Origin of the sequence: Nonomuraea sp. WAC 01424, assembly GCF_003947315.1 — a bacterium.
In the GTDB taxonomy this organism is placed as follows: Bacteria; Actinomycetota; Actinomycetes; order Streptosporangiales; family Streptosporangiaceae; genus Nonomuraea; species Nonomuraea spiralis.
The window spans coordinates 168,024-281,692 of sequence record NZ_QHHZ01000008.1 but is presented as its reverse complement, the minus strand read 5'-3'; the positions used below and the strand labels follow the sequence as shown (position 1 = coordinate 281,692).

At 71.7% G+C, this 113,669-nt stretch carries 101 protein-coding genes, 2 tRNA genes and 1 pseudogene (2 of these 104 cut by a window edge); 55 read left to right on the top strand and 49 right to left on the bottom strand.

All coding sequences use genetic code 11. From position 1 onward, the window contains the following. Window positions 1–228, top strand: partial view of a polysaccharide deacetylase family protein gene (locus DMB42_RS23390; RefSeq protein ID WP_185844826.1) — the 3' portion only. 546 nt of this gene lie to the left of the window's left edge; only the last 228 of its 774 coding nucleotides appear in the window; its start codon lies beyond the left edge, outside the window; its stop codon occupies window positions 226–228. 21 nt (window positions 229–249) lie between these two features. After that, entirely contained in the window at window positions 250–900 is a 651-nt protein-coding gene (locus tag DMB42_RS23385; RefSeq protein ID WP_125637121.1) for a DUF2461 domain-containing protein, read from the top strand. Window positions 901–903: 3 nt separating this feature from the next. On the opposite strand, the gene DMB42_RS53390 is transcribed toward DMB42_RS23385, so the two are convergent. After that, complete coding sequence (locus DMB42_RS53390) at window positions 904–3,342, bottom strand: hypothetical protein (protein WP_185844825.1); 2,439 nt, start codon at window positions 3,340–3,342, stop codon at window positions 904–906. Window positions 3,343–3,641: 299 nt separating this feature from the next. Further along, window positions 3,642–5,492, bottom strand: a complete 1,851-nt coding sequence (typA, locus tag DMB42_RS23370) for a translational GTPase TypA (RefSeq protein ID WP_125637119.1) — start codon at window positions 5,490–5,492, stop codon at window positions 3,642–3,644. 313 nt (window positions 5,493–5,805) lie between these two features. Between typA and DMB42_RS23365 the strand changes: the two genes are divergently transcribed. The 5 genes from DMB42_RS23365 to DMB42_RS23345 are packed head-to-tail and all read left to right on the top strand — an operon-like array spanning window position 5,806 to window position 12,721. Further along, window positions 5,806–6,552, top strand: coding sequence for an AMP-binding protein (locus tag DMB42_RS23365; protein WP_125637118.1), 747 nt, complete (start codon window positions 5,806–5,808; stop codon window positions 6,550–6,552). 52 nt (window positions 6,553–6,604) lie between these two features. Further along, window positions 6,605–9,013 carry a LuxR C-terminal-related transcriptional regulator gene (locus tag DMB42_RS23360; protein WP_185844824.1) on the top strand — a complete coding sequence of 803 codons (2,409 nt, stop codon included), beginning with the start codon at window positions 6,605–6,607 and terminating at the stop codon, window positions 9,011–9,013. A gap of 56 nt (window positions 9,014–9,069) precedes the next feature. Beyond that, window positions 9,070–9,498, top strand: coding sequence for an AMP-binding protein (locus DMB42_RS23355; RefSeq protein ID WP_185844823.1), 429 nt, complete (start codon window positions 9,070–9,072; stop codon window positions 9,496–9,498). A 36-nt stretch (window positions 9,499–9,534) separates the two neighbouring features. Next, entirely contained in the window at window positions 9,535–11,958 is a 2,424-nt protein-coding gene (locus tag DMB42_RS23350; protein WP_125637115.1) for a LuxR C-terminal-related transcriptional regulator, read from the top strand. A gap of 10 nt (window positions 11,959–11,968) precedes the next feature. Continuing rightward, entirely contained in the window at window positions 11,969–12,721 is a 753-nt protein-coding gene (locus DMB42_RS23345; protein ID WP_260477885.1) for an alpha/beta hydrolase, read from the top strand. A 222-nt stretch (window positions 12,722–12,943) separates the two neighbouring features. On the opposite strand, the gene DMB42_RS23340 is transcribed toward DMB42_RS23345, so the two are convergent. Both DMB42_RS23340 and DMB42_RS23335 read right to left on the bottom strand, forming a co-directional pair. Further along, a complete protein-coding gene (locus DMB42_RS23340) occupies window positions 12,944–14,377 on the bottom strand; it encodes an aldehyde dehydrogenase (RefSeq protein WP_125637114.1) in 1,434 nt (477 codons plus the stop codon). A 126-nt stretch (window positions 14,378–14,503) separates the two neighbouring features. Continuing rightward, window positions 14,504–17,515 carry a M14 family metallopeptidase gene (locus DMB42_RS23335; RefSeq protein WP_125637113.1) on the bottom strand — a complete coding sequence of 1,004 codons (3,012 nt, stop codon included), beginning with the start codon at window positions 17,513–17,515 and terminating at the stop codon, window positions 14,504–14,506. 216 nt (window positions 17,516–17,731) lie between these two features. Here DMB42_RS23335 and DMB42_RS23330 point away from each other — a divergent pair, with 216 nt between their 5' ends. Beyond that, window positions 17,732–18,628: a hypothetical protein gene (locus DMB42_RS23330; protein WP_125637112.1), complete on the top strand. Its 897-nt coding sequence runs from the start codon at window positions 17,732–17,734 to the stop codon at window positions 18,626–18,628. Here the strand turns inward: DMB42_RS23330 and DMB42_RS23325 are convergent. Beyond that, window positions 18,610–19,926, bottom strand: coding sequence for a GH1 family beta-glucosidase (locus DMB42_RS23325; protein WP_125637111.1), 1,317 nt, complete (start codon window positions 19,924–19,926; stop codon window positions 18,610–18,612). The two genes, DMB42_RS23330 and DMB42_RS23325, sit on opposite strands and share 19 nt — an antisense overlap. 89 nt (window positions 19,927–20,015) lie before the next feature. On the opposite strand from DMB42_RS23325, the gene DMB42_RS23320 reads away from it, so the two are divergent. Further along, entirely contained in the window at window positions 20,016–20,654 is a 639-nt protein-coding gene (locus tag DMB42_RS23320; RefSeq protein ID WP_125637110.1) for a TetR family transcriptional regulator, read from the top strand. 5 nt (window positions 20,655–20,659) lie between these two features. Here the strand turns inward: DMB42_RS23320 and DMB42_RS23315 are convergent, their stop codons facing one another. Next, window positions 20,660–21,583 carry an aldo/keto reductase gene (locus DMB42_RS23315; protein WP_125637109.1) on the bottom strand — a complete coding sequence of 308 codons (924 nt, stop codon included), beginning with the start codon at window positions 21,581–21,583 and terminating at the stop codon, window positions 20,660–20,662. Between the two features lie 80 nt (window positions 21,584–21,663). On the opposite strand from DMB42_RS23315, the gene DMB42_RS23310 reads away from it, so the two are divergent. From DMB42_RS23310 to DMB42_RS23280, 7 genes are all read left to right on the top strand, one after another. After that, the gene (locus DMB42_RS23310) at window positions 21,664–22,023 is read left to right on the top strand and encodes a MerR family transcriptional regulator (protein WP_125637108.1); all 360 of its coding nucleotides are present in this window, start codon (window positions 21,664–21,666) and stop codon (window positions 22,021–22,023) included. Between the two features lie 36 nt (window positions 22,024–22,059). Continuing rightward, window positions 22,060–23,481, top strand: coding sequence for a penicillin-binding transpeptidase domain-containing protein (locus DMB42_RS23305; protein ID WP_260477884.1), 1,422 nt, complete (start codon window positions 22,060–22,062; stop codon window positions 23,479–23,481). A 70-nt stretch (window positions 23,482–23,551) separates the two neighbouring features. Beyond that, window positions 23,552–25,906 carry a LuxR C-terminal-related transcriptional regulator gene (locus DMB42_RS23300; RefSeq protein WP_125637107.1) on the top strand — a complete coding sequence of 785 codons (2,355 nt, stop codon included), beginning with the start codon at window positions 23,552–23,554 and terminating at the stop codon, window positions 25,904–25,906. Window positions 25,907–26,264: 358 nt separating this feature from the next. Continuing rightward, window positions 26,265–27,038 (top strand): AMP-binding protein, encoded by a 774-nt coding sequence (locus DMB42_RS23295; protein WP_125637106.1) that lies wholly within the window; start codon window positions 26,265–26,267, stop codon window positions 27,036–27,038. Between the two features lie 123 nt (window positions 27,039–27,161). After that, a complete protein-coding gene (locus DMB42_RS23290; protein WP_125637105.1) occupies window positions 27,162–28,460 on the top strand; it encodes an ABC transporter substrate-binding protein in 1,299 nt (432 codons plus the stop codon). Between the two features lie 48 nt (window positions 28,461–28,508). After that, on the top strand, window positions 28,509–29,396 hold the full coding sequence (locus DMB42_RS23285; RefSeq protein WP_185844822.1) for a carbohydrate ABC transporter permease: 888 nt from the start codon (window positions 28,509–28,511) through the stop codon (window positions 29,394–29,396). Further along, complete coding sequence (locus tag DMB42_RS23280; RefSeq protein ID WP_260477883.1) at window positions 29,393–30,253, top strand: carbohydrate ABC transporter permease; 861 nt, start codon at window positions 29,393–29,395, stop codon at window positions 30,251–30,253. Before DMB42_RS23285 ends, DMB42_RS23280 begins: the two co-directional genes overlap by 4 nt. Here the strand turns inward: DMB42_RS23280 and DMB42_RS23275 are convergent. The 9 genes from DMB42_RS23275 to DMB42_RS23235 all read right to left on the bottom strand — a co-directional run bounded on the left by DMB42_RS23275 (window position 30,250) and on the right by DMB42_RS23235 (window position 40,040). Then, window positions 30,250–31,251, bottom strand: a complete 1,002-nt coding sequence (locus tag DMB42_RS23275; RefSeq protein WP_125637103.1) for a 2-hydroxyacid dehydrogenase — start codon at window positions 31,249–31,251, stop codon at window positions 30,250–30,252. The genes DMB42_RS23280 and DMB42_RS23275 overlap by 4 nt on opposite strands. Then, window positions 31,248–31,862 carry a histidine phosphatase family protein gene (locus DMB42_RS23270; RefSeq protein ID WP_125637102.1) on the bottom strand — a complete coding sequence of 205 codons (615 nt, stop codon included), beginning with the start codon at window positions 31,860–31,862 and terminating at the stop codon, window positions 31,248–31,250. The genes DMB42_RS23275 and DMB42_RS23270 overlap by 4 nt, the downstream gene beginning before the upstream one ends. After that, window positions 31,859–33,304: an FGGY-family carbohydrate kinase gene (locus DMB42_RS23265; protein ID WP_125637101.1), complete on the bottom strand. Its 1,446-nt coding sequence runs from the start codon at window positions 33,302–33,304 to the stop codon at window positions 31,859–31,861. The genes DMB42_RS23270 and DMB42_RS23265 overlap by 4 nt, the downstream gene beginning before the upstream one ends. After that, window positions 33,301–34,764 carry an FGGY-family carbohydrate kinase gene (locus tag DMB42_RS23260; protein ID WP_125637100.1) on the bottom strand — a complete coding sequence of 488 codons (1,464 nt, stop codon included), beginning with the start codon at window positions 34,762–34,764 and terminating at the stop codon, window positions 33,301–33,303. Before DMB42_RS23260 ends, DMB42_RS23265 begins: the two co-directional genes overlap by 4 nt. Beyond that, entirely contained in the window at window positions 34,764–35,993 is a 1,230-nt protein-coding gene (locus DMB42_RS23255) for a sugar ABC transporter permease (RefSeq protein WP_189646753.1), read from the bottom strand. Before DMB42_RS23255 ends, DMB42_RS23260 begins: the two co-directional genes overlap by 1 nt. Beyond that, entirely contained in the window at window positions 35,990–36,763 is a 774-nt protein-coding gene (locus tag DMB42_RS23250; RefSeq protein WP_125637099.1) for an ATP-binding cassette domain-containing protein, read from the bottom strand. The genes DMB42_RS23255 and DMB42_RS23250 overlap by 4 nt, the downstream gene beginning before the upstream one ends. Window positions 36,764–36,772: 9 nt before the next feature. After that, on the bottom strand, window positions 36,773–37,825 hold the full coding sequence (locus tag DMB42_RS23245; RefSeq protein WP_125637098.1) for a sugar ABC transporter substrate-binding protein: 1,053 nt from the start codon (window positions 37,823–37,825) through the stop codon (window positions 36,773–36,775). 170 nt (window positions 37,826–37,995) lie between these two features. Beyond that, window positions 37,996–38,961: a sugar-binding transcriptional regulator gene (locus DMB42_RS23240; protein ID WP_125637097.1), complete on the bottom strand. Its 966-nt coding sequence runs from the start codon at window positions 38,959–38,961 to the stop codon at window positions 37,996–37,998. A gap of 92 nt (window positions 38,962–39,053) precedes the next feature. Beyond that, window positions 39,054–40,040, bottom strand: coding sequence for a helix-turn-helix transcriptional regulator (locus DMB42_RS23235; RefSeq protein WP_125637096.1), 987 nt, complete (start codon window positions 40,038–40,040; stop codon window positions 39,054–39,056). A gap of 59 nt (window positions 40,041–40,099) precedes the next feature. Here DMB42_RS23235 and DMB42_RS23230 point away from each other — a divergent pair, with 59 nt between their 5' ends. After that, entirely contained in the window at window positions 40,100–41,353 is a 1,254-nt protein-coding gene (locus tag DMB42_RS23230; protein ID WP_260477882.1) for an MFS transporter, read from the top strand. Here the strand turns inward: DMB42_RS23230 and DMB42_RS23225 are convergent. Then, on the bottom strand, window positions 41,316–42,299 hold the full coding sequence (locus DMB42_RS23225; RefSeq protein WP_379478557.1) for a LacI family DNA-binding transcriptional regulator: 984 nt from the start codon (window positions 42,297–42,299) through the stop codon (window positions 41,316–41,318). The two genes, DMB42_RS23230 and DMB42_RS23225, sit on opposite strands and share 38 nt — an antisense overlap. 70 nt (window positions 42,300–42,369) lie before the next feature. Between DMB42_RS23225 and DMB42_RS23220 the strand changes: the two genes are divergently transcribed. Both DMB42_RS23220 and DMB42_RS23215 read left to right on the top strand, forming a co-directional pair. Beyond that, window positions 42,370–43,542 carry an MFS transporter gene (locus DMB42_RS23220; RefSeq protein WP_125637095.1) on the top strand — a complete coding sequence of 391 codons (1,173 nt, stop codon included), beginning with the start codon at window positions 42,370–42,372 and terminating at the stop codon, window positions 43,540–43,542. Window positions 43,543–43,555: 13 nt separating this feature from the next. After that, entirely contained in the window at window positions 43,556–44,221 is a 666-nt protein-coding gene (locus DMB42_RS23215) for a (2Fe-2S)-binding protein (protein WP_125637094.1), read from the top strand. Here DMB42_RS23215 and DMB42_RS23210 read toward each other — a convergent pair. Together DMB42_RS23210 and DMB42_RS23205 are read right to left on the bottom strand one after the other, a co-directional pair. Continuing rightward, complete coding sequence (locus DMB42_RS23210; RefSeq protein WP_229823697.1) at window positions 44,193–44,729, bottom strand: cysteine dioxygenase family protein; 537 nt, start codon at window positions 44,727–44,729, stop codon at window positions 44,193–44,195. The two genes, DMB42_RS23215 and DMB42_RS23210, sit on opposite strands and share 29 nt — an antisense overlap. A gap of 131 nt (window positions 44,730–44,860) precedes the next feature. After that, window positions 44,861–45,742 (bottom strand): amidohydrolase, encoded by an 882-nt coding sequence (locus tag DMB42_RS23205; protein WP_185844821.1) that lies wholly within the window; start codon window positions 45,740–45,742, stop codon window positions 44,861–44,863. 241 nt (window positions 45,743–45,983) lie between these two features. Here DMB42_RS23205 and DMB42_RS23200 point away from each other — a divergent pair, with 241 nt between their 5' ends. After that, window positions 45,984–46,967, top strand: coding sequence for a LacI family DNA-binding transcriptional regulator (locus DMB42_RS23200; protein ID WP_229823699.1), 984 nt, complete (start codon window positions 45,984–45,986; stop codon window positions 46,965–46,967). Here the strand turns inward: DMB42_RS23200 and DMB42_RS23195 are convergent. Together DMB42_RS23195 and DMB42_RS23190 are read right to left on the bottom strand one after the other, a co-directional pair. After that, the gene (locus tag DMB42_RS23195; protein WP_125637090.1) at window positions 46,909–48,240 is read right to left on the bottom strand and encodes an aromatic amino acid ammonia-lyase; all 1,332 of its coding nucleotides are present in this window, start codon (window positions 48,238–48,240) and stop codon (window positions 46,909–46,911) included. The two genes, DMB42_RS23200 and DMB42_RS23195, sit on opposite strands and share 59 nt — an antisense overlap. Before the next feature lie 10 nt (window positions 48,241–48,250). Continuing rightward, complete coding sequence (locus DMB42_RS23190; protein ID WP_125637089.1) at window positions 48,251–48,631, bottom strand: phage holin family protein; 381 nt, start codon at window positions 48,629–48,631, stop codon at window positions 48,251–48,253. Window positions 48,632–48,747: 116 nt separating this feature from the next. On the opposite strand from DMB42_RS23190, the gene DMB42_RS23185 reads away from it, so the two are divergent. Then, the gene (locus DMB42_RS23185; RefSeq protein ID WP_125637088.1) at window positions 48,748–49,023 is read left to right on the top strand and encodes a hypothetical protein; all 276 of its coding nucleotides are present in this window, start codon (window positions 48,748–48,750) and stop codon (window positions 49,021–49,023) included. Window positions 49,024–49,029: 6 nt separating this feature from the next. On the opposite strand, the gene DMB42_RS23180 is transcribed toward DMB42_RS23185, so the two are convergent. Continuing rightward, a complete protein-coding gene (locus DMB42_RS23180; protein ID WP_125637087.1) occupies window positions 49,030–49,803 on the bottom strand; it encodes an FAD:protein FMN transferase in 774 nt (257 codons plus the stop codon). A 50-nt stretch (window positions 49,804–49,853) separates the two neighbouring features. Continuing rightward, complete coding sequence (locus DMB42_RS23175) at window positions 49,854–50,549, bottom strand: hypothetical protein (protein WP_125637086.1); 696 nt, start codon at window positions 50,547–50,549, stop codon at window positions 49,854–49,856. A gap of 52 nt (window positions 50,550–50,601) precedes the next feature. On the opposite strand from DMB42_RS23175, the gene DMB42_RS23170 reads away from it, so the two are divergent. The 4 genes from DMB42_RS23170 to DMB42_RS23155 all read left to right on the top strand — a co-directional run bounded on the left by DMB42_RS23170 (window position 50,602) and on the right by DMB42_RS23155 (window position 54,836). Then, window positions 50,602–50,994 carry an OsmC family protein gene (locus DMB42_RS23170; RefSeq protein ID WP_125637085.1) on the top strand — a complete coding sequence of 131 codons (393 nt, stop codon included), beginning with the start codon at window positions 50,602–50,604 and terminating at the stop codon, window positions 50,992–50,994. A 276-nt stretch (window positions 50,995–51,270) separates the two neighbouring features. Then, complete coding sequence (locus DMB42_RS23165) at window positions 51,271–52,194, top strand: nucleoside hydrolase (RefSeq protein WP_221762298.1); 924 nt, start codon at window positions 51,271–51,273, stop codon at window positions 52,192–52,194. Window positions 52,195–52,235: 41 nt separating this feature from the next. Continuing rightward, a tRNA-Lys gene (locus DMB42_RS23160) sits at window positions 52,236–52,312 on the top strand. Between the two features lie 82 nt (window positions 52,313–52,394). Then, complete coding sequence (locus tag DMB42_RS23155) at window positions 52,395–54,836, top strand: helicase-associated domain-containing protein (RefSeq protein WP_125637083.1); 2,442 nt, start codon at window positions 52,395–52,397, stop codon at window positions 54,834–54,836. Here the strand turns inward: DMB42_RS23155 and DMB42_RS23150 are convergent, their stop codons facing one another. Beyond that, window positions 54,837–55,397 (bottom strand): NADAR family protein, encoded by a 561-nt coding sequence (locus DMB42_RS23150; protein ID WP_125637082.1) that lies wholly within the window; start codon window positions 55,395–55,397, stop codon window positions 54,837–54,839. It abuts the gene before it with no gap. A 41-nt stretch (window positions 55,398–55,438) separates the two neighbouring features. Then, window positions 55,439–56,305: a DUF4429 domain-containing protein gene (locus DMB42_RS23145; RefSeq protein ID WP_125637081.1), complete on the bottom strand. Its 867-nt coding sequence runs from the start codon at window positions 56,303–56,305 to the stop codon at window positions 55,439–55,441. A gap of 31 nt (window positions 56,306–56,336) precedes the next feature. On the opposite strand from DMB42_RS23145, the gene DMB42_RS23140 reads away from it, so the two are divergent. Continuing rightward, window positions 56,337–56,921: an HD domain-containing protein gene (locus DMB42_RS23140; protein ID WP_125637080.1), complete on the top strand. Its 585-nt coding sequence runs from the start codon at window positions 56,337–56,339 to the stop codon at window positions 56,919–56,921. Here DMB42_RS23140 and DMB42_RS23135 read toward each other — a convergent pair. Continuing rightward, the gene (locus DMB42_RS23135; protein ID WP_125637079.1) at window positions 56,918–57,628 is read right to left on the bottom strand and encodes a FadR/GntR family transcriptional regulator; all 711 of its coding nucleotides are present in this window, start codon (window positions 57,626–57,628) and stop codon (window positions 56,918–56,920) included. The two genes, DMB42_RS23140 and DMB42_RS23135, sit on opposite strands and share 4 nt — an antisense overlap. Before the next feature lie 138 nt (window positions 57,629–57,766). Here DMB42_RS23135 and DMB42_RS23130 point away from each other — a divergent pair, with 138 nt between their 5' ends. From DMB42_RS23130 to DMB42_RS23110, 5 genes are read left to right on the top strand one after another with little or no spacing between them, the layout of a single operon-like run. Further along, on the top strand, window positions 57,767–59,371 hold the full coding sequence (locus tag DMB42_RS23130) for an ABC transporter substrate-binding protein (RefSeq protein ID WP_125637078.1): 1,605 nt from the start codon (window positions 57,767–57,769) through the stop codon (window positions 59,369–59,371). Next, window positions 59,368–60,327, top strand: coding sequence for an ABC transporter permease (locus DMB42_RS23125; protein WP_125637077.1), 960 nt, complete (start codon window positions 59,368–59,370; stop codon window positions 60,325–60,327). The genes DMB42_RS23130 and DMB42_RS23125 overlap by 4 nt, the downstream gene beginning before the upstream one ends. After that, window positions 60,327–62,261: a dipeptide/oligopeptide/nickel ABC transporter permease/ATP-binding protein gene (locus DMB42_RS23120; protein WP_125637076.1), complete on the top strand. Its 1,935-nt coding sequence runs from the start codon at window positions 60,327–60,329 to the stop codon at window positions 62,259–62,261. The genes DMB42_RS23125 and DMB42_RS23120 overlap by 1 nt, the downstream gene beginning before the upstream one ends. After that, complete coding sequence (locus DMB42_RS23115; RefSeq protein WP_260477881.1) at window positions 62,254–63,246, top strand: ABC transporter ATP-binding protein; 993 nt, start codon at window positions 62,254–62,256, stop codon at window positions 63,244–63,246. The genes DMB42_RS23120 and DMB42_RS23115 overlap by 8 nt, the downstream gene beginning before the upstream one ends. Next, window positions 63,243–64,148 carry a dihydrodipicolinate synthase family protein gene (locus DMB42_RS23110; RefSeq protein ID WP_125637074.1) on the top strand — a complete coding sequence of 302 codons (906 nt, stop codon included), beginning with the start codon at window positions 63,243–63,245 and terminating at the stop codon, window positions 64,146–64,148. Before DMB42_RS23115 ends, DMB42_RS23110 begins: the two co-directional genes overlap by 4 nt. A gap of 7 nt (window positions 64,149–64,155) precedes the next feature. Here the strand turns inward: DMB42_RS23110 and DMB42_RS23105 are convergent, their stop codons facing one another. The 3 genes from DMB42_RS23105 to DMB42_RS23095 form a co-directional block, all read right to left on the bottom strand. Next, window positions 64,156–65,820, bottom strand: a complete 1,665-nt coding sequence (locus tag DMB42_RS23105; protein ID WP_125637073.1) for a catalase — start codon at window positions 65,818–65,820, stop codon at window positions 64,156–64,158. Between the two features lie 87 nt (window positions 65,821–65,907). Beyond that, window positions 65,908–66,852: a sugar kinase gene (locus DMB42_RS23100; RefSeq protein ID WP_125637072.1), complete on the bottom strand. Its 945-nt coding sequence runs from the start codon at window positions 66,850–66,852 to the stop codon at window positions 65,908–65,910. Beyond that, entirely contained in the window at window positions 66,849–67,604 is a 756-nt protein-coding gene (locus DMB42_RS23095) for an IclR family transcriptional regulator (RefSeq protein ID WP_229823703.1), read from the bottom strand. Before DMB42_RS23095 ends, DMB42_RS23100 begins: the two co-directional genes overlap by 4 nt. A 124-nt stretch (window positions 67,605–67,728) precedes the next feature. On the opposite strand from DMB42_RS23095, the gene DMB42_RS23090 reads away from it, so the two are divergent. The 3 genes from DMB42_RS23090 to DMB42_RS23080 are packed head-to-tail and all read left to right on the top strand — an operon-like array spanning window position 67,729 to window position 70,681. Beyond that, on the top strand, window positions 67,729–68,979 hold the full coding sequence (locus DMB42_RS23090; RefSeq protein WP_125637070.1) for an extracellular solute-binding protein: 1,251 nt from the start codon (window positions 67,729–67,731) through the stop codon (window positions 68,977–68,979). Then, window positions 68,976–69,866 carry a carbohydrate ABC transporter permease gene (locus DMB42_RS23085; protein ID WP_125637069.1) on the top strand — a complete coding sequence of 297 codons (891 nt, stop codon included), beginning with the start codon at window positions 68,976–68,978 and terminating at the stop codon, window positions 69,864–69,866. The genes DMB42_RS23090 and DMB42_RS23085 overlap by 4 nt, the downstream gene beginning before the upstream one ends. After that, a complete protein-coding gene (locus tag DMB42_RS23080) occupies window positions 69,863–70,681 on the top strand; it encodes a carbohydrate ABC transporter permease (RefSeq protein ID WP_229823705.1) in 819 nt (272 codons plus the stop codon). Before DMB42_RS23085 ends, DMB42_RS23080 begins: the two co-directional genes overlap by 4 nt. Here the strand turns inward: DMB42_RS23080 and DMB42_RS23075 are convergent. Further along, window positions 70,652–71,758, bottom strand: coding sequence for a winged helix DNA-binding domain-containing protein (locus DMB42_RS23075; protein ID WP_125637068.1), 1,107 nt, complete (start codon window positions 71,756–71,758; stop codon window positions 70,652–70,654). The genes DMB42_RS23080 and DMB42_RS23075 overlap by 30 nt on opposite strands. Before the next feature lie 61 nt (window positions 71,759–71,819). Continuing rightward, on the bottom strand, window positions 71,820–72,953 hold the full coding sequence (locus DMB42_RS23070) for an alpha-hydroxy-acid oxidizing protein (RefSeq protein WP_125637067.1): 1,134 nt from the start codon (window positions 72,951–72,953) through the stop codon (window positions 71,820–71,822). 91 nt (window positions 72,954–73,044) lie between these two features. On the opposite strand from DMB42_RS23070, the gene DMB42_RS23065 reads away from it, so the two are divergent. Then, a complete protein-coding gene (locus tag DMB42_RS23065; protein WP_185844820.1) occupies window positions 73,045–74,709 on the top strand; it encodes a serine/threonine-protein kinase in 1,665 nt (554 codons plus the stop codon). Between the two features lie 13 nt (window positions 74,710–74,722). Here DMB42_RS23065 and DMB42_RS23060 read toward each other — a convergent pair whose 3' ends face one another. The 3 genes from DMB42_RS23060 to DMB42_RS23050 all read right to left on the bottom strand — a co-directional run bounded on the left by DMB42_RS23060 (window position 74,723) and on the right by DMB42_RS23050 (window position 79,149). Beyond that, window positions 74,723–77,968 carry a serine/threonine-protein kinase gene (locus tag DMB42_RS23060; protein WP_185844819.1) on the bottom strand — a complete coding sequence of 1,082 codons (3,246 nt, stop codon included), beginning with the start codon at window positions 77,966–77,968 and terminating at the stop codon, window positions 74,723–74,725. 104 nt (window positions 77,969–78,072) lie between these two features. Next, window positions 78,073–78,627 (bottom strand): GNAT family N-acetyltransferase, encoded by a 555-nt coding sequence (locus DMB42_RS23055; protein ID WP_125637065.1) that lies wholly within the window; start codon window positions 78,625–78,627, stop codon window positions 78,073–78,075. A 12-nt stretch (window positions 78,628–78,639) separates the two neighbouring features. Further along, a complete protein-coding gene (locus DMB42_RS23050; protein WP_260477880.1) occupies window positions 78,640–79,149 on the bottom strand; it encodes a shikimate kinase in 510 nt (169 codons plus the stop codon). 38 nt (window positions 79,150–79,187) lie between these two features. Here DMB42_RS23050 and DMB42_RS23045 point away from each other — a divergent pair, with 38 nt between their 5' ends. After that, on the top strand, window positions 79,188–79,469 hold the full coding sequence (locus DMB42_RS23045) for a hypothetical protein (RefSeq protein ID WP_125637064.1): 282 nt from the start codon (window positions 79,188–79,190) through the stop codon (window positions 79,467–79,469). A gap of 13 nt (window positions 79,470–79,482) precedes the next feature. After that, window positions 79,483–79,944 (top strand): ChaB family protein, encoded by a 462-nt coding sequence (locus tag DMB42_RS23040; RefSeq protein ID WP_125637063.1) that lies wholly within the window; start codon window positions 79,483–79,485, stop codon window positions 79,942–79,944. 5 nt (window positions 79,945–79,949) lie between these two features. On the opposite strand, the gene DMB42_RS23035 is transcribed toward DMB42_RS23040, so the two are convergent. The 3 genes from DMB42_RS23035 to DMB42_RS23025 form a co-directional block, all read right to left on the bottom strand. After that, window positions 79,950–81,779: a transketolase gene (locus tag DMB42_RS23035; RefSeq protein WP_260477879.1), complete on the bottom strand. Its 1,830-nt coding sequence runs from the start codon at window positions 81,777–81,779 to the stop codon at window positions 79,950–79,952. A 106-nt stretch (window positions 81,780–81,885) separates the two neighbouring features. Beyond that, window positions 81,886–82,890, bottom strand: coding sequence for an SDR family oxidoreductase (locus tag DMB42_RS23030; RefSeq protein ID WP_125637062.1), 1,005 nt, complete (start codon window positions 82,888–82,890; stop codon window positions 81,886–81,888). A gap of 8 nt (window positions 82,891–82,898) precedes the next feature. Continuing rightward, window positions 82,899–83,105 (bottom strand): hypothetical protein, encoded by a 207-nt coding sequence (locus DMB42_RS23025; RefSeq protein ID WP_125637061.1) that lies wholly within the window; start codon window positions 83,103–83,105, stop codon window positions 82,899–82,901. Window positions 83,106–83,219: 114 nt separating this feature from the next. Between DMB42_RS23025 and DMB42_RS56395 the strand changes: the two are divergent. From DMB42_RS56395 to DMB42_RS23010, 4 genes and pseudogenes are all read left to right on the top strand, one after another. After that, window positions 83,220–83,369, top strand: a pseudogene (locus DMB42_RS56395) (DNA topoisomerase IB); the annotation flags it as partial. A 181-nt stretch (window positions 83,370–83,550) separates the two neighbouring features. Then, entirely contained in the window at window positions 83,551–83,961 is a 411-nt protein-coding gene (locus DMB42_RS56390; RefSeq protein WP_396983361.1) for a hypothetical protein, read from the top strand. Window positions 83,962–84,006: 45 nt separating this feature from the next. Further along, a complete protein-coding gene (locus tag DMB42_RS23015; RefSeq protein ID WP_125637060.1) occupies window positions 84,007–84,255 on the top strand; it encodes a BON domain-containing protein in 249 nt (82 codons plus the stop codon). Beyond that, window positions 84,248–84,988, top strand: coding sequence for a metallophosphoesterase (locus DMB42_RS23010; RefSeq protein WP_125637059.1), 741 nt, complete (start codon window positions 84,248–84,250; stop codon window positions 84,986–84,988). The genes DMB42_RS23015 and DMB42_RS23010 overlap by 8 nt, the downstream gene beginning before the upstream one ends. Window positions 84,989–84,994: 6 nt before the next feature. Here DMB42_RS23010 and DMB42_RS23005 read toward each other — a convergent pair whose 3' ends face one another. The 3 genes from DMB42_RS23005 to DMB42_RS23000 form a co-directional block, all read right to left on the bottom strand. After that, window positions 84,995–86,743, bottom strand: coding sequence for a PP2C family protein-serine/threonine phosphatase (locus DMB42_RS23005; RefSeq protein ID WP_125637058.1), 1,749 nt, complete (start codon window positions 86,741–86,743; stop codon window positions 84,995–84,997). Window positions 86,744–86,924: 181 nt separating this feature from the next. After that, entirely contained in the window at window positions 86,925–87,074 is a 150-nt protein-coding gene (locus tag DMB42_RS53385; RefSeq protein WP_165959640.1) for a GPGG-motif small membrane protein, read from the bottom strand. Window positions 87,075–87,177: 103 nt separating this feature from the next. Then, window positions 87,178–87,663 carry a DUF1360 domain-containing protein gene (locus DMB42_RS23000; protein WP_125637057.1) on the bottom strand — a complete coding sequence of 162 codons (486 nt, stop codon included), beginning with the start codon at window positions 87,661–87,663 and terminating at the stop codon, window positions 87,178–87,180. 82 nt (window positions 87,664–87,745) lie between these two features. On the opposite strand from DMB42_RS23000, the gene DMB42_RS22995 reads away from it, so the two are divergent. Next, complete coding sequence (locus tag DMB42_RS22995; RefSeq protein ID WP_125637056.1) at window positions 87,746–88,342, top strand: nucleotidyltransferase; 597 nt, start codon at window positions 87,746–87,748, stop codon at window positions 88,340–88,342. A gap of 135 nt (window positions 88,343–88,477) precedes the next feature. Here DMB42_RS22995 and DMB42_RS22990 read toward each other — a convergent pair whose 3' ends face one another. After that, window positions 88,478–88,762 (bottom strand): PRC-barrel domain containing protein, encoded by a 285-nt coding sequence (locus DMB42_RS22990; protein WP_260477877.1) that lies wholly within the window; start codon window positions 88,760–88,762, stop codon window positions 88,478–88,480. A 189-nt stretch (window positions 88,763–88,951) separates the two neighbouring features. Between DMB42_RS22990 and DMB42_RS22985 the strand changes: the two genes are divergently transcribed. The 5 genes from DMB42_RS22985 to DMB42_RS22965 all read left to right on the top strand — a co-directional run bounded on the left by DMB42_RS22985 (window position 88,952) and on the right by DMB42_RS22965 (window position 94,766). Continuing rightward, window positions 88,952–89,767, top strand: a complete 816-nt coding sequence (locus DMB42_RS22985) for an SAM-dependent methyltransferase (protein WP_125637054.1) — start codon at window positions 88,952–88,954, stop codon at window positions 89,765–89,767. A 268-nt stretch (window positions 89,768–90,035) separates the two neighbouring features. Beyond that, window positions 90,036–90,908, top strand: a complete 873-nt coding sequence (locus DMB42_RS22980; RefSeq protein WP_125637053.1) for a DMT family transporter — start codon at window positions 90,036–90,038, stop codon at window positions 90,906–90,908. A 185-nt stretch (window positions 90,909–91,093) separates the two neighbouring features. Further along, window positions 91,094–93,226 (top strand): accessory Sec system translocase SecA2, encoded by a 2,133-nt coding sequence (secA2, locus tag DMB42_RS22975; RefSeq protein WP_221762296.1) that lies wholly within the window; start codon window positions 91,094–91,096, stop codon window positions 93,224–93,226. Between the two features lie 52 nt (window positions 93,227–93,278). Next, a complete protein-coding gene (locus DMB42_RS22970; RefSeq protein WP_125637051.1) occupies window positions 93,279–93,653 on the top strand; it encodes a VOC family protein in 375 nt (124 codons plus the stop codon). 162 nt (window positions 93,654–93,815) lie between these two features. Next, window positions 93,816–94,766 carry a hypothetical protein gene (locus DMB42_RS22965; protein WP_125637050.1) on the top strand — a complete coding sequence of 317 codons (951 nt, stop codon included), beginning with the start codon at window positions 93,816–93,818 and terminating at the stop codon, window positions 94,764–94,766. Here the strand turns inward: DMB42_RS22965 and DMB42_RS22960 are convergent. Next, window positions 94,753–95,895 (bottom strand): FAD-dependent monooxygenase, encoded by a 1,143-nt coding sequence (locus DMB42_RS22960; RefSeq protein ID WP_125637049.1) that lies wholly within the window; start codon window positions 95,893–95,895, stop codon window positions 94,753–94,755. The genes DMB42_RS22965 and DMB42_RS22960 overlap by 14 nt on opposite strands. 82 nt (window positions 95,896–95,977) lie before the next feature. Here DMB42_RS22960 and DMB42_RS22955 point away from each other — a divergent pair, with 82 nt between their 5' ends. Continuing rightward, a complete protein-coding gene (locus DMB42_RS22955) occupies window positions 95,978–96,550 on the top strand; it encodes a TetR/AcrR family transcriptional regulator (protein WP_260477876.1) in 573 nt (190 codons plus the stop codon). A 56-nt stretch (window positions 96,551–96,606) separates the two neighbouring features. Here the strand turns inward: DMB42_RS22955 and DMB42_RS55115 are convergent, their stop codons facing one another. The 3 genes from DMB42_RS55115 to DMB42_RS22945 form a co-directional block, all read right to left on the bottom strand. Then, on the bottom strand, window positions 96,607–96,732 hold the full coding sequence (locus DMB42_RS55115) for a hypothetical protein (protein WP_260477875.1): 126 nt from the start codon (window positions 96,730–96,732) through the stop codon (window positions 96,607–96,609). Window positions 96,733–96,871: 139 nt separating this feature from the next. After that, the gene (locus tag DMB42_RS22950; protein ID WP_125637048.1) at window positions 96,872–99,262 is read right to left on the bottom strand and encodes a hypothetical protein; all 2,391 of its coding nucleotides are present in this window, start codon (window positions 99,260–99,262) and stop codon (window positions 96,872–96,874) included. A gap of 24 nt (window positions 99,263–99,286) precedes the next feature. Then, window positions 99,287–99,862 (bottom strand): GNAT family N-acetyltransferase, encoded by a 576-nt coding sequence (locus tag DMB42_RS22945; protein WP_125637047.1) that lies wholly within the window; start codon window positions 99,860–99,862, stop codon window positions 99,287–99,289. 107 nt (window positions 99,863–99,969) lie between these two features. On the opposite strand from DMB42_RS22945, the gene DMB42_RS22940 reads away from it, so the two are divergent. The 3 genes from DMB42_RS22940 to DMB42_RS22930 are packed head-to-tail and all read left to right on the top strand — an operon-like array spanning window position 99,970 to window position 103,384. Next, window positions 99,970–101,172 carry an acyl-CoA dehydrogenase family protein gene (locus DMB42_RS22940; protein ID WP_125637046.1) on the top strand — a complete coding sequence of 401 codons (1,203 nt, stop codon included), beginning with the start codon at window positions 99,970–99,972 and terminating at the stop codon, window positions 101,170–101,172. Further along, window positions 101,169–102,332: an acyl-CoA dehydrogenase family protein gene (locus DMB42_RS22935; RefSeq protein WP_125637045.1), complete on the top strand. Its 1,164-nt coding sequence runs from the start codon at window positions 101,169–101,171 to the stop codon at window positions 102,330–102,332. Before DMB42_RS22940 ends, DMB42_RS22935 begins: the two co-directional genes overlap by 4 nt. After that, a complete protein-coding gene (locus tag DMB42_RS22930; RefSeq protein WP_125637044.1) occupies window positions 102,329–103,384 on the top strand; it encodes an acyl-CoA dehydrogenase family protein in 1,056 nt (351 codons plus the stop codon). The genes DMB42_RS22935 and DMB42_RS22930 overlap by 4 nt, the downstream gene beginning before the upstream one ends. Here DMB42_RS22930 and DMB42_RS22925 read toward each other — a convergent pair. Continuing rightward, window positions 103,343–103,936: a TetR/AcrR family transcriptional regulator gene (locus DMB42_RS22925; protein WP_125637043.1), complete on the bottom strand. Its 594-nt coding sequence runs from the start codon at window positions 103,934–103,936 to the stop codon at window positions 103,343–103,345. The two genes, DMB42_RS22930 and DMB42_RS22925, sit on opposite strands and share 42 nt — an antisense overlap. A 170-nt stretch (window positions 103,937–104,106) precedes the next feature. Between DMB42_RS22925 and DMB42_RS22920 the strand changes: the two genes are divergently transcribed. Then, complete coding sequence (locus DMB42_RS22920; protein ID WP_125637042.1) at window positions 104,107–104,871, top strand: nuclease-related domain-containing protein; 765 nt, start codon at window positions 104,107–104,109, stop codon at window positions 104,869–104,871. Between the two features lie 8 nt (window positions 104,872–104,879). On the opposite strand, the gene DMB42_RS22915 is transcribed toward DMB42_RS22920, so the two are convergent. Then, entirely contained in the window at window positions 104,880–106,259 is a 1,380-nt protein-coding gene (locus tag DMB42_RS22915) for a VWA domain-containing protein (RefSeq protein WP_125637041.1), read from the bottom strand. Further along, complete coding sequence (locus tag DMB42_RS22910) at window positions 106,252–107,091, bottom strand: MoxR family ATPase (RefSeq protein ID WP_125637040.1); 840 nt, start codon at window positions 107,089–107,091, stop codon at window positions 106,252–106,254. The genes DMB42_RS22915 and DMB42_RS22910 overlap by 8 nt, the downstream gene beginning before the upstream one ends. Window positions 107,092–107,191: 100 nt before the next feature. Between DMB42_RS22910 and DMB42_RS22905 the strand changes: the two genes are divergently transcribed. Continuing rightward, window positions 107,192–107,265: transfer RNA gene (locus DMB42_RS22905), tRNA-Lys, on the top strand. Between the two features lie 100 nt (window positions 107,266–107,365). On the opposite strand, the gene DMB42_RS22900 is transcribed toward DMB42_RS22905, so the two are convergent. Next, window positions 107,366–111,223, bottom strand: coding sequence for a S8 family serine peptidase (locus tag DMB42_RS22900; protein WP_125637039.1), 3,858 nt, complete (start codon window positions 111,221–111,223; stop codon window positions 107,366–107,368). A 118-nt stretch (window positions 111,224–111,341) separates the two neighbouring features. On the opposite strand from DMB42_RS22900, the gene DMB42_RS53380 reads away from it, so the two are divergent. Together DMB42_RS53380 and DMB42_RS22890 are read left to right on the top strand one after the other, a co-directional pair. After that, complete coding sequence (locus DMB42_RS53380; protein WP_185844818.1) at window positions 111,342–112,301, top strand: LuxR family transcriptional regulator; 960 nt, start codon at window positions 111,342–111,344, stop codon at window positions 112,299–112,301. After that, window positions 112,298–113,269, top strand: coding sequence for a helix-turn-helix domain-containing protein (locus tag DMB42_RS22890; RefSeq protein WP_185844817.1), 972 nt, complete (start codon window positions 112,298–112,300; stop codon window positions 113,267–113,269). The genes DMB42_RS53380 and DMB42_RS22890 overlap by 4 nt, the downstream gene beginning before the upstream one ends. Before the next feature lie 12 nt (window positions 113,270–113,281). Here DMB42_RS22890 and DMB42_RS22885 read toward each other — a convergent pair whose 3' ends face one another. Beyond that, window positions 113,282–113,669: the final stretch of a hypothetical protein gene (locus DMB42_RS22885; RefSeq protein WP_125637037.1), read on the bottom strand. The gene runs 392 nt beyond the window's last position; the window shows 388 of its 780 coding nt (coding positions 393–780); its start codon lies off the right edge, out of view; its stop codon occupies window positions 113,282–113,284.

Below are 113,669 nucleotides of genomic sequence, written 5' to 3'. Positions count from 1 at the left end.
GACGTCGACACCCTCGACTGGCTGCACCGCAGGCCCGAGGCCGTGGTCAGGGCCGCCGCCACCGCCAAGGCCGGGTCGATCGTGCTCATGCACGACATCCACCCCACGACGGTCGAGGCCGTGCCGAAGGTGCTCGACACGCTCTCCAGGAAGGGCTTCACGTTCGTGACCGTCTCGGAGTTGTACGGCCGCACCCCCGCGCCGGGCCGCACGTACACCGCACGATGAGCGGCATGGCACTCTTGGGCCATGGGTTTCACCGGCTTCCCCGACGAGGCGTTCATCTTCTACGAGGGCCTTGAGGCGGACAATTCCAAGACCTACTTCACCCGCAACAAGCACCTGTACGAGGACGCCGTCCGCGCGCCCATGACGGAGCTCACCGACGAGCTGGCGGCCGAGTTCGGCCCGGCCCAGCTCTTCCGGCCCTACCGCGACGTGCGCTTCTCCAAGGACAAGACGCCGTACAAGACGCACCAGGGCGCCTTCGTCGACCTGATGCCCGGCATCGGCTTCTACGTCGAGATCAGCGCGGCCGGCCTGTACGCCGCCGGCGGCCGCTACACCCAGGCCCCCGACCAGGTCGCCCGCTACCGCGCGGCGGTGGACGAGGACCTGACCGGCAAGCCGCTGGAGTCGATCGTCGCCAAGCTCGCCGACGCCGGTTACACGATCGGCGGCGAGTGCCTGAAGACCAAGCCGCGCGGTTTCGGCGAGGACCATCCGCGCATCGAGCTGCTGCGCCACAAGTCGCTGTTCGCCGGCGTGCGTCACGAGCCGGAGCCGTGGGTGCACACGGCCGAGGTGCGCGAGCGCGTCGAGCGGGTCTGGCGCGACTGCGCGGCGCTGGTCGAATGGCAGTGCGCGCACGTCAGGGGCAGCGAGCTGCCGCGCCGGTGAGGCTCATCGCTGGCCCGTCGTGACCTGGTCCCCCTTCAGGATGCGGTCGACCGTCTGCCCGGCCACCGAGCTGGCCGCCGTCGTGCCCGCGGCGAGCACGAGGGCCAGCGCCGGCGCGGCCAGGCTGCGTACGCTGCGCAGGTTGCGCACCCGGGCCCACGGCTCGTCGGCCAGGTGCATGATCCGCCACTCCCAGAACAGCCCGAGCCCGACGCAGACCATCATCACCTGCCCCACCACGATCGCCACGACCTGCGCCTTGTCGAAGGCCCCGATGTCCGGTTCGACCAGCGTCGACAGATACCCGGCCAGGCTGGTCAGCAGGGCCGCGGCGGCCAGGTGCAGCGCCTTGGTCATCGGCTGGGTGCCGCGTACCCGCGGGTAGAAGTAGCCGAACAGGAAGCCGAACGCGGGCAGGGTGAGCAGGTAGCGGCCGTCGAAGAGGAAACCGGTCAGGTCCGTGCCCTCCGGCCAGCCGAAGACCAGCGCGAAGGGCAGGCTCAGCAGCAGGCTGACGGTGAAGGCCGACAGGCCGTTGTGCCACGGAGTGCAGCCCGCCGCCGTGGCGAAGGCGGTCTCGGGGTGCCGTCCGTGCTCGCGCAGCGCCGACTCCAGAGCCCGTCGCCGCTGGTCGAACTCCTCCATCGACATGTCCGCGCCCAGCCTGGTCCGTCCCGTGCGGTACAACTCCTGCTCGGCGAGGAGCAGCAGGCGTTTGTGCAGGGCGGCCCTGATGAACTGCCGGTGCTCCTCCTGCGTGTCCGGCTCGACGACGACCGTACGCGGCCCGGTGAGCAGCCAGCGGGCGGTCACCCAGGCCACGATCGAGGTGATCGCCAGCAACGGCAGCGGCACGTCGATGTCGGCCAGCGTCGTGCTGCCGCCGGGCGTGATGTAGAGCACCATCAGCACCACGATCATCGTCGACTCGGCCGCCGGGTTGCGCACGGCCGACACCTGGCAACCCAGCCGCCAGAGCCGCAGCACCAGCATCACGAACCCGAGCAGCAGCAGCCCGAGCACCCCGCGGACCAGCGGGTCGAGCGGCAGGGTCCCGATCGTCGGGACGACCGCGCGGGGCACGGCCAGGCTCCACGACCCGGCGTCCAGCCACTCCGTCGGCCAGCCCTGCACGAGCAGGCTCACCACCACCGCGCCCACGACCGCGCCGCGGCTCCACCGCCTGGTCGCCACGGCCACCGCAGCGACCGGGATCATCGCCCAGCTCAGCGCCAGCACCAGGCGTACGCTGTCGGGCGGGTAGACGCCGCTCAGCAGCGCCCGCGACCACAGGGCCAGGGCCAGCAGCCCGATCGCGGCCTCGGCCCACAACGCGGCCAGCCGGACGACCACCGGCCTGACCCCGAGGTCGAGGCTGAAGCCGATCGCCGCGCCCGCCGCCGACAGGGCCGCGAGCGCGGCCCCGGTCAGCAGCGTGCGTCCGGGGAGCTGGCCGTGCAGCCACGACCAGCTCAGCATGCCGATCCCGACCAGTACGCCGAGCCCGGTCACCGTGAGCAGGTCGCGGACGGTCCACGGTGGGCTGGTGGGCAACACCCGTCCGGCGTGCCGTACCGCCATCACCGGCACCGCGACGAACAGGATCACGTACGCGACCGGCGACCACTCCTCGGCGACCAGCGGGATCAGCAGGGCCGGCGCGGCGATGGCCAGGGCGATGACCAGCTCCCGGTTGGGCACCCGCTGCCACCACCGCAGGCCGAGTGAGCGCACCAGGAACACCGCCAGCGCGCACGCCGTGAGCACGCCGAGCGCGGTGGCCCACGAGAAGTCGTCCTCCTCGGCCACGTCCGGGAACCCGTAGGAGTCGGGCGCCAGCGTCATGCTCACCGGGTAGGCGCCGACGGAGAACCGCATCAGCTCGCTCTCCTGCCGCTCCGGCTGGATGCCCTCGACGCGCAGCACGGCCCACTCGCCGGGCAGCACGGTGACCGTACGGACCACGACGATCAGCGGGAACGCGGTCGGCGCGGTGAAGTCGAACCGCAGCAGCTCCTCGATCTTGACCTGGCGCAGCAGCGTCACCGTGAACTCGGCCGTGACCTGCTTCGGCGAGGAGACGACGACCGGCGCGAGCCGGGTGGTGGGCGCCAGGCTCTGGCCGTCCACCTTCAGCGCGCCGAACGCGGAGTCGGTCGCCTGCTGGAGCGTGCCGGGGAAGCCGCCGCCCCGGCGCAGCGCCTCGGCCAGCGGATCGTCGGGACGCATGCCCAGCCGATGTCTGACGGTGATCCTGACCTGGCGCTGCCGGGGATCGATGCGCCCCTTGGGCACGGCGCCGAGATCGGCGGTGCGCGCCCGGGTGAGCGAGACCTCGGTGGTGGCCGTGCGGGCCCAGCCGACGGCGGGATCGGCGCGGGCGGCGGCGGCCGCCCACGGGTTGGTCACGACGGTGCTCTTGGGTCCCTCGGACCCGGTCACGGGTCTGGCTGCGATGGTGCACCAAACAATCGCCCCGAACGACACCAGAGCCAGCCCGAATGAGATTGCCATCCGGAGCTTACCCACAATGGGGATGATTCTCTTGACAGCCGAAATGTTCTATGGCGTAGGGTCACGGTGTCATTACAGCTGCTCCCATAACAGCCCTTCTTTACAGCGCGGCACGGGAGAAACGTTCCATCGCACGTGCGCAGGGCTGCCGTTGACAGACTCTCCTGACACGAAAACCGCGTGCCACCGGAAAAGTGACACGCGGTTCCGAACGAGCGGAGAACGAATCAGGCGCGCTTGGCGCGGGCCGCGGCGCGGCCCCGGGTGGCGGCGTCGAGCACGACCTTGCGGATGCGGACCGCGTCGGGCGTGATCTCCACGCACTCGTCCTCGCGGATGAACTCCAGCGCCTGCTCCAGCGACAGCGTGCGCGGCGGGATGACCTTCTCGGTCTCCTCGCTCGTGGACGAGCGCATGTTGGTGAGCTTCTTCTCCTTGGTGATGTTCACGTCCATGTCATCGGAACGCGAGTTCTCACCGATGATCATGCCCTCGTAGACCTCGGTGGTCGGCGAGACGAACAGCGTGCCTCGCTCCTGGAGGTTGAGCATGGCGAACGCGGTCACCGGGCCCGACCGGTCGGCCACCAGCGAGCCGTTGTTGCGGGTGCGCAGCTCGCCGAACCACGGCTCGTAGGAGTCGAACACGTGGTGGACCAGGCCGGTGCCGCGGGTCTCGGTCAGGAACTCGGTGCGGAAGCCGATCAGGCCGCGGGCCGGGACCACGAACTCCATGCGGATCCAGCCGGTGCCGTGGTTGGTCATGTGCTCCATGCGGCCCTTGCGCACCGCCAGGAGCTGGGTGACCGCGCCGAGGTAGTCCTCGGGGCAGTCGACCGTCAGGCGCTCGACCGGCTCGTGCACCTTGCCGTCGATGGTCTTGGTGACCACCTGCGGCTTGCCCACGGTCAGCTCGTAGCCCTCACGGCGCATCTGCTCGACGAGGATGGCCAGCGCCAGCTCACCGCGCCCCTGCACCTCCCAGGCGTCGGGACGGTCGGTGGGCAGCACGCGCAGTGACACGTTGCCGACCAGCTCCTTGTCGAGCCGGTCCTTGACCATGCGGGCCGTGACCTTCGAGCCCTTCACCTTGCCGACCAGCGGCGAGGTGTTGGTGCCGATCGTCATCGAGATCGCGGGCTCGTCGACGGTGATCAGCGGCAGCGGGCGCGGGTCCTCGGGGTCGGCCAGCGTCTCGCCGATCATGATCTCGGGGATGCCCGCGATCGCGATGATGTCGCCGGGGCCGGCCTGCTCGGCGGGCTTGCGCTCCAGCGCCTCCGTCATCAGCAGCTCGGTGATCTTCACCTTCTGGATCGTGCCGTCGGTGCGGCACCAGGCCACCTGCTGACCCTTGTGCATGACGCCCTGGTGGATCCGGCACAGCGCGATGCGGCCCAGGTAGGAGGAGGCGTCGAGGTTGGTGACGTGCGCCTGGAGCGGCGCGTTGGGGTCGTACGTGGGGGCCGGGATCGTCGACTTGATGATGTCGAACAGCGGCTCGAGGTCCTCCGAGTCGGGCATGCCGCCGTCCTCGGGACGGTTCATGGAGGCGCGACCGGCCTTGGCCGAGGCGTAGACGATCGGGAAGTCGATCTGCTCCTCGGTGGCGTCGAGGTCCATGAACAGCTCGTAGACCTCGTCGACGACCTCCTTGATGCGGGCGTCGGGGCGGTCGACCTTGTTGATGCACAGGATGACCGGCATCTTGGCGGCGAAGGCCTTGCGCAGCACGAACCGGGTCTGCGGCAGCGGACCCTCGGAGGCGTCGACCAGCAGCACCACACCGTCGACCATGGAAAGGCCGCGCTCGACCTCGCCGCCGAAGTCGGCGTGGCCGGGGGTGTCGATGATGTTCAGGGTCATGCCGCCGTGCTGGACGGCGGTGTTCTTGGCGAGAATGGTGATGCCCTTCTCGCGCTCCAGGTCGTTGGAGTCCATGACCCGGTCGTCGACGTCCTGGTTCGCGCGGAAGGCCCCGGACTGCCAGAGCATGGCGTCGACCAATGTGGTCTTGCCATGGTCGACGTGCGCGATGATCGCGATGTTCCGCAGGTCGTCGCGGCTGTTCAAAGGCATGATGACTTCTCGCTCTGTGTCGTGGGGGCGGCCGCGCGAAGTCGCGACCCACCAAGTCTAGTTGATCCCCTCTCGTGGCAAGAGCGGGACAAGGTGACAGAGGGCGTAAGCCCAGGCGTCCTCGTCGTTGCCGAGAGGCATCGCACTGCCGGGGACGGGCACGAACGACAGCGCTCTAAGGGTGGAACGCCTGGGCCCGCGCGTCTGATTCCCGCATGCGTGACAAAGCTGTACGAGCGCGAGCCGGGACGTACATAGCAGGTTGCACATTTGTGTGCATGGCAGGAGCCGTCCCGATCCCTACATTGTCGTCATGACGTGGACAGAGCTGGTTATGGGCTCGGCACCGAGCAAGGGCGACCAGCCGGCGGTGAGCGACGTCAGGACCGGCGAGGTACTGTCGTACGCGCAGTTCGCCAGGCGGGTCACCCGCGCGGCCGCCGGGTTGCGCCGCGACGGGCTGACCGCCGGCGACCGCGTCCTCATCGACCTCCCGCTCGGCGCGGCGCTGCCGGTGGCGGTCCACGCGGTGGCCTGGGCGGGCGGGATCGCCGTGCTGAGAGGCGCCGGCCCGGCCCGCATGATGATCACCCTGGGCCGTCACGACGCCGATGTGGCCGCCGCGGACCGGGTCTACGCCTTCCGTCCCACACCGGGCGCGTTCCCGTTCGCCGGGCTGCTCAACGCGAGCCCGCTGGAGTTCGGCCCGCTGGCGGGGGCGGCGCTGGCGCTGGGCGCCGGGCGCGTCCTCGACCACGACGAGCTGGCCGCCGACCTGCGCAACCTGGCCGCCCGGCTGGTGATCGGCAAGGACGACGTCGTCGTCAACGTGGCCGGCGACCTGGTCAAAGGGCTACGGGTGCTCGACCTGGCCGTGATGTCGGGCGCCCACGTGGTGATCGCGGCCAACGAGCCGACCGTCATCGGCTGCCGCGTGCTGGCCGCCGAACGCGGGGCCACGATGGTCGTGGCGCCGTACGACGTGGCCAGGCGGCTGCTGGGCGACCCCAGTCTGCGCGTTGTGGACGAAAGGGCGATCGTCAGCTCGCTTGGCCTGTGAAAAGTGCGACACTGTGGGAGAGTGTGATCCTTCGGCGACGCAGGGTGAACACATGCCAGAGTCTCCCCGGCACAATCTTCCGGCAGAGCCCAATCGGTTCGTGGGCCGCGAACGCGACCTCGACGACCTGCGCGGGCTGTTCGGCGAGACGCGCGTGGTCACGCTGTGCGGCGTGGGCGGCATCGGCAAGACCCGGCTGGCCCTGCGGGTGGCCGCCGGGCTGGTGGGCGCCTATCCCGGCGGGGTCTGGCTGGTCGAGCTGGCCAGGGTCGGCCGTCCCGAGCAGATCGTCCAGGAGATCGCCCGCGTGCTGCGGGTGCGCGAGGAGAGCGGCCGGCCGCTGCTCGACACCGTCACCGCCAGGCTGCGCGACCTGCGCTGCCTGCTGCTGCTCGACAACTGCGAGCACCTGGTCGACGGCTGCGCCGAGCTGGCCGCCGAGCTGATCGCCTGCTGTCCCCGGCTGAGCATCCTGGCCACCAGCCGCGAGCCGCTGCGCATCGCGAGCGAGCTGATCTGGCGGGTGCCGCCGCTCGACCTGCCCGAGATGGGCTACGCCGACGCCGAGGCGGTGCAGCTGTTCATGGACCGCGCCGCCGCGGCCGGCACCAGGCTGGGGGACGGCAGCCTGCCCGCCGTCGTCCGCCTGTGCCAGGCGCTCGACGGGCTGCCCCTGGCGCTGGAGCTGGCGGCGGCGCGTACGAGCCTGCTCAGTCCCGGGCAGATCGCCGACCGGCTCGACGACCGATTCTCCCTGCTGACCACCGGCGGCCGTACGGCTCCGGCGCGGCAGCGCACGCTGCTGGCCACCGTCGAGTGGAGCTACGACCTGCTGTCGGCCAAGGAGCAGGTGCTGCTGCGCCGGTTGTCGGTCTTCGCCCGCGACTTCGACCTCGATCTCGCCGAGCAGGTCTGCGCCGGGCGTCCCATCATGAGGGCCGAGATCGTCGACCTCCTCGGCGGCCTGGTCGACAAGTCCCTCGTGCTGTGCGACGAGGAACGCAGGCGCTACCGGATGCTGGAGACGATCAAGCGGTACGCGATGAAGCGGCTGGAGCGGGCCGGTGAGCGCGAGGTCCTGCGCGAGCGGCACCTCACCGTCCTGTGCGACCTTCAGGAACGCCATTTCGCGGCCGAGACGGTACGGCCCGGCGTGCCCTGGCCGGAGCGGCTGGAGTGCCTGATGGCGAGCAAACGGCTGCTCGACGACCAGCGGGCCGCCCTCGACTGGGCCGCCGGGTCCGGCAACGTGCAGCTCGGCCTGCGCCTGTGCGCCGCCAGCACCGCCCTGCTGCCGATCGCCGGCAACCTGACCGAGATCGTCGGCTGGATCGAGCGGCTGCTCTCGCTCGACCTCGAACTCGTTCCCGACGAGCAGATCGCGCAGGCGAAGGCGTACCTCGCCTACGGGCTGGAGGCCCGCGACGAGCTCGGCCGCTCGCTGGAGGTGGCCACGGAGAGCCTGGCGGGCCTGGGCGAGGGCAACGCGTTCACCCGCCGCGTCATGCACAGCCTCATGGTCATCGTGCTGCTGCGCATGGGCCGCGCCGACGAGGCGCTGCACCACGCCGAGCGCGGCCTGGCCGACGCCGACGAGTCGGGCGACGCCTGGAACCAGGCGGCGGGGCTGGCCGGGTTGTCGGCGGTGGCGCTGACCAGGGGCCGGTTGCGCGAGGCCCAGCGGCTCGGCGACGAGGCCCTGGCCCGGGCGTGCGAGCACGGTCACCGCTGGCTCATGGCCAGGATGGCCGCCCAGCTCGGCGCGGTCGCCGAGGCCCGCGGCGACCTGGAGACCGCCAGGTCCCAGTACGAGCTGGCCGTCCCGTGGCTGCGCGAGCTGTGCAGCGATTCGGAGCTGGCGCGCTGCCTGGCCAGGGCCGGGCGGGTCGCGGCCATGCTGGGCGAGTTCGACGCCGCCAGGGAACGGCTGGCCGAGAGCCTCGCGCTGGGCCGCCAGACCGGCCAGCGGCAGGGCGTGGCCCGGTGCCTGGTGGGCCTGTCGGTGCTGGCCGAGCACGAGGGCGACCTCGACGGCGCGGTGCTGGCCGCCGCGGCCGCGGCCACCTTGCGCGAGTCGATCGGCCAGCAGTCGGTCACGACCAGGATCGAGGAGCTGCTCTCGCGTGCCCGCGCCAAGCTCGGCGAGGGCCGTGCCACCTCGTTGTGGTCCCGCGGCCGGGCGATGAGCCCCTACGACGCCGCCCGCCAGGTGCTGGAGGGGGAGCGGTCCGCGCCGCCGCCCCCGGCCGAGCCCGTACGGCACTCGCTGCTGACCGCCCGCGAGCTGGAGATCGCGGGCCTGCTCACCCGCGGCCTGTCCAACCGGGCCATCGCCGAGGAACTGGTGATCAGCCCCGCGACGGTCGCCCGGCACATCGCCAACATCATGGAGAAGCTGGGGTACACCTCCCGCGCGCAGATCGCGGTGTGGGCCGCCGAGCAGCCCGGCGCATCTGCATAAGGATCTGCATATTCCGCGCCATGTACGTACGTGCCCCCATCCCTACCGTGGGCGTCATGGATGAGCACATCGTCATGGTGGACTTCGGCACGGGCCTGAAGCTCACCGAGAAGCAACTGAACGAGCGGTCGGCGGTGGCGACCGTCCAGTTGCGGCGCAGAGGCGTGCGCGCCGGCGACACGGTGCTCGTCTGCCTGCCGGTCGGGCCCGACCTGCTGGTGGCGGCCGACGCGGTGATCGCCGCGGGCGGCGTAGTGTGGCCGGTGCCCGTCGACCTCGACCGCGCCGGGCTCGGCGAGCGCATGACCGCGAGCGGCGCGCGGGTGATGATCTCCGACGTGCCGGCGGCGCTGGAGGCCGCCGAGGAGTCGCGGGTGCGGATCGTGATGAGCGTCGCCGACCTGAGCGGACGACATCCGTATCCGAAGAGTCATGAACAGTCAACGGAAAGTGACCGCGCCGGGCCGGCCGGCAGTGGAGACTAGCGGAAATGTGATCCTCCGCTGACCCTGGGCACCGACATGACTCCGCCACTTACGCACAACCTGCCCGCAGAGCCCAACCGTTTCGTCGGCCGGGCCCGCGACGTGACCGAGCTGAGCGCTCTGGTCCACGAGGAACGGGTGATCACGCTCAGCGGCGTCGGCGGCATCGGCAAGACCCGCCTGTCGCTGCGGGTGGCGGCCAGGGCCGCGCCGGGCTTCGCCGACGGCGTATGGCTGGTCGAGCTGGCCCGCCTCGCCGACCCCGCGCTGATCGTCAGCGAGATGGCCGGGGTGCTCGGCGTACGCGACGAGACGCCCGCGCGGCTGCTCGACGGCCTGCGCGTACGGCTGCGCGAGGCCAGGGCGCTGATCGTGCTCGACAACTGCGAACACCTGGTCGACCGCTGCGCCGAGCTGGTCGCCGGCCTGATCGCCGACTGCCCCGAGCTGCGTTTCCTGCTCACCAGCCGGGAGCCGCTGCACATCCCGGGCGAGCTGGTCTGGCGGGTGCCGCCGCTCGAACTGCCCGACGACCACCGTCCCGACGCCGAGTCCGTGTCGCTGTTCGTGGAACGGGCGCTGGCGGCGGGGGCCCGCTCGGTGACCGGCAGCATGGACGACGTCGTCCGTCTGTGCCGGGCCCTCGACGGCCTGCCGCTCGCGCTGGAGCTGGCGGCGGCTCGTACGAGCCTGCTCAGCCCCGGGCGCATCGCCGACCGCATCGGCGACCGGTTCACCCTGCTGACCAGGGGCGACCGTACCGCGCCCGCGCGTCAGCGCACCCTGCTCGCCACCGTCGAGTGGAGCCACGACCTGCTGCGGCCCAAGGAACGTGTGCTGCTGCGCCGGCTGTCGGTCTTCGCCGGGCTGTTCGACCTGGCCCTGGCCGAGCGGGTGTGCGCCGACGGCGGCATCGTGCGCAGGGCCGAACTGCTCGACCTGCTCAGCGGCCTGGTGGACAAGTCCCTGGTGCTGCACCACGACGGGCGCTACCGCCTCCTGGAGACCATCAGGCAGTACGCCGCCGAGCGGCTGGCCGAGGCCGGGGAGTCCGCGCGGCTGCGCGACCGGCACCTGCGGGTGGTCTGCGAGGAGATGGAGCACTGCTACGAGGCCGGCGCGCTCCACCCGCGCCTGCCCTGGGCCGCCCGCGTCCCCCACTTCACCAGGGGCCGCGCGCTGCTGGACGACTGCCGGGCCGCGGTCGACCGGGCGGTCGAGTCGGCCGACCCGGTGCTCGGGCTGCGCCTGGCCCGCGCCGCCCTGGCGATCCTGGCCGTACGCGGTGAGCTGGGCGAGACCGTCGGCTGGCACGTCGGCCTGCTCGCCCTCGACCTGTCACGGGTGCCCTCGGACGTCGTCGCCGTGGCCAAGGGCGGGCTGGCGTACGGGCTGGAGATCTGTGACGAGCTGGCCCGCGCCGAGGAGCTGGTCGTGCAGGGGATCGAGGAGCAGAAGAGGCATCCGTACACCCATTGGCTGGGGGTGACCTACAGCGTGGCGCTGGCCGTGTTCTTCCGTACCGGCCAGAGCGAGAAGGCGCTGCGTTACCTGGAGGAGCTGGAGGTGGCGGCCACCGCGCACGACGACCCGTTCAACCTGGCCACGGTCCGCATCGCCCAGCTCAACCTGGCGCTCTTCCGCGGTCAGCTCCGCCAGGCCGGGCGGCGCGGCGAACAGGCGCTGGCCCTGGCCAGGGAGGCCGGACACCACTGGACGCTGGCCAGGGCGCTGACCCATCTCGGCGCGGTGGCCGAGGCGGCCGGCGACCTGGAGGCCGCCATGACCTGCCACACCTCGGCCCTGCCCCTGCTGGAGGACATGGGCAACCGGGTCGAGCTGGCCCGCTGCCAGGCCAAGCTGGGCAGGGTGGCGGCCAGGATGCACGACTACCCGGCCGCCCGGCGGCACCTGGCCGAGAGCCTGGCGCTGAGCACGCGGACCGGCCAGCGCAGGGGCGTGGTGCGCGCGCTCATGGCCGTGTCGGCCCTGGCGGCCGAGCAGGGCGATCTGGAGGGCGCGGTGCTGGCCGCCGCCGCCGCGACCGCGCTGCGCGAGGCCATCGGCCAGTACGGCGTCCCGGGCCGGATCCAGCAGATCCTCGCGCTGGCCAGGGGCGGGCTCGGCGAGGGCCGGGTGGCGTCGTTGTGGGCCAAGGGGGCGCGGCAGTCGCCCGAGGAGGTGGCCGGGCGGGTGCTCGACCGCGACCAGGACGTCCCGTCGTGCACGACCGGGCCGCTGCCGGGGGTGCGGCACGGCGGGCTGACCGGGCGGGAGGTGGAGATCGCCGCGCTGCTCACGCACGGGCTGAGCAACCGGGCCATCGCCCTGAAGCTGGTGATCAGCCCGGCCACGGTGGCCCGGCACGTCGCCAACATCATGGAGAAGCTGGGCTTCGCCTCCCGTGCCCAGATCGCGGTGTGGGCCACCGAGCACGGTCTCGAATCTGACCCCACTTAAGCTGGTATCCATGCCTTTCGCGCCACATTTCCCGGTGATGCTCAGGACCGAGGACGGTGTCCGCATCGACGCCGCCCACACCCCCTCGGCCGCCGGCGACGTCGGGATCGTGATGGCGCACGGCTTCACCGGATCGTGGCGCGAGCGCACCGCCCGCCGCATCGCGCACGTGCTCAGCGGGTACGGCGGCGTGCTCGCGTTCGACTTCCGCGGCCACGGGCGGTCGGCGGGTGAGACGACCGTGGGCGACCTGGAGATCCTCGACGTGGAGGCCGCCGTACGGCATGCCCGGGTGGTCGGCTATCGGCGGATCGCGGTCGTGGGCTTCTCCATGGGCGCGGCGGTGGCCGTACGGCACGCGGCGCTGCGCGGCGGCGTGGACGCGGTCGCGGCGGTCAGCGGCCCGGCCCGCTGGTACTACCGGGGGACCAAGCCCATGCGCCAGGTGCACTGGGCCATCGAGCGGCCGTTCGGCAGGTTCGCCGCCAAGGTGGCCAAGCGCACCAGGATCGCCGGGGGTCCGTGGGACCCGATCCCGATGCCGCCGCACGAGGCCGCCGCCCTGGTCTCGCCCGCGCCGCTGCTGATCGTGCACGGCGACGCCGACGCCTTCTTCCCGCTGGAGCACGCCCACCAGCTCTACGCCGGGGCACGCGAGCCCAAGGAACTGTGGATCGAGCCCGGCTACGGGCACGCCGAGTCGGCCGCCAGCCCCGAACTCATCCGGCGTATCGGTAAATGGATCGCCTCGAACCTTTCGTGAGTAATACGCGTCTACCTAAGGCGGATGGAAAGAATCCGCCGGGAGACAAGTCCCTGGGGAAGGAAACCGCGCAGGCGGTGGACGTGGGACATACTTCAGTAGTCGGGCGGTCGCCCACTGTAGGCGGCGGATTCGGCACCTAGCGTTGCGGGGGCACGCTGGGTGCCCTCCGGGCCCGGCGGAGGGGCCCCGTCGCGCCGCGGGGCCCCTCTTCGCCGCCCTCTATCCGAGCCGGGCGATCGTCTTGTACTCCAGGTAGCCGTTCAGGCCCTCGGGGCCGAGCTCGCGGCCGATGCCGCTGGACTTGAAGCCGCCGAAGGGCGCGTTCGACTCCAGCATGAAGCAGTTGACGCCGTACGTGCCGGTGCGCACCTGGCGGGCGACGTCCATGCCGTGCTCTGTGTCGGCCGTCCAGACCGTGCCGGCCAGGCCGTAGTCGCTGTCGTTGGCGATGCGGAGGGCGTCGGCCTCGTCCTCGTACGGGATCACCGTCAGGACCGGGCCGAAGATCTCCTCGCGGGCGATGCGCATGTCGTTGCCGACGTTGGCGAAGACCGTGGGGGCGACGTACCAGCCGCGGTCGCGGGGACGGTCCAGGCCGCCGACGACGACCTTGGCGCCCTCGTCCATGCCGATCTTGATGTAGCTCTCGACCCGCTCCTGCTGACGCTTGGCCACCAGGGGGCCGATGCCGGTCGCGGGGTCGGCCGGGTCGCCGACGGGCTGGGAGTTGACCATGGCCGCGATGGCGTCGACGACCTCGTCGTACCGGCTGCGCGAGGCCAGGATGCGGGTCTGGGCCACGCACGCCTGGCCGTTGTTCATCAGCGTGGCCATGGACAGGAAGCCCATGCTGGCCTGGAGGTCGGCGTCGTCCAGGATGATCGCGGCCGACTTGCCGCCGAGCTCCAGGCTGACCCGCTTGAGCTGCTCGCCGCAGATGGCGGCGATGCGGCGGCCCGCGGCGGTGGAGCCGGTGAAGGCGACCTTGTCGACGCCCGCGTGCGAGATCAGGTGCTCGCTCACCTCGCGCCCGGCGGGCACGATGTTGAGCACGCCCGCCGGGAGCCCGGCCTCGATCGCCCACTCGGCCAGCAGGTACGCGTCCAGCGGCGTCTCGGGCGCCGGCTTGAGCACGATCGTGCACCCGGCCAGCAGCGCCGGCGCGACCTTGGTCATGGTCACGAACTGGGGCACGTTCCACGGGACGACGGCCGCGACGACGCCGACCGGCTCGCGTCGTACGGTGATCGGCCCGAACAGCCCCGGACGCTCCTCCTCCTGCGCGAACTCCTTGCCCAGCCCGGCGTAGTACTGGAGCATGCCGAGCGGCTGCGGCGCCTGCGCGAGGTTGGAGAAGGTGATCGGCGAGCCCATCTCCTCGGTGATCAGCGCGGCCATCTCGCCCTGCCGCTCGTTGTAGATCCCGGCCAGCCGCTCGATCACCGCGGCCCGCTCGGCGAACGTCATGCGCGGCCACGGCCCGTGGTCGAACGCCTGCCGGGCGGCGGCCACCGCGCGTTCCATGTCCTCGGCCGTGCCGTCGGGGACGCGGCCCACGACCTCCTCGGTGTGGGGGGAGATGACGTCGATCGTCCCGGTGCCCGCGGGGGTCACCCATTCGCCCCCGATGAACAGCTTGTCGTGCTGGCGCATGTCGTGAGCCTCCTGCTTGACCGAATGCTTGCTTGTTGTCGGTACGCCTCAAGGCGACCGAACCATGTTCTGTCCGTACACGCAAGAGGGGCGCGGCAGCGGTGTGCCGCGCCCCTCGGGGCGTCGCTAGCGGGGGTCGCCCAGCAGGTGCCGCATGGACCGCCGGACCAGGTCCGTACGCGCGGCCTGGCCGGTCAGGCTCTCCAGCCCGAAGCCCAGATAGACGGTGTCCGCGGTGACGATGCCGCCGCCCTCCTCGAAGACCTGGTCGGTGCGGAACCAGTTGTTGACCGAGGGGGTCGAGCCCTCCGGCGGCGCCGCGACGGCCCAGCCGCCGAGGTCGGACTCGAAGGAGGTCTCATCGGCCGCCGCGCCGTCCAGGGTGAGCGCGAAGTCGTCGAGGAAGACGCCCGCGCCCTGGTTGGCCCAGTCGCTGACGTACGAGATCGACAACTCGACCCGCCTGCCCGCGTACGGGGTCAGGTCGATCTTCCACCGCTGCCAGCCGCCGGAGTTGCCCGAGGCTGCGTGCCACGCGCCGGAGGAGCCGGTCGGCTCGCAGGCCGGGCCCTGGTAGCGCTGGGTGAAGGGGTGGATCACCCGCCAGCCGCCGCTGTTGTCCGACTTGCAGCTCTCGCCGGTGCTCTGCGTGGTGTGGCCGTTGGCGTCCGGGAGGGTGGTCCAGTCGTCGCCGCCCACGGTGTGCGCCTCGACCGTCAGGAAGTCCCAGTCGGCCTCGGTGTCGTACGACGTCCAGAACGACAGGTCGCCGGCGCTCCTGCCGGTCAGGTCGACGGTCCTGGTCAGCCGCTTCCACGAGACGTCGGCGATGCCGCTGTAGACGTCCCAGGAACCGGTGTGCGGGTCGAAGGGACCGCCCGGACGTTCCCACTTGACCTGGGCCGAGGAGGCGAACAGCGGGAACCGCTCCGGGGGCAGGATGGCCGAGGTGGCGACGTACGAGTTGGTGTGGCTGGGCTGGAGCGTGCCGGAGAAGCCCTCGAACCGGCCGCCGTTGCCCTTCAGGCCGAACGGCTGCCCGCTTCCCTGGTCGGTGCCCGCGTCGTCGAAGAAGACGTAGGCGCCCAGCCAGTACTGCTGGAAGTCGTTGAACACCTGGATGCACGGCGGGTCGTCCGGGACCGTGCACTCGGGGTGTCCCGGCTGGTCGGGCTCGTAGTAGTACGCGCCGTTGTTGTTGGCCGCGTACGACGGGTACTTGCCGGCGTGCAGCAGCTTGCCGCCCTCGTTCAGGTAGTCGCGCACCGCGAGTTCGGTGTCCACGCCGCCCTTCGACGTGGTCCCGGCGACCTGGCCCGGGGATCTCGGGATGATGTCGTCGCCGGTCTCCCACACCACGGCCTTGTAGTGGCTGAGCACGCCGAGCGGGTGCGGGGCCCTGCGGCCCATCCGGTCCATGTCGTACACGTCGGTCGGGTACCCGGCGTCCTGGAGGGCCTTGACGTAGTCGGCGGCGTACCTGGCCTGAGTGGCGTCCTGGGCCGGGCTGAGGCCGGTGACGTCCTCGGTGGCCAGGACCAGCACCTTGCCGCCGATGTCGTCCTGCACGGTGTAGGTGAAGTCGCCGCTCTTCCCGCCGATCGCGCTGAACCACACCTTGACCTTGTCGCCCGGCCGGGTGCCGGTGATCCTGCCGCGCATCCGGTGGTAGTAGCGGTCGTAGCCCTTGCCGTACCGCTCGCCGCCCTTCCACTCGCCGGTCGGCGCGATCCTCGTCCGGCCGCCGTTGACCCGGTAGTTGAGCAGGACGGGCCCGAGCCTCCGCTTGGCGGTGACCTGGACGACCTGGTCGGTGCCGTAGCTGGCCTCGAACGGGTCGAGCACGAAGTCGGGCGTCCTGTTGCCCAGGTGGCTGACCGGCTCGACCGGGTCCACCGCGGACCTGGCGACGTCGAGCGCGAACGGCAGGTTCTTCTCGAACTCCGCCTGTACGGCGGCCTCGTCGTCAGGGAAGACGAACCCGCAGCCGTCGCAGCCCTCGTCCAGCTCCGGCGTCCAGGACAGGGTGCCGTACCGGGCGTGGGCGTGGTCGTTGGTGTCGCCGTTGGTGGTGTAGAGCTCCGCGCCGAGGTCGGGGTCGAACCCGGGCACGGCCGGGGCCTCGTCGTTCCCGGTCAGGGCCTCGTAGATCGGGTTGTCCGCGGTCTTCGTGGCGATCTGGAACCCGCTCGGGTAGAGCAGCAGCGGGCCGAAGGAGTGGTAGTTCAGGTTCATCTCGAACCGGACGCGGTTGAGCAGGCCGTCCATGGCCCTGGTCTCCGGCTCGCTGGCCGGGCCGGAGCCGCGGAAGGTCTCGCTGCTCGGGATGCTCGACGAGCCCTCCTCGTCGTAGCGGAAGTTCGTGGGGAAGTTCCGGTTCGGGTCCACGCCGTCGGCGTTGGTGATCTTCCCGTCGCCGTCGTTGTCACGCAGGTTCTTGCGCCACAGGCGGTTGCCCTCGGTGAAGGTGAAGTCGTAGCCGTCGGGGTTGGCCACCGGCACGAACCACAACTCGGTCCGGTTCAGCACGTCGCGCAGCGCGGACCTGTTGGCCACCACGTACTTCAGCAGCCGCAGGTCCACCTCGGCGGCGATCCACTCGCGGGCGTGCTGGGTGGCCGAGTAGAGGGTGGCGGGCTTGACGCCGTCGGGCAGCAGCCTGGCTCCCGTCGTGACCTTGGCGGCGAGGATGTCCTGCCCCTTGAGCGACTTGCCGATGGACCGGAGCTGGACGATGTCCCTGTTGGCGTTCGCGATCGCCTTGAGCTGGTCGGCGATGCCGCCCTGCTGCGAGTACGACCGCCAGACGGTGTAGCCGCCGGCCGCCTGGGCCCTGGCGGCCTGGAGGTTGCTCTGCCCCTGCGGGTTGCGTACGGGCTCGGGCCGGAGGCCGAGCTTGGCCAGCCCGGCCAGGTCCGCCTGGTCGGCGGTCAGCTCGACGTGCTCCTTGTCGCCCGCGGTCTCGTGCTGGACGACGTCGAAGCCCTTCTCCCTGAGTGACTGCGCGGTTCCCGGCCTGCTGTCCACCTGGTAGAGCTCGATGCGGTCGCCGGCCGGCAGCGGATCGACCGAGGCCGCGGCGGTCACGGCGACGAGTGAGGAGCCCAGGCCGAGGAGCACGGCTGCGGCGATGGTCATGGATCGAGACACGGTCTGCCCCTTCGCAGAGACGAGTTCGACCGCCATCTCAGACCGGTACCAAGCACTCCACAAGGCCCAATCTTTTAGGTCCTCCTTATTTCCGACAAATCGCACTGAAATTCGCCAAAGGTGCGCCACTTGGGCCGTTCAGATGACAGCAATCAAGATCATCTTCTATAGTTTCGGTCCGTCTGTGGGAGGAGGGGAGCAGGTGTGAGGATCTGGCGGCTCGTCACGGTCGCGGTCGTCCTCGCCGGGCTGCTCGGGCTTCCCTTCCCGCGTCCGGCGTCGGCCGATCCCAACATCGATGAGCTGCGCAGACTCACCAAACAGGCGAGCAGGCTCAACGACCTCTACCGCGGACAGATCCAGAGCCTGGAGGAGATCAGGGTCCAGGCCAAGAACGCCACCGACACCTCCGGCGACCTGGCGGCGCGCCTGGCCGCGGCCAAGGCCGACGTGGCGAACATCGCGCAGCAGACCTACATCACCGGCCCGCTCGACGGCGTCCAGCTCTTCACCACGGACGTCGACCCGATCCACGCGCTCGGCCAGGCGGCGAACCTGACGTACATGGCCGGTGAGCGCACCGAGCGCGTCCGGAGCATCCAGAAGCTGATCGAGAAGTCCAAAGAGGCCAAGCTCAACGCCAACGACAAGATCAGCAAGATGAAGAAGAAGATCAAGGAGCTGCAGGGCAAGCGGCGCGAGATCGAGCGCCTGCTCGCCAAGTACGGCTTCCAGCAGCCCGGCGGCGCCGAGGGCCTGACCCCGCGCCTGATCGCCGTGCGCGCCGAGATCATGCAGAACTTCCCCATGAAGTACGGCGTGGGCTGCCTGCGCCCCGGCGAGCCCGGCGAGCACGGCAAGGGCCGGGCCTGCGACTTCATGATGTCCCGCGGCGGCACCATGGCCTCAGGGGCCGACGCCGACCGCGGGGACGCCCTGGCCGAATGGCTGATCAAGAACGGCGCGCGGATCGGCGTCATGTACATCATCTGGAAGCAGCGCTATTACGACATCCGGTCAGGCGGCGGGTGGGACCCGATGTCCGACCGGGGCGGCGTGACCGCCAACCACTACGACCACGTTCACGTGTCGGTGTTCTGAGCCGCCACGCGCTCCCTGAACCACTCGTAGGACGCCTTGGGGGTGCGGCGGCCGGTGGCGAAGTCCACGTGCACCAGGCCGAAGCGCTGGTGGTAGCCCTCGGCCCACTCGAAGTTGTCCAGCAGCGACCAGACGAAGTAGCCGCGCACGTCCACGCCCTCGGCCCGCGCGGCCATGACGGCGTCGATGTGGGCGCGCAGGTAGTCGATGCGGGCCTGGTCCTCGACCGTGCCGAGCCCGGTGAGCTCGTCCGGTTGTGAGCAGCCGTTCTCGGTGATGTGGATCGGCGGGAGCGCGTCTCCGTAGCGCGCCTTGAGGCCGGTCAGCAGCTCGCGCAGGCCGTCGGGGACGACCGGCCAGCCGAAGGCGGTGGTGGGGTACCCGGTGACGCCGGTGTCCGTGAACGGCAACACCTCTCCAGGTGGTGGGGCGGCGATCCGGGTGGGGTTGTAGTAGTTGATGCCGAGGGCGTCGAGGGGGGCGGAGATGGTCTCCAGGTCGCCGTCGTGGATGAAGTCGAGCGTGGGGGCGTAGGCTGACAAATCGGGATATTCGCCCAGAAGTACGGGGTCGTTGAACAGCCGGTTGTGCAGGATGTCGTAGGCGTCGGCGGCCTTGACGTCCGGCTCCTCCTGCGAGGCGGCCCAGACCGGCGTGCAGTTGTTGGTGATCGCCACCTCCCGTACGCCCGCCGCCCGCAGCCCCTCGTCGGCCAGGCCGTGGCCGAGGAGCTGGTGGTGGGCCACGGGGAGGGCGTCGAGGAGGAGGGCCTGGCCGGGGGCGTGGATGCCCATGGCGTGCCCGAAGGCCATGTGGACGAAGGGCTCGTTCAGGGTGATCCACAGGGGGATGCGATCGGCCAGGCGCTCGGCCACGATCGCGGCGTAGTCGGCGAAGCGCCGGGCCGTGTCGCGGTTCATCCAGCCGCCCTGGTCCTGGAGCGCCTGGGGCAGGTCCCAGTGGAAGAGCGTCGGCACGGGCTGGATGCCGGCCGCCAGCAGGCCGTCGGTCAGGCGTTCGTAGAAGTCGAGGCCCTTGGGATTGACCTCGCCGGCGCCGGTGGGCTGCACGCGCGGCCAGGCGACGGAGAAACGGTAGGCGTTCACGCCGAGGCCGGACATGAGCCCGATGTCCTCGTGCCAGCGGTGGTAGTGGTCGCAGGCCACGTCCCCGGTGTGGCCGTCCCTGGTGCGGCCCGGTTCGTGGGCGAAGGTGTCCCAGACGGACGCGCCCCTGCCATCCTCGGCGACCGCGCCCTCGATCTGGTACGCGGCCGTCGCCGTACCCCATAAGAACATCTCGGCTCCCTTTATGCGAGTATGGCTCATGTTAACGGACGGCAAAGTGGCCGGTCTGTACCTGCTGGTAATAGGCCAGGATGGAGGACATGACGAGTACCTTGCGCCGCCGTCCCGCACAGCGCCGGAGCGTGGAGCGGGTGGAGCGGATGCTCGACGAGTGTGCGCTCCTGCTCGACGAGGTCGGCTACGAGGCGTTGACCACGAAGGAGGTCGCGCGTCGCGCCGAGGTCCCCATCGGCACCTTCTACCAGTTCTTCCGCGACAAACAGGGGCTGGTGCGCGCCCTCGCGCTGCGCAACCTGGAGGCGTTCCTCCAGCGCATCACCGAGCGCATCGCGGCGGCCGACCTCGGCCACTGGACCGACCTGGTCGACCTGGCCGTCGACGAGTTCGTCGACATGAAGCGCACCACACCGGGGTTCGCCGTGGTCGACTTCGGCGAGGTCCTGCCCACCCCCGGCGGCCCGCCGCTGGAGGGCACCAAGCGCACGCTCGACAGCGCCCTCGACAACAACGTCATCGTGGCCGACCGGCTGCGCGCCCTCACCCTCGCCCTTCTCGACGCGCCCGTCGGCCCCGGCCTCGACCGAGCCCTCGTGGTGGCCGTCGAGGCCACGGACGCGGTGCTGAAGCTCGCCTTCCGGGCCGATCCCGGCGGCGACCCCGAGCTGATCGCCGAGTGCAAGCAGCTCGTCCGCCGCTACCTCGCCGACCACCTGCCCTGATCCCGCTACGCGACCGCGTCCAGGCGGGCGCGCAGCTCGGGGTCCAGCTTGACGTCCGCGGCGGCGACGACCTCGTCGAGCTGGGCCGTCGTGGAGACGCCGACGACGGGCACGTGCCCGCCGGCCGTCAGCCACGCCAGCACGACCTGGTTGGGGGTGGCGCCCAGCTCGCCGGCGACCTCGCGCAGCGTGGCCAGGCGGCGGGCGGTGCCCGGATGGTCGTAGATCTCCGGCATCGGCCGGTCCGCCCGCGTGTACGCCCCCGACATCAGCGTGTTGTACGCCCACAACGTCAGGTCCGGCTCGGCGGCCAGGTAGTCGAGGGTCTCGTCCGAGGCCAGCGTGTGGCCGCCCTCCGCGAGCCGGGTGAACGGCCGCGGACGCAGGTAGGTGTGACGCAACTGCACCTGCGTGTACGGCAGCCAGCCGCGTGCGGCCGAGACGTTCCTGGCCCGTTCCAGCCGCCAGGCGGCGATGTTGCTGGCCCCCAGCGCGCGCACCTTCCCCTGCTCGGCGAGCGTGTTCAGGGCGCCCAGCGTCTCGGCCAAGGGCACCGAACGGTCTTCGATGTGCGACCAATACAGATCGATGTAGTCCGTCCGCAACCTCCGGAGGCTGCCTTCGGCGGCCCTCGCCACGGCCGCCGCCGACAGGCCCTCGGCCGAGTCGAGCGTACGGTCGCCCGGCACGGTCGGCCGGGCCCCGCCCTTGGTGCCGATGAAGATCCGGTCCCGGTGGCCGCGCGCGGCCAGCCAGGCCCCGACGGCCTCCTCGCTCTCGTCCCCGGTGCGGCCCTCGTCCCAGAAGGGGTAGTTGTTGGCCGTGTCCAGCATGGTCCCGCCGGCGTCGTGGAAGCGGTCGAGGATGGCGAAGGTCTCCCGCAGGCCGACGGTGGTGCCGAACGGGATCGTGCCGAGTGCGATGTTCATGACGCAGACCCTCGGGCCTGGAGCGCACTCCATGTCAAGCCGTTGACCTGGAGTGCGCTCCAGGTGGAAGACTGGGACACGTGAGCGTGTACACACCCGCCGAGGTCGTCGAGGAGACCGGCTTCAGCCTCGACACTCTCCGCTACTACGAGAAGATCGGGCTGCTGGAGCGCGTGGAGCGCAACTCCGCCGGCCAGCGCAGGTTCAGCCAGGAGGACGTCGGCTGGCTCGCCATGGTCCGCTGCCTGCGCGACACCGGCATGCCGATCGCCATGCTGCTGCGCTTCGCCGAGCTCGTACGCGAGGGCGACCGGACGATCCCCGACCGCATCAGGCTGCTGGAGGAGCACGACCGGCAGGTCCAGGCCCAGATCGCCAAGCTGGCCGAGCGGCAGGACTACATCCACCGCAAGATTTCCTACTACCGCAGCGTTCTGTAGCCCTGTCTTGGTGGTCCGGTTGTTAGACCAAGGACCATGGCGGGCATCAGGGCGAGGCGGCTCAACGTCCCGCTGCGCCGGATGGCCGTGCTCTGCGCGGCCATGTTGTTCCTCCTGCTGGCCCACGTCACGGTCGTCCAGGTGTTCGGCGCGCGGGAGCTCAACGCCGACCGCCGCAACGAGCGCTCGCTCATCTCCCGGTTCGCCCGTCCGCGCGGCGACATCCTGACCTACGACGGCGCGACCGTCGCGAGGAGCCGCCCGGCGCCCGGCGGCGGCCCGTACCGGTTCCAGCGGGTCTACACCGACGGCGAGCTCTACGCCCCCGTGACCGGCTACCTGTCCCTCTTCGACTCCGCGGGCGTCGAGCAGGCCGAGCGCGCCGTCCTGTCCGGGGACGACGCCAAGGTCAAGGTGCGTTCGATGGTCAGCGACGGCGACGCGGCGGGCGCCGACATCCGGCTGACCGTCGGCGTACGCACCCAGTGGGCCGCCTACCACGCGCTCCAGGCCGCCGGGGTGCCCGGCGCGGTCGTCGCGATCGACCCGGCGACCGGCGCGATCCTCGCCCTGGCCAGCTACCCGTCCTACGACCCCAACACCCTGGCCACCTTCGACGCCACCCGGCTGGACACCACTCTCGCGCGGCTGCGGGACGCGCCCGCCCGCCCCCTGCTGAACCGGGCGCTGAACCAGGTCTATCCGCCGGGAGGCACGTTCAAGCTGGTGACGGCCGCGGCGGCGCTGGCCTCCGGCGAGTACACGCCCACGGCCCGCGTGAACACCGTCGTACAGCCGCCGCTGCCCGCGCCGCTCGCCGCCTGCGGCAGGTCCCGTCCGACGTTGCTGCGCGCGTTCGAGACGTCCTGCGACACCGCGTTCGCCGGGATCGGTTTGCAGCTCGGTCAGGACATCCTGCGGGACCAGGCCGAGGCGTTCGGGTTCGATGCCGGTGACCTGCGCGTGCCGCTGGAGGCGACGCCCAGCACGTACCCGCAGGGCATGGACCGGCCGCGGACCGCGCTGTCGGCCGTCGGCCGCGACCAGGACCGGGCGACCCCGCTGATGATCGCGATGTTGTCGGCGGCCGTGGCCAACGACGGCGTGCTGATGCGGCCGTACCTGGTGGAGGAGGTGAGCCTGCCGGACGGCTCACTCCTCGTCCAGGCTGGGCCCGAGCCGTACCGTACGACCATGACGCCCGAGCGGGCCCACTACCTGGCCACGATGATGGCGACGGCGACGCGCGCCGGCGGGCCGGGCGCGGCGGTGGCGATCCCCGGCGTCGAGGTGGCCGCCAAGATCGCGGCGAGCGGCGGCCAGGACGCGCTGGCCACGGCGTTCGCCCCGGCCGGCGCCCCGGAGGTGGCGGTCGGCGTGGTGCTGGAGCACCCGGGCCCCGACGCCGCCGTCGTGGCCGGAGTCGCCCGCGCGGTGTTGGAAGCGGCGCTGGCCTGACGGCGGACCGCCGAGTTCTCCACCGATTTGAGTCTGGGCGCGAACGGTAGTTGGTGCCACACTCACAGTGATGCTGCGAACCGCCGATTTCTGCAACCTGCCGGCCGAGCCGAACCTGTTCGTGGGCCGGGAGTCCGATCTCGATGAGCTGGTGCACCTCGGCCGCGTGTCGCGGGTGGTGACACTGTGCGGCGCGGGGGGCATCGGCAAGACGCGCCTCGCCCTGCGCCTGGCCGCCCGGATCGCCCCCGAGCACCCCGACGGTGTGTGGCTGGTCGAGCTGGCCGATGTGGAGAAGGGCGAGCTGAGACAGCAGGTCTCGGCCGCGCTCGGCATCGCCGACGACCTGCCGGAGGCCATCGGCGGCCGGCGCGTGCTGCTCGTGCTGGACAACTGCGAGCCGGTGATCGGCGAGTGCGCCGAGCTCTGCCGCGACCTGCTCGGCGCGTGCCCGAGGCTGACCGTGCTGGCCACCAGCCGCGAGCCGCTGCGCGTGCCGGGCGAGACCGTCTGGCGGGTGCCGCCGCTCTCGCTGGTCGGCGAGGAGAGCGAGGCCGTGCGCCTGTTCGTGGCCAGGGCCACCGCCGCGCGGCCCGACTTCGAGCTGACCGAGGAGACCTTGCCGCTGGCGATCGAGTTGTGCCAGGCGCTGGACGGGCTGCCGCTGGCGATCGAGCTGGCCGCCGCCATGGTGCGGGTGTTGTCGGTCAGGCAGCTCGTCGAGCGGCTCGACGACCGGTTCAGGGTGCTGGCGGGCGGCGCCCGTACGGCGCACGCCAGGCACCGTACGCTCCGCGCCGCCGTCGACTGGAGCTACCGCCTGCTCAGCTTCCAGGAACGGCTGCTGCTGCGCCGCGTGGCGGCCTTCCGCTCCTGCTGGACGCTCGACCTGGCCGAAGGGGTGTGCACGGGCGCCGGCCTGCCCGAGGAGGACGTGCTGCCGCGCCTGTGCGACCTGGTCGACAAGTCGCTGGTCGTGCTGGACGGCGAGATCGCCGGCCAGGCTCGCTACCGGCTGCTGGAGACCGTCCGCGAATACGCGCTGGAGCAGCTCGCGGAGTCCGGCGAGGAGGTGGCCCTGCGCGGCAACCACCTGGCGGCCCTGGCCGGGCTGGCCACGCGGTTCAAGGACGTCCTCACCCCTGGCACGCGCACGTCGTGGCCGGTGGTCGAACGCTTCGTCAACCTGTTCGACGGGCTCAAGGCCGAGGTGGGCGCGGCCTGCGACTGGGCCGTCGCGAGCGGTTCGCCGCAGGTCGCGCTGGAGCTGCTGACTGACGTTCGCTACCTGCTGATGGCCAGCGGGCGGCGGCTCGACATCGCCGAGCGGCTCGACCGGCTGCTCGGGCTTGACGCCCCCGAGGTGCCCGAGGGCTTACGCGGGCAGGCCATGATCCTGCGCGGGGAGCTGGCGCTCGCGGCCGGTGAGGAGGGGCTCGCCGCCCGGTGCGTGCAGATCGGGCTGGCGCTGTGCGTCGACGCCCGTGACGCCTACGGCGAGGCCGTCGGCCTGATCATGCTGGCCCAGGCGACCGGCGACCAGGAGCCGCTGGCTCCCGCCCTGGAGGCGGCCAGGCGGCGCGGCGACCCGATCCTGGAGTCGCTGGCCCAGGGCACCCGGGCCGACTTCGGCCTGCGGGCCGGCCGCCTGCACGAGGCGCGAAGGGCGTTCGAGGAGGTCCTGACGCTCAGCGAGCGGCTCGACAACCATCTCGGCCAGTCCTACGGTCACGTCGGCCTGGCCCAGATCGCCCGGCGCACCGGCGACCGGGCCGGCGCCCGCCGTCACTACGAGGCGGGCCTGCGCCTGCTGCGGCACATCGACGCCCGGCAGCAGATCGTCAGCTGCCTGGCCGGGCTCGGCCGCGTCGCGCTCGACGAGGGCGACCTGGCCGAGGCGCGGACGAGGCTCACCGAGGCGCTGGTGCTCAGCCGCGACGCGGGCCTGCGGGACAGCATCGCCAGGCGGCTGGCGGCCTGGGCGCGCCTGCTGGCGGCCGAGGGCGACGACCGGCGCGCGGTGTTGCTGGCCGCCGCCTCGCTGGGGCTGCGCGGCCGCCGCCCGGACGCCCGTACGGAAGAGTTGCTGGGGCCCGCCCGCAACCGGCTCGGCGAGGCCGTGGTGGCGCTGCTGTGGGCCGAGGGCCTGGCGATGACGGCCGACCAGGCGGTCTCCTGCGCGCTCGGCGGCCAGTTGCCCGAGCTGCCGGGCGCGCCGGTCGCCCCGGTCGTCCAGGACAGCAGGCTGACGGCCAGGGAACGCGAGATCGCCGCACTGGTGGCCCGCGGGCTGAGCAACCGGGCCATCGCCGACGAACTGGTCATCAGCCCGGCCACGGCCGCGCGGCACGTCGCCAACATCCTCGGCAAGCTCGGCTTCTCCACGCGTACACAGATTGCCGCATGGGTGATCGGCGGACGCTGATCCCGGCGGCTTCTCTACACATCGTGGCCGCCGGGCGCTTACATCCTCGAATGGCCATGTCAGCGCATGTGCGGTCGCCGTACGAACGCCTACCGTTGCTGCATGTGATCGGCCGCGCCCGCGTTCCCCGCTCTCCCGCCGGGGGGCGTGGCGGCCGATCGACCGAGGGACGTCACACGTCCTGACGGGGCCGGGCCTTCTCGGAGGGGTGGGGGCCCGGTTCCCGGGCGTGTGACAGCGGGCTCGAGTCGCGCAGGGCTCGGGCCCGCCCACCTTCCCCCTGGGCTGGGGAAATGCACACGGCTCTACATAGATCGGTGGATGCGGCGGGCGCGCGGGCGGCCGTACGTTGGCGGGCATGAAGCCGTCCGCCTCGACCACCGGCACCGTGATCCACGAGGTGTTCTGCCGGGCCTACGAGCGGGGCGAGCGGCCGGCGCTCGTCGATCTGCGCGGCGGTCACGTCTACGGCTACCGCAGTCTGGTGACCGAGGTGACGAGGGCGGCCTCCGGGCTGGTACGCAGGGGCGCGCGCCGCGACCAGGTCGTGGGGGTGCACGTCTCGACGACCGGCACCCAGACGGTGGCCCTGCACACCGTGCTGGCCGCGGGCGGCGTGGCCGCGCCGGTCGATCCGGGGCTCGGCGCCGACGAGGTGGCCGCGCTGCTGCGCGAGTGCGACGCGCGCATGCTGATCACCACTCCCGACCTGGCCGAGACGGCGATCGCGGCGGCCGACGGCTCCCGCGTGCGCCAGGTGGTCTCGCTCGGCCCGGCGCTCGACACGATCGACTTCCGCGGCCTGCTCGTGCTGGAGCCCACCGCGCTGCCCGCGCTCGACGCCAAGCGGCAGGACGCGCTGGTGTTGTCCGGCGGCCGGCGGCTCACCCACGCCGACCTGCTGGCCAGGATGGCCGAGCTCGACGTGCCGGTCGGCCTGACCGAGTCCGACGTCGTGCTCAGCACGTGGTCGCCGGGCAACGGCCGTGACCTGCCCGCCCTGGTCGGCCTCGCGGTGTCCAAGGGCGCGCTGATCGTGGCCGCGGGCTGCGTCGACCTGCCCGGCACGAGCTACGACTTCGGCGTCACCGTGCTCACCGGGCCCGGCGGCACGCTGGAGCGCGTCGGCTGAGTATGCGGACCTGTTACCTGCTCCGCCCTTGACGTCGGCGCGCGCGAAGTGGGTTGATAGCCGTTGTTGACAACGTTGTCAAAAGTCACCTACTTCGGGGGATCGCGAAGGGAAGGGTGTGCGATGCGACGGTGGTTAGCGGCCGTGTCGATCACGATGGCGGGCGTTCTCGGTCTGGCGGGCTGCGGCGGAGGCGGCGGCGGCCAGGCTTCCCGATCTGCCGCGCCGAGCAGCGGCGGCGGCAAGCAGCAGGTGGAGGTCTTCTCCTGGTGGACGGGCCCCGGCGAGGCCGACGGCCTCCAGGCGATGAAGAAGATCTTCGAGGAGAAGAATCCGAACTACACGTTCTTCGACGCCGCCGTGGCGGGCGGCTCGGGTGACAAGGCCAAGGCGCTGTTGCAGTCGAAGTTGCAGGCCAACACGCCGCCCGACACTTTCCAGGGGCACGCCGGCGCCGAATTGCAGGGCTACATCAAGGCGGGCAACCTGGAGGACCTGACGTTCCTGTATGACGAACTGAAGCTCAAGGACGTCTTCCCCGCCCAGCTCGTCGAGCAGATCAGCGTCGAGGGCAAGATCTATTCGGTGCCGGTCAACATCCACCGGTCCAACGTCCTGTGGTTCAACCCCAAGGTGCTCAAGGACGCGGGCATCGCGGCCGCGCCCAAGACGATCGAGGAGTTCATCGCCGACCTGGAGAAGGTCAAGGCCAAGGGCAAGATCCCGATCTCCGTCGGGTCGGAGTGGACCGCCACCCACCTGCTGGAGAACGTGTTGCTCGGCTCGCTCGGCACCGACGCCTACAACGCGCTGTTCAAGCCGGGCGCCGACTGGAGCGGCCCGCAGATGACCAAGGCGCTGGAGAACTTCGCCAAGATCATGTCGTACGCGGGCGACCCGCAGGACGACTGGCAGCCCGCGGCCAAGCAGGTGGCCGACGGCGAGGCGGCGTTCAACATCATGGGCGACTGGGCGTACGGCTACTTCCACAACCCGCCGGAGGGCGGCCTCGGCAAGACGTCGAAGACGGACTTCGACTGGGCGCCCGCGCCCGGCACCGAGGGCACCTACATGTGGTTGTCGGACAGCTTCACCCTGCCCAAGGGCGCCAAGAACCGGGACGGGGCCGTCGCGTGGCTGAAGGTCGCGGCGAGCAAGGAGGGCCAGGACGCCTTCAACCCGAAGAAGGGCTCCATCCCCGCCCGCAAGGACGCCGACCAGGCGCTCTACACCGACTACCTGGCCGACGCGCTGAAGGACTGGTCGAGCAACAAGCTCGCCGGATCCATCCAGCACGGCGTCTCGGTGAGCCAGCCGTGGCTGGCCTCGATCAACGAGGCGGTCGGGCTGTTCATCGCCAGCAAGGACGTCAAGGGTCTCCAGCAGGCCCTGGCGGACGCGGCCAAGGCCAACGCTCAGTGACGCATGCGGGTACGGCGGGGGAGGCCCGCCGTACCCGCGCGAAGGGAAATGGTTGTGAGGCGGGCACGCACCTGGCTGCCCGGACTCCTCCTCGTCGCGCCGTCGATCGTGGCGATCGGCGTGTTCGTGTACGGCATGCTGGGCTGGAACTTCCGCCTGGCCATGACCGACCAGCACGATGAGGTGTCCGAGGGCACGTTCGTGGGGCTGAAGAACTTCATCGACATCTGGGACCAGGCACGCTGGCGTCTCTCCGTGAACCACGCGATCGTGTTCACGATCACGTTCGTGGTGGGGGCGCTGGTGCTGGGCTGGTTCCTGGCGTTCCTCATGGAGAAGGGGATCTGGGGAGAGGGCACGTTCCGGGCGATCTACCTGTTCCCGATGGCCGTGTCGTTCGTCGCGACCGGCATCGTGTGGCGGTGGCTGATGAACTCGGGCACGGAGGAGCGGGCGGTCGGGCTGAACCGGCTGTTCGACGCGATCGGGCTGCCGCAGTGGCAGTGGTTCAGGGATCCGGACTGGGGGATGGCCGCGATGGCACTCCCGGCGATATGGCAAATGTCTGGATATGTCATGGCGTTGTTCCTGGCGGGGTTCCGCGGTGTCCCCGAGGAGCTGCGCGAGGCCGCCCGCGTCGACGGCGCCGGCGAGTGGGGCGTCTACCGGCACGTGGTGCTGCCCATGCTCAGGCCGGTCACGCTGTCGGCGCTGATCATCCTTGGGCACATCTCGCTCAAGGTCTTCGACCTCATCGTGGCGGTGTCCGGCAAGCAGATCATCACCGACGTGCCCGCGGTGTTCATGTGGGTGGCCGTGTACGACTCCCACGACCCGGCCAAGGGGGCCACGATCGCGTCGTACATCGTGCTCAGCGTGGCGGTGTTCGTGATCCCGTACCTGATCTGGTCGGTGCGCAAGGAGCGCAGGCCGTGACGGCCGTCGCGGGCGGACGCGGGACCGGGTTCCGCGTGGTGCGGTTCACGTTGCTGATCGTCCTCGTGGTCGTCGTCCTCATACCGATCTACGTGCTGCTGGCCACCAGCTTCAAGCCGCTCACCGAGGCCGACCCCGGCCAGGCGTGGAACCTGCCGCGGACGTGGACCACGGAGGCGTGGCGGGTGGCCTGGGAGAAGCTGGCCCCCGGGTTGTGGAACAGCGTGCTGCTGGCCGTCCCCGGCTCGCTGCTGTCGTGCGCGTTCGGCTCCATGAACGGGTACGTGCTGTCCAAATGGCGTTTCCCCGGCGCGGACGTGCTGTTCACGTTGTTCCTGTTCGGCATGTTCATCCCCTACCAGGGGGTGATGATCCCGCTGGTCAAGCTCATGGTCTGGCTGAACGAGCAGACCGGCCTGGACGGCGTCTTCTACGGCGGCATCCCGGGCCTGGTGCTCGCGCACGTCGTCTACGGCATCCCCATCTGCACGCTGATCTTCCGCAACTACTACGTGACGATCCCCGACGAGCTGATCGAGGCCTCGCGGGTGGACGGCGCGGGGATGTTGCGCGCGTACTGGTCGGTCGTGTTGCCGGTGTCGTGGCCGGCGATCGCGGTGGTGATCATCTGGCAGTTCACCTCGCTGTGGAACGACTTCCTGTTCGCGGTCTTCATCACCGGGCCGCAGAGCTGGCCGACCACCGTCATGCTCAACAACATCGCCGGGGCCCAGGCCACCCCGTACAGCCAGCAGATGGCCGCGGCCGTCCTGGCCTCGATCCCGACGATGCTGATCTACGTGCTGCTCGGCCGGTTCTTCATGCGCGGGCTCATGGCGGGCGCGCTGAAGGGTTAGTTGGCCCGGTGGGCCAGGGGCTCGCCGCGGACGTACCTGGCGACGTCCGCGGCGACGATCCCGGCCGCCTTGGCCGCCGTCTCCTTGCTCGCGCCGGCCAGGTGCGGGGTCATGACCAGGTTCGGCGTGGTCAGCAGGCGCGAGCCGGGAGGGATGGGCTCCTCGGGGAAGACGTCCATGGCCGCGCCGAACAGGTGGCCGGACTCCAGCGCGTCGCACAGCGCGTCGTAGTCGAGCAGCGCGCCGCGGGCGCAGTTGACCAGCACCGAGCCCGCCGGCATGCGGGCGAGCTGCGCGGCGCCGATCATGCCGGCGGTCTCGGGGGTGGCGCGGGCGTGCAGCGACACGAAGCGGGAACGTTCGAGCAGCTCGTCCAGCTCGACCCGGCCGGGCACCTCGACGTAGGGGTCGTGGACCAGCACCTCGGCGCCGAAGCCGGCCAGCATGCGGGCCACCCGGCGGCCGATCGCGCCGTAGCCGACCAGGCCGACCGTGCCGCCCTCCAGCTCGGGGCCGACGTTGTCGTACATGTAGTAGTCGCCGCGCCACACACCGCCGGCCAGGTCGGCGTGCGTGCGCGGGATGCGGCGGGTGGCGGCCAGCAACATGGCGAGCGTGTGCTCGGCCGTGGCCACCGCGTTGCGGCCCGGCGCGTACGTCACCGCGACCCCCGCCGCCGCGGCCGCCTCCAGATTGGCGTTCACCGGCCCGCCCCGGCTCACGCAGAACAGCCGCAGGTCGGGGGAGGCGTCCAGGACGCGCTTGGTCAGCGGGGCCATCTGGGTCACGCAGACCTCGACGCCGCGCAGCGCCTCGATCAGCGCGTCCTCGACGTCCGACGCCTCGTCCACCTCGCCCACGCGGCCGAACGGCTCCACCGGCCACGGCAGCGTCAGCTCGCTGATGTGCACCTCGCCCGGGACCGCCTGCCTGAGCGCGTCGATGAGCAGGCGGTTCTGGACGAAGTGGTCGCCTGCGGCGAGGACTCGGATGGTCAACGAACGGCTCCAATCGGGGAGTTGTACCGCAGGATCGCCGGCCGTCCCGTGCCGGTGCGCAGCTCGGTCACGGCGCAGTTGTCCAGGCGCGGGAAGAGCCGGCGGTACTCGCCGAGCGGGATCCCGACGAGCCGGCACAGAGCGAGCCTGATGGCGGTCGTGTGGGCCACGACGAGCACCCGCCCGCCGGGATGTCGTCCTGAGATGTCATGCAGGGCCGCGACGAACCGGTCGGCGGCCTCGTACGGGTCCTCACCCCCGGGCAGGGGGTGGGCGGCCGGGTCACGTTCGAAGGCGGCCCGTGCCTCGGGGAACCGGTCGTGCATCTCCGCCGAGGTCAGGCCCTCGCCCGCGCCGAGCTCCAGCTCCCGCAGCCGGGCGTCCACCTCCGGCCGTACGCCGGCCGCGGCGGCGCTCGGCGCGGCGGTCAGCCGGGCCCGGCTCAGCGTGGACGACCACACCGCCGCCAGCCCCGCCCGCCCGGCCCAGTCCGCCAGCAGGGTCGCCTGCTCGCGGCCGAGCGGGGTCAGCTCGACGTCGCTGGTCCCCGCGTAGCGGTTCTCGGCGTGCCAGACGGTCTCGCCGTGGCGGACCAGGACGAGGTCGGTCATGGGGTGCTCCTCTTCCGGGCGTGCCCGGCGGCGTTCGCGGGCAGCCAGCCGCGCCGTTCCAGCTCGCCGATGAACCGCAGGTACGGCTCGCGGAGGTCGGCGGCCGACGGCTCGATCACCGCGCGGGTCCTGATCATGTGGCCGGGATCGCCGGCCGCCAGCACGGCCATGCCCAGGGCGGGCTCGGCGTTCTCGCGCAACGTCACGGGACGCCGCAGGACGTCGGCCCTGAGCTGGTTCCAGAAGGCGCTCCTGGTCGCGCCGCCGGTCAGGATGACCTCGCCGGCCACGGACGCGCCCAGCAGGTCGAGGTAGTCGAAGCACAGGCGTTCGAGGAAGGCGGCGCCGAGCAGGACGGCGGCGTACCGCTCGACGTCGTCGGCCGGGTCGCCGCCGATCGTGAACCCCTCGGCCTCGGGGGCGGCGAACGGGAACCGCTCCCCGCGCGAGACCAGCGGGTACGTGATCGGCCCCGGCCAGCCGGGCCGTCCGCCGTAGCGGGCGGCGGCCCGCCTGCTCAGGGCGTCCAGGTCGCGGCCCGGCAGGTCGCGGGAGAGCACGCCGGCGCCCGTGCTGGAGGCGCCGCCGGGCAACCACGAGCCGTCGGGGGCGCGGTGGGAGTAGACCACGCCCAGCGGGTCGTGGATCAGCTCCTCGGTCACGCCCTTCAGCACCAGCGTCGTGCCGATCACCGAGTTCCAGCTCCCCGCCCGCCGGGCGCCCGCACCGAGCTGGGCCGCGCAGCCGTCGGTGGTCCCGGCGATCACCGGCGTCCCCGCCGGGATGCCGGTCTCGGCGGCGGCCCCGGCGCAGACCGCGCCGAGCCGGGCGCCCGGCCGCACCACGTCGGGCAGGGTGCCCGCGGGCACGCCGAGCGCGTCCAGCACGTCGTCCGGCCAGCGCTCACCGATCAGGTCGACGCCGGTCTTGAGGGCGTTGCTCAGGTCGGTGGCCACGTCGTGGCCGACCAGGCGGCGGTTGACGAAGTCGTTCTGGTGCGCGGCGCGTACCCGCGGCGGGGCGTCGCGGAGCAGCCACAGCAGCTTGGGCAGGGCCCAGTTCGGCTGCATGCGCCGGTAGCCGAGCCGTTCCCAGACGGGCCCGCCGGTCTCGTTGACCCGCTCGACCTCGGCCGTGGCGCGGCGGTCGTCGTACATGAGGGCGGGGGTCAGCGGGGCGCCGTCCCGGTCGGTGAGCAGGATCGTTCCAGAGGTGGCGTCCACGGCCACGCCCTCGACCCGCTCGGGCGGCACGTCGCGCAGCGCCTCGCGGGTGGCGGCGGCCAGCTCGCGCCACCACTGCTCGGGGTCCTGCTCGTGGCGGGGGCCGTCGCGGTGGCTGGTCAGCGGGCGGCTCGCCGAGCCGAGCACGTTGCCGTCCGCGTCCACGGCCATCGCCCGTACGCTCTGGGTGCCGAGGTCGATGCCGATCCACACGCTCATGCCCGGCTCCGCATCCCGGCCAGCAGCGGCCACGATCCGGCCTCGGCCGTCCGTAGGGTCAGGAAGTCGGCGAACAGCCGGTCGTACCGATCGCGCAGGCCGGGGTCGGGCTCCACGGCCGCGCGCAGCCGTACGTGCCGGGCCGCCGCCTCCGCGACGGACGCCGCGCCGCCCGTGGCCGCCAGGCCCACCAGGTAGGCCCCCCGCGCCCCCACCTCGTCGTCGGCCGGACGCCGTACGGGCAGCCCGGTGACGTCGGCGATCAGCCGCAGCCAGGCCGCGCTGGCCGAGCCGCCCCCGCACACCCGCAACTCCGTCGGCGCGGCGCCGGTGGCGGCCAGGCAGTCGCGGATCACCATCGTGAGCCCTTCGAGCACGGCCCGCGCGACCTGCTCGCGCCCGTGCTCGAACGACAGGCCCAGCAGCCCGCCCCTGGCCAGCGGGTCGGAGAACGGCGCCCGCTCCCCGGCCGGCGACAGGTACGGCAGGAACGCCAGCCCGCCCGCCCCCGGCTCGCCCAGCAGGGCCAGCTCGCCCAGCTCGGCGGGGTCGCGCAGGCCCAGCAGCCGGCAGGCCCACTGGACGACCTCGGTCCCCGCGAACGTGGGGAAGGCCCGCAGGTAGCCGCCGGGCACCGCGATCGTGATGCCGGTCGGTTCGGCGTCCGGCGGCGACTCCACCAGCACCTCGGTGCACAACGTGGTGCCGAGGATGCCGCACGCCTGGCCGGGCAGCACCGCGCCCGCGCCCAGCGCCGTGGTGACGATGTCGTACGGCGCCATCACCACCGGCGTGCCCAGGGGCAGGCCGAGCGCGTCCGAGGTGAGCGCGGCGACGTGGCCCGAGCGGATCGGGGGCAGCAGCCGCTCGGCCCATTCCAGCCCGAACAGGGTCAGCAGCTCGGGGGAGTAGGCGCGGGTGCGCAGGTCCATGAAGGGGGCCGAGGCGTCGGACTCGTCGGCGACCACCTCGCCCGTCATCCGGGAGAAGATCCAGCCGCCGCAGGTCAGCAGGGCGGCGGCGTGTTCCAGCCGGTCCGGCCGGTGCTCGCGCAGCCAGGTCAGGACGGCGTGCGGCAGGCCGGAGGCGGCCGAGGAGCCGTTCACCGCGAAGGCGGCCGCGGCCGTCCCCGACCTGGTCCAGGCGTCGATCACGGCGGCGGCGCGGCCGTCGTTCCACAGGACGGCCGGGCCGGTGGGCTCGCCGTCGCGGTCCACGAGCCAGCAGCCGTCGCCCTGGGCGGTGACCGCCACGAAGTCGACGGTCTCCACCGTGGCCGCGACCTCGCGTACGGCGTCCGCGACGGCGTCCCAGACGGCGTGCATGTCCTGTTCGGCGTGGCCGGGCGCGGGCCTGGACACCGTCGTGGCACGCCGGGCGACGGCGCTCTCCGCGCCGGTGGCGTCGTACCCGACCGCCTTGATGACCGTGGTTCCCGCGTCCACGCAGATGATCGCCATCAGGCCCTGCCGTGCGAGGTCCTCGACCGGCGCGACACGGAGTCGACGATCACCGCGAGCAGCAGGACGGCGCCGGTGACCACGAACCGGATCGAGGAGTCCAGGTTGAGCAGCGTCAGGCCGCTGGAGATGGACTGGATGACGACGATGCCGAGCAGCGCGCCGAACGCCGTGCCGCGCCCGCCGAACAGGCTCGTCCCGCCGATGACCGCCGCCGCGATGGCGTTGAGGTTGACGTCGCCCGCGCCGCTGCTCTGGTTGGCCGCGGCCAGCCGCGCCGCCGCGAGGATGCCGCCCACCGCCGCGAACGTCGAGCAGAGCACGAACACCGAGGTGTAGACGGCCCTGACGTTGATACCGGCGCGGCGCGCGGCCTCCACGTTGCCGCCGACGGCGTACACGGCCCGGCCCCACTTCGTCCGCGACAGCAGGTAGTGCATGACCAGTACGAGCGCCACGAAGAAGACGAACATCCAGCCCACGCCGCGCGTCTGCCCGAGGTACCAGACCACGAACGCCAGCACCGCCAGCAGCGCGAGGCTCCTGACCGCCAGCAGCGGCACGCTCCTGGCCGACAACCCGGCCCGCCGCCGCTCCCCGGCGTGCAGGAACCCGCTGACGAACAACCACCCGGCCGCGACCACCGCGAACGTGTACGACAACCAGTCGGGCACGAAGTCGAGTTGCGCGAAGTTCACCAGCCCCGAGTCGAACGGCAGGTTGATCGACCCCTTGGTGCCCAGTACGTAGAGCTGGAGGCCGAGGAAGGCGAGCAGACCGGCCAGCGTGATCACGAAGCTGGGCACGCCGAACCGGTTGAAGAGCTGCCCGTACAGCCAGCCGATGACCGCGCCCATGAGCACCGAGGCCAGGATCGCCACCCAGACCGGCAGGCCGTTGCCCACGAACAGCACCGCGAGCACCGCGCCGGACAGTCCGCTGACCGAGCCGACCGACAGGTCGATCTGGCCCACGAGCAGCACGCACACGATGCCGAGCGCGATGACGCCGACGGCGGCCGACTCCAGTGTGAGGTTCACCAGGTTGGCGCTGGACAGGAAGATCGGGTTGAGGATCTGCAACACCGTCCAGATGACGACGAGGCCGATCACGACGGGGATGACGCCGAGGTCGCCGCCGCGGGCCCGTTCGACCACGTCGGCGAGCACGCCGCGCAGCCCCTGGCGGTCGAGCAGCCGCTCGTCCTGGCGGTCCGTGGTCGTCGTCACGGGGTGACCTCCCTCGTGCTCATGGCCTGGGCGCGGCGGGAGACCGCGTTGTCCGTGGCGCCGGTGATCGCGGCGATGATGTCCTCGGCGGAGACGTCGCCCACGTCGAACACCCCGTTGTTACGGCCGAGCCGCAACACCGCCACCTTGTCGGCCACGGCCCGTACGTCGGCCATGTTGTGGCTGATCATGATGACGCCGAGGCCGTTCTCGCGGAGGCGTTCGACCAGGTTGAGCACCTCGGCGGTCTGGGCCACGCCGAGCGCGGCGGTGGGCTCGTCGAGGATGATGATCTTGGGGTCGCCGAGCAGCGACCGCGCGATGGCGACCGTCTGGCGCTGGCCGCCGGACAACGCCGCGACCGGCACCCGTACGCTGGGGATCTTGGCGGAGAGCTGCCGGAGCAGCTCCCACGAGCGGGTCTCCATGGCCACGTCGTTCAGCCGCAGCGGGCGGATCTCCTGGCCGAGGAACAGGTTCTGGATCACGTTGAGGTTCTCGCAGAGCGCCAGGTCCTGGAAGACGGTGGCGATGCCGAGCCGGTGGGCGGCGGCCGGGGTCGGGATCTCGACCTCCCGGCCCTCGAACGAGATCGTCCCCGAGTCCGGCGGGTGCACGCCGGACAGGATCTTGACCAGGGTGGACTTGCCCGCGCCGTTGTCGCCGACGACCGCGACGACCTGGCTCGCCGCCACATCGAGTTCGATGTCCGTGAGGGCGGCCACCGCACCGAAGGTCTTGTTGATGCCCCGCAGGGACAGGACGGTCATCGGCGCCTCCTACTTGATGCCGAGCTCGGTGCAGCCCTTGGCGTACTCGCCGGTGCAGACGTCGGCGGCCTTCATGATCTGGCTGTCGAACAGCACCTCCTTGATGTTCTCCTTGGTCACGACCGTGGGGACGAACAACTGCGAGGGCGTGTTGTAGAGCGTGTCCTTGCCCGCGGGCTTCTTGCCCTGCATGAACTGGTACGCCGTGTCCGCGGCGGCCTCGGCCACGATCTTGATCGGCTTGGAGATCGTGTTGTACTGGTCGCCCGAGACGATGCGCTGGGCGGCGGCGATCTCGGCGTCGTTCCCGGTGATCGGCGGCACCTTGGTCCCGGCCGCCTTGAACGCCGCGATCGAGCCGCCGCCGGTGCCGTCGTTGGCCGCGACGACGCCGACGATCTGGTCCTTGAACTGGGTGATCTGGCCGCTGACCCAGGTCTGGGCCTTCTCCGGCTGCCAGTCGGGGGTGTCGTACTCGGCCAGCAGCTTGAAGCCGCTCGGGTCGACCGCGCTGTGGATGCCCTTCTTGATCAGTCCGGCCGCCGCGTCCGTGGGCGAGCCGTTGACCTGGAGGATGCCGCCTTCGGCGTTCTCCTTCTTGAGGTGGTCGACCAGCGACTGGGCGATCATCGCGCCGATCTTCTCGTTGTCGAACGAGATGTAGTGGTCGGCCGGCGTGGCCGGGATCGGACGGTCGTAGGCGATGACCGGCACCTGCTGCGACTGGGCCGTCTTGACGATGGTGGCCGCCGCGGCGGAGTCGACCGGGTCGATGACGATCGCCTTGACGCCCTGGGCCAGCGCGGAGTTGGCCTGTTGCTGCTGCTTGGCGGCGTCGGAGTCGGCGTTCTGGTAGATGACCTCGCAGCTCGGGCAGAGTTGCTTCATCTTGGCCTCGAACAGCGGCTTGTCCTGCAGTTCGTACCGGGTGGAGGCGAGGTCGGGCATGAGGAAGGCGACCTTCGCGTTCTCGGTGCTGCCGCCGCCGCCGGTGTTCCCATCACCGCCGGAGCCGGAGCCGGAGCCGCACGCGGCCAGCACCGAGCCTGCGAGCACTGCCATTGCGGCGAACGCATACGTCCGCGTCTGAGCTCTGTTCACGGGTTCATTCCTCACTCGCTCATTCATCACGCTCGATGCCCCCGAGACCGGGGCACGCCCTCACAGGAGGGCGAGCCCTGTGGTGCGGCTCACGTTAGCGCGAGGTCAGAATATTTGTCCAGCAAAAATGTTCAGAGCTGGCGAGCGGCCGCCACCAGGCCCTCCGCGGTCGGGGTGTCGGTGACGAGCTGGTTGAAGTAGCCGCCCCGGGCGCCCGCGACGATCGAGAGCACCTTCTCCGCACCCACCGCGACCGCGATCGTGGCCGGGATGCGGCGCAGCTCCTCGGGACGGGTGGCCACCAGGCGCTCGCTGCCCGCGTACGTGACCGGGGCGCCGTTCCTGTCGTAGACGCGCATGCAGACGTCGCCCACGGCGTGGCGCAGGGAGTCGGCGTCGCGGGGCATGAGCGCGGGCACCATCTGCCGCATCAGCGGCGCCGAGCCCACGCCGACGATCGCGCACTTGGCGTGCGCCCACAGGTCCATGACCCGGCGCACGGACGGCTCGTGCTGGAGCGAGTAGAACAGCTCGGGGCCCGGCAGGGCGGGCGCGTAGAGGTAGGCGGGCACGCCGCCGGCGCGTTCGGCCAGGATGCGGGTGGTCTCGTTGGTCTGGAACCAGGGTTGCGGCTCCTCCTGGCCGCCCACGGCCGGCGCGATGGTGACCCCGGGGAACTGGCCGAGGCCCTCGCGGGCGCACTCGTAGACGGTGGTGCCCGAGGAGACCAGCACCACGTCGCCCGACTCCAGCCCCACGGCGGCCAGCGCGCGGGCCACCCCGGGCGCCAGCCACGGGCCGAGCGCGGGGCCGCTGACCTTGGGCACCAGGTAGACGCGCTCCAGGTCGAGCGCCCGTGCCACCTCGGCGGCCAGCGGGCCGTCCTCCAGTGTGGCCGGGCGGTGCACCTTGATCTCGACGATCCCCTGCCTGCGGGCCTCGGTGAGCAGCCTGCTCACGGTCGCCCTGCTGACGCCGAGCCGCTTGGCGATGTCGCCCTGCGTGGCGTCCTCCACGTAGTACTGCTGGGCCGCCGCGTACATCAGCTCGTGGGGGAACCTGGCCTGCGCCTCCGGTGCGACGTCGGCGGCATTCATGCGCGCGCTCCCTCGATGGTGCGTGAACACAATTGCTGAACACATGCGAAAACGACTATACGGCCTTCCGCCGCGAGGGACAGGTTAGTCCGCTACGCCAGGGATCGGCCGACCAACGCGTCACCCAGCGGCGTACGCGCATAAAGCACGGAACGGCCCGTACGGGTGCCCGCGACGAGGCCCGTCCGGCGCAGGGCGGCGAGGTGGCCCCCGGTGGTGCCGAGACTCTGGCCGAGCAGGGCGGCGAGGTGCGTGGTCGTCGCGGGCACGGCCAGCTCGGTGAGGATGCGCGCCCGGGTACGCCCGATCAGCAGCGCCAGGTCGCCGTCCGGCACGCCGACCCCGGCGCCGGTGCCACGCGCCGGGTAGACCAGGGCGTTGGGCCAGGACTCCTCCAGGTACGCCCCGACCGAGCGGGAGAAGGCCGTCGGCAGGAACAGCAGGCCCTTGCCACCCAGCACGTGCAGGCCGTGCCGGGTGTGCAGGCGTACCTCGATGTGCCCGTCCTGACGCCAGCGCACCTGGTCGCTGAGGTCGGCGAGCGCGGCGGCCCAGCCGTAGGCGGCCAGGCGCCCGGCGCGCTGGATCACGTCGCGTTCCAGGATCGTGTGGAAACGCGGCCAGCCCACCGAGATGATCTCCCGCCACAGGGCCTCGTACGCGTCCGCCAGCACCTGCACCACCCGCGGCGAGAACAGCACGTCCCGGAGCTCTCCCGGCAGCGACGGAAGGCCCGCGACCACCCTGGTGATCTCGGCGTGGGCCTGGGCGACCGGGGTCCGGCGCATCGAGGCCAGCTCGGTCTCGAACGGCACGCTCATCCCGGCCGGGGGCGGCGCGATGAAGTCGACGTTCGCGTCGCCCTTGTTGCCGCTGACCGCCGCGAGCGCGCGCAGCGCCGGATGCCGTCCGACCAGGTCGAGGTACGGGCCGCGCCACCGCTCCACCCAGCGGCGGTGCACGCCCGGGTCGTTGCGGCCGTCGAGCGTCCAGTGGGCGTGCATGGTCTCGATCAGCGGCGAGATGGCGAACCTGCTGGCCACCAGGTCCTGCGGGCTGACCTGGATCCTTAGTGGCATCTTTCGGTTATATCCGAAACTGTGGCCCGGGTGGCGGCCGGTTCCGCAGCATCGGGGGTGTGAGAGCGGCGACGTACGGCGATGTGTTCGCCGTCAAGGAGTTCCGGGTGCTCTTCGGCAGCTTCGCGCTGCTCGTCACCGGGGACTCGATCAAGATGCTGGCCCTGTCCGTGCTGGTGTACGCGCGTACCGGGTCTCCCGGGTTGTCGGCGGCGGCGTACATGGCGGGGTGGTTGCCGTACATCGTGGGCGGGATGTTCCTGTTGTCGCTGGCCGACCGGCTGCGGCCCAGGGCGCTGATGGTGACCGGGGAGGTCGTCCGGGCGGTGGTGTGCCTGCTGCTCGCCTACGCGGGGCTGCCGGTGTGGGGGATGCTGGCGCTGGTGCTGGTCAGCGGGCTGTTCTCGCCGGTGTTCGGCGCGGCCAGGTCGGCGACGCTGCCGGACGTGCTGCCGGGGGACGCGTTCGTGCTCGGGCGGTCGGTGCTCGGGGTCACCTCGGCCGCGGCGCAGGTCGGGGGGCTCGCGGCGGGGGGCGCGTTCCTGGCCCTCGCGGGAGCGCAGGGCGCCCTGGCCGCTACGGCGGGCCTCGCGCTGGCCGGCGCCGCGGTCCTCCGGTACGGCCTACCCAACCGCCCACCCCGCCTCCCTTCCACCCTCGGAGCCGCTGGTGAGGGGGCGGTGCGGCAGACGTTGCGGGTGAATCGGCGCCTGCTGGCCGATCCGCGGGTGCGGGGGCTGCTGCTGGCCGGGTGGGTGCCGACGATGTGCCTGGCGGGGGCGGAGGCGATGATCGTGCCGTACCTGGGCGGTCAGGGGCGGGCGGGCGTGGTGCTCGCGGCGGCGGCGGTCGGGATGGCGGTGGGGGAGTTCGTCGTGGGCAGGTTCGCCGCGCCGCCGCTGCGGGAGCGGTTGTCCGCGCCGCTCGCGGTGTTGCTCGGGGTGCCGTGGCTGGGGTTCGTGTTCGGGCCGGGCGCCGGGTGGGCGGCGGTGCTGGCGGCGTGCGCGGCGGCGGGGCTGTCGTACCAGCTCGGGTTGCAGCGGCGGTTCGTGGACGCGGTGCCCGAGGAGGCGCGCGGGCAGGCGTTCGGGCTGCAGTCGGCGGGGCTCATGACCGGGCAGGCGGCCGGCGCGGCCCTGATCGGAGTGCTCGGCGAGACCGCCGGCCCCGGGCCCGCGATCGTCACGGCGGGCGCCGCGGGCATCCTGTCCGCCCTCGTCCTGCTCCGTTCCCTACGCCCCCCGACCCCCGCCCCAGCCCCGGCCTCCGGTACGGCTAAGGCGTCGGGAGTTCGCCGGAGCCGCGCGGGATGAGCCGTACGGGCAGCTCCACGTGCTCCGGCGGCCCGCCGTCACCGCGCAACCGGCGGAACAGCAGCTCGGCCGCCACCCGCCCCATCCACGCCGGATCCTGGGCCACCACGCTCACCCCCGGCCGCAGCAGATCGGCCAGCTCGAAGTCGTCGAACCCCACGAGCGCCAGCCGCCGTCCCTCCAGGGCCCGCAGCGCGGTCACCGTGAGCCGGCCGTTCCCGGTGAACAGCGCGGTCGGCGGCTCGTCCAGCGCGAGCATGCGCCCGAGATCGGCCCGTACGTCGTCCAGCGCCGGCGTACGCATCGCCACCAGCCGCGGATCGAACAGCCCGCCCAGCGCCCTGCGGTAGCCCGCCAGCCGCTCGGCCGCGGTGTAGATCGCCGGATCGTCCCCCAGGAACGCGATCCTGTGGTGCCCGTGCGCGAGCAGGTGCCGTACGGCCCGCTCGGCCCCGCCCGCGTTGTCGGCGAGCACGGTGTCCACGTCGATCCCGGACCCCGGCGGCCGGTCGGCGAACACCACGGGCGTGCCGGTCTCCAGCTCACCCCGCAGGTACGCGTGATCGTCCCCAGCCGGGACGACGATCAGCCCGTCCACCCGGCGCGCGCAGAACGTCTCGACCACCTCGCGCTCCCTGCCCGGCTCCTCGCCCGACGATCCGCTGAGCAGCAGGCAGCCGTGCGCGATGACGACGTCCTCGACGGCCCGGCTGAGACCGGCGTAGAACGGGTCGGCGACGTCCTCGATGACCAGCCCGATCGTGGCGGTCATGCCCCTGCGCAGGCCCCTGGCGCTCTCGTTGCGGCTGTAGCCCAGCCGGTCGATGGCCGCGCGCACCCGTTCGGCGGTCGCCGGATGGACGCCGGGCTCGCCGTTGACGACGCGCGAGACGGTCTTGAGCGCCACGCCCGCCGCCGACGCGACGTCCTTCATCGTCGGTCTCACGCTTGGATCATGTCCTACTCCATCCGGGCGGACAACGCTGTCAGAACGCCTGTGCCAGAGTAGGTGCCCTATGTCGTTGAGAAACGTCTTGCTGGTGGCCGGATTCCTGCTGGCCGCGCTCAACCTGAGACCCGCCATCGCGGGCCTGTCCCCGCTCCTCGACGAGATCATGAAGGACGTCGGGCTGTCCCCGTCGGGCGGCGGCGCGATCACCACCGTCATGGTCGTCTGCCTGGGCGTGTTCGGCCCGCTCACGCCGCTGCTCGCGCGGCGCATCGGCCTGGACAGGACCCTGCTGGCCGGCCTGCTCGTGGTCGCCGCGGGCGACCTGGTCCGCGGGCTCGACGGCGCTCCCGTGCTCTACCTGGGCTCCGCGCTGGCCGCGACGGCCATCGCCGTCATGAACGTCGCCATGCCCGGCATCGTGAAGCAGCACTTCCCCACCCGGGTCAACCTGCTCACCGGCGTCTACGTCGCGGCCGTGGTCGCCGGCGCGGCCGCGGCCTCGGCCCTGGTGATCCCGCTGGAACGGGCCACCGGCTTCGACTGGCGCGGCGTCTCGGCCCTGCTCGCCGTGCCCGCCCTGCTCGCGGCCCTGCTCTGGCTGCCCCAGGCGATGCGAGGGAAGGCGGCCGAGCAGAACGGCCCGAGGCCGTTCGGCGCCATCCTGCGCAGCCGCGTCACCTGGTACGTGACCGCCCTCATGGGCCTGCAGTCGCTCACCTTCTACGTCATGCTGGCCTGGCTGCCGACGATCTTCCTCGACGCCGGCCTGCCCGCCGACCAGGCCGGTTACCTGCTCAGCCTGACGAACCTGGTCCAGGTCGCGACCTCGCTCGCCGTCCCGGTGCTGGCCGGACGCCGGGACTCCCAGGTCCCGTACGTGGTGGGCGCCGGCGTGCTGACCGTGTTCGGTTACCTCGGCGTACTGCTGGCCCCGGCCACCGTGCCGTGGTTGTGGATGGTCGTGCTCGGCATCGGCCAGGGGGCCTCGTTCGCGCTGGCGCTGCTGATCATCGCGCTGCGGCCGGCCGATCCCGCCGGGGTGACCGCGCTGTCGGCCGTGGCCCAGTCGGTGGGGTACGTGGTGGCCGCGCTGGGCCCGCTGCTCTTCGGTTACCTCAGGGAGGTCTCGGGCGGCTGGACCGTGCCGCTGACGGTCGGCCTGGGCATACTCGGGGCCCAGCTGGTCGCTGGATGGTTCGCCGGACGCCCTGCTACTTTAGGTAAGGCTAACCTGTAGAAAGGGATCCAGCGTGCTGACCGAGGCTCTCCAGCGTCTGGCCGACAGCCGCGGCGGCGTCATCGGAGTCGAGCCGGGCCTCGTCATCGACCCCGACGAGAGCTGGACGGCCGCCGCCGAGCTGGTACGGGAGCCGTACACACTGCTGGAGGGCCTGATCGCGCAGACGGCCGGACGCTGGAACGCGCCGCGGCACGTCGGCGCGGCGCTGTTCTGGAAGACCTTCGGCTACTGGCACACCCTGCCCATGGCGCTCGGCTGGGCCCTGGATGGCCGGATCCCGGTCATGCGGCTGGCCGACACGTACTTCAAGGTCTCCGACGCCGGCGTGACGATCGCCGCCGCCCGGGTGAGCTGGGGGACCGGCGTCGAGCCGATCCGCGAGGTGCTGGCCGAGGCGCAGCAGCCCCTCGTCCGGACCATCGGCGCGCTCGCCAAGGTCGGCGAGCGCACGCTGTGGGGCTCGACCGCCGAGGCGTTCGCCCACCCGCTGGTCTCCATCGTCGAGGGCGACTACATGGCCCTGCTGGCCGAGATCGGCCGGCCGGTCGACGGGCTGGTCGAGCCCGCCGACGACGGCTACTTCCGCAGGACGTGCTGCCTGTGGATCACCCTGCCCGACGTCGAGGCGTGCGGGAGCTGCTGCGTGCTCAGGCCACAGCGACAGGCTCGTCCATAGGACGCAGCTCGTCGGCGTAGCTCACCGAGACGCGGCGCATGACGCCGCTGTCGTCGATGGAGTACTGGCCGAGCCGCCACAGCGGCGGCGAGTAGGCGTGGATCGACACGCTCTCGCCGACCGCGCCGCCGAGCCGGTGGATGTGGTCCGGCCCGAACGAGAACGACTGTCCGGCGGGCACCACGGTCTCCAGGTGCTCGCCGCCGATGCGCGGGTTGGACTCCTTCAACGCCCCCTGGACGACGTTCACCGCGCCCGAGGAGATGTCGTGGTCGTGCCAGCCCGTGTCGTCCTCGGGGCGCCAGCACAACACCCAGACGTCCACGTAGGCGTCCCGGTACAACGAGGCGTAGTGCCGCCCGCCGTCGGCCGGGAAGTCGACCAGGTCGCGCCACTCCTGCGGGTTGGCGGCCAGCTCGTCGACCAGGCCGCGCAGCTCGCGCCGGTCGAGCGCGCGCTCGGGAAGCCGCCCACAAGCGCCCCCGCCCTGAATCTGGATGTCACTCACGTACGAGTCTCCCTTCTGCATCTCATGGCCGCACTCCGTTGCGGCGGGCTCGGTCGCCATATGCCGTCGCCTTCCCCCGCTCTGGTCGCTTCGCTCCCGCCGCTCCTCCAGGCGACGGCACTCCCTCGCGCTCATGGCCGCACCTGTGGAGTGGGATGCCGGGCGCGGCCCAGGAGGCGGTTGGGGTTGGTGGTTTTGATGGCGTGGGCGGCGGCTGTGCCGAGGCCGGGGTCGGGGGCGACGGCGTACGGGGCGTCGGAGCCGTTGACGACGACGTCGATGCCCAGTTCGCGGACGATCGCGTCGATGGCGCGCGGCCCGTACGAGGAGGTCTCCACGTAGAAGCCGGGGTCGACCAGGCCGCGCCCGGTGCCGCCCCTGGCGATGAGCCGTTCCGAGTGCAGCGGCGCCAGACCGGCCAGCAACGCGAAGCACACCCGCAACCTCGGGTGCCGGGGCCGGACCACGGCGTGGAAGTAGTGCCAGGCCGCCTGCATCTGCTGCACGTACGGCACCAGCGCCGGCCACCACGGCGGCGTCCCCGGCGGCGGCGGCGCGCCGGCCGGCCCCGGGTGCACGAACAGCGGCAGGTCCCGCTCGGTGAGCACGTCGAGCAGCCGGTCGTCGGGTACGGCGGTGGCCGGGATCTGCAACCCCGCCGGCCCCCGGTCGAGGTCCTTGGCCAGCCGCCCGGGGTCGGGCGCGCTGTGGCAGGTCGCCGCCCAGACGCCGAAGGGCTCGCCGAGCCCGAGCGCGCCCTCGTGGTAGGCGTCGATCAGCGGCCAGGACTCCTCCGGCGGCAGGAACTCCACGCCGAGCGGGCTCGACAACGACACCAGCGCCAGGTCGAGCCCGGTCGTGTCCCGCTGCTCGTGATCGGCCGGGTCGACCTCGTACGGCGGCTCGCCGTCGAGCAGCAGCGTCCACCCGTCGAGCCGGGGCGGGACGGTGCGAGCGCGCAGCGCGGCGACGAACGAGCCGGTCCACAGATGCTGATGCACGTCGATGCTCACGATCACACCTCCCTCTATTTCCTACTGAGATTACAGGTAAACGAAGTGTCCTGCGAAATCAAGGTGGTGAACCGTTTCAGTGATACGGTTCAGTGAACCGCTTCACTGTCCTATTTGTCAACGGTCCTCCTGTCTGCGAAGAGCCAAGAAGAAGCCCGCGAGCGTGGCAGTGCGCCCGGCTTCTGTCGGTGACAGGCAATAGGCTGGCTGGATGCCGCGGAAGAGAGCGACGATTCGGGAAGTGGCCCGCGCGACCGGCCTGTCTCCGGCGGCCGTCTCCTATGCGCTGCGCGGCATGCAGGTCTCCGAGGAGACGATGGAGCGCGTCCGCGCCGCCGCCGCCGAGCTCGGCTACGAGGCCGACCCCATCGCCAGGGCCCTGGCCAGCGGCCGCACGGGCATGATCGGCCTGCTCTGCGGCTCGCTCGAAGACCTGTGGCAGCAGTCGCTGGCAGTCGGCATCAGCAGGGGCCTGCGGGAGAAGGACCGTTACGCCCTGATCCTCGATGCGGTCGGCGACCCCGACCGTGAGCGCGTGCTCGCCCAGCAGCTCCGCGACCAGCGGGTCGACGGCATGATCGTGCAGCCGGTCGACCCGGCCGCGCCGTTCTGGGCGGAGTTGTGCGAGTCGCTGCCCGTCGTCGCCATCGGCGACGCGCTGGCGGGCACGGCGGGCGAGGTCGTCTTCGACAACCGCCGGGGCGTCACGCTGGCCCTCGAACACCTGGCCGGGCTCGGCCACCGCCGCGTCGCCGTGCTCACGCCCACCCAGGCGAGCACGCCCGACCGTCCGGCCGACGTGCACGTCCTGGCCGAGGCCGACCGGCTGGGGCTCGACATCGAGGTCGTCACGGCCCCCCACGACCTGGCCGCGGCCACCTCGGCCGCCCACGAGATCCTCTCCACGTCCAGGCCCGGCGCGATCTTCTGCTTCGCCGACTCCATCGCCTACGGCGTCTACGCCGCGGCCCAGGAGCTGGGCCTGTCGATCCCCGGCGACGTCTCGGTCATGGGCTACGACGACCATCCCATGTCGGGCCTCCTCACCCCGGGCCTGACGACGGTCGACTGGGACATCGACGGCATCGTCAGGGCCGCCGTGCGCCTCATCGTGGCCGCGGCCGACGGCGGCACCCGCCGCCGCCGCGTCGTCCAGGAGCCGACGCTCAGGGAGCGTGGCTCGGTCGCGCAAGCGCCGCCCGCGCCTCGTCCAGCTCGTCGGTGAGCGGCCGGTCGGGGCTCGCCCCGCGGCGGACCCGTACGGCCGCGACGCGTTCGCAGGCCAGCACGATCTCCAGGGGTTCGAGGCAGCGCAGCGCGTGACGGGCGGCCTGGGTGGCGAAACCGGCGTGGTCCTCGGTGCCCAGGGAGATCACCGCGGTCCCGGTCGTCACGGGTGTCGCGAGGTGGCGCAGCTCGGCCAGGGCGTCCTGGGCGACGTACTCGAGGATCATCAGGCCGGAGGCGCCCGGCCGGTCGGCGAGGAAGGGCAGCCGGCCGGTGTAGGCGGGGTTCATGAGGGTGGCCAGGCGGGCGGTGCTGAGCTGGGCGGTCTGGGCCAGCGCGGCCCGCAGCGCGTCGAGGGCCAGGGCCACCGGGGCCGAGTGGAAGTTGCCGTTGTGCCAGGCCAGGGTGCCGGTGATGAGCGGGTTCTCGGTGGCGGCGTTCAGGTCGGTCTCGACGGTCGCGGTGGCACGCTCCAACGCCTCCACGGCCGCGCCGTGCACCTGCGCGAAGGCGCGGTAGCCGTAGGGGTCCTGGACGCGGGTGGCCAGCTCGTGGGTGAGCAGGCCGCGCAGCCGTCCGGCCACGCGCGCCTGGCCCGGGTGGGGCCTGGCCTCCTGTACGGCTCCGGCCAGCGGCTCGGCGGAGGCGTCCACGGCGGTGAAGGACAGCGCGGCCACGTCCACGGCGGCGTCGAGCAGCCCGCCCAGGCGATGGCAGGCCAGGGCGGCGTCGGCCAGTGTGGCCGCGCCCGAGCTGATGAACGGCAGCGCGTCGCCCGAGGCGAACACGAAGCGCGGCCCGGCCGTCTCTAGCCCGTCGCGCCGCCACGGCAGCTCGCCCAGCAGGCACAGGGCCGTGGTCGCGAGCGCCGCCAGGTCGCCGGTGCCGATCGCGCCGTACGTACGGACCGGCGGCGTGAACCCGTCGTTGACCGCCTCGGCCAGGACGGCAGGTACGGCCGGATCGATGCCCGAGCCGCCCGCCATGAGCTGGTTGAGCCGTACGACGAGCATGGCCCTGGCACGTTCGGCCTCCACCAGGGGACCCGCTCCGCAGGCGTGGCTGCGCAGCAGGTCGAGGCCGGGGGAGTCGAGCCGGACGTCCCGGTTGGCGCCCACGCCGGTGCTGCGGCCGTAGACGGGGCCGGTCAGTCCTTGGGCGGTGGCCCACGACGCCCGGGCCCGATCGAGGGGACCGATCGAGACCCGGGTCCGCCCGTACGCGGCTTCGTGCACCTGCGCGCAGGTCAGGGCGGTGCCGTTGAGCTTCATGGAGAGGGGATCAGTCGTTGTCGGGGATGAACAGGCCGAGCAGCCAGCTGACGAGGCTGATGATGATCGCGCCCCAGAAGGCGGCGGGGTAGAAGTTGTCGACGTGGAAGGGGATGTCGAACTGGCCGGCGATCCAGCTGGTCAGCAGCAGCATGGCCGCGTTGATCACGAGGAGGAACAGGCCCAGGGTCAGCACGATGACCGCGCAGCCCAGCGCCTTGACGATCGGCTTCACGATAGCGTTGACGATGCCGAAGATCAGGGCCACGAGGAGCAGGACTCCCCAGTACTTGGCCGAGTTCTCCGGGGCGGTGACCCTGATGCCGTCGATGAACTGCATGGCGACCCAGAGGGCCGCCGCTGCCGCGACGGTTCTGATGATGAATCTCACGCTGGTTGATCCTCCCACTTGAGATCCGCCGATGCGATAGGCCGACAGGAGGATCACGGCTGATCGCTGAGAGTAGTCAGCGGTTACCTGTGACCCAAGTCGGGAAAGGGAGCGGGATGGACGCTAATGGTCTTGAGTCGTTGCCCGCGGCGGAGTTGCACGACCGAGCGGTGAGTTACGCCGTACGCCATGGGGATCTGGGTTTCCTGTGGAACCTGCTCAAGGTGATCCCGGCCGCCGAGGCCGCCAGCGGTCATGAGAGTGAGACCGCCAACGACCTCAGCCGGGTCTCCGCGCTGCTCAGCGATGCGATCGCGGCGGGTGAGGGTGAGCTCGGCGAGGCGCTGCGCCCGATCTATCTCGAATACCTGCGCGAGCATCCCGACGCCTGACCGCGCTCAGCCGGCCAGGCGCGCCTGCGCGGCGATCCCCGAGATGCCGGGCGTGCTGACCTCCTTGCCGTCCCGCAGCACGATCATCGTCTGGTACGCGCCCGCCTCGGCGAGGTCGGCCGCGAAACGCCTGGCCAGGGTGGGGCCCATCGCGTACATCGCGGTGGCGTAGGCGTCGGCCACGCCGAGGTCGGGGCCGATCACGCTGACCGAGCCCAGCGTCTCCTGGCGTTCCCCGGTGCGCGGGTCGACGGCGTCGGCGCCGCCCGAGGTGGCGATGCCGAGGTCGCGGGCGTACAGGACCTTCCTGACGACGTCGGTGCGCGGGTCGCGGATGCCGACGCGCCACGGCTTGCCCGGGGCGGCCGAGCCGCGCACCCGGATGTCGCCGCCCGCGTTGATGCGGTGGTCACCGGCGCCCGCGTTGCACAGGGCCCGCGACAGGCGTTCCAGCGCCCAGCCCTTGATGTAGCCGGAGGGGTCGAGCACGCCGTTGATCCGGTGCTCGAACCAGCCGCCCGTCGCCTCGCTCAGCTCCTCGCAGCGGTGGAGAACCTCGATGAGCTCGGGGATCTGCCTGATGGTCAGGCCATGGTTGAGTCGCCAGATCTGGCTGTCCTCCTTGGCCGGGCTGAAGGTGTCGGCCACCCAGCGCAACCAGGAGAAGGCGTCGTCGATCAGGGGGGTGAGCTCTCTGGCCGGCAGAGCCGTGCGGATGTCCACGCTGACGGGCATGCCCATGACCGTGTCGACACGGGCGCTTCCGGGGAAAATCGTCACCTGGCCTCCTTGTCCGCCGCCCACGCTCTCACGTCGGCCGTAATGTGGGCCTAAACCTTTTGCCCGGCTTTGAAATGAACCTGTGATCTTGGGACTGCGAGGCGTGACAACGCGCCACCGACGTACCGGGTGAACCGGCGCGGGCCCTCGACGACCACCTCGCGTTCGGCGATGTCGGGGATCTCGCGGCCGAGGCCGGAGGCGCTGATACGTTCCTTGGCCCTCGGGTCGTGCTCGGCGCCGGTGACGAGGATGAGGCCGTACCTGGCCTCCAGGTCGCGCAGCTCGGTGGTGGCGCGCTCGGTCCGGTAGACGGCCACGGTGTCGCCGGTCAGCCTGGAGCGCAGGGTCTGCGGGTCCATGCCGGTCGCGATCAGCACCCTGCCTCTGGTCTCGGGCGCGACCGTGTGGCTGCGTACCGCCATGACCGCCGCCATCGCGTACAGCAGGAGCGACCCGACGCGGCTGGGTTCGGTCACGTACGCGCTGGAGCTGAGCTCGTGGGCCACCAGCAGCGCGCCGGCCAGGTAGCCGCCGAGCCGCAGCCGCTGCCTGGCCTGCTCGGTGCGCAGCAGGTCGGCGGCCTTGACGGTGACGAAGCCGAGCGCGACGAGCAACGCCGCGGCGGCGTACGCGGTGGGCCGCCAGGGGTAGCCGAACCCCGGCTGGATCGCGCCGAACTCGGCGACCGCGACCCCGCACCAGAAGAGGATGGGACCGTGACTCGCATTCACCTCACTAGCCATGCCTATGACGATGCTGAAGGAACATGAGAGCTTTCTGAGTAGGGTCTGAAACATGGCTAACGTGCGTGTTGAGCGGACAGAAGACGGCGGATTCCGGGCCACGAACGCCCGCGGCGCCGAGGTGAAGATCGGCGGCGGCGACGAGGAGGGTGTGTTCACGCCCGTCGAGCTGCTGCTCGCGGCGGTGGGCGGCTGCAACATCGTGACCGTCGAGCCGCTCACGGCCAAGCGCGGGCACCGGCTGGTGCGCCTGGCCATGACGGTGGAGTCGGAGAAGGTCGAGCCGAACAAGCTCGGGCCGGTGACGGTCACCTATGACGTGGAGCTGCCCTCGGAGCAGGCCGACGAGGTGTTCCGGGCGGTGGCCGGGCGGGTGCACGAGAAGTACTGCACGGTGAGCAGATCGTTGCAGGAAGGCACAGAGGTTCGATTGGAACTTCCGTAGTCGGATTAAACGCTTATTCGACCCCGTTATGACGCGACCGTTGCATTCGTCTCGGTAGCGTTGGAGCAGGTCGAGAGGCCGAAAGACCTTCACCGATGCGGACGCGGAGGGGGACCGCGGTCCGCGAGTGCGGGACCGCCGACGTTTTTGGGGGAAGACGTCGGCCTGGACCGCCACCGATCGGGGCCGGGCAGATTTGGGGGAACTGTCCGGCCCCGATCCATGCCTGCGTCCAGGAACCACCCTCGCCGTGATTTGTGCGTATTGTCCTTCGGTGTGAAGAAAGTTCTCATCGACTGCGACCCCGGCATCGACGACGCGCTCGCCCTGGCCCTCGCGGCCGGCTCCCCCGACCTGGATGTGGTCGGCGTCACCACCGTCGGCGGCAACGTCGACCTGGAGCTGACCACCGCGAACGCGCTGGCGCTCCGGGAGTTCCTCGACCTCGGCGACGTGCCGGTCACGCCCGGCAGCGCGGGCGCCCTGCTGCACCGCACGGTCCGCGCCGGCCACGTGCACGGCGCCACCGGCCTCGGCGACGTCGTCCTGCCCGCCCCGGTACGCCCGCTGTCGGACGGCCACGCGGTCGACTTCATCGTGGACGCCCTGCGCGCCGCACCCGGCGAGATCACGCTGATCGCGGTGGGCCCCCTGACCAACATCGCCCTCGCCGTACGCCGCGAGCCCCGGGTCGTGGAGTGGGCCCGCGAGCTGGTGATCATGGGCGGCTCGTACACGCGGGGCAACCACAACCCGGCGGCCGAGTTCAACATGCTGGCCGACCCCGAGGCCGCCGCCATCGTCTTCGAGGCCGGCTGGCAGGTACGGCAACTCGGCCTGGACGTGACCCTGTCGGCCCTGGTGACCACGGACGTGCTCGACCGCATGCGCCCCCTCGGCCGGCTGTCGGAGCTGCTGGTGCCCGCCGCGCAGTTCTACGGCGTGGTGACGGCCGAGGGCGGACCGGCCATCCACGACGCCTGCGCGGTGGCGTACGTGCTCGACCCCTCGTTGTTCACCTGTGTGCCGGCCGTGGTGAACGTGGAGACCATGGGGACGTACACGCGGGGGATGACCGTCACCGACTTCAACCTGCGCGGACGGGAGGCGAACGCGCTGGTGGCGACGTCCGTGGACGTGAAGGGCTTCTGGGACCTGGTGCTGGGGGCGTACGGGAGGCTGGGGCGGCGGCTCGGGTGATGTGCGGGCACTGTCCGGCGGCTGATACAGTTATCCCTGTTGCGCCGCTAGCTCAGTTGGTTAGAGCAGCTGACTCTTAATCAGCGGGTCCGGGGTTCGAGTCCCTGGCGGCGCACCACCTGAAACCCCCAGTTCCGGGCCTGGAGCTGGGGGTTTTCGCATGCGCGGCGCGCGCCCGCCCCCGCTGCGACAATCGACGGGTGGACGAGACGCTGCTGGAGTGGCTGGCGGGGCTGGATCAGGACAGGCTGGCCGGGTTGCTGGACCTGCGGCCCGACGTGTTGCGGCCGGTGCCGCCCCGGCGGCTGGTCGCGGTGGCCGAACGGCTCGACGCGCCGGAGTCGGTGCACCTGGCGTTGTCCCGTACACCGCTGCCCTGCCTGGTGCTCGCCGAGACGATCCTGGTCTCGGCCCGCAGCGGGCGGCCGCTGGCCGGCCTCGTGGGCCCCGGGATCGACCGCTCCGCGCTGATCGACCGGCTCGAACGCGCCGCGCTCGTACGGCGGGGAGAGGACGGGGAGCTGCGTCTCGCCGCCGGGTTGCCCGCGGTGCTGCCCACCCCCTTGGGGCTCGGCCCCGACCTGGCCGGAGTGCTCGCGCAGGTCACCGTCTCCGAGCTGACCGACGTGTTCCGGCGGCTGGGCGGCACGGGCACGCCGCGCAAGGCGGTGCTGGTCGAGTCGATCGCGGCGGCGCTCGGCGACCCGGACAAGCTGGCCCGGCTGGTCGCCCGCGCCCCGGAGGGCACCCGCGAGCTGCTGGACGACTTCGTCTGGCGCGGGCCCGCGCGGGTGCTCGACGAGTTCCCGCCGCGCGGCCACCACCAGCCGCGGCGCCCGGCGACCCCGGCGCGGTGGGCCCGCGACCACGGGCTCGTGTGGAGCGCCGACTGGGAGCGTACGTACGTCATGCCCATGGAGGTCGCGCTCGCGCTGCGCGGGGCCGGCCACCTGGTCGACCTCCCGGTCGAGCGTCCCCCGGTCCGTACGGCGCCGGTCGCCGCCGGGCACGTCGCGCACGAGGCGTCCGTGGCCGCCCTGCGCCTGCTGGACCGGGCCGCGGCCCTGTTGCAGGCCGCGGCGGCCGAGCCGTTGCCCGAGCTGAAGGGCGGCGGCGTCGGCGTCAAGGAGGTGCGCCGCCTGGCCGACCGGCTCAGCTGCGCCGACGACGAGGTCCGGTTGTTGCTGGACCTCACGCACGCCGCCGGGCTGCTGGCCGCCAACGCGGTCACCCAGGTGCGCACCCGCCGGACGACCGAGACGCGGCGTACGGGGGTCTCGCCGACCAGGGGTTACGACGGGTGGCTGGAGTTGTCGCCGGCCGGCCGCTACGCCGCGCTGGTCGAGGCGTGGTGGCGGCTGCCGATCAGCCCGACCCGGCGGTACGACGGCAAACCGCGCAACCCGCTGGCCCCCGCCGGCTCGGGCACGCCGTCGAGCGTCATCCGCGAGGTGGTGTACGGGCTGCTGCCCGCCGGGGCGGCCGTGGTGGACGCCGAGGAGGTGGCGGCGGCGGCGAGCTGGCATCTCCCGCTGGTGCAGCGGGCGAGCTGCCGGGAGGTCGTGCTGGCGGTCCTCGCGGAGTCGAGGCTGCTGGGGCTGGTCGGCGCGGACGCCCTCAGCCCGCCCGGCCTCGCCCTCCAAGCGGCCCTCCCCGCCTCCGTCGTCCACGAGGGCCTGGGGGAACCGCGCCCCGGAGGCAAGGGGGAAGCGGGGCCGGGCGACAGGCGGGAGGCAGGAGCGGGTGGCGGGGGCCGGTGTGGGGGCCGGGGCGGGGGAGTGGCGGAGGCGGCCGAGGGGTTGCTGGCCGTCGCGCGGCAGCAGGCGTTGTTCGGGACCGACCTGACCGCCGTCGTCACCGGACCGCCCGCCGCCGCCCTCGCCGAGGTCCTCGACCGGGCCGCCGACCGCGAGCCCGGCGGCACGTGGCGGTTCGGCCCGTCGTCGGTACGCCGCGCCCTGGACGCCGGCCACACCGCCGCCGACCTCGTGACCGCCCTGGCCGTGGCCGCCGCCGGCCCGCTGCCGCAACCGCTGACGTACCTGATCCAGGACGTCGACCGCCGCCACGGGGAGATCGGCGTGCTCCCGGTGGGCTGCTGCGTGGTGGGCGACGACCCCGCGCTGCTGGCCGAGCTGGCCGCGCACCGCAGGCTGGCGAAGCTGCGTCCGCGCCTGCTCGCGCCGACCGTACTGGCCAGCGCCCTCGACCCGGCGCAGACCCTGGCCCTGCTCAGGGAGGCCGGGTACGCACCGGTCGAGCACACGGCCGACGGCTCGCTCGCGGTGGCCGCCGCGCCGCCCAGGCGCGCCCCCGCCCGCCCGGCGGCCCGCCGCGAACCGGCGGTTCTCGGCGCCGCCCGCGCCGCCGCCTGGCTGGCCCGCACCGCCGGCGAGCCCGCCCCCGTCTTCCACGGCCTGCGCGAGGTGTTCACCCGGTACGCCACCGGCCTGCCGCCCAAGGCCCGCGAACGGGTGGCGATGGAGCTGCAGTACCACGGCACGGCCCGGATCGTCTACGACGGCGAGGACGTCACCGTCAGCGCCCCCGAGGTACGCGGCGCCGACCTGGACGTGTGGTGCCACGAGTCCGCCGAGTTCCGCCGGCTGGACCTGGCCAGGATCACCAAGGTGTTGACCTGATCAGGTGTCGAGCGCGTCGCGGGCCGCCATCAGGGCGAAGCCGAGCAGGTTGAGCCCCCGCCAGGTCGAGGGTGACGCGGCGCGCCGGTCGTCGGCGGCCAGGCCGATGCCCCACACGCGGTCCACCGGACTGGCCTCGACCAGCACCCGCGCGCGGGTCCCGAGCAAGAACTCCCGCAGGTCCGCGTGCGCGCCGAACTTGGCGAGGGAGCCCCGCGTGACGATGTCGAGCCGGTGGGCGTCCCACACGGCCTCCTCGAAACCGCGTACGGTGCGGCCGAGCTTCTTGGCCTCGGCGGGGCTCGCCGCGCGCAAGATGGCGGCGGCGCTGTCCTGGTCGCCGAACAACCACGCCTTGTGGGCCATCATGTAGTGCTCGGCCGAGGCGAAGGTGTGGCCGTCCTCGGTGAAGGTCACCGGCCACCACTGCGACAGGCAGCCCTGGCCGACGCCGCCGTCGCGGGCCGGGCGGTGGCCCCAGAAGTAGAGGTAGCGCAGCCGGCGGCCGTTCCGCTCCGCCGCGACGGCCTCGTCCACGGTACGGGGAAGCTGGTCGGACACCGCTCAACCGTCCCATAGGAGACGGATGCCAGCCAAGCCGATTAAAGCCGACGAATCATGGCCTGTTTGGCGGCGCTGAACTCCTCGTCGGTCAGCACGCCGGAGCGGTGCAGCTCGCCCAGTTCGGCCAGGCGGCGCAGTACCGCGTCGTGCGTGTCACCGGCGGGGGCCGGCGGTTCGAGCGCCACGGGCTCCTCGGGCTCCTCGGGCTGCTCGCGGGGCAGCCGGGCCAGCACCGCCGCCCCGGTCAGCGCCGTCGCGCCGCCGAAACGCTGGATGCCCCAGGAGACGCAGCGGGGATCCTTCTGCGGGGAGCCGCCGGGCCCGTCGCCCTTGAGCCGGAACCGCAGCGTGCCGTAACCCAGGCCGGACTGCGGCTTCCACTCCACGCCCACCAGGTCGGCGAGCGGGAACTCCTGTGTCCCGGCGTGCTCCTTCTCCGAGCTGGCGAAACCCGTCCATTCCAGGCGTACTCGTTCGCCGTCGAAGCTCGCCGTGCCGTCGCCCGCCGTGGCGGAGACGGGGACGGCGGGGCCGGGCAGCAGGTGGTGCTCGCAGGGGCCGCTCGGCGTCCGGTAGATCTCCAGGGTGTCGCGGACCTCGTCGGCGAAGTACTGGGCGGCGCCGGCACGCTCCTTGGGCACGGCCAGCCGGTACGGGTCGGCGGGCGCGGACAACGATCCGGCGACGAGATCGGACAGGGGGTCGGCGCCGCGGCGCAGGCGCAGGCGGAGCTGGCCGCCCTTGCGTCCGGGCTCGAAGGCGCAGCTCGCGATCGCCTCCAGCGGCACCGCGACCTCGCCGAGCACCTTGCGGAGCTCGTGCACGCTCTTGTCACCGCCGGGGACGACGCGCAGCATCTCTCCGTTGAACGTCCACGAGCCGTCAGGAACGGCGATCTCGGTCATATTCTCAGCCTAGGACGTCGAGAGGAGCCCGATGAAGATCTTCACGAGCTGGATGTCGTGGGGCCAGGCCGCCGGACCCCTGGCCGAGGTGCTCCCGTCGCAGGCCGTCAACAGGGTGCGTGAGGCGGTGCGGTTCGCGCGGGTGCAGCACGGCGTGCAGCAACGTCCCACCGGGCGGCCGTACGTGGAGCATCTGCTGGAGGCGCTGGAGGTGGCGGTGGCCGGGGCGCAGGTGCGCGACCCCGACGTGCTGACCGCGATCGTGCTGCACGACGTGCTGGAGGACACGCCGTGCACCGAGAAGGAGCTCGCGCGGCGCTTCGGCGCGGAGGTGACCGGGCTCGTACGCTGGGTGACCAGGCCCGCGAACGGCCGGAAGTCCGACCACCTGGCCACGCTGGACGAGGCCCCGGCGCAGGCCGTGCTCGTGAAGCTGGCCGACCGGGTGAGCAACGTGCAGGAGTTGCAGCGTATGCCGTGGCGGTTCCAGAAGCGCTACTACCTGGAGACGGTCGCGTACATCCTGCCGCTGGCCGCGCCCCACCCCTGGTTCGCCCAGTGGTACGAGGAGTGGCGCGAGCCGTGGTCCCGCCGGGTGGCCCGCTACCCGGGTTAGCCCCCCAGCCGGGCCAGCCGGTTGCGTACGCCGTCGAAGTGCGCGTAGACGGCCGCCACCGCGGCCGTCCGGTCGCCGGCCAGCACCGCGGCGTAGATGTCGCGGTGCCGCCTGGCCACGTCGCCGGGCGGCTCGTCGGGAGCGCCGAGGTGGTCGCGGAGCTGGTGGTAGACGTCCCAGAACGCGCCGAGCAGCTGGCTGACCAGCGGGTTGCCGAGCGGCCGGTAGAGCAGGTCGTGGAAGAGGCGGTCGGTCTCGGGGGAGACCTCGCCGACCTGCGACTCGTGGTCCATGCGGGCCATGACGTCGGCCACCGGGGTCAGGTCGGCCTCCGGTCCGAGGTCGATCAGGCGCTGTACGAGCCCGCCCTCCAGGATCTCGCGGATCTCGATGAGGTGCGCGAGGTGGTTCCTGCCGTTCTGCAGGGTGATGCGGCTGTGGAAGGCCAGCTCGTCCACCAGGCCGGACAGCGACATCCGGCCCACGAACATGCCGAAGCCGTGACGGATGTCGACGATGCCGACCGCCTGGAGGGCCTTCAGCGCCTCCCTGATCGAGTTGCGGCTGACCTGGAGCTCCTCCATGAGCTCCGACTCTGTGGGCAGCGGATCGCCCGCGACCAGCCCGCGTCTGACGATGAGGTCCTTGACGCCCTCTTGGGCCTCGACCGCCCGGCTGGGGCGGGCCGGACGCGGGACTGCGGTCATGAAGCTTCCTTTCATCGTAGGTAACATTCCGGAAATCCTCTGTTGACCTCAAGACGCCCTGGCGTTTAGCGTCCACGTTACGCACAAGATAGGACATGGGATGTCCTACGTTCTACCTTTCCCCCCCAGGAGGCATCCGTGAGCTCTGAGTTCAGCCGCCGTGACTTCCTGCGCTACAGCGGGGCCACGGGTGCGGCGGCGTTCATCGCGGCCACCCTCTCCGCCTGTTCCGGAGGCCCGGCCTCGACCGGCTCGGTCGGCGCGGGATCGAACAAAGACCTGATCACCGCTGTCATCGGCTACGGCAACGACCAGAGCTGGGACCCGACGCAGACCGCGTCGGCCTTCGCGATGGCCGGGATCAGCCACATCTACGAAGGCCTGCTCGACACCGACCCCGTCACCCGGGAGCCGTACCCGGCCCTGGCCACGGCGCTGCCGGCCGACCTGAACGCCACGTCCTGGACGTTCACCCTGCGCGAGGGCGCCAAGTGGCACGACGGGCAGCCGGTCACCGCCGACGACGTGGTCTTCACCTTCGAGCGCATCCTCGGCCCGGACAACGTGCTGACCGGCAACTTCTTCAAGTCCTGGTTGCAGGAGGTGAAGAAGGTCGACGACCGGAACGTGGAGCTGGTCTTCAAGTTCCCCTTCCCCGACGCGGCGCCCAGGCTGACCATCGCCAAGATCATGCCGAAGCACGTGTTCGGCCAGGCGGGCGCGTGGGACAAGGCCAAGAGCGGCATGACGGTCGGCTCCGGGCCGTACAAGCAGGCGGCGCACAACCCCAAATCCAACACCTCCTTCGAGGCGTTCGACGGCTACAACGGCCCCCGCCCGGCCACCGTCAAGAAGATGAACTGGCTGACCATCGTGGACGCCTCCGCCCGCGTGGCCAAGATCTCCGGCGGCTCGGCCGAGGCGCAGATCGCCGACAACATCCCGTACGCCAACGTCGACCAGCTCAAGCAGCAGGGACTCACGGTCGAGGGCGGCAAGGGCATGAACCACATGTTCCTGATGTTCAACACCGCCGCCAAACCCTTCGACGACGTACGCGTCCGCCAGGCCCTGCACTACGCGATCGACAAGCAGAAGATGATCGACGTGGCGCTCAAGGGCCACGGCACGGCCTCCAGCTCCTTCCTCAACGAGGGCCACCCCGACCACCAGCGCGCCTCGGTCGTCTACGACTACGACCCCGACAAGGCCAAGGCGCTGCTGAAGGCGGCGGGCGTGACGAACCTGACGGTCAACCTCATGGCCGTCAACGTGAGCTGGATCGTCGACTGCCTGCCGACCATCGCCTCCTCCTGGGAGGCCGTCGGCATCAAGGTCACGCTGGAGCCGCAGGACACGGCCGCGCTGTTCACCAAGATGGACCAGTTCCAGGACTACCAGGTGGTCGCGGCGGCCTCGAACCCCAACCAGTTCGGCATGGACGCCGACCTGATCCTGCACTACAACTACGTGCCCGGCGGCCTGTGGATGAAGTACAGCCACTGGGACGGCAGCAAGGACGCCGAGAAGCTGTTCGCCATGATGGACGCGGCCGGCAAGGAGACGGACAAGGCCAAGAAGACCGATCAGATCCACAAATATCTGGACCTGGTCGCCGAGCAGGCCGTGCTCTACCCCGTCGTCCACAACGAGCTGATGACCGCCTGGGACCCGAAGAAGCTCTCCGGCATCCGCGCCCAGCCCTACCCCGGCATCAACCTGCTGCAGGCCAAGAGGACATGACGCTCGTACTCAGGATGCTGCTGCGGCGGCTCCTCATCCTGATCCCGCTGGTCCTCGGCGTGGTCGCGTTCGTGTTCGTCGTGATGCGCTTCTCGGGCGTCAAGCCCGAGTACGCCTACTTCCAGGGCGCGAACCCCACCGCCGAGCAGATCCACCGCTTCCAGGTGGAGAACGGCCTGCTGGACCCGCTGCCGCTGCGGTACGTGCGCTTCGTCGCCGACCTCGCCCAGGGCGACATGGGCACCAGCGTGCTCACCAAGCAGCCGGTCATCGAGTCGGTGACGACCGCGTTGCCGCTGACCCTGCAGCTCACGTTCCTCGGCCTGGCCGTGGCGGTCGTGTTGTCGCTGCTGTTCGGCGTGACCGCGGCGCTGTTCCGCGACCGCTGGCCCGACCAGGTGATCCGGGTCGTGTCGCTGGTCGGCGTGGCGGCCCCGGCGTTCTGGCTGGCGCTGCTGATGATCCAGTGGCTGGCGGTCGGCGAAGGGCTGTTCCCGACCGGCGGCTACATCAACCCCGCCGACTCCGTCACCGGCTGGCTGCAGTCGATGACGTTGCCCGCGCTGTCGTTGTCGTTGCCGATCGCCGCCCAGCTCACCCGCATCATCCGCACGTCGATGGTCGAGGAACTGGACCGCGACTACGTGCGCACCGCGATCGGCAGCGGCCTGCCGATGATCGTCGTGGTCGGCCGCAACGTGTTGCGCAACGCGCTGATCAACCCGCTGACCGTGCTCGGCCTGCGCATCGGCTACCTGATCGGCGGCACGGTGGTCATCGAGACGATCTACGGCCTGCCGGGGATGGGCCAGCTCATGATCAACGCGGTGCGCGACGGCGACCCGGCCGTCGTGCAGGGCGTCGTGCTCACCATCGCGATCGGCTTCATGGTGGTCAACCTGGTCGTCGACATCCTCTACCTGCTGGTCAACCCCCGCCTGAGGAGTGCCGCCTGATGAGAAGCGGACTCGCCGAACGCCTGTCCAGGCCCGGCGTCGCCTTCCGGCGCCTGCCCCTGACGTCGTGGTTGTCGGTCGGCGTCGTCGCCGTGGTCGTGCTGGCCGCGCTGTTCGCGCCGCTGATCGCGCCGCACTCGCCGTACTTCCAGGAGGCCGCCGGCGGCGGCCCGTCGGCCGCGCACTGGATGGGCCTCGACAGCGCCAACCGCGACATCCTGTCCAGGCTCCTGTACGGCGCCCGCTGGTCGCTGATCATCGGGCTCGGCGCCACCGGCCTGGCCCTGGTGGCCGGGGCGCTCGTCGGCGCGCTCGCGGCCACCTCACGCCGGGCCGTGGACGAGACCGTCATGCGGGTGCTCGACGTGATCATGGCCTTCCCCGGCATCGCGCTGGCCGCCGTGCTGGTCGCGGTGTTCGGCGGCGGCATCCCGGTGCTGGTCATGGCCATGGCCTTCCTCTACATGCCGTCCGTGGCCAGGGTCGTACGGGCCAACGTGATCGCCCAGTATGGCGAGGACTACGTGGCGGCCGAACGCATCATCGGCGCCCGCACGCCGTACATCGTGGTCAGGCACGTCGCCGTCAACTGCGCGGCGCCCGTGCTGGTGTTCTGCACGGTCATGGTGGCCGACGCGATCGTGTTCGAGGCGTCGTTGTCGTTCATCGGCGCCGGCGTACGGCCGCCGAACCCGTCCTGGGGCAGCGTCATCGCCGACGGCAAGAACCTGGTGCTGCTCGGCGGCTGGTGGGCCACGGTCTTCCCCGGCCTGCTGATCCTGCTCACCGTGCTCGCCCTGAACATCCTGTCCGAGGGCATCTCCGACGCCTGGGCCTCCCCGGTACGCAGGACCGCCCCCAAGAAGGACGACGCGTTCGAGCAGGCCGCCCCCGGCACCGGCCAGGCACTCGAACTGCCCGGCCTGGCCGAGGCCGCCCGCCGGCTGGCAGAACGCGCCCGCCCGCTCCCACAGGGACAGCCGATCCTCAGCGTCGAACGCCTGCGCATCGGCTTCGACCCCGGCGTCGACATCGTGGACGGCGTCGGCTTCGAGGTGTGGCCCGGCGAGGTCGTCGGCCTGGTCGGCGAGTCCGGCTGCGGCAAGTCGCTGACCGCCCTGACCGTCATGGGCCTGCAACCGCGGCAGGCCCGCGTCAGCGGGCACGTGCGCTTCGACCAGAAGGAACTGCTGGCGCTGCCGCGCCGGGCCCGCCGCCGCCTGCTCGGCCACGAGATGGCGATGGTCTACCAGGACGCGTTGTCCTCGCTGAACCCGGCCATGACCATCAAGGCCCAGCTCAAGCAGGTCACCCGCCGGGGCGGCCGGCGTACCCCGGCCGAGCTGCTGGACCTGGTCGGCCTCGACGCCCGCCGTACCCTGTCGGCGTACCCGCACGAGTTGTCGGGCGGCCAGCGGCAGCGGGTGCTGATCGCGATGGCGTTGTCGCGTGACCCGAAGCTGATCGTCGCCGACGAGCCGACGACCGCGCTCGACGTGACCGTCCAGGCGCAGGTCATCGAGCTGCTGCTGCGGCTGCGCGAGGAGCTGGGGTTCGCGCTGATCCTCGTCTCGCACGACCTGGCCCTGGTCGCCGACGTCACCGACCGCGTCGTCGTCATGTACGGCGGCCAGATCGTCGAGACCGGCGCCACGGCCGCCCTGGTCGGCGAGCCCGCACACCACTACGCCCGGGGGCTGCTCGGCGCGGTGTTGTCGCTGGAGTCGGGGGCCGAACGGCTGACGCAGATCCGCGGCGTGGTGCCCGCGCCCGCCGACTTCCCGGCCGGGTGCAGGTTCGCCGACCGGTGCCCGATGGCCACCGACGTGTGCCGTACGGAGAGGCCCGTGCTGGCCGGGGAGGCCAGGCGGCACGCGGTGGCCTGCCACCACCCGGCGGTCGAACTCGTGGGAAGTGAGCAGCAACGTGCTTGAGCTGAACGACGTGCACGTCGTGCACAAGGCCAGGTCAGGAGGGCTGTTCTCGCGGGACCGCGTGCACGCCCTGACCGGCGCCTCGCTGACCGTCGCGCCCGGCGAGACCGTCGGGATCGTGGGGGAGTCCGGCTGCGGGAAGTCCACGCTGGCCAAGGTGCTGGTCGGGCTGCAGCGGCCGGCCTCGGGCAGCGTACGCCTGCACGGCCGAGACCTGTGGGGGCTGAAGGAGGGCGAGCGGCGCGCGCTCGTCGGCACCGGCGTGGGGATGATCTTCCAGGACCCGTCCACGGCGCTGAACCGGCGGCTGCCGGTCGGCCGGATCCTGCGCGACCCGCTCGACGTGCACCGCCGCGGCGCCCCCGCCGCCCGCGAGGCCCGCGTGCGCGAGCTGCTGGACCTGGTCGGCCTGCCCGCCGGAGCGGCGGACGCGCTGCCCGGCCAGCTCTCCGGCGGCCAGCGGCAGCGGGTGGCCGTGGTCAGGGCGCTCGCGCTCGAACCTGAACTGGTCGTCGCCGACGAGCCCACCAGCGCCCTGGACGTGTCGGTCCGCGCCCAGATCCTCAACCTGCTGCTCGACCTGAAGGAACGGCTCGGGTTGTCGCTGGTGTTCATCTCGCACGACATCCAGACCGTACGCAGGATGAGCGACCGCGTGGTCACCATGTACCTGGGCAGGATCGTGGAGCAGACGCCCGCCGGGTCGGTGCCGTCGCGGGCCAGGCATCCGTACACGCGGGCGCTGTTCTCCGCGACGCCCGGACTGATCTCGCCCATCACCCCGATCCCGCTGGTGGGCGCCGTGCCGTCGGCCACCAGGCCGCCCAGCGGCTGCCCGTTCCGCACCCGGTGCTGGCGGGCCGACGACCTGTGCGCGGCCGAGATGCCCGCCGCCACGCGGGCCGGGGACGACCATCTCTTCCACTGCCACCACCCGGTGGCGGCCGGAGCCACCGACCTAGAGCTGATCCAGGAGCACTCATGAGTTTGACCGGCGTGATCCCCCCGGTCTGCACCCCGTTGACCCCCGGCCACGAGGTGGACGCCGCCTCCCTGACCCGGCTGGTGGACCACCTGCTGGACGGCGGCGTGGACGCGCTGTTCGTGCTCGGCTCCTCCTCGGAGGTGGCCTACCTGACCGACGCACAGCGGCGGCAGGTGCTGGACACGGTCACCGGGCACGTGGGCGGCCAGGTGCCGGTGCTGGCCGGGGTGATCGACATGACCACGCCGCGGGTGCTCGAACACGCCCGCGTGGCGGTCGAGGCCGGCGTCTCCGGGCTGGTGGCGACCGCGCCGTTCTACACGCGCACCCACCCCGACGAGATCCGCACCCACTTCCGGACGATCGCCGCCCGCAGCGGCCTGCCGGTCTACGCCTACGACCTGCCGGTCAGCGTGCACACCAAGCTGAGCGCCGACCTGCTGCTCGGCCTGGCCGCCGAGGGCGTGCTGGCCGGGGTGAAGGACTCCAGCGGCGACGACGGCGGGCTGCGCCAGGTCATCATGGGCCGCGACGCGCCCTTCAGCGTGCTCACCGGGTCGGAGGTGACCGTGGACTCGGCGTTGTGGATGGGCGCCGACGGCGTCGTGCCCGGTCTCGGCAACGTGGACCCGCGGGGCTACGCCGAGCTGTACCGGGCCGCCGCCCGCGGCGACTGGAAGGCGGCCAGGACCGAGCAGGAACGCCTGGTCAGGCTTTTCGAGATCGTCCGCGTCGGCGCGGCCCGGATGGGCGGCAGCTCGGCGGGGCTCGGCGCGTTCAAGGCCGCCCTGCACCTGCGGGGCGTCATCGACTGCCCGCTCACCGCGCTCCCGCAGATCCCGCTGAACGACGACGAGATCGGCCGGATCGGCAAGCTGCTGGCCGCCGCCGGGCTGCTGTAGCCGCCGCTCAGAGGCCGTCGGCGTGGGCGGCCCGCTCGTTCGGCACGCAGTGGGTCATCTTCAGGCCCTCCACGTCGCGCGGGCCGTTGTGCCCGAGTTTGGCCAGGCGTGCCCGGTCCTCGTCGGTGAGGTCCTGGCCGGTCAGCGGCTCCAGCTGGGAGACGTCGTCAGGGCGCAGGCCGAGGCCCTCGCCCACGCGCAGGCCCAGGTCGTCCTCCACGAGCAGGAAGTGCCAGACCATGCGCTCCTGGACGCGGCGGTCGCACTGGCCGAGCGCGTCGACGAGGTTGCGCACCAGGTCGTCGCGTTCCCACTGTTCCATGAGCAGGTAGCGCTGGCCCGCCTGCTTGTAGTCGTTGGTCCTCGGGATGCGCCTGCGCATGACCCGGCCGTTGATGACCGGGCCCTCCTCGTCCAGGGTCGGGTACTCGGCCTCGCGCAGGCCGCCGCGGAGCGAGGGCTCGTAGTTGATGTGCGGGTCCTCGCCGCCGGTGTCCACGAAGTACGCCATCTGGCCGTCGCGCTGGTTCGTCCTGATGGGCGCGTTCCTGGCCTGGTTGACCGGGAGCTGGAGGTAGTTCGGGCCGACCCGGTGGCGCTGGGTGTCGCTGTAGGAGAACGTCCGGCCGACCAGCATCTTGTCGTCGGAGAAGTCGAGGCCGTCCACCAGTACGCCGGTGCCGAAGGCGGCCTGCTCGTTCTCGGCGAACTGGTTGTCGACGTTCCTGTTCAGCACCAGGCGGCCGACCGGCCTGGCCGGGAACTCGTTCTCGGGCCAGACCTTGGTGTCGTCCAGCGGGTCGAAGTCCAGCTCGGGGTGCTCTTCGTCGCTCATGAGCTGGACCAGCAGCTCCCACTCGGGGTGATCGCCGCGTTCGATGGCCTCGCGCAGGTCCTTCGTGGCGTGCCCCAGGTCGCCCCCCTGGACGACCGCCGCGTCGGCCTCGGTCATGCTGCGTACGCCCTGCTTGGGCATCCAGTGGTACTTCACCAGGAACGTCTCGCCCTGCTGGTTGACCCACTTGTAGGTGTTCACGCCGAATCCCTGCATGTGCCGGTAGTCGGCCGGGATGCCGCGCGGGCTGAACAGGTTGACCAGCATGTGCATCGACTCGGGCGTCTGCGACATGAAGTCGAAGATGCGGTTGGGGTCCTGGCGGAAGGTGACCGGGTCGGGCTTGAGCGAGTGGATGACGTCGGGGAACTTGATGGCGTCCCTGATGAAGAAGACAGCCAGGTTGTTGCCCACGAGGTCCCAGTTGCCGTCCTCGGTGTAGAACTTGATCGCGAAACCGCGCGGGTCGCGGGCGGTCTCGGCGGAGTCCCGGCCGCCGATCACGGTGGAGAAGCGCAGCGCCACGTCGGTGCGCTTGCCGGCCTCCTGGAACAGCCTGGCCCTGGTGTAGCGGCCGACCGGCTCGTCGCCGATCTTGCCGTACGCCTCGAAGTAGCCGTAGCTGAGCGTGCCCCTGGCGTGCACCACCCGTTCGGGGATACGTTCCCGGTCGAAGTGGCTGATCTTCTCCAGGAACTGGTAGTTCTCCAGCGTCGCCGGGCCGCGCGGGCCGACCGTCCGCTGGTTCTGGTTGTCGTAGACGGGATGCCCCTGCCGGTTGGTGAGCACCTCGCGCTGGTCGTTCGACCGCGGACCTTTGCCGGAAACGTCTGTCATCACACCGTTCCTCTCCCCGGGACGAGATCTTCCCCGGCGGCCCCCAAGGCCGGATCGGAAACGGGCAAAGCCTCGTCCTCGGGGCGGCTACCTGCTCACGTCGTCGGCGGACCGGCCCAGCAGGCCCAGGTCGGCCCGGCGCGGCAGGCTCTCCCAGTCGCCCTGCGAGGTCACCGCGAACGCGCCCGCCGCGCAGGCGGTGTCCAGCCGCCGTCCGGGCTCGGCCCCGGCCAGCCAGTCCGCCAGCCACCCGGCCGCGAAGGCGTCCCCGGCCCCCACCGGGTCCACCTCGGTCACCCGGTACGGCCGGGCCCGCCGCAGCACGCCGTCCGACAGCTCAAGCGCACCCTGCGACCCCGACTTGACCAGCACGTACGAGGGCCCGAGCGAGGCCAGCGCCTTGGCCAGCTCCGCCGTGTCCTCGACGTCGGCGACCAGGCGGCCCTCCGGCACGGTCGCGAACAGCACGTCCACGCCGCCGATCGTGTCCCGCAGCCAGGCGCCCGCCTCCTGCGGCGTCCACAGGGCCCGGCGGTAGTTGACGTCCAGCGAGACGAGCACGCCGGCCGCCCGCGCCGCGGCGATCGCGTGGGCCACGCTCTCGCGGGCCGACGGCGACAGCGCGGGGGTGATCGCGGAGACGTGCAGCACGCGGGCCGAGGCGATCAGCGCCGGGTCGAGGTCGTCGGGCCGCAGCCGGGACCCGGCGCTGCCCTTGCGGTAGTACCGCACGTCCACGAGGTCGGCGGTGCGCCTGCCCTTGATCATCAGGCCGGTGGGCGCGTCCGGGTCGGGGATCGCGCGCGTGTCCACGCCCTCGCCGGCGAGCGTGGCCCGGATCAGGTCGCCGAACTCGTCCTCGCCCACCCGGCCCACCCACGTCGCCCGGTGGCCGAGCCTGGCCACGCCGATGGCCACGTTCGACTCGGCGCCGCCGAGGCCCAGGTCGAAGTCGCGGGCGAAGCGCAGCGGCCCGGTACGCCGGGCGGCGAACAGCGCCATGGTCTCACCGAAGGTCACCAGTTCGGTCATGTGGTCGGCCTGCCCAGCTTTCTGGAGATCCGTGACGCCGCGCCGGCCACCAGCGGCCCCAGCTCCCGCACTCGCGCGGCGGTGATGCGCGAGGTGAGCCCGGAGACCGAGACGGCGGCGACGACGGCGTCGTTGTGGTTGAAGATCGGCGCGGCCACGCAGCGCACCTCGGGCTCGTTCTCGCGGTCGTCCACCGCGTAGCCGCGCCGCCGGATGTGGGTGAGCTCGGCGCGCAGCCGGTCGGGGTGGGTGATGGTGTGCTTGGTGATCGGTTCGAGCGCCAGCCCGGCCAGCGCCTCCTCCGGCTGCCAGGCCAGGATCGCCTTGCCGACCGCCGTGGCGTGCACCGGGCCGCGGCTGCCGATGCGCGAGGCCATGCGCACGTTCGTCTCGTTCTCCACCTTGTCGATGTAGACGACGTGGGGGTGGTCGTAGACGACCAGGTGGACGGTCTCGCGTACCTCGCTCATCAGCCGGTGCGACTCCTCGGCGGCGACCGCGCGCAGGTCCAGCGTGGCCAGGTACGCCTGCCCGAGCTGGAGTGTGCCGTGCCCCAGCCGGTACGCCCCGGTCCTGCGGTCGCGTTCGAGCAGCCTGGCCTCCACGAGCGGGGCGGTCAACCGCAACACCGTGCTCTTGGACAGGCCCACGGCCTCGGCGAGCTGGGTGAGCGACAACCCCGCGTGGCCGCGTACGTGGTCCAGGACGGCCAGGGCGCGCCGGAGAGAGGCGGACTGGTTGCGTTCGGGCACGAACGCCACCATATTCGATGAAATTTCGCAAAATGCAGCACGCTGTTGTGCATTGCACAACATCTCCTGACAACTCTTCTCGACTCCTGGACGGGTTCCTAGTGTCTGCGCTCAGGAGGTAATAGTGAAGTTTCTTTACTTTGCCGCGGCCGGAACGGCACTGCTCACGCTGGCCGCCTGCGCACCCTCGACCGCTCCCGCCTCCAGCGGCGGCGACGAGAGGACGGGGACGTTGCGTGTCTGGCTCTTCGACGAACCCAACCGCGCACCCAAGGACAAGGTCGTCAACGAGGCGATCAAGGAGTTCACCGCCGCCCATGCCGACGTCAAGGTCGAGGTCACCTACATCCCGACCACGCCCGCCCGGCACGAGAAGTTCAAGGGCGCCTTCAACGACCCGGCCAGTTCCCCCGACGTCGCCGAGTACGGCAACACCGACCTCGCCGAGTACGCCGCCGCCGGCGGCTTCGCCGACCTCTCCGCCGATCTCCAGGGCCTCGACCGGACCGGCGACCTGGTCAAGTCGGCCTCCGTCCAGGGCAAGCAGTACGGTCTGCCCTGGTTCATCGGCATCCGCGCCCTCTACTACCGCACCGACGTCTTCGACGAGCTGGGACTCAAGCCGCCCACGTCCACGGCCGCCCTGACCGAGGCCGCCCGCACGATCCGCAAGAAGAAGCCCGACCTGTACGGCATCGCCGTCGGCGGCGAGTACACCTTCGGCGCCCTGCCCTTCGTCTGGGACGCCGGCGGCGACATCACCTCGCTCGACTCGCCGCAGTCGCGCGCGGGCGTCAAGGCGTACACGGACCTGCTGAGCGACGACGTCTGCCCGCCGCAGGCGTGCGTCTCGCTGACCGGCGGCAAGACCGTCGAGCTGTTCGCCGGCGGCAAGGCCGCGATGGGCATCCTCGGCAACTTCAGCCGCTCGGCCGTGGACGCGGGCGCCGCCGCCGGCAAGTACGCGGTCGTCCCGCTGCCCGGCGCGGCCGAGGGCTCGATCGCACCCGCCTTCGCCGGCGGCAACAACCTGGGCGTGCTGAAGAACGCCGGCCACCGCACTCTGGCCGTCGACTTCGTCAAGCTCCTGGGCGGCAAGGCGTACCAGGCCAAGATGTACGACGCCATGGGCAACCTGCCGACGCTCACCTCGGCCCGCGATGAGCTGGCGGCCAAGGACCCGTTCGTCAAGCCGTTCCTCGACACGGTGGCCAAGGGCACCAGGTTCGTGCCGATCGACCCCGCCTGGGTGAAGATCGACAACGGCAAGGTCATCCCCACCATGCTGCAGAAGGTCGCGACCGGGCAGTCCACCGTCGAGCAGGCCACCACCGAGGCGGCCGCGGCCGTCAAGACCGCCTTCGGCCGCTCGTGAGCCGAGGTACGACCGTCCGCCGCGGGCGTCCCTGGCTCTACCTGCTGCCCGCGGCGGCCGTGCTGATCCCGCTGTTCGGCTACCCGGTCTACATGCTCGGCCTGCTGTCGGTCTTCGACTACCGGCAGGCGCAGGTCAGCGGCGGGCAGCCGAGCACGTTCGTCGGGTTCGGCAACTACGCCGGGCTGCTCGGCGACGGCCGGTTCTGGGAGGTGCTGGCCCAGACCGTGGGGTTCGCGGCGGTGCTGGTCGCCGCGACGCTGGCCGTCGGCGCGGCCCTGGCCGTGCTGCTGACCAGGACCGGGCCCGTGCCCAGGACGGCCCTGTCGCTGGCGGCGCTCGGCGCGTGGGCGGCGCCCGCGATGACCGGCTCGACCGTGTGGATGTTCCTGTTCGACGCCGACCTCGGCCTGGTCAACCAGGTGCTCGGCATCGACGGGTTCAACTGGTTCTACGACCGGTGGGTCACCTTCGGCGTGGTCGGGGCGACGATCGTGTGGCACTCGTTCCCGCTGGTGATGATCACTCTGTACGCCGGCATCCGCGCCATCCCGGCCTCGGTGCTGGAGGCCGCCGCGCTCGACGGAGCCACGGCCTGGCAGGGTTTCCGGCGCATCATCGTGCCCATGTTGCGGCCCCTGGTCACGATCGTGGTCATCCAGTCGGTGATCTGGGACTTCAAGGTCTTCACCCAGATCTACGTGATGACCAACGGCGGCGGCGTGGCCGGGCAGAACACCGTGCTCAACGTCTACGCCTACCAGACCGCCTTCGGCTCCTCCGAGTACGGCCTCGGCTCGGCCATCGCGGTCGTCATGACGCTGATCCTGCTCGTGATCACCCTGTTCTACATCCGGGCGCTGCGGCGCAGTGGGGAACGCCTGTGAACCGACGACTCCTGCCCAACACGGTCGCGCTGGTGGTCGCCCTCCTCACCGCGTTCCCGCTGTACTGGATGGTCCTGTCGGCGTTCAAGCCCGCGGGCGAGATCCAGTCGCTGGAGGTCAGGCCGTGGACGTCGCACCCGACGCTGGACAACTTCGTCCACGTGCTCACCGGCGAGAACTTCGCCCGCTACCTGCTCAACAGCGCGATCGTGGCGCTCGTCGTGGTGGTGTTGTCGGCCGGGATCGCCTTCCTCGCGGCGGTGGCCGTGACCAGGTTCGCCTTCCGGTTCAGGACCACCGTGCTGATCATGTTCCTGATCGCGCAGATGGTGCCGGTCGAGGCGCTGACGATCCCGCTGTTCTTCGTGGTCAGGGACCTGGGGCTGCTCAACACGCTGGCCTCGCTGATCGTGGTGCAGCTCGCGTTCACGATGCCGTTCGCGGTCTGGATGTTGCGCGGGTTCGTCGCCGGGGTGCCCGAGGCGCTGGAGGAGGCGGCGATGATCGACGGGGCCGGGCGCGCGACCGTCCTGTGGCGCATCCTGTTCCCGCTGGTCGCGCCCGGACTGGTGGCGACCAGTGTGTTCTCCTTCATCACCGCCTGGAACGACTTCGTCTTCGCCAGGACGTTCATCATCTCGGCCAAGGACAACCAGACCCTGCCCGCGGCGCTGCTCGTCTTCTTCAAGCCCGACGGCAACGACTGGGGCGGGATCATGGCGGCCTCGACGCTGATGACGATCCCGGTGCTGATCTTCTTCGTGGCGGTGCAGCGGCGGCTCGTGTCAGGGCTTGGAGGGGCGGTCAAGGACTGAGACGTCGTGCTTGTCGCCGGGGGCCAGGAACTCCAGCAGCCGCCGCGCCTCCTCCTCGACCTCGTCCAGCGCGCCGAACGGCGTCCACTGGTGGACGTTCAGCGTGGAGAGGCCCTTGGCCCTGGTCACCGTCCAGTCGCCGGCGGTGACGCCGTCCACGAGGATGATCCGGGGGATCACGTTCGTGCCCATGAACGACTCCTGCATGACGGCCGCGCCGCGCTCGCTGATCACCCGGGAGCGGTCGGCGTGCGACAGGAACAGGTTGTCGAAGTCGTACATCAGCCGGACGGGAGCCGGTACGTCCTCCGGCGGCCGGACCGCGTCCGGCAGGTCGTACAACGTCCGGCCCGAGTCGTCCCTGAACCGGACCAGGTCCATGGACTCGACGACCTCGCCCAGCCGGGTCAGCCCCGACCAGGTCTGCGCGTCCTGCACCGAGGCGGGGCCGAAGGCGGCCAGGTAGCGGCGTACCAGCTCGGCGGGGCTCATCGGCGGCACCTCGGCGGCGGCCAGCCACGACTCGGCGGTGGTGTGCGCGACCGGCCCGCTCCTGCCCCACAACCCGCGCGGCGGCACCTGCACCAGCGGCAGCAGCCAGCGCACGCCCTGGCCGAGCGCGTGCGGGTCGTTGTCCGGCCACCGCTCGGCCAGCGCCCGCCCGAGGTCGGCGAACGTCATGGGACGCTCCTCCAGCAGCGCCCGCCCGGTCGCGGCCAGCTCGTCGAGATCGACGCCCGCCAGCCGCTTGCCGAACGTCGTACGGGTCATGCGCTCGGTGACGACCTGCAACAGCGGCCGCATGGCCAGGCAGTCGCGGGCGGTGACCAGGTGGATGGTGGACCGTTGCAACGCGATCCGGACGAGCTCGCGGCCGGCCAGCAGGTCGGAGGCGTCCTCGGGCTTGAGCCCCTCGACACGGTTCCACAACCCGACGTACCAGGTGTGGGGGGTCTGCGCCTGGAGGCCGCCGACGTGCTCGACGACCTCGGGCACGCTCCAGCCGGTGCGGCGCAGCAGAAGTTGCCGGTCGAGCGTGGCCCGGTTGAGCGCACGACGGGAGATGAGGGGATCCATAGGGACAAAGGTAGGGGCTATTGCGGCCTGTCCCAGACCGCAATGACCTCGTGACAGCGGCTCATCCGGCCAGCGCGCCGGGCCCGAGCTCGCCGGGGGCGGAGTAGCCGGACAGGGCGAGCGTGATGTCCAGTTCGCCCAGCAGGCAGCGCAGTACGTGCTCGACGCCCGCCTGCCCGCCGAGGGCCAGGCCGTACAGCACGGGACGGCCGACCAGCACCGCCTTCGCGCCCAGCGCGAGCGCCTTGACCACGTCGGCGCCGGTGCGCACGCCCGAGTCGAACAACACCGTCAGCCGGTCGCCGACCGCCTCGGCGATGCCGGGCAGTGCGTCGAGCGCGGCGAGGGCGCCGTCCACCTGGCGGCCGCCGTGGTTGGACACCACGATCCCGTCCATGCCGTGCTCGGCGGCCAGGCGGGCGTCCTCGGTGCTCATGATGCCCTTGAGCACGATCGGGCCGTCCCAGTGGTCGCGCAGGAACGGCAGGTCGTCCCAGCTCAGGCCCGGGTTGGGGAACATGCCCGCCCAATGCGTGACCGGGTTGTCCACGCCGGCGAAGGAGGGGTCGCTCAGGTAGTTGGCGATGCCGGTGCCGGCCAGGAACGGCAGGTAGCCGCGGTCGAGGTCGGCCGGACGCCAGCCGAGCAGCGTCGTGTCCAGCGTGACCACCAGCACCGAGTGGCCGGTCGCCCTGGCCCGGCGCAGGAAGCTGACGCACACGTCGCGGTCGGTCGGGTAGTAGAGCTGGTACCAGCGCGGCGCGTCCCCGTCCGCCGCCGCCACCTGCTCGAAGTCGTGGGCGGCCGCCGTCGAGTGCACGTACGGGACGCCGACCGCGGCCGCGGCCCGTACGGTGGCGAGCTCGCCCTCCTCGTGGGCCAGCGTCTGCACGCCCATCGGCGCGACCAGCACCGGCGCCGGCATCCGGGTGCCCAGCACCTCGCACGACAGGTCGCGCTGCCGCTCGACCCCGCGCAACATCCGAGGCACGATCCTGCGCCGCTCGAACGCCTCCAGGTTGGCGCGGCCGGGCGAGCCGCTGCCCGCGCTGGGCACGATGTAGCCGAGCGCCTCGGGTGAGAGCACCTTCCTGGCCGCGTTCTCCAGGGCGGCCAGGTCGGTGGTCAGCTCGGGCGTACGCCCTTCGAGCATGCCCGCCAGGTAGATGCCGAGCTGGTGATCGCCTGCGTTCATGGCGCCCATCTAACCAGCCCGCAACGGCTCACGGGCGGCGGGTGCGGCTGCCGGATGACGGCGACGGCGGCGCGGCTCTACGCTGCTCTTCATGCACAGACGCGTGATCGACAACCGCTTCGAGCTGACCGAGAGGCTCGGCGGCGGTGGCATGGGCCTGGTGTGGCGCGCCTGGGACACCGCCCTCCACCGCGAGGTCGCGCTGAAGGAGGTACGCCCGCCCGATCCGGCGTTCGAGGAGCACGATCCGGAGGCCGCCCGGGAGCTGCGGGCCAGGGTGCTGCGCGAGGCCCGCGCGCTGGCCCGGCTCAACCACCCGCACGTCGCCACCATCCACCACATCGTCGATCCGGGTGGCGAGGGCTACCCGTGGATCGTCATGGAGCTGGTCACCGGCGGCTCGCTCCAGGACCGCCTCGCGCGCGGCCCGATGTCGCCCTGGGAGGCCGCCCGCCTGGGCCGCGAGGTGCTGTCGGCGCTGCGCGCCGCGCACACGGTCGGCATCCAGCACCGCGACGTCAAGCCCGCCAACGTGCTGCTGCGCGAGGACGGCCGCTCGGTGCTCACCGACTTCGGCATCGCCGCCGTGCGCGAGTCGACCAGCCTGACGGCGACCGGGTCGTTCATCGGCTCGCCCGAGTACATGGCGCCCGAGCGCATCAACGGCCACGAGGGCGACCCGGCCTCCGACCTGTGGTCGCTCGGCATGCTGCTGTACGTCGCCGTCGAGGGCCGCCACCCGCTGCGCAGGAGCACCACGCTGGCGACGCTGGCCGCGGTGCTCAACCAGGAGGTGCCGCCGGCGGAGCGGGCCGGGCCGCTCGGTCTCGTGCTGAACGCCCTGCTGCGCCGCGACCCGGCGGGCCGCCCCGACGCCGAGACCCTCGACCGCATGCTCGCCGGCGTCACCGACCCGCCCTCCGCCCCTCACGGCTTCACCCCGCAACCTCCCCCACCGGTCCAGCACGCGCCGATGCAGGGGGCGCCGGTCCAGCACGGGCCGATGCAGCACGGGCCGATGCAGCACGGGCCCATGCAGCACGGGCCCAGGCAGGGGGCGACCGTGCCGCCGTGGGGGCCGTCGGACTCGCAGGCCGGGACCGTGTCGTCGCGCCGCTCCCGGCGTTCGCCGATCGCGGCGGTGACGGCCTCCGTGGGCGCGCTGGCGGTGACCGGGGTGCTGGTCTGGGCGCTGCTCCCGGACGGGCGCGGCGGCCTGGGCCCGGCCGTCCAGACGGGTGAGCCGCCCGTCACCCCCAGGGAGACCGTCGACGTCCAGGGCTCGAAGCAGCCCGACGAGCCGGAGCCCCAGCCGGAGAACCTGCTCACCGCCGCCGGCGCCGGCGCCGCGATCAAGGCGCTCAAGCCGGTCATGGGCGGCACCAAGGTCGTACGGATGGTCATCTACCCGACGTACGCCTCCGCCGAGGCCCCGCTCAAGAACGACCCGGGAGTCTACGACCGCTACTCCTATCGCGACGGCGTCGCCACCCGCGACGGCAGCGGCTCCACGGTGCGCACACCCACCGTCGACCTGGCCAAGTTCAACTGGGACGCCCTGCCCGCCCTGTTCAAGAAGGCGGAAAGCACGCTCGGTGTGCGCAAGCCCAAGTCGCGCTACATCATCGTCGATCCCGACTTCGTGTTCACCAGCACCAGGCAGGTGCTGCTCGTCTACCTGAGCGACGACTACCGCACGGGCTACCTGGTGGCCGACGCCCGGGGACGGGTGCTGAAGACCTACCCCGCGTCCTGACCGGCCGACCGGCTCAGCAGGCGTCCTGGTAGTCGCTCTCCGGGATCAGGCGGCTCCACTCGTCCTGGCTGAGCGCACCGCCCGCGCGGGCGCACACCTCCTGCGCCGTGAGCGCCGGATCGACCGGGCTCTCGCGTACGGTGCCGTCGGCCGCCACGCCGCGCAGCCTGCGGCCGTCCGGGCTGAAGGCGACCCCCTCGGCCCCGGATCCGACCTGGCCGACCTCGCGCAACGTGCCGGCGTCCCACAGGGAGGTGCGTTCGGCGTCGACCGCCAGCAGGTCGCCGCCGGGGGAGAACCGCAGGTCGCGGACGGGGGCCGAACCGGTCTCGACGACGCCGGCCCGCTGGCGCCCGCGGACGTCCCACAACTCCACGCGCCCGCCGCCGAGCCCGAGGGCCAGCGTGCGGCCGTCGGGGGAGAAGGCGAGCGCGGTGGGCTCGGCCGTGCCGGGGACGAGCGGGGTGACCTGGCCCGTACGCAGGTCGAGCAGGCTGGTGCCCGAGGCGAGGGTCGAGCCGTCGGGGCTGAAGGCCATCGCCAGGTCGCCGGCCCCCTCGTAGACCTTGATCCGGCGGCCCGCGCGCACGTCCCAGGTCTCCAGCCGCCTGCCGCGGGCGGTGGCCAGCGTGTCGCCGCCGGGGGACAGGGCCACGGCCGGCACGTCCCCGCCCGCGTCGATGGCGGCCACCCTCTTGCCGCCCGACGCCTCCCAGACGGTGACCGGGTCGCCGGCCACGGCCAGCAGCCTGCCGTCGGCGTCGAAGGCCACGTCGCCGGTGGCGGCGATCTCGGCCAGGGGCTTGCGCGCCACCACGTCCGTGAGCCGGATGGCGTCACCGACCTCCTTGGCCGCGACCCGGCCGTCGCTCGACAACGCGGCGGTGCGGACGCCGGGGGAGGGGGCGGGCAGGCCGGAGACGTCGAGCGAGACGACCGAGCCCAGGCCGCTCAGGTAGCGCAGCGTGCGGCCGTCTGAGGAGAAGGCCAGGCCGCCGTGCTGCTCGCCGCGGAAGCGGTAGGCGCCGGCCAGCCGCCGGTCGGCGACTCGCCAGACGCGTACCTCGTCCCGGCCGGGGAGGGCGAGCAGGCTGCCGTCGGGGCTGAACACGGGCGTGCCGGCGGAGGTGTCCGCCAGGCTCGGGCCGTCGCCCGCCTCCGCGGTGGACGTGGCGGCGTACGCGCTGACGGGGGCGTCGGCGGGCGCGGCCGGCCGGGAGCCGCCGCCTGCGGGCGTGAGGAGGGTCACGCCGTCGCGGCCCGCGACGGCGAGGGTGCGGCCGTCGGGGCTGAACGCCACGGGCGGCGCCGACCGGTCCGGCCCGGCCGGCGGCCGTACGGTGATCTCCCGCACCTTGGTACGGCCCGGCAGCTCCCACAACTCGACCCGGCCGTCCAGGGCGGAGATCGCGGCCCGGCCACCGTCGCGGGACACCGCCACCCGGCGGTCGGTCACGTCGAGCAGCACCTCGCCGCCCCGGTAGACCCTGGTCCTGTTGCCGTCGGTGATCGTGTACGTCCCGGCGTCCGGGGGCCGGCCGGTGGCCACCTCGACGGGCCGCCCGCCAGGGCCCTCGGCGTACCGGCCGTCCTCGCTCAGCGCGGCGCTGCCCTCGGGGAGCGGGCGGGAGGCGAGCTGCCGTCCGCTCCGGACGTCCCAGACGACCAGCGTGCCGGCCTGCCATCTGACCAGCTCGTCGCCGCGCAGCAGGTAGCGGGCCCGTTCGTCGGCCGCCGGGTCGGTGAACACGCCCAGCTCGGGCTGCGCGAGCGAGGCCTGCAACGCCGCCCGCGCCTCGAACACCGGCGACATCCGCCAGGCGGCCACGCTCAGCCGCATCGCCGTACGCGGGTCGGAGGAGCGCAGCGCCTCGGCGCGGGCGGCCACGGCCCGCGCGTTCGCCTCCAGCAGCCGGCCGCGCAGCTCCTGCTCGCCGCTCAGCGACACGGCCGACATCGACACCGCGACGGCCAGGGCCGCGGCCAGGGTCGCCAGCGAGGGCCGCAACAACCGCCTGCGCTGCTTGGACAGGGCCACGCTCGCGCCGATGAAGTCGCGTTCGAGCTGGCTGAGGCGCAGGTGGCGGCGCTTGGCCGCGGCCCAGCCGAGCACGGTGTCGAGCCGGTCGCCCCGGTAGAGGTAGGAACGCCCGCGCCGGCGCCGCGACCACCGGGCCGCGGCCAGGCGCAGCTCCCGGTGCACGGGCAGGCCGTCGCGCTCGTCGGCCACCCAGCCGCGCAGCCGGGGCCAGGCCCGGTAGAGCGCGGCGCTGGCCGGCGCCACCCGGTCGTCGCGCACGGCCACCAGCTTGCCGACCGGCGTCTCGGTCGGCGGCACCCGTACGCTGCGGCGCACGAGCAGCCCGGCCTCCATGAGAGGGGCCAGCACGCCGCCCTCGTCGTGGGGCTCGTCACCGTCCATGAGCCGCAGCAGCAGCCCCGGCACCGCCTCCTGCTGGCGGGGCGTGAGCCCGGCGTAGACCGCCTCGGCCAGCTCGCCGAGCGACCCGCGCCCGGCCACGCCCTGCGGCGGGCGCAGCGCGCCGGCGTCGGCCTCGACCAGCAGCTCCTCAGCCGCCGGACGGTCGGCGGGATTCTTGGCCAGCGCGCGCCCGACCAGGTCGCGCAGCCCGTCGGGCAGGGCGCTGAGGTCGTCGTCGACGGTCAGCAGGCGGTGGAGCACCCCGCCCAGGCTCCGGCCGGCGAACGGATCGCAGCCCGTGGCCGCGTAGAGCACCACGGCCCCCCAGGAGAACACGTCCGTCGCCGGCTCGTGCCCGCTCCCGGTCAGGATCTCGGGGGCGAGGTACGTGCACGTCGCCTCCAGCGGCCCCCCGGCCGCCACCCGTAGGTCGATCACCTTGGGACCGCCCGCGGCCAGCAGCACGCTCTCCGGCCGCAGGTCACGATGGGTCAGCCCGGCCGCGTGCAGTGCCCGCAGGGCCCCGGCCAGCGCCGCGGCCAGCGCCGCCAGCTCCTCGCCCTGGTACGGCCCATGGCGCTCGACCGCCTGCCGCAGGTCGGGCCCGTCGACGAACTCGCTCACCACGTACGGGATGCCGCGCTCGACCCCGGAGGCGACCACCTCGGCCAGATGGGGGCAGGTCAGTCGCTCGACGGGCTCGACCTCGACCCGCGGCACCTTGACCGCGTAACGGCGGCCCTCGTCGTCGTAGGCGTCGTAGACGATGCCGCGCGCGCCCGCGCCGAGGCGGGCGGCCAGCCAGAAGCCGCCCAACCTCTCTGGATCACCAGGCACCAAACGCATCGTCACTGATGCTTAGATGCGCCGGAAGGGCCGTTGGTTGCGGGGAATGACCACAGGTCCCCCGCGCGCCTCGGGGGACCCATGCGTCATGATCATTATGCCAGCTTCCTGGATCTTGCCTGCCATTCCGGCCGCAGCACCGACATCGTCACGGCGTCGTGCCACTCGCCGTCCCACAGCAGGTCGTCCCGCAGCACGCCCTCCTCGACGAAGCCGATCTTCTTGTAGACGTGCCGGGCCCGGTCGTTGAAGGCGTAGACGCCGAGGCTGATCCGGTGCAGCGGCGTCGTGGCGAAGGCGTGGTCGAGGAGCAGCTCGATCGCCTCGGTGCCGTAGCCCTTGCCGAAGACCCGGGAGCCGAGCAGCGCGATGCGCAGGTTGCACGACAGGTTGTGCCGGTTGAGCTCGTTGAGCACGATCTCGCCCACGTACTCGTCGTCGGCCATGATCGCCAGGTCGAGGCGGTCGGCATGGTCCCCTCTCGTGGTGTACCACTGGCGGGCCGCCTCGTGGTCGATCTCGCCGTGCGAGCCTGTCAGGCGGGCCACCTCCGGATCGCTGACCAGCGTGAACAGGCCCTCGACGTGCTCAGGGCCAACGGGGAGCAACGTGACGCGCTCCCCCTTCAAGGTGGGTTTCTCAGCGAACATCCCTTCTGGGTATCAGCCCTGGTCACCGCCGGGCAAACTCATTTTCCGCAACACCTCGTCGCGTACCTCCTCGGGGGTCTGCACGCCGACGTCGCAGGTCAGGTCCGCCACCTGCCGGAAGTAGCGTTCGCGCCGGGCCCGCATCGCCGCCGGGTGGAACTCCGGGCGGTGCGCGCCCGACTCCATGCGTTCGGCCAGGAGGGCGTCGTCGGCGTCCACCCAGAGCACGAACGCCTCGCGCAACGCCGCACGCACCCGGGGGTCCTCGACCGTGCTGGCCGCCGCCGCGATCACCTTCGGCTCGCCCGCCAGCGCCGCCAGCACGTGCTCGGCCTCGTACCGGTGGAGCGCGTCGGCCCCTTCGCGGCCGGCGATCTGCGCCGCCGTGCCGCCGTGCTCCTTCTCCAGGAACGGGTCGCTGTCGGTGAACGGGAGGCCCAGCGCGGCGGCGATGAGCCGGCCCGCGGTCGTCTTACCCGATCCCATCAGCCCGATCACCACGACTGGTTTGTTTTTCGACATGTGGATAGAGGTTCCTTCGTGTCAAGGAGGTAAATCTGATGACCATCGCCGGAAGCATCATCCTCATCATGCTCGGTGCGATCCTCACCTGGGCCGTCGAGTTCGACCTCGCCGGCCTCGACATCAACGTCGTCGGCGTCATCCTCATGCTCGGTGGCCTGGCGGGGCTGCTGTTCGGCATCTACCGGATCAGCGTCACCCGCAGGGCGGTCGGCCCCATCGACGAGCCGGTGCACCGGCACGACATCTACGAGGAGCCGGAGACCCGCAGGACCACGGTCTACGAGGAGCGCCGCCATTACGACGAACCGCCGATCTAGGAGGTGAATCGACATGCCAGCTGTCATCGAGCTGCCGTCGACCATCAAGCGTTCGCCGAAGAAGGCACAGAACACGTGGGTCAAGGCCCATGACTCCGCCGTCCGGGAGTACGGAGAGGGCCGGCGCGCGCACATGACCGCGTTCGCCGCGCTCAAGCACTCCTTCGAGAAGGTCGGGGACCACTGGGAGCCCAAGGAGCAGAAGGGACCGTCCGACAAGGGCGCCGCCCGCTCCGGCAGGACCGCCGAAGGCGTGGACGCCAACGCCAGCAAGGAGCACTTGCAGGGCGTGGCGTCCAGGCTCGGGGTGGTCGGCCGATCCAGGATGACCAAGAAGGAACTGGTGGACGCCATCAAGAAGGCCAACAGGAGGGCCACGACCAAGGCCGCTACGAAGGCCATGGCGAAGGCCACGACGACGAAGGCCACGACGAAGAAGGCCACGACGACGAAGGCCACGACGAAGGCCCGCTAGTTCCTTCACAACAACCGCTTGACCGCCGCGGCGATCGCGTGGCGGTCTATGCGGGCGTCCGCGAGCTGTTCCTCCGGGGTCGCCGACCCGGGCAACCCGGTCACCGCGAGCTTCACCACCCGCGGGCCGAGCTCGCTGACGGCGTCGAGCACGGCGTCGACCTGCCCGCCCTCCAGCCGGTGGTCCTCGACGGTGATCAGGTTGCCCGTGGTCGTGGCCGCCTCCACCAGCACCGCCGCGTCCACCGGCTTGACCGAGTACAGGTCGATCACGCCGACCGGGACGCCGGCGTCCTTCAGCTCGTCGGCCGCCGCCAGCGCCTCGTGCACCGTGATCCCCGCCGCCACGATCGTGGCCCGGTCCTCGTCGGAGCGCCGGAGCACCCGCGAGCCGCCCACCGGGAAACGTTCGCCGGGCGGGTAGATGACCGGCGTGTCCCCTCGGGTGGTGCGCAGGTAGGACACCCCTGACACCTCCGCCATCTCGACGGTGAGTGCCGCCGCCTGGTTGGCGTCGCACGGGTAGAGCACCGTGCTGCCGTACACGGCCCGCATCATGGCCAGGTCCTCCAGGCCCATCTGCGAGGGGCCGTCCTCGCCGATCGACACGCCCGCGTGCGAGCCGACCAGCCGGATCGACGCCTGGCTCACGCCGGCCATCCTGATGAAGTCGTGCGCCCTGGTCAGGAACGCCGCGAAGGTCGCCGCGTACGGGATCCAGCCGCGTACCGCCAGGCCGACGGCCGCCGCCACGAGCTGCTGCTCGGCGATGTACATCTCGAAGAACCGCTCGGGGAACGCCTCGGCGAACTCCTGGGTCTTGGTCGAGTCGGCCACCTCGCCGTCCAGCGCCACCACGGCGACCAGGGCCGCGCCGAGCGCCGCCAGCGCCGCGCCGAACGCGGTCCTGGTCGCCGCCCGCTCGCCCACCTGGTACTCCGGCACCGCCGCCGGGCTGGTGTCGAAGTGGTACGGCTCGGCCTCGCCCTCCGGCCTTTGCACGTCCACCCGCACGCTGCGCGGCCCGCCCAGCTCGTCGACGGCCTTGTCGGGATCCTTGAGCGCCTTGCCATGCGCGCCCTCCCGGTTCTCGACCTCGACGACCCCTTCGCCCTTGCGGGTCTTGGCCAGGATCACGGTGGGCCGGCGGCGGGTGTTGCCGGCGTCGGCGAGCGCGAAGTCGATCTGCCCGGGATCGTGCCCGTCGATCTCGATCGTGTGCCAGCCGAACGCGCCGAACCTGCGCGCGTACGCCCCCGTGTCCCATCCATGCCGTGTGGGGCCGCGCTGGCCGAGCCGGTTCACGTCCACGATCACCGTCAGATTGGCCAGCCCCTCGGTGCCCGCGTGCTCGGCCGCCTCCCAGATGGACCCCTCGGCCAGCTCGCTGTCACCGCACAACACCCACACCCGGTACGGCAGCCGTTCCAGCCGCCCGGCCATCGCCACGCCCACGCCGACCGGCAGCCCCTGCCCGAGCGAGCCGGTGGCCACGTCCACCCAGGGCAGCCGGGGGGTGGGGTGCCCCTCCAGACGGCTTCCCCTGCGGCGGAAGGACAGCAGCTCGTCGTCGTCGATGACCTTCGCCGCCTTGTAGAGCGAGTAGAGGAGGGGCGAGGCGTGACCCTTGGAGAAGATCAGATGGTCGTTGCCGGGGTTGTCGGGGTGCTCGAAGTCGTAGCGCAGATGACAGGAGAACAGCACGGCCATCAGGTCCGCCGCCGACATGGACGAGGTGGGGTGCCCGGAACCGGCCGCGGCTGCGGCGCGTACGGAGTCGACGCGCAGTTGTGCGGCCAGTTCGGTCAAGTACTGGAGATCGCGTTCAGGCATCATGACCCTCCCTCGTGAGTTTCACGCCGCCTACCCCCTGCGGGCCGCTTAAGTCGGCCCTGACGCCATCTCGCCGCGCAGGGGACGAGGCCGGGGGTCAGGTCGGGGATCAGCGGGTGAGGCGGCGGGCGGCCGTCAGGGTGGCCGCCGCGCCGGCCGCGGCCAGCAGTACGGCGCGGCGGTGCTGGGAGAGCCACACCTGGGGGCTGTGGCTGTGGGAACGGCGGTCGAAGGTTCCGTGCGCGCCGTAGTCCTTGTCCTCGTCGGCCGGTTCCCAGAGGTTGGACACGCCGCTCGGCCGCTTGTCGTCGGTCTGCTGGGAGTCGATGCCGGTCCTGGCCAGGTAGCGGTCCACCAGGGCGGGGGCGATGCGCTGGGCCACGAGGGTGGCGGCGGTGCTGGCGCCGACCCAGTACTCCTTGCGTCCGGGGTGCTCGGCGGCGTACACGATGGCGCGCGCCGCGACCTCCGGCTGGTAGATCGGGGGTACGGGCTGGGGGTGCCGGCGCAGCTTGGACAGCACCCACTCGAACTGGGGGGTGTTGACCGCCGGGAGCTGGACCAGCGTGACGTCGATGTTGCCGCCGTCGGCGAGGAGTTCGGTGCGGAGCGACTCGGTGAAACCCTTGATGGCGTGCTTGGCCCCGCAGTACGCCGACTGCAGGGGGATGCCGCGCTGGCTCAGGGCGGAGCCGGTCTGCACGATCGTCCCGGCGTTGCGGGGGGTCATGAGGTCGAGGGCGACCTTGGTGCCCCACACGTAGCCGAGGTATGTCACCGAAGTGGTACGAGCAAACTCATCTGGCGAAATGTCGGAAAATTTCGCGAAGACCGATGAAAAAGCGGTGTTGATCCAGACCGAGATCGGTCCCATCTCCGCCTCGATGCGTTCGGCCGCCGCCCTCACCTGCTCGTGGTCGGCCACGTCCGCCTCGTAGACCTTGGCGTCGCCGCCCGCCGTCCCCACGTCCACGGCGGCCGCGCCGAGGCCCGCCGTTCCACGTGCGATCAGGGCCACCCTCGCGCCGCGAGCTCCCAGCTCGCGGACGACCGCCCGGCCGACCCCGCCGCTCGCGCCCGTCACCACTACCACGCGTCCTCGAAGTGGTGCCATGTCGATGCTCAGCCTGCCTCTCCCGATCCTCGTTGCTTCCCCCGCCGGACCGCCATGGCGATGTCGGCGATCGTCACCACGAACAACACGACCGCGATCCCGGTCATCACCGGCGCCTGCGCGATCAGCCCGAGCACCGCGAACGCGAAGAGGAACACCAGGATGAACGAGCCCACCCTGATGTGCACCACGTCGCGCGGTGTGGCGGGCACCATGGGATGTCCCTTGCGGTCACCTGTCTCGTACCATCTACCGTCATCGTTGTTCTCAGGCATGCCGCTCACCTGCCCGTCCTGTTTGTCGCCTAACGTCCTGGGTAGCCGCCCTCCGTGCCCGAGCTGCATCCCAGTGACCAGAGTGAGCCGGGGATCGTCAGGCGTCGCCGCGGGCGTGGCTTCGGCTACGAAGGACCGGACGGGCGGCCGGTGCGCGACAGCACGACGCTGCGGCGCATCAGGTCGCTCGTCATCCCCCCGGCGTGGAAGGACGTCTGGATCTGCCCCTCCCCGCACGGCCACCTCCAGGCCGTCGGCACGGACGCGGCGGGACGCAGGCAGTACCGCTACCGGGTGCTCGCCGCCGCCGCCCGCCTGCTGGACGTCGGGTTCTTCAGGGTCGGCGGCGAGAGCTACGCTCAAGGCGCTCGGCACGGAGGGCGAGCTGCTCCGCTACCGCCGCGCGAAGGGCGGCTGGGACGACGTCAGGAGCGAGGACATCAACGACTACCTGCGCGAACTGGTCGGGTGCGAGGTCACCGCCAAGGACTTCCGCACCTGGCACGCGACCGTCCTGGCCGCCGTCGGCCTGGCGGTCTCCAGGCACGCCCCCGCGAGCGGCGCCGCCAGGAAGCGGGCCGTGACCCGGGTGATGCGGGAGGTGGCCGAGTACCTGGGCAACACGCCGACCGTGGCACGGGCGTCGTACGTGGATCCGCGCGTGGTGGAGGCGTACGACCAGGACAGGACGATCGGCGCGGTGCTGACAGAGCTCGGGGCGGACGCCGATTACGGGCAACTCGCCACCCACGGGACGGTGGAACGGGCCGTTATCGACCTAATACGCGCCGTTTGAGCCTTTAATCCCCGGGCATGCGGCGACAAGAGAAGGAGGCGAACGATGGAAGCTCCGCAGTACGTCGCGGCCCGCGTCCAACAGGCGCTGGCCGAGGACGGACGCACGCACGAGCTCGGCATCCGGGTCGACGTCCGCGGCGACCAGTTGTTCCTGCGTGGCCAGGTGAGCGGAGCCGAGCAGCGCGACAGGCTCGGCGAGGTGGCGCGGGAGGCCGCGCCCGAGCTGCACCTGCACAACGAGATCCGGATAGTCGAAGTCTCAGCGCCGGGGGAGGACGAGCATCTTGACTGACCTGCGAATAGCGGCGGTGGGCGACATCCACCTGGGCGAGGATATGAGGGGCCAGTACCGGCGCAGGCTTGAGGGCATCGAGGAGCGCGCCGACGTGTTCATGCTGGCGGGCGACCTCACCCGGCACGGCACGCTGGAGGAGGGCCGCGTCGTCGCCGACGAGCTGCGTGGCCTGCCCATCCCCACCGTGGCCGTCCTGGGCAACCACGACTACCACTCCGACCTCCAGTACGAGCTGGCCGGCGAGCTGCGCGACGCCGGCGTCATCGTGCTCGACGACGACGGCACGGTCATCCACTGCGGTGACCGGAAGCTGGGCGTGGTCGGCGGCAAGGGGTTCGGCGGCGGCTTCGCCGGCAAGAGCGCGAGCGAGTTCGGTGAGCGCGAGATCAAGAACTTCATCTCCCACACGCGCTACATCGCCGAGGCATGGAAGATCGGGCTCAAGGAGCTGGTGGCCGACCAGCGCGTGGTGTTGTCCCACTACTCCCCGATCAAGGAGACGCTGGAGGGCGAGCCGCTGGAGATCTACCCCTTCCTCGGCAGCTACCTGCTGGCCGAGGCGGTGGACACGGCGGGCGCCGACCTCATCCTGCACGGGCACGCCCACAAGGGCACCGAGAAGGGCATGACCCCCGGCGGCATCCGCGTCCGCAACGTCGCCCTGCCCGTCCTCGGCAGGGCGTACGGCGTCTACTGCCTGGAGGACCCGGGCAACGAGTTCGACGACTGACCCCCTTCAGAGCACGCGGGCGGCGATGACGCACACGTCGTCGGTGGAGCTGTCGGCGCCGAGCCGCCGCAGCAGGCAGTCGATCGTCTGCTCGGGATCGTCCCCCACACAGGAGTGCGAGGCGTGGACGAGCGCGGCGATGCCGGCGTCCAGGTCCTGGCCGCGGCGTTCCACCACGCCGTCGGTGTACATCAGCAGGGTGTCGCCGGGTTCGAGCTGGGTGGCCGTCATGTCGAACTCGGCCGCGTCGAACGCCCCCAGCAGCGTGCCGGTGGGCCCCTCGACGAGCCGCCCCGTCCCGTCCCTGATGAGGACGGGGGCGGGATGCCCGGCGCTGGTCCAGGCGAACGTGCGCCGTTCGGGGTCGAAGTGGCCGATGATCGCCGTGCCGGTGACGGTGACCTCCTCGTTGGAGTGCACGATGAGGTCGTTCAGCCAGGTGGCGAGCTGTCCGGCGGGCGCGCCCGTGTAGGCCAGGCCGGCCAGCCCCGAGCGCATCTGCAACATGATGCTCGCGGCGGTCAGGCCGTGGCCCATGGCGTCGCCGATGGCCAGCAGCACGCGGCCGTCGGTGATCAGGCGGGCCTTGAACCAGTCGCCCCCGAGCCTGGTCAGCTCCTCGCCCGGCAGGTAGCGCACGCCGACGGCGAGCCCCGGCAGGCTGATGAGGCCCCGGCGGAGCGGCAGGATCGTGTTCTGGAGCTGGACGGTGACCCGGTGTTCCTGCTCGGCCCGCTCCCGCTCCTTGGTCGCCCGTTCGTGCGCCACGGCCAGCGCCCGTTCCCTGCGGCGGTTCTTGGTCACGTCCTGGACCAGGAAGCGCACCTTGAGCAGCAGGCCCTCCGGGTCGAGCAGCGGCTCGCTGTAGACGCACAGGTGACGTACGCCGTGCCGGTGCTGGATCCGGAACTCGTTCTCCACGGCTTCGCGGAACTCCAGCAGGGAGCGGATCTGCTCGTCCACGACCGGCAGGTCCTCGGGGACCACCACGCCGGGCAGCTCCTCCAGTGACATGGGGCCGTCCGCGCGGTCGCGGCCGAACATCTCGTACATCTGCGGGGTCCACAGGGTGCGTTCGGTCGCCAGGTTCCACTCGCCCCAGCCCAGCTCGGCCAGGCGCTGGGCGCGTTCCCAGCCGGAGACCAGCAGTTCCTCGTCGTCGAGCATGCGCCAGCTCACCAGCAGGCCGCGGTCCACGCGCGCGGCGCGTACGGCGAGGGTGGCCGGCCAGAGCCGGTAGTCCGCGGCCTCCACGAACTCCATCGGCATGCGGTAGAGGGATTCGCCGGACTCGTACACGGCGATGTAGTCGTCGAGCAGGCCGGAGCCGCCCACGCCGGGGCTGACCGTCAGGAGGCGGCATCCGGTCAGGTCGGCGGCCGAGCGGCCGGCGGGGGTCCTGGCGAGCTCGTTCGCCGCCACGACGAGGAAGTCGACGATGCGGCCCGCGTCGTCCTGGACGGGGGTGAGGTAGAGGGCCGAGGCGTGCACGCCCGCCAGCATGCCGTTCACCCACTCGGGCACCTCGGGCCGTTCGAGCTCCTGCTCGATCGGCCGTTCGATGCCCCGGGCGACCTCGGTCAGCTCCAGACCGCTGTGCCGGGCCATCCTGGCGAGTTGCTCGGCGGCCTCGCCCGGGCGGATGTTGAGCCGGGTGGCCAGGCGGGCCGTGGCCTCGTCGAGGATGGCCTGGGTACGCAGATGCCGACGTAGGACAGTGAGCTGCTCGCGAACCCGTGCCGAAGCCGCGTTCATCTCAAAGCGGCTGAACGGCGGAAATTTGCTCACTCGCTCCCCATGCCCGAACAATCGGGATTGAGGGCTGATGATGATGATATTTCGTAAAAACTAGGTGGTCCGCTGGGCCGTTCTCGAGGTTCGGCCCAGCGGAGGGTGCCATTGGAGGCGAGGGACGGTGTGCGGGGCGCCGTGCGCCCTACACATTGAAGATGCTGACCCCGCCCGGACCCACCAGGAAACCGAGGACGATGAGAACGATCCCCCAGAGCAGGTCGCGCCGGGCCAGAATCACGTAGATCCCGGAGATGACGAGGATTACCGCGATGATCCAAAGCAAAGTAGCCATGGGGTGACAACTGCCCTCACGTATGACTCCATAACATGTTTTCTTTCGCAGTAACGGTCATGAGGTAATTTCTTCGGATAGGTCGTTGGGCGGCCGCCTTCATCTAGTCGGCCGACTTCATCAGCTTGGCGTACCCGAGTTGCAGCCAGTCCGAGACCGCCACCGCCGTCATCGTCGCGCCGACCAGTCTGGTCACCCTGGGGGCGAAGACCAGCCCGACCGCGTACGCGGTGGCCGCCCACTGGGCCAGGCAGAACGGGCAGGCCAGCAACTCGCCCATCGGCCCGCGCGGCTCCTCCCGTACTTCGGAAGGGCCGCCCTGGCCCTCGTACGTGGTGAACGGCGCCCGCAGAGGGCTCATGACCGGATCCTTGGCCAGGCGCCGCGAGATCTTGTGGGTGCAGGCCGCCATGAGCGCGAGGTCGAGCACCCCGACCCGCTCGGGCAGCCGCCTCTTGGTGAGCACGGCCGCGGCCGCCGCGCCGGCCACCCCGGCCCCGTACGCGGCGAGGATTCCCAGATAGCCGCCGAGCGGCCGATCGTGCCCGTTGTTGTAGGCCCGTTCCGTCTTCTCCAGCATCTCGGTCATAGGGTGTGGCGCTACCCTCAGCCCCTGTCCCTACGCGCTGTCCGCAACGCCTACATGACGATCGTGGGGGTAGCCCGGAACCATGAGCAGCCATGGTCACGCGGTCACCGACGCCATCCTTGACACGTTGAAGCGCGCCAGCTCCGGTCTGAAGGATGCCGGGGTGAAGTTCGCGCTGGCCGGTGGCTGTGCGGCCTACGCCAGAGGCGCCGCCCCCTCGCTGCACGACGTCGACTTCGTGCTCACCGAGCATGACGTGCCGGCCGCGCTGGAGGCGCTGCGCGGGCTGGGGTTCCAGACGGCCAAGCCGCCGGAGGACTGGCTGGTCAAGGCGTACGACGAGGGGCGTCTCGTCGATCTGATCTTCCGGGTGTCGGACCACGAGATCACCGAGGAGTTGCTGGACCGGGCCGAGCCGCTGAAGGCGTCGGCGGTGATCGTACCCGTGCTGGAGGCCACCGACCTGGTCATCTCGTGGTTGCTGCCGCTGTCGGAGCACGCCTGCGACTACGGGGCGCTGCTGGCCCAGGTACGGGCGCTGCGCGAGCAGGTCGACTGGCCGAGGGTGGTGGCGGTGACGGCCGACTCGCCGTACGCGACGACGTTCGTCACGCTGCTGGAGCGGCTGGGCGTGCTGAGCGAGCCGGTGGTGGCCTCGGGCGAGAGCAAGTGGCCCTGACCAAGCGCCCCTGACCGGGACGCCCCTGACCGGGACGCCCCGGAACGGGACGCTCGGGAACGGGCGAAGGGCCGCGTCCGGGGGCGGACGCGGCCCTTCGTGTCAGGGCAGACTGCTCAGATCAGACCATAAGGGTCACCCGTGGCGGCCGTAGTAGTCGCCCAGCCGCGTCCGGTACTCGATCTCCTTGTACCTGCCCTCGTCGAACTCGGGCGCGTCCTTGATCTCGGCCTTGGTCCGCGCGACGTGCACGTCACGCTCCTGAGGGTCGATGCGCGTGACGACCTGCGCCGGCAGCATGACCTTCTTGCCGAAGATCCAGGGACCGGTGTCGACGATGATGTAGCTCTCGCCGACCTCGTACGTCGCCTCGTCGACGGACCCGATCTTCCCGTCGGTCGCCTGGACGTGGTATCCCACGAGATCCAGACTCTGACCCCGGTCATAGACGTCAGGACGATAGTTCCAGAGCTCCATCGGGCTCTCTTCCTCTCTTCTTCCGTCTTTTCTCGGGCAAGACTCCTGCTACCCGGACAGACTCCGGTAAACGCCCCACAAAGCGTCGGCGGCGACGGATACGATCCGCGTCACGGACTGGAAAGGGGTCGGATGACTCTCGGCCAAGCGCAGGAGTGGGCTCCTCCAGGCGTCGACGTCACGCGCCCCAGCGTGGCCCGCGTGCACGACTGCCTGCTCAGCGGCGTGGAGAACTTCACCGCCGACCGTTCGGTGGCGCGCCGGCTGAAGGACGCCGTGCCCGAGGTGGTCGACCTCGTCTGGTGCAACCGGGCCTTCATCGGCCGGATCGTCGACTTCCTGGTCCGCGAGGCGGGCATCAGGCAGATCATCGACCTCGGCGCCGGGCTGCCCACCATCGAGAACACGCACGAGGTCGCCCAGTTCGCCGACCCCAGGACCAGGGTCGTCTACGTCGACCTCGACCCCATGGTCGAGCCGCACGCCCGCGCCATCCTCAGCGGCAACGCCTGCGCCACCGCGAGCAGCGCCGTCGCCCGCGACGTCGAGGCCGTGCTCGGCCACCCCGAGCTGACCCGCCTGATCGACCTCGACCAGCCCACGGCCCTGCTGGCCATCGGCCTCCTGCACCTGTTCCCCGACGCCGACGACCCCCACGGCCTGGTCCGCCAGTACGTCGCCGAACTCGCCCCCGGCAGCCACCTGGCCGTCTCGAACATGCTGGCCTCCGACAACCCCAAGGCCAAAGCCCTGGAGACGCTGCTCCAGGCCACCATGGGCACCGGCTACTTCCGCGACCGCACGGACATCGAGGCGTACTTCGACGGGCTGGTGCTGGTCGAGCCGGGCGTCGTGCACTTCCCCGAATGGCATCCCGACGAGCGGCTGCCCGGCCCGCTGGCCCCCTGGGAGGAACTGCTCCTGGGCGGCGTCGCCCGCAAGCCGTAACCCGCCGCCCGCGCCGCCGTGACCAAGCGCCGCCCGCCGGTGGCGCCGGTGAGACCCCGTGTCGTGCGCCGGTCGTGAAACCCCGGTGCCGCCCGCGCCCGCGGCGACTAGGGTGTCGCCCATGCCGCGTCGTTTCCTCATCTGCTCCCCGCCGCCGGCCCTCTAGCGGGCGGCGGCGTTCCAGGAATTTCCGGGTCTGACCGATCCGGGGGTGGTTGCTGCCCGCACACGGGCCCATTCCGACCACTCCATCCGGAGAGATCCAGTCATGACCCCTGTCTCCGCCCGTCGTGGCGCCGTCTACGTGTCCGTGGCCGCCACTGCCTGGGGCACCGGCGGCGCCGCAGGCGCGCTGCTGTTCGAGTCGGGCCACCTCGGCCCGGTCGGCGTCTCGTTCTGGCGCTACCTGCTCGGCGCCGCCTTCCTCCTCGCCCTCGCCCTCACCCGCCGCCCGCCGCGCGGACCGCACCTGACCTGGCGCGTGTTGCCGGTCGGCGCAGGCATGGCCGTCTACCAGACCGCGTACTTCGCGGCCATCGCCGGCTCCGGCGTCGCGGTCGCGACGGTCGTGACCATGGGCGCCACGCCGATCTTCACCGCCCTCGGCGCCCGCCTCCTGCTGCGCGAACCGCTCGGCCCGGTCGCCCGGGGCGCCCTGGCCGCCGCGCCGGCCGGGCTCGTCCTGCTCACGGCGGAGTCGGTCGTCCGGGCCGAGTCCCTGGCCGGCATCGGGTACGCCCTCCTCTCGGCCGCCGGGTACGCCGGCGTGACCCTCTTCTCCCGGCACCACAGGACCGACCCCCAGGGCACGGCCGTCGGCGGTTTCGCGGTCGGGGCGGTGTGCCTGGCCCCCTTCGCCCTGCCGGCGGGCGTGGTGCCCGAGCTGAGTGTGCCGTCGGTGGCGCTGCTGCTCTACCTGGGCGCGGTGCCCACCGCCCTGGCCTACGGCCTGTTCTTCCGCGCGCTCACCGCGCTGCCCGCCACGACGGTCTCGATCATCTCGCTCGGCGAGGCCGCGGGGGCGGCGCTGATCGGCGTCGTGCTGTTCGGTGAGCGGCTGACGCCGCTCGCCTGGGGCGGGTGCGCGCTGCTGCTGGCCGCGGTCGCCGTGCTCGCGCTGAGAGCGGAAACGGAGATGTGAGGCCAAGGGCCCGTGATGAGTTAAGGTCCGGTACGGCGACGCTTGCCGTATCGTCGCTCCGCTCCCTCATTTCGGCATAAGGGAACGGCGCCGACGAAACGTGCGTTGGAGGAACTGTGGCCTCGATAAAGGGAATATTCAGGAACCTCCTGGATCGTCCAGGCGGGGTGAACCTGACCCCCTATATGAAGATTGTCAAGGCGGCCGATGAGCGCGCCGGTCGCATCGGAAAGCTCGAAGAGCTGCCGGAGCCGGCCATGGACGATCTGGCCGAGTTCTGTGCCATCGTGCGCGAGGCCGCCGACCGGACCCTCGGGCTCAGGCCGTACGACGTGCAGTTGCTGGGCACGCTCGCCCTGCTCGACGGCAAGGTGGCCGAGATGGCGACCGGCGAGGGCAAGACCCTGTCGGGCGCCATGGCCGCCGCCGGCTACGCGTTGCAGGGTAAACGGGTGCACGTGATGTCCGTCAACGACTACCTGGCCAGGCGCGACGCCGAGTGGATGGGCCCGCTCTACGAGGCGCTCGGCGTCAGCGTGGGCTGGATCGACCAGAACTCCAGCCCGGAGGAGCGCCGCGCGGCCTACGCCAAGGACGTCACGTACGGGCCGGTCAGCGAGATCGGGTTCGACGTGCTGCGCGACCGGCTGCGTACGGACCCTGGCGAGATCATCGTGCCCGCGCCCGAGGTGGCGCTGATCGACGAGGCCGACTCCGTGCTCGTCGACGAGGCCAGGGTGCCGCTGGTGATGGCCGGCGCGGCCGACCCCGGCAGCGCCGTGCCCGAGATGGCGGCGCTGGTCCGCACGCTCGTCCGCGGTTACCACTACGAGATCGACGAGCAGGCGCGCAACGTCTACCTCACCCCCAAGGGCGCCGACAGCGTCGAGAACATCCTCGGCGTCGAGCTCTACGACGAGCACGAGCCCGGCACCCTCATCGAGCTCAACCTGGCCCTGCACGCCCACGCGCTGCTCGCCCGCGACGTCGACTACATCGTCCGTGACGGCCGGGTCCAGCTCATCAACCCCTCGCGCGGCCGGGTGGCGCTGCTCCAGCGCTGGCCCGACGGGCTCCAGGCGGCCGTGGAGGCCAAGGAGGCGCTGCCGCCGAGCGAGAAGGGCGAGATCCTCGACTCGATCACCCTCCAGGGGCTGATCCGCCGCTACCCGCAGATCTGCGGTATGACCGGCACCGCCGTCGCGGTCAACGAGCAGCTCGGTGAGTTCTACGGGCTCAAGGTCGCGGTCATCCCGTCCAACCGGCCGTGCGTGCGGAAGGACGAGCCCGACCGCGTCTACCCGACCGTCCCCGACAAGGACGCCGCGCTGGTGGAGGAGATCCAGGAGGCCCACGAGACGGGCCGGCCGATCCTCATCGGCACCCTCGACGTGGCCGAGTCGGAGAACCTCGCCAAGCTGCTCCAGCGCCGGGGCATGGAACCGGTCGTGCTCAACGCCAAGAACGACGCAGAGGAGGCCGCGATCATCGCCAGGGCGGGCGAGCGCGGCGCGATCACCGTCTCCACCCAGATGGCCGGACGCGGCACCGACATCCGGCTCGGCGACGGCGTGGCCGAGCTCGGCGGCCTCTACGTGATCGGCTCCGGCCGCCACGCCAGCAGCCGCCTCGACGACCAGCTCCGCGGCCGGGCCGGCCGTCAGGGCGACCCCGGCGGCTCGGTCTTCTTCGTCAGCATGACCGACGACCTGATCACCCAGTTCGTCCCCGACGAGCGCCCGCCCGCCGCCGACCCCGACGGCCTCGTACGCCACCGCCGCGGCGCGTACATCGTGGGCCACGCCCAGCGGGTGGCCGAGGGCGTCAACCTGGAGATCCACCGCAACACCTGGCGCTACACCCGCCTGCTTGAGCACCAGCGCGAGCTGATCCTCGAATGGCGCGACAAGGTCCTCCACGGCGACTCCGCCGCCAAGGCGCTGGCCGAGGCCGACCCCGAGCGCTGGGCCGAGCTGCCCGAGGACACCAGGGACGAGACGGCCCGCCAGATCGTCCTGCACGCCATCGACACCTGCTGGACCGAGCACCTGGCCTTCCTCAACGACCTGCGCGAGGGCATCCACCTGCGCGCGCTGGGCCGGATGAGCCCGGTCGACGAGTTCCAGCGGGAGGCCGTGGCCGAGTACAAGGCGCTCCAGGCCGAGGTCGAACGCCGCTCGCTGGAGTCCTTCGAGTCCCCCGAGCCCGACCTGAAGCGCCCGTCGGCCACGTGGACGTACCTGGTGCAGGACAACCCGTTCGGCACCGAATGGGACCGGATCCTCAAGCGCGTCACCGCCGCCACACGACGTGGCTGACTCGCGGGCGTACCTGACAGAAGATGACAGGTACGCCTGCGAGCATGGACACATGACGACAAAAGCCAAGCTCATCGCGTTCACCATCGACTGCGACGACCCGCGGAAGCTGGCCGCGTTCTACCACGAGGTGACCGGCTTCGAGATCCAGTATTCGGAGGAGGAGTACGCGGCCATCGGCGACGGCTCCACCAGCATCTACTTCGGTCGTGTCCCGGGTTACAAGCCGGGCACCTGGCCCAGCCCGGACAAGAAGTTCCACTTCGACTTCCGCGTGCCCGACCTGGACAAGGCGGTCGAGGAGTACACCGCGCTGGGGGCGGTCAAGCCGGAGTTCCAGCCGGGGGTCACCGAGGAGGGCACCCGCTGGATCGTCCTTCAGGACCCGGAGGGCCACCTGTTCTGCGTGGTTCCCGAGCAGTCGTAGGCACCGGGCGCTCCTGCGAGGGCCAAGGATGAGCCACATGTTCGTGCAGGTGGACGCCGTAATTGGGTGATTTATCGGCCTAAAGAATGATTGCACTGCTCCGCCTGGCTCCTAAGCTGGAGCAATGCTCCTGGACGGATCCTTGCCCCTGCGCGGGCGCCGATGACCTGGGTCGGGCTGCTCATCGCGCTGGCCGGAGCGCTGGGGTACGCGCTCGGCGCCGCCCTCCAACAGTACGAGGCCGTGGCCGCGGGCGCCACGCTCAAACTGGTCCGGCGCCCCCGCTGGTGGATCGGCGGCGTGATCGGCTTCACCGGGGCGTGCCTGCACGCCGTGGCGCTCAGCTTCGCGCCGCTGGTGGCCGTGCAGCCGATCAGCGTGGCCACCCTGGTGTTCGCGGTGCCGCTGGCCGCCTTCATGTACGGTCGCAAGCCGTACCGGGCGGAGATCCTCGGCTCGATCGCCGTGGCCGTGGGCCTGCTCTGGCTCATGCTGCTGGTGCCGCAGCACGACGTCGTCCCCAGGCTGAGCAACGGCGCCGCCCTCGGCTTCCTGGGCGTCATCGCGGCGATCACGCTGGTCGCGCAGGTGCTCGCCCGGCGCTTCCACGGCCCCGCGCGGGCGCTGCTGCTCTCGGTGGGCGCGGGTGTGGTGACCGCGAGCGTGTCGACGTTCGTCCGGGTGGTCGGCGGCGGCATGCAGGGGGAGTGGGGGCGGCTGATCCACTGGTTCACGCTGGCCGTGCCGGTGCTGCTGGTCTGCGCGGTGGTGCTGCTCCAGCGCTCGTACGCGGTCGGCTACTTCGGCATCGCCTACGCCGGCGTGCAGGTCATCGACCCGATCACGTCGGTGCTGGCGGGCGCGATCCTGCTTGGTGAGCCGCTGCCGACCAGCCCGTCCACGGCCATCCCCGCCCTGCTGGCCGGGGCGCTCACCATCGGCGGCACGATCACGCTGGGCCGCCTCACCCCCGACCACTCCACGCCCGCCCCGACCCCCGCTCCCGTGCCGCCGGTGCTCACCTCCGCCACGGTGGCCGCCGAGGCCGCGTCCGCGGGCCAGTCCGGGGGCGCCTCGGAGGGCGCGTCGGAGGGCGCGGTCACCGGTCAGTGACCGCCTCCGCCGGCGGACGCCAGGACAGCACGTCGTCCATCGAACGCAGCATCAGGTCCGGGCTGAGCCGGTTCGCCACGGTCATGCCGAGGTTGCGCAGCCGTACCGCCAGCGGGTTGCGCAACATGGTCATCCGGCAGAGCGTCATCGACCGCCGTACGATGCCGGACGTGCGTTCCAGCCGGGCGGCGGTGTAGGCGGCGAGGTCGCCGTCCGCGACGTGCGCGAGCACCACGGCGTCCTCCAGCGCCTGGCAGGCCCCCTGGCCCAGGTTGGGGGTCATCGCGTGGGCGGCGTCGCCCACCAGCGCCACCCGGCCGCTGTGGAAGGCGGGCAGCGGCGTCTTCAGGTAGTGGACGTCGTTGCGGATGATCCGGGCGGGGTCGGCGGCCCGCAGCAGCGCCGGGATCGGCTCGTGCCAGCCGCCGAACCTGCGCAGCAACTCCTCCCGCTCGTCCTCGTGGACGGCGCCGGCGGGTGACAGGTCGGTCGCGTACACGTAGACCAGGTCGTCGGTGAGCTGGTGGATGCCGAACACCTGCCCGCTGCCCCAGCTCTCCGACCGGGGGATCGTCAGCCCGTTCCGCGGCACGAGCCCGCGCCAGGCCGTCACCCCCGCGTACGCCGGCCCCGGATGCCCGGGGAAGAGCGTGCGCCGGGTCGCCGAGTGGATGCCGTCGGCGCCCACGACGAGGTCGGCCTCGATCTCGCCCGCCGCGGTCCGGACGATCCCGCGTTCGGCGTCCACGCCGGTCACGGTGGTGTCCAGCCGCAGGACACCCGGGCCCAGGGCGTCGGCCAGCACGTCCATCAGCGTGGCCCGCAGCAGGACGACCACCGAGTCGCCGTATCTGGCGTCGGCGTTGTCGTCCGTGGTGCGGGTCAGCCAGCGGCCGTCCGCCCGGCGCAGCCCGAGCGGCCCCTCGACGACGGACAACTCGCGCACCCGGTCGCCCACGCCCAGCGTGTCGAGTGCCTTCAGGGCGTTGGCGGCCACCGCCAGCCCGGACCCGACGGGCTCGACGGCCGCCGCCCGTTCCAGCACGCTCACCTCCCACCCCTTGCGGCGCAGCGCCACACCGGAGGCCAGCCCTCCGATGCCCCCGCCGATCACCACAGCCTTCGACATGACCGCCTCCTCGATTACTACGTCTGTAGTGTCAGCCTACTACGCCTGTAGTGTGACGGCACTACCCCTGTAGTATTCGTCCGTGAAACGATCGGAGACCGTCGCGGACGCGGCCATCACCCTGCTGGCCGAGCGGGGCATGCGCGGCCTCACCCATCGCGCCGTCGACGAGGCGGCCGGGTTGCCGTCCGGATCGACGTCCAACCTGGCGCGCACCCGCGCCGCGCTGCTTGAGTTGACGCTGTCCCGGCTCACCGAGCTGGAGATGGAGGTCATGGCCGTGGCCTACGAGCGGGTGCCGCTCACCCTCGACGGCCTGCCCGCCCGCCTGGCCGGGGCCCTGCGCGTGCAGCTCGACGACCGCAGGCGCACCCTGGCCCGCTACGAGCTGGCCCTGGAGGCCACCAGGCGTCCCGAACTGCGCGAGATCTACGACCGCGCGGGCCGCCGGTTCCGCGACCCGGCGCCCGCCATGCTGGCCGCCCTCGGCTCCAAGGACCCGGCCCGCCACGCCCGGCAGCTCGTGGCCTTCGGGGAGGGCCTGATGTTCGACGCGATCGCCGGCGCGGGCCAGACACCCACCCTGGACGAGCTCACTCTCGCCCTGCGCGACCTGCTGACCGGCATGCTGCACGACGAAGGCGCCGGCGGATAGAACCGCCGGCGCCCGCATGCCGGTTCGTATGTTCTGTACGTCGCCCTGTACGTCGCCTACTCGTCGCCGCCCGCGTCCTCGCCGTCCCTCGCGTGTTTGCCGCGAGGCTCCCGACGGCCGCCGGCCGCGCCGGCCTCGGCCTCCGGCGGCTCGTCCTTGGGGGGTGCCTCATGCCTGCCCATACGGGGGGACTCTCCTTCACTTCGATCAACAGCTCACGGTGACCGTATGACTACGGTCATGCGTCCGGCAAGAGGGATGGGCCAAGATCGGCCGAGGACCCACGGAACGAAGCCGAGAAAAGCTCGCGTAATGTCGTGATCAGCCGGGGCACGAGGCGCGGTAGGGCACCTCGGGCAGGTGGCGGGCCCAGTCGGCCGCCGACAGCCCCCCGTAGCGGGCGCAGACCGCCTCCGCCGGATCCCTGGCCCGCCCCCCTGCCGGCCCGGCCAGGTCCAGCGTGAGCACGGTCCCGCCGGCGGCCAGCACACGCGCGGTGCGCCCGTCGGCCGCGAGCACCGCCCGCGCGGGCCGGTCCGCGCCTCCCACCGGCACCTGACGTTCGGCCAGCAGCGTGCGATCGGGCACGCGCCACACCCGCACCCGGTCGTTGTCCGTCCCGGCCAGCAGCCGCCCGTCCGGGCTGAAACGCAGGTGGCCGGGCGAGGGCCGCAGGCGGGTGCCGAGCACGGGCACGCCGTCCAGGTCGTAGATCTGGATGCCGGTCTCCTCGGCGATGGCCACCCGCTCGCCGTCCGGCGCGAACGTGGTGTACTCCCACGGCATCCGGTCCAGCCACGGCGCGGGCGTGACGCGGCCGGCCCGCCTGATCGCCGAGCGCCGGCCGTCGAACGTGAGCGCCACCCGGTCGCCCGGACCGGCGACGGCGTACTGGCCGACGAAGGCCGCCCGGTGGGCCCGCAGGTCCCAGGCCCAGCGCTCGCCCGACTGCCGGGCCGCGGCGAACAGCAGCCCGCCGCCCGGACTGAACCACGCCGACTGCTCGCCCGGCGCCCCCAGCCCCCTGCCGAACGGCGGCCCCACACCCCGCCCCGAGGCGGTGTCCCACAGGTACGACCGGTCCACGCCCACGAAGGCCAGCGTGTGCCCGTCCGGCGACCAGGCCATCGCCCGAACGCTCTGCGCGGGCCCCGCCGCCTGGGCGATCTGGCGGTGCCCGGGGACGTCGTAGATCCGTACCGTGTCGTCGGTCAGGGCGGCCAGCCTGCTGCCGTCGTCGCTGACCGCGTACAGGGAGCGTGGCCCGGCGTACGGGTCGGTGAACACGTCCACGGCCGGGTCACCGGCCGCCGCCGCCAGTGCCCGGCGCGCCTGCGGCACCTGGGCCAGCCGCCAGGCCGCCAGGCTCAGCCGCCGGGCGGTCACCGGGTCGGCCACCCGCAGCGCCTCGGCCCGCGACGCGGCGACCTTGGCCATCGCCTGCTCCAGCCGCCCGTCGGCGGTCCCGTGCTGCCACACCGCGAGCAGCGCCGCCAGCACCGCGACCGACAGCAGCCCCGCCATGATCGCGCGCCGCCTGCGCGTGCCCCTGCGGGCCCGCGCCAGGCCCTCGTCCAGGAAGGTCTGCTCGTCCGCGCTCAGGGTGACCCGCCGCCGCCCGCCGGCCGCCCAGGCCAGCGCCCGGTCGAGGGGTTCGCCGCGGTACAACTCCGACTCGCGCCGCCCGCCCGCCTCCCAGGCCCGCGCCGCCCGGGCCAGTTCCCGGTGCACCGCCAGGCCGTCCCGCTCGCTGTCCAGCCACTCGTGCAGGCGCGGCCAGGCCCGCAGCAGCGCCGCGTACGTGATCGTCAGAGGGCCTTGGTCGCCGGTCGTCAGGATCCCGGCCTTCCCGTACGCCTCCAGCACCCGGTCGATCGCGGCCACCTCGTCGGGGGCGCGTCCGGCGACCAGGTCGTTCCTGCGGGCGGGGGCGACGGTGTCGCCGCCGGCGTCGTCCTGGCCGACCAGGCGCAGGAAGACCTCGGGCACCAGATCCTGGTCTGCCCGGCACAACTGGAGATAGAGGGCCTCGGCGCGGGCGCCGAGCGGCGGGTCGTCCACGGGCTCCGGCGGCAGCAGGCGGCCGAGCTGGGACTGCGGGGCGTCGAGAAGGGACATGAGCAGGCGGCGGGCGTCCGGCCGTTGCCCGGGGTCGTCGTGGAGCGCGGCGGCGACCAGGCCGCGTAACAGCCGGTCGAGGCGCTCCCCGTTGCCTAATCGTTCGGTGAGCCCGTAGGCGGCGAACAGCAGGACGCGCCCCCACGCCTGGACGTCGCCGGCCGGCTCGGCCTCCGCGTCGGCGAGCCCCAGCCCCACCAGACGCGGTCCCTCGGCGCCCAGGATGACCTTGTCCGGCGTGAGCGACCCGTGCACCGCCCCCGCCTCGTGCACGGCGGCCAGCGCGGTGGCGGTGGCGGCGGCCAGGCGGTAGAGGTCGTCGCCGGCGAAGTGGCCGCGGCGGTCGACGACCTGGCGCAGCGTCGGCCCTTCGATGTACTCGCTGACCAGATACGGCGGGTCGCCCTGCGGGCACGCCTCGACCAGTCGCGCGGCGTGCACCGAACGCACCTCCCGGACCTGCGCGTACGCGCCCGGCCCGGGCAGGTGGAGCGCATGGCGGGCCCCCGACTCGTCATAGGCTTCGCGGACGGTGGTCCGTCCGCCGCCGTCGAGCCGGGCGCCGAGCCAGTAGCCTCCCAGCCGATCAGTCATGCGGGATTAGATGCCGCCTTCCGTTCAGCGGTTCAGTCGAGCCCGGTGCTCCGGCCACTCCTCTTCGAGGATGCCGAAATAGACGGTGTCGCGCCAGGTGCCGTCGGACCTCCTGCGGTGGCGGCGCAGCGTGCCCTCGTGCACGCCGCCGATGCGCCGGATGGCGGCCTGGGAACGCAGGTTAAGCACGTCGGTCTTGAGCAGGACCCGGTTGTAGCCGAGCCCGAAGGCGTGGTCGAGCAGCAGCAGCTTGCAGTTGGTGTTCACCGCGGTACGCCAGTGGGCGCGGCCGTACCAGGTCCAGCCGATCTCGACGCTCTCGTCGAAGCCGGGCACGTCGATGTAGGTCGTCCAGCCGCCCGCGCGGCCGCTCTCCTTGGGGATCACCGCGAACGGGATGTGCCGGTCGTCCTCGATGAGCGCGCGGGCCGTGCTCGCCAGGTCGTCCTCCGTACGCGGGGTGGCGCTCGGCAGCCAGCGCCAGAGCTCGTCGTCCCCGCCGCCGGCGGCGAACAGGTCCGGAACGTGTTCCAGCGTGAGCGGTTCGAGGCGCACGACGTCGTTCTCCAGCACCACGGGCGCGGGCAGCTTGGCGGTCATGCCGCCACGATAGGGCGCGCCGCCGGGGCACGTTGACTGCCACCTGGCCCTTTTTGCGAAAGACCACCTGTCGACATCCATACCGGCCGGTCGGTAGGCTCACCGGCATGGACTTCGCCTTCGACACCGTCACCGAGGACCTGCGCGAGCGCCTGCTCCGCTTCATGGACGAATGCGTCCACCCGGCCGAGCCCGCCTTCGAGGAGCAGGCCGCGGCCGCCGGCTGGAGCCCGCCGCCGTTGCTCGACGACCTCAAGGACGAGGCGAGAAAGCGCGGCCTGTGGAACCTGTTCCTGCCGGGCGCGCACGGCGCGGGCCTGACGAACCTCCAGTACGCCCCGCTGGCCGAGATCATGGGCCGCAGCCCCAGCATCGCCCCCACCGCCACCAACTGCGCCGCCCCCGACACCGGCAACATGGAGGTGTTGTCGATGTTCGGCAGCGAGTGGCAGCGCGAGGAGTGGCTGCGCCCGCTGCTCGACGGCGAGATCCGTTCCGCCTTCGCGATGACCGAGCCCGACGTGGCCTCCTCCGACGCCACCAACATCGCCACCTCGATCGTCCGCGACGGCGGCGAGTACGTCATCAACGGCCGCAAGTGGTTCATCTCCGGCGCCATGAACCCCAACTGCAAGATCTTCATCGTCATGGGCAAGACGAACCCCGACGCGCCCAAGCACCGGCAGCAGAGCATGATCCTGGTGCCGCGCGACACCCCGGGGCTGCACGTCAAACGCGGGATGCACGTCTTCGGCTACACCGACGCCGACCACGGCGGCCACGCCGAGGTGATCTTCGAGGACGTACGCGTACCGGCCGACAACCTGATCGGCGAGGAGGGCGGCGGCTTCGCCATCGCCCAGGCCAGGCTGGGCCCCGGCCGCATCCACCACTGCATGCGCCTGATCGGCATGGCCGAGCGCGCGGTCGAATTGATGTGCGAGCGGGCGCTGGCGAGGACGGCGTTCGGCAAGCCGATCGCCCAGCAGGGCGTGGTCCAGGACTGGATCGCCGAGTCCCGCATCCGGATCGAGCAGTTGCGCCTGCTGGTGCTCAAGACCGCCTGGCTCATGGACACCGTGGGCAACCAGGGGGCCCACACCGAGATCCAGGCCATCAAGATCTCCACTCCGGTCACCGTCGAATGGATCCTGGACAAGGCCATCCAGGTGCACGGCGCGGGCGGCGTCTCCCAGGACTTCCCGCTGGCCGCGCTCTGGGCGGGCGCCCGTTCCCTGCGCCTGGCCGACGGTCCGGACGAGGTGCACAAGCGGTCCCTGGCCTATCGCGAGCTGAAGAGGTTCATGTGAACGAAGCACAGATCAGGGAGCGCGTACGGGCGTTCCTGGACGAGCACGACCCAGGCGGGGACCGGGCGGCGTTCCTGCGGGCCCGGTTCGACGCCGGGCTGGCCTGGGTCTGGTTCCCCGAGGGGCTCGGCGGCCTGGGCGCGGCCAGGGAACTGCAGCAGGTGGTCGAGCACGAGCTGGCCGGCACCCCCCAGATCAACAGCGGCCTCCAGGGCATCGGCCTCGGCATGGCCGCGCCGACGATCCTGGCGTTCGGCACGCAGGAGCAGAGACGGCGTTTCCTGCGCCCGCTGTGGACCGGCGAGGAGATCTGGTGCCAGCTCTTCAGCGAGCCCGGCGCCGGCTCGGACCTGGCCACGCTGGGCACCCGCGCGGTCAGGGACGGCGACGAATGGGTGGTCGACGGCCAGAAGGTGTGGACGTCGGGCGCCCATCACTCCCGCTGGGCGATCCTGGTCACCCGTACCGACCCGGACGTGCCCAAACACCGCGGCATGACGTACTTCATCTGCGACATGCACGCGCCCGGCGTCGAGGTGCGGCCGCTGCGGCAGATCACCGGCGAGGCCGAGTTCAACGAGGTGTTCCTGACCGGCGTACGGCTCTCCGACGACCTGCGGCTCGGCGAGGTCGGCGACGGCTGGCGGGTCGCGCAGACCACGCTGATGAACGAGCGCGTCGCCATCGGCGGCGCCCCCGTACGGCGCGGCGGCGGGATGGTCGGCGCGGTGCTGGAGGCCTGGCACGAGCACCCCGAGCTGCGCACCCACGAGCTGCATCAGCGGCTGCTGTCGCTGTGGGTGGAGGCCGAGGTGACCCGGCTGTCCGGGGCCCGGCTGCGCGAGCAGCTCGCCGAGGGCGAGCCCGGTCCCGAGGGCTCGGGCATGAAGTTGTCGTTCGCCAGGCTCAACCAGGCGCTGTCCGGTTTCGACGTCGAGTTCCGCCGCGACCTGGGCTACGACGACTGGTCCTTCCGCCGCTCGGAGGACGTCGACTTCTACGGCCGCGGCCCCGGCTACCGCTACCTGCGGGCCAAGGGCAACTCGATCGAGGGCGGCACGTCCGAGATCCTGCGCAACATCATCTCCGAACGGGTGCTCGGCCTGCCCTCCGAACCCCGCGTCGACAAGGACGTGCCCTGGAAGGACCTGCCCCGATGACTCTGCTCTACTCCGAGGTCGAGGAGGAGTTGCGGGCGGCCGTGCGCGGCCTGCTCGCCGACCGCTGCCCGCCCGCCGCGGTGCTCGGGCGGGTCGAGTCCGAGCCCTGCGACCTGGATCTGTGGAAGACGCTGGCGGGCGAGATCGGCGTGGCCGGGTTGCTCGTTCCCGAGGAGCTGGGCGGCGCGGGCGCGTCGGCCAGCGAGGCGGCCGTCGTGCTGGAGGAGCTGGGCCGGGCGGTGGCGCCGGTGCCGTTCCTGACCAGCGCGGTGCTGGCCACGCGGGCGCTGCTGCCCACCGGTGACGCGCTGCTCGGCGAGCTGGCCGAGGGGCGCAGGACGGCGGCGCTGGTGGTGTCGTTCGCGGCCTCGCCGTACCGGCCGGGCCGGGGGGCGGCGCTGCGGCTGGAGGACGGGCGGCTGTCCGGGACCGTGACAGGCGTGGCCGGCGCGGACGTGGCCGACGTGCTGCTGGTCCCGTTCGAGGGCAGGCTGTACGAGGTGGCCGACGCCGTCGTCGAGGTCGTGCCCTCGCTCGACCTGACCAGGCCGGTCGCCGCCGTCACCCTCTCCGGGGCGCCGGCCCGGGAGGTCGGGGAGTGCGACCTGGCCGGGGTGCTGCGGTTCGGGGCCGGCCTGCTGGCCTCCGAGCAGCTCGGCGTGGCCGAGTGGTGCCTAGGTACGACCCTCTCCTACGTCAAGGAACGCCACCAGTTCGCCAGGCCGATCGGCTCGTTCCAGGCGATCAAGCACCGGCTGGCCGACCTCTGGCTGGACGTCGTCAGGGCCAGGGCGGCGGCCCGCGGCGCGGCGGCCGACCTCGGGGACATCCCGGTCGCGGTGGCGCAGTCGTGGAACGCCGGGGTGGCCGTACGCGCCGCCGAGGAGGCGTTGCAACTCCATGGCGGGATCGGGATGACCTGGGAGCACCCCGTGCATCTCTATCTCAAACGCGCCAAGGCCACCGAGATCGCGCTCGGCACGCCCGGCGACCACCGGGAGGCGCTGGCCTCACTCGCCGGCGTCCCCGGCCCCGAGGGAGTTCAGCAGTAGGTCGGCGAAGTGTCTGCCCACCTGGGCGCCGGTCAGCGGCCCGTCCGCGTGGAACCAGGTGCCCAGGTGGTGCACCGAGCCGAAGAAGTAGTCGACGACCAGATCGGCGGGCACCCGGTCGCTGAGGACACCCGTACGCTGGCCCTCGGCCACCAGGTCGCGGAAACGTTCGTGGTAGCGGCGGCGCTCGGCCCGTACGGTCTTCTGCTTCTCGGTGGCGAGCAGGTGCATCGACCTGAAGAAGATCTTGGAGTCGTCGAGGTTGGCGGTCGTGGTCTCGACGACGTCGGCCGCGGCCCGGTGCAGCCGCTCGCGGATCGTGCCGGGGCCGTCGGCGATCCGCGTCAGCCGGTCCATCTGCATGCGCAGCAGGCGGGCGTAGATTTCGTGCAGCAGATCATCTTTGGAGTCGAAATAGTGGTACATGGCGCCCTTGGTGACGCCTGCCGCCAGAACGATCTCCTGCACCGACGTTCCCTCGAAGCCGCGGGCCGCGAACAGCCGCGTCGCCTCGGCCAGCAACCGCTGCCGGACGGGTTCTTCTCTCACCATGGTCCCCCTTGTCACCCGCCATAGCATACCGACTGGTCGGTTGACGGTCTTGCGGGTTCTATTTCCGTCACCTTAGGCTCACCTTGGTTTGTGCTTGGGTATCACTTGACCGGCGAGGGATCTTCGGTGTGGCAGATCCTGAGGGTTTCTACTCATTCGGGGAGTTTGCCGTGCCCGGTGGCTCTATCTACGTACAGCAGGACGAGAAGTACACAGGCTCATCCCCGCAGTGGTGGTACGAGAAGTTCTGGCGCGAGGACGCCCAGAACCGGCGTCGGTCCAGGTACGTCAAGGCGGGCGTGGGCCTCGTGGTCGGCGCCCTGCTCGCGCTGAGGTTCGGCTCCGAGTTCGTCCCGTTCTGGGGGGCGGTCACGGCCGGGCTGGTGGCCGCGGTCGACTGGTTCGTCGACTGGCGCTCGTTCCGGGCGACGGCCGTATGGCGAGGCGCGCGCCACGGTGAGGCGATCACCGGGCGGCTGCTGCGCAGGCAGCTCGGCAGACACGGCTACAAGGTGCTCGACGGCCGCGCGATCCGCGACCAGGCCTCCATCGACCATCTCGTGATCGGCCCGGCGGGCATCTGGGTCATCGACAACGAGTCCTGGAGTCCCGACACCGAGATCGGCTGCTACAACGGCAGGCTGTTCTTCAGCGAGAAGTACGGGACCAAGTGGGCCAAACCGCTCGTGGACACCGCCGAGGCGTTCGCCGAGCTGCTGACCCGCGAGACCGGGATCCAGGTCACGATCTCGCCCATGCTGGCCGTCCACTGCGGGTTGTTGCCGCGCGGCGGCGTCGTGGCCGGCGAGGGCCTCACGCTGATCAAGCCGCGCCTGGTCTCCAGGCGTATCAAGGCCGTCGACGGCGTGGTGTTCACCGAGGAGCAGATCGAGCTGCTGGCCAGGACCGCGGCAAGGGAGCTGCAGAAGGTCTGACCGCCCCCTCAGGCCAGGGTCTCGATGAACGCGGTGAGCTGGGCGACGTTTCGGCATTCGTGCATCTCGACGACGGTGCCGTACTCGCTCGCGACGGAGTCGCCGGTGTCCCACTGCGGTCTCGGCTCGGGGTTGAGCCAGTACGCGTGGCGGGCCTTCGAGGTCAGGCTCCTGAGCACGTCGAGGGCCGGCGGCTGGTAGTTGGAACGGGCGTCGCCGAGGATCAGCAACGACGTCCGCGGGCCGATCGCGTCGGCGTACCGTTCGGCGAAGCCCTCCAGGGAGTGGCCGTAGTTCGTGCGTCCGAAGCGGACCATGTCGGCCTCGTCCGCGAGCCGGGTCATGGCCTCCACGACGTCCGCGCCGGGCACGAAGAACCGGGTGATCTCGTCCACCCGGTCCACGAACCCGAACGCCCGCACCTTCGTGAACTGCTCCCGCAGCGCGTACGTGAGCAGCAACGTGAAGTGCGCGAACGACGATACCGAGTCACTGGTGTCGCAGAGGATGACCAGCTCGGGCTTGTGCGGCCGGGGCGGCCTGAAGTGCGTGGTCAACGGCACGCCGCCGCTCTGGAGCGAGGCTCGTACGGTGCGCCGGAAGTCCAGCCGCCCCCTGCGCCCCTTCCTGTGCCTGATCGTCAGGCGCGCGGCCAGCCGCCTGGCCAGCGGGTAGACCTCCTTGCGCAGCCTGGCCAGGTCGGCCCTGGTGATGCGCAGGAAGTCGATCTGGTCGAGCGGCGGGCGCACGGCCGAGCGGGCGATGCGCTCGATCCCGGAGTCCTCGGCGATCCGGCGGCGCACATCGGTGGCCACGGCCTGCTCGAACCGCGCGATGTTGGCGTTGACCCGCTGCCGTACGGTCTTCTCGGCCAGCCCGCCGCGTTCCTGCCCGGCCAGCACGTTCTGCAGGATGCGGGCCATCAGCGTCTCGGGGGACAGGGCACGCAGGACGCTGTAGGAGAACCAGTTCTGGCGGCCGGGCCCGGTGGTCTGCTGGCGGCCGAACCTCTCGACCATGGCCTGGGCGAACTCCCGCAGCTCGGCGTCCGTGCTGCCGGTGAGCAGCTCCGCGCGGCGCTCGCGCAGCTCGGTCACCGGGGCGGCCCGCGGGTCGAGCCGGCCGTCGTCGGGGCGGGGGGCGTACATGCCGGTCGTGGACGACGGGAACCACAGGTCGAACAGCACGTCGAAGCCGGGGCGGTAGGCCGGCTTCTTGACCAGCGTGGCCGCGTACGCGGCCCGCAGCGACTCGCGCTCGCTCAGGTCGATCACCCGCAGCGCGCGGGCCGCGTCGAGCCCCTCGGCGAGCGACACCGGCAGGCCCGCCTCGCGCAGCGCGTGCACGAACCCGACGTGCCGGTCGACCAGGGACCTGCGCTCAGGCATCCGGCAGCCCCAGCTCCTTGACCGCCCGCGCCTGGTCGGAGGCGTGCTTGAGCACCACGCCCAGCGTCCCGGCGACCGTCGCCTCGTCCAGCTCGTCCCGGCCGAGGGCCAGCAGGGTGTTGGCCCAGTCGACGGTCTCGGCGACCGACGGCGCCTTCTTCAGCTCCAGCGCCCGCATGGTCGCGACCGTCCTGGCGAGCTGTTCGGCCAGGTCGGCGCGGATGGTCGGCACCTGCGCGAGCACGATGTCGCGCTCGCGCTCCGGCGTCGGGTAGCCGATGTGCAGGTAGAGGCAGCGCCGCTTGAGCGCCTCCGACAACTCGCGGGTGGCGTTGGAGGTGAGCAGCACGAACGGCCGGCGCGTCGCGGCGATCGTGCCCAGCTCGGGAATGGTGACCTGGAAGTCGGACAGCAGCTCCAGCAGCAGCCCCTCGACCTCGACGTCGGCCTTGTCGGTCTCGTCGATCAGCAGCACGGTGGGATCGGCCGACCTGATGGCCTTCAGCAGCGGGCGTTCCAGCAGGAACTCCTCGCTGAAGATGTCGTCGTCGGCGCTGGTCGCCTGGATGCGGAGCAACTGCTTCTTGTAGTTCCACTCGTACAGCGCGCGGGCCTCGTCGAGCCCTTCGTAGCACTGGAGGCGGACCAGCTCGGACCCCGTCGCCTGGGCCACGGCCTTGGCGAGCTGCGTCTTGCCCACGCCGGCCGGCCCCTCCACCAGCAGCGGCTTGCCGAGCGCGGCGGCGAGGAACACCGAGGTGGAGATGGCGTCGTCGGAGAGATAGTCCACGGCGGCGAGCCGCGCCGTCACGTCGGCGGGCGAGTCGAACATCGGTGCTCCTGTCTGCGGGCCGAACTTTATTCTAGCGGCAGGAGCTCAACCGCGGTCGATTCGACCAACATGCGGATCACCGGTATATTCCTCTCTGCAAGCGCCGCTAGCTCAGTTGGTTAGAGCAGCTGACTCTTAATCAGCGGGTCCGGGGTTCGAGTCCCTGGCGGCGCACAGCAATCACGAACAGCGCACCCCTTCACCGCAAGGGGTGCGCTGTTCGCGTTCCGGCTGAAACCCCTAACTCGGTACGCCGAGCTAGGGGTTTCTGGCCCTACTTCAGGCCGTAGGCCTTGTGGATCGTCTGGTCGACGGTGTTGCCTTCCTGGTCGGTGGCCTGGGCGCGGAGGCCGACGGTGCCGTCGGTCCGGGGCAGGGGCGGGTGGGTGATGGTGCCGGTGAAGGTGTGGTCGCCGGAGGCCGACATGGGGACGGGGACCCAGTGGGCGCCGCCGTCGAACGTGGCCGAGAGCCGGAGCGTGGTCAGCTTGGCGTCGGGCTGCCCGAAGGAGCCGTTGTAGCCGGTTACGGTGATGCGGCGGGCGACCCCGGCCGTGGCCTGGTTGTCCAGGTCGAGGTCCAGGTCGTAGCTGAGGTTGAGCCGGCGTACCGGCGCGCAGGGGGCCAGGACCTGGGTGACGAGCCAGCCCGCGCACAGGCCGTCGGTGAGATCCTTCATCCCGGATTCGGGGCGCTTGGAGCGGAAGGTCCAGGCCGTTTCGACGTCGGTGGCGAACCGCTGTCCCGGCTGCGGGGTGTGGAAGGTGTCGGTGAGCCGGTATTCGGCCTCGTCGGACGGAAGGGTGAAGGTCGGCAACTTGATCCCGACGGGCCCGAGCGCGCCGATCTTCTCCTCCAGGGGCACTTCCTGACCGTTGCGGTAGAGGTGCAGTTCGTCCTTGCCGCCGGCCCACGCCTGGAAGTTGGCACTCCAGGTGAAGGGCTCCTGGTGGTTGGGTTCGGGGCCCATGACGGGCACCGCCGCCGTGAACAGGTCGCCGGTACGGCACGCGAAACAGGTGAGCGTGCCCGAGTCGATCACGCGGTCACTGTCGCGCGGGGCGCCGGGCACTCTGGGCTGCATGCCCCACCGCTCCGTCCGGCGTCCCGCCTTGGTGAAGACGTCGAGCGCGACCGTGGTGTAGCCGGTCCTGGAGGAGTCGCCCTCGTCGTACCGCATGCGGACGTCACGCTGCCACGTCACGTCGGGCGAGACCGGCCCGACGTACTCGGTCACGGTGGTCCGCGCCTGCCAGGAGCCGTCGAGACCCCACGCGACGAACGGTTCGGCGCCGTTGAGCAGCACGGGGGTCCAGCTCATGCGTACGGTGCCGGGGCGGTCGGAGTGGAAGCGGTCGTCGATCTCCTGGAGGTTCTTCCTGGTCACCCGGTAGTCGAGCCCGGCGGGGATCCGGCCACGCTCGGGGAAGAACAGCGAGTACATGTACGGCGTGGCCGGGCTGCCCTCGACCTTGACGTTGACCGGCTTGCGGGCCAGCGCCCTGCCCTGGTCGGCGGGCAGGCTCATGGTCGGGATCGGATAGAAGGCCCAGCTGCCGGTCGGGTCGAGGAAGGCCCGTCCGGACGCGCCGTAGCCGAGCACGCCCACCGCGCCGGCGGCCGCCAGGGACTCCACGCGGTCGAGCCCGTCGCCGGAGCAGGTGGTGTCCGGGCAGAGGTCGCCGAGGTCGAGCAGGGCGAGCTTGCCCCGTACGTCCAGGCCGGACAGGTCGGTGCCGTGGCCCACGTCGACCAGCGGGAGGGTCTGCTTGCCGGTCAGCTTGGGGATGTCGGGGGTGATGCCCACGTAGCGGGGGGCGAGCGTGCGTCCGGCGGCCTTCATCGTGACGAGCGGCGCGCCCTGCCAGAACTGGCCGATGAGGTCGAGGGCGCCCTGCTTGACCGGTTCGGTGGGCAACATCCAGTAGTGGTGCAGCCCGTACGCCGGATAGGACGTGAGGAAGTCGGCCACGATGCCGGTCGCGGTGGTACGCCGCAGGGCGTACTGGGACAGGTAGGTCTCGGTCGCGCGGGGGGTTTCCAGGCGCACCTCGCGGGCCTTGCGCAGGTCGAGGGTGACCGTGGTGTCCCGGTCCACCTTGACCTCGGGCGCGGTCGGCAGCGACTGCTGCCACTCGCCGTTCTCACCCCGCCAGGCGGCGATGGTGTTGACGCTGAAGGTGCCCGGGTAGACGCTCGCCTCGCCCTCGGCCGTCTGGTAGAAGGAGTCCAGGTCGTCGCGGTCGTCGGTACGTATGAACATCCACGGGACGGAGACCGCGTCGGTCGCGCCGTCCGGCATGATCAGCTCGGTCTTGAGCTTGACCCTGCGCGGCTCGACGAACGCCCCCACGGCCGTGCGCACGACCACGTCGCCGCCGGTGGCCGCCACCGAACCCTCGTACCAGGTGGCTGGTCCTGACGGGTCGAAGGCGACGGCCACGTCCGCGGTGCCGTGGGCGGGGACGGTCAGCGTGTCGCGGTCCAGCTTGAGCACCCGCTCGGGGGTGGTGCCGCGGTGCGCCGCCATGCTCGCGCGCAGGGCCAGCGTCACCGGCTGGTCGCCGTCGTTGGCGTACGTGATCGTCTTGGTGGCCGGGCCGTTCTGCGGGGAGCTCAGGAAGCCGAAGTCGAGGTTGCCCGAGCCGCGTACCTGCTGGGTGACCGCCCTGGCCACGTCGATGCGCCCGGAGCCCTGCTGGTAGGCGGGCAGGCCGTCGTCCTTGGCGGTGCCGATGAGCGCCGCCTTGAGCTGCGGGCCCGTCCAGTCGGGGTGTTGTCCGGCGAGGATGGCCGCCGCGCCCGACACGTGCGGGGTCGCCATCGAGGTGCCGGAGGCGGCGGTGTGGAGCTCGTCCACGGGCGAACCCATCGACGTGCCCCGCGCGCGGGCCGCGACGATGCCGACGCCGGGCGCGACCACGTCGGGCTTGAGCCCGTAGTCGAACGGGCTCGGGCCCCTGCTGGAGAAGGGGGCCAGCTTCTCCTCACGGTCGACCGCGCCGACCGTCAGCGCCGCCGCCGCGGATCCCGGCGCGTTGACGGTACGGCTGCCGCCGTCGTTGCCGGCGGCCACGACGAACAGCGCGCCGGTCTCGGCGCTGAGCGTGTTCACCGCCTGGTTGATGGGACCGTTCTGGTCCTCGTACTCGCCGCCGATGCTGATCGAGACCACCTTGGCCTGCGTGGCGGCCCACTGCATGCCCGCGATGACCTGCGACGAGGTGCCCGAGCCCGACGAGTTGAGCACCTTGCCCACCAGGAGCGTGGCCTCGGGCGCCACGCCCGTGTACCGTCCGGAGCCGGCGATCGTGGAGGCGACGTGCGTGCCGTGGCCGTGGCCGTCGCGGGCGTCGGGATCGTCGGTGAAGTTGGCCATCGCCCCGATCCGGCCGGCCAGGTCGGGGTGGTCGGGATCGACGCCGGTGTCGAGCACGGCGACCTTGACGCCCTTGCCCTTGTAGCCGGCGGCCCAGGCCTGCGGCGCGCCGATCTGCGGCACGCTCTTGTCGAGTACGGGCTTCATCTTGCGGTCGAGCCAGATCGCCTTCGGCGTGGTCGCACGCGCGGTGGGCGACGAGGCGGCCGCGGCCCAGAACTCCCGTGCCGCCTTCTTGTCCACCTTGACGGCGGCGCCGCCCACGCTGGCCAGGGCGACGGGCGAGGCGGTGGCCGGGAGCGCGTCGGCCCGGGCCGACAGCGTCGCGGCGGGCTGCTCGGCGGTGCCGTACTGGACGATGACCGGCAGGGTCGGGCGTTCGGCGTCGGTGTAGCCGTTGGCGGCCAGGTACGCCACGTCGAACAGGCCCTTGTCCACCTGCCCCGAGGCCACCGGGGCCATCGCGTCGGAGGGGAAGACGTAGAAGGAGTCGCCCTTGCGCAGGGTCACGAAGGTCACCGGCGCTCCTCCGGCGCGCCTGGCCGGTTTGACGTCGGCGCGGGGGGTGCCGTCGGCGGCCTTGCCGTACGTCACCACGTCGCCGGTGATCAGGGTGAGCTGGGTGGCGGCGGGTAAGGCGCCCGGGGCGGGGGGCGGGGTGTCGGCGGACTCGGGTGAAGGGGAGGGCGTGGCCATCCCCATGGACAGGACCAACCCCAACGCGGTCAGCCCGGCGAGCGGGCGGCGAGCCATGGTTCTCCTCGGAGTAGTACATGATCGAGCACACAAAACCTCCCATTCCGCGCCATATCCGGAAAGATGACCTTTCGTCCTCTTCACGCCGTTGGCGGGAAGAGGACACGATGGGCGCATGCTCGAATCCCTGGGCCTGTCGACGGCCGAAGAGGCGCTGTACCAGACGCTGATCGAGGTCTCGCCGATCACGGCCGCCGATCTTGAGCGGCTCGCCGGCCCGCAGGCCGCGCTCTGCGCGCGGCTCCAGGAACTCGGCCTGGTCACCCGGCTGCCGGAGGACCCGCCCAGGTACGCCGCGGTCGCCCCGAGCATGGGCCTCGACGCGCTGATCAGCGCCAGGGCCAGGACGCTGACCGCCGCCCGGGGCCGCATCGCCAGGCTCAGCGCCGCCTTCCACCGGGCGGGCACCGAACGCGACGCCGCCGGGCTGGTCGAGGTGGTGATCGGCAGGCAGGCGGTGAACGACCGCTTCGAGCGGCTCCAGCGGGAGACGCGCGCCTCGATCCGGGTGTTCGACGCGCCGCCGTACGCCGGGGTGATCGGGGAGAACGCGCGCGAGTTCGACCTGCTGGCAAGGGGCGTGAACTACCGCGTCCTGTACGACAGGAAAGCGATGGAGCTGCCCGGGGCGCTGACGGTGGTCACCGACTACATCACCGCCGGCGAGCAGGCCAGGGTCGGCGAGGTGCCGATGAAGCTCGTCCTGAACGACCGGCCGACGGCGATCGTGCCGCTGCGGCACGACCTGCACCTGGTCGAATCCGCGCTGGTGGTGCACGACCCGACGCTGCTGGAGGCGCTCGGCGCGCTGTTCGAGATGAACTGGCAGCGCGCCGTCCCGCTGGGCGTGCGGCAGGGGCAGGCCCGGCTGCCCGAGGAACGGAGTCCCGCCGACGCGCACGAGGACCTGCTGCCCCTGCTCATCTCGGGGCTGACCGACGCGGCCATCGGGGCGCAGCTCGGCTGGAGCGTACGCACGGTACGCAGGCGGGTGCAGGCGATGATGGTCCAGCTCGACGCGCAGACCCGGTTCCAGGCCGGCTACCAGGCCGTCCTGCGCGGCTGGCTGCGGTGACGCTCGAAGCGCTCGGGCTGAGCCCGGCCGAGGAGGAGCTCTACGAGCTGCTCGTCGAGAGCTCGCCGGCCACCCTCGACCGGCTCGCCGCGGGCTTCGCCGGCCCCGGCCTGCCCGCGCTGCTGACCGGACTGGAGAGCAAGGGCCTGGTCAACCGGCTGCCGGACGAACCGGCACGGTACGTCGCCGTCGCCCCCGACGCCGCGCTCGACGCGCTGCTCACCGTAGCGGAAGAGGGGCTCGCGCGAGCCAGGGAACGCGCCGCCGACCTGGACGACGCCTTCCAGCAGCGCGCCTCCGGACAGCAGCCGCCGCTGGTCGTGGAGGTGATCACCGGCGCCGCCGCGGTACGGCAACGCCTCCTCCAGCTCCAGCGCGCGGCCCGCCACCAGGTACGGACCTTCTCCCAGCCGCCGTACTTCGACCGGCACGCCAGCGTGGCCGCCCACCGCGAGCTGCTGGACCGCGGCATCATCAGCCGGGTCATCTACGAGCGCGACTTCATCGACCGGCCGGGCGCGCTGCGGCAGATCGAGGAGATGATCGGCGCGGGCCAGCTGGCGAGGGTGCTGCCCAGCCTGCCGATGAAGCTCTACCTGGTCGACGACCGGTTCGCGCTGCTGGTGCTGCGCTACGAGTCGCCTGACTCCGCGGCGCTCCTGGTGCACCCCTCCGGGCTGCTGGAGGCGCTGAGCAGGCTGTTCGAGGGGACCTGGGAGCGGGCGCTGCCGATGCGGCTGACCGGTTCGCGCGAGGCGCCGCAGGACGACGAACGGTTGATCGCCCTCCTGCTGACCGGCCTGACCGACGAGGCCATCGCCCGCCAGCTCGGCATCGGCTACCGCACCGCCCAGCGGCGCATCGCCGAGCTCATGGCCAGGCTCGGCGCCCACACCCGCTTCCAGGCCGGCGTACAGGCCGCCCGATCCCAGGCCCGGAGCACCCCGGAGGAGGCGCGCGGCGGGTAGGGGTGGCCGGGCTCATGAGCCTTCCTGGCCGGGAAGCGCAGGTGAGCCGGTTCCGTCCGCACGGCGGCGGAGGCGTAACCCCGTGAGTGCGGCGGCGAGGGTCAGCGCGCCGGCCGCCACCAGCACCCGCCCGTCGGGGCCCGTCTCACCGCCGCCGCCGGTGTCCGCGCCGCCCGTCGGCAGCGCGGCGGGCGTCTTGGTGGGGGAGTCCGGCTCTGGGGGCGTGCTCGCGGTGTCCGTGGTGTCGGGGCCGGGGGTGGTCTCCGTGTCGTCGCCCGTGCCGGTGACGGTCAGGGGGTACGACGTCAGCGCCTCCTTGTCCTGCGGGTCGCACTCGATCAGGGGCTTCTGCGGGGTCGGCCCGAAGTTGACGGCCGCGGGCCGTACCGTGCCGGTTCCC

Coding starts and splice junctions, on each gene's coding strand:
- DMB42_RS23385 (WP_125637121.1), top strand. CDS start 250: ATGGGTTTCACCGGCTTCCCCGACGAGGCGTTCATCTTCTACGAGGGC.
- typA (WP_125637119.1), bottom strand. CDS start 5,492: ATGCCTTTGAACAGCCGCGACGACCTGCGGAACATCGCGATCATCGCG.
- DMB42_RS23365 (WP_125637118.1), top strand. CDS start 5,806: ATGACGTGGACAGAGCTGGTTATGGGCTCGGCACCGAGCAAGGGCGAC.
- DMB42_RS23360 (WP_185844824.1), top strand. CDS start 6,605: ATGCCAGAGTCTCCCCGGCACAATCTTCCGGCAGAGCCCAATCGGTTC.
- DMB42_RS23355 (WP_185844823.1), top strand. CDS start 9,070: ATGGATGAGCACATCGTCATGGTGGACTTCGGCACGGGCCTGAAGCTC.
- DMB42_RS23350 (WP_125637115.1), top strand. CDS start 9,535: ATGACTCCGCCACTTACGCACAACCTGCCCGCAGAGCCCAACCGTTTC.
- DMB42_RS23345 (WP_260477885.1), top strand. CDS start 11,969: ATGCCTTTCGCGCCACATTTCCCGGTGATGCTCAGGACCGAGGACGGT.
- DMB42_RS23340 (WP_125637114.1), bottom strand. CDS start 14,377: ATGCGCCAGCACGACAAGCTGTTCATCGGGGGCGAATGGGTGACCCCC.
- DMB42_RS23335 (WP_125637113.1), bottom strand. CDS start 17,515: ATGACCATCGCCGCAGCCGTGCTCCTCGGCCTGGGCTCCTCACTCGTC.
- DMB42_RS23325 (WP_125637111.1), bottom strand. CDS start 19,926: ATGTTCTTATGGGGTACGGCGACGGCCGCGTACCAGATCGAGGGCGCG.
- DMB42_RS23320 (WP_125637110.1), top strand. CDS start 20,016: ATGACGAGTACCTTGCGCCGCCGTCCCGCACAGCGCCGGAGCGTGGAG.
- DMB42_RS23315 (WP_125637109.1), bottom strand. CDS start 21,583: ATGAACATCGCACTCGGCACGATCCCGTTCGGCACCACCGTCGGCCTG.
- DMB42_RS23305 (WP_260477884.1), top strand. CDS start 22,060: ATGGCGGGCATCAGGGCGAGGCGGCTCAACGTCCCGCTGCGCCGGATG.
- DMB42_RS23300 (WP_125637107.1), top strand. CDS start 23,552: ATGCTGCGAACCGCCGATTTCTGCAACCTGCCGGCCGAGCCGAACCTG.
- DMB42_RS23295 (WP_125637106.1), top strand. CDS start 26,265: ATGAAGCCGTCCGCCTCGACCACCGGCACCGTGATCCACGAGGTGTTC.
- DMB42_RS23290 (WP_125637105.1), top strand. CDS start 27,162: ATGCGACGGTGGTTAGCGGCCGTGTCGATCACGATGGCGGGCGTTCTC.
- DMB42_RS23285 (WP_185844822.1), top strand. CDS start 28,509: ATGGTTGTGAGGCGGGCACGCACCTGGCTGCCCGGACTCCTCCTCGTC.
- DMB42_RS23270 (WP_125637102.1), bottom strand. CDS start 31,862: ATGACCGACCTCGTCCTGGTCCGCCACGGCGAGACCGTCTGGCACGCC.
- DMB42_RS23265 (WP_125637101.1), bottom strand. CDS start 33,304: ATGAGCGTGTGGATCGGCATCGACCTCGGCACCCAGAGCGTACGGGCG.
- DMB42_RS23260 (WP_125637100.1), bottom strand. CDS start 34,764: ATGGCGATCATCTGCGTGGACGCGGGAACCACGGTCATCAAGGCGGTC.
- DMB42_RS23250 (WP_125637099.1), bottom strand. CDS start 36,763: ATGACCGTCCTGTCCCTGCGGGGCATCAACAAGACCTTCGGTGCGGTG.
- DMB42_RS23245 (WP_125637098.1), bottom strand. CDS start 37,825: ATGGCAGTGCTCGCAGGCTCGGTGCTGGCCGCGTGCGGCTCCGGCTCC.
- DMB42_RS23240 (WP_125637097.1), bottom strand. CDS start 38,961: ATGAATGCCGCCGACGTCGCACCGGAGGCGCAGGCCAGGTTCCCCCAC.
- DMB42_RS23235 (WP_125637096.1), bottom strand. CDS start 40,040: ATGCCACTAAGGATCCAGGTCAGCCCGCAGGACCTGGTGGCCAGCAGG.
- DMB42_RS23220 (WP_125637095.1), top strand. CDS start 42,370: ATGTCGTTGAGAAACGTCTTGCTGGTGGCCGGATTCCTGCTGGCCGCG.
- DMB42_RS23195 (WP_125637090.1), bottom strand. CDS start 48,240: ATGAAGCTCAACGGCACCGCCCTGACCTGCGCGCAGGTGCACGAAGCC.
- DMB42_RS23185 (WP_125637088.1), top strand. CDS start 48,748: ATGGACGCTAATGGTCTTGAGTCGTTGCCCGCGGCGGAGTTGCACGAC.
- DMB42_RS23175 (WP_125637086.1), bottom strand. CDS start 50,549: ATGGCTAGTGAGGTGAATGCGAGTCACGGTCCCATCCTCTTCTGGTGC.
- DMB42_RS23170 (WP_125637085.1), top strand. CDS start 50,602: ATGGCTAACGTGCGTGTTGAGCGGACAGAAGACGGCGGATTCCGGGCC.
- DMB42_RS23145 (WP_125637081.1), bottom strand. CDS start 56,305: ATGACCGAGATCGCCGTTCCTGACGGCTCGTGGACGTTCAACGGAGAG.
- DMB42_RS23140 (WP_125637080.1), top strand. CDS start 56,337: ATGAAGATCTTCACGAGCTGGATGTCGTGGGGCCAGGCCGCCGGACCC.
- DMB42_RS23135 (WP_125637079.1), bottom strand. CDS start 57,628: ATGACCGCAGTCCCGCGTCCGGCCCGCCCCAGCCGGGCGGTCGAGGCC.
- DMB42_RS23125 (WP_125637077.1), top strand. CDS start 59,368: ATGACGCTCGTACTCAGGATGCTGCTGCGGCGGCTCCTCATCCTGATC.
- DMB42_RS23120 (WP_125637076.1), top strand. CDS start 60,327: ATGAGAAGCGGACTCGCCGAACGCCTGTCCAGGCCCGGCGTCGCCTTC.
- DMB42_RS23110 (WP_125637074.1), top strand. CDS start 63,243: ATGAGTTTGACCGGCGTGATCCCCCCGGTCTGCACCCCGTTGACCCCC.
- DMB42_RS23105 (WP_125637073.1), bottom strand. CDS start 65,820: ATGACAGACGTTTCCGGCAAAGGTCCGCGGTCGAACGACCAGCGCGAG.
- DMB42_RS23100 (WP_125637072.1), bottom strand. CDS start 66,852: ATGACCGAACTGGTGACCTTCGGTGAGACCATGGCGCTGTTCGCCGCC.
- DMB42_RS23075 (WP_125637068.1), bottom strand. CDS start 71,758: ATGGATCCCCTCATCTCCCGTCGTGCGCTCAACCGGGCCACGCTCGAC.
- DMB42_RS23070 (WP_125637067.1), bottom strand. CDS start 72,953: ATGAACGCAGGCGATCACCAGCTCGGCATCTACCTGGCGGGCATGCTC.
- DMB42_RS23065 (WP_185844820.1), top strand. CDS start 73,045: ATGCACAGACGCGTGATCGACAACCGCTTCGAGCTGACCGAGAGGCTC.
- DMB42_RS23055 (WP_125637065.1), bottom strand. CDS start 78,627: ATGTTCGCTGAGAAACCCACCTTGAAGGGGGAGCGCGTCACGTTGCTC.
- DMB42_RS23050 (WP_260477880.1), bottom strand. CDS start 79,149: ATGTCGAAAAACAAACCAGTCGTGGTGATCGGGCTGATGGGATCGGGT.
- DMB42_RS23045 (WP_125637064.1), top strand. CDS start 79,188: ATGACCATCGCCGGAAGCATCATCCTCATCATGCTCGGTGCGATCCTC.
- DMB42_RS23040 (WP_125637063.1), top strand. CDS start 79,483: ATGCCAGCTGTCATCGAGCTGCCGTCGACCATCAAGCGTTCGCCGAAG.
- DMB42_RS23035 (WP_260477879.1), bottom strand. CDS start 81,779: ATGATGCCTGAACGCGATCTCCAGTACTTGACCGAACTGGCCGCACAA.
- DMB42_RS23030 (WP_125637062.1), bottom strand. CDS start 82,890: ATGGCACCACTTCGAGGACGCGTGGTAGTGGTGACGGGCGCGAGCGGC.
- DMB42_RS23025 (WP_125637061.1), bottom strand. CDS start 83,105: ATGGTGCCCGCCACACCGCGCGACGTGGTGCACATCAGGGTGGGCTCG.
- DMB42_RS23015 (WP_125637060.1), top strand. CDS start 84,007: ATGGAAGCTCCGCAGTACGTCGCGGCCCGCGTCCAACAGGCGCTGGCC.
- DMB42_RS23005 (WP_125637058.1), bottom strand. CDS start 86,743: ATGAACGCGGCTTCGGCACGGGTTCGCGAGCAGCTCACTGTCCTACGT.
- DMB42_RS53385 (WP_165959640.1), bottom strand. CDS start 87,074: ATGGCTACTTTGCTTTGGATCATCGCGGTAATCCTCGTCATCTCCGGG.
- DMB42_RS23000 (WP_125637057.1), bottom strand. CDS start 87,663: ATGACCGAGATGCTGGAGAAGACGGAACGGGCCTACAACAACGGGCAC.
- DMB42_RS22995 (WP_125637056.1), top strand. CDS start 87,746: ATGAGCAGCCATGGTCACGCGGTCACCGACGCCATCCTTGACACGTTG.
- DMB42_RS22985 (WP_125637054.1), top strand. CDS start 88,952: ATGACTCTCGGCCAAGCGCAGGAGTGGGCTCCTCCAGGCGTCGACGTC.
- DMB42_RS22980 (WP_125637053.1), top strand. CDS start 90,036: ATGACCCCTGTCTCCGCCCGTCGTGGCGCCGTCTACGTGTCCGTGGCC.
- secA2 (WP_221762296.1), top strand. CDS start 91,094: ATGAAGATTGTCAAGGCGGCCGATGAGCGCGCCGGTCGCATCGGAAAG.
- DMB42_RS22970 (WP_125637051.1), top strand. CDS start 93,279: ATGACGACAAAAGCCAAGCTCATCGCGTTCACCATCGACTGCGACGAC.
- DMB42_RS22965 (WP_125637050.1), top strand. CDS start 93,816: ATGACCTGGGTCGGGCTGCTCATCGCGCTGGCCGGAGCGCTGGGGTAC.
- DMB42_RS22960 (WP_125637049.1), bottom strand. CDS start 95,895: ATGTCGAAGGCTGTGGTGATCGGCGGGGGCATCGGAGGGCTGGCCTCC.
- DMB42_RS55115 (WP_260477875.1), bottom strand. CDS start 96,732: ATGGGCAGGCATGAGGCACCCCCCAAGGACGAGCCGCCGGAGGCCGAG.
- DMB42_RS22950 (WP_125637048.1), bottom strand. CDS start 99,262: ATGACTGATCGGCTGGGAGGCTACTGGCTCGGCGCCCGGCTCGACGGC.
- DMB42_RS22945 (WP_125637047.1), bottom strand. CDS start 99,862: ATGACCGCCAAGCTGCCCGCGCCCGTGGTGCTGGAGAACGACGTCGTG.
- DMB42_RS22940 (WP_125637046.1), top strand. CDS start 99,970: ATGGACTTCGCCTTCGACACCGTCACCGAGGACCTGCGCGAGCGCCTG.
- DMB42_RS22930 (WP_125637044.1), top strand. CDS start 102,329: ATGACTCTGCTCTACTCCGAGGTCGAGGAGGAGTTGCGGGCGGCCGTG.
- DMB42_RS22925 (WP_125637043.1), bottom strand. CDS start 103,936: ATGGTGAGAGAAGAACCCGTCCGGCAGCGGTTGCTGGCCGAGGCGACG.
- DMB42_RS22915 (WP_125637041.1), bottom strand. CDS start 106,259: ATGCCTGAGCGCAGGTCCCTGGTCGACCGGCACGTCGGGTTCGTGCAC.
- DMB42_RS22910 (WP_125637040.1), bottom strand. CDS start 107,091: ATGTTCGACTCGCCCGCCGACGTGACGGCGCGGCTCGCCGCCGTGGAC.
- DMB42_RS22900 (WP_125637039.1), bottom strand. CDS start 111,223: ATGGCTCGCCGCCCGCTCGCCGGGCTGACCGCGTTGGGGTTGGTCCTG.
- DMB42_RS53380 (WP_185844818.1), top strand. CDS start 111,342: ATGCTCGAATCCCTGGGCCTGTCGACGGCCGAAGAGGCGCTGTACCAG.